We start from the raw sequence: 115,343 nt of genomic DNA on the forward strand, positions 1-115,343 counted from the left end.
ACCGACATGAACGTGCTCGACATCTGCCAGCTGGCGTAACCCATTTCGCTCCCCTCCCGCTCGCGGGAGGGGCGGGGGAGGGCTTGGCCGCTGGCGTCGTCCTCTCCAATCAATGTCCCCTCCCCTACCCCTTCCGCAAACGGAAGGGAATCTGGAGTAGATATGACCGAGCGTCCCGATCTTGCCGGAACGATGATCGACAGACGGATGCTGATCGGCAGTGCCGCTGCCTCCGCCACGCTGATCGCAGGCCGCGCATGGGGACAATCCGCCGCGCCGGTCCGCACAGCCGCGGGGACATTCCAGGGAACCGTCGAATCCGGCATCCGCGTGTTTCGCGGCATCCGCTACGGCCGGGCCGAGCGGTTCCGTGCGCCGCTTCCCGTCCCTGCCTCCGCCGAAGTGCAGGCGGCCGACAAGTTCGGGCCGGTCTCTCCGCAATCGGGGAGCCGGTACGGGCCGCAATCCGAGGACTGTCTGTTCCTCAACATCTGGACTGCGGACGCCCGCGCCGCCGCGCGCAAGCCGGTGATGCTCTACATCCATGGCGGCGCCTATTCGGGCGGCAGCGTCACCGATCCGCTCAATGACGGGCAGGCGCTGGCCGCGCGCGGCGATGTGGTGGTCGTTACCGTCAACCACCGGCTCAATGCGTTCGGCTATCTCTATCTCGCGCGGCTCGATCCGCGCTTTCCCGACAGCGGCAATTTGGGCCAGCTCGACCTGATCCTCGCGCTGCGCTGGGTGCGCGACAATATCGCCGCGTTCGGCGGCGATCCGGACAGAGTGATGGTGTTCGGTCAGTCGGGCGGCGGCGCCAAGATCGCGACGATGATGGGGATGCCCGCGGCCAAAGGACTGTTCCACCGCGCCGCGACGATGAGCGGCCAGCAGGTCACCGCCTCGGGACCGCTCAATGCCACTGCCCGTACCCGCGCCTATCTGGGCAAGCTCGGAGTCAGGGAAAGCGACCTCGGCGCGCTGCTGGCGATGCCGCAGGAGCAACTTGTCGAGGGGCTTTCGGCGACCGATCCGGTGCTCGGCGGCGGTGTCTATTTCGGGCCGGTGCTCGACATGAAGTGGCTGACCCGCCACCCCTTCTGGCCCGACGCCAATCCGCAATCGAACGCCATTCCGATGATCCTCGGCAACACGCATGACGAGACCCGCGCCTTCGTCGCGCCCGATTCGGCGAAGATGCGCGATCTGGGCTGGGACAATCTGGCCGAGCGGATCGCCCCCGAACTGCGCATCGACATTCTCCCCGAATGGGTCGTCGCCGAATATCGCATCAGATATCCGGACTGGACGCCCGAGCAGGTCTTCTACGATTCGACCACCGCGGGGCGGAGCTGGCGGGGGCAAGTGATCGAGGCCGAGGCACGGGCGAAAGCCGGCGCGCCCGGCTGGGTCTACCAGCTCGATTTCGCCTCGCGCACCGATCCGCGGCGCGGCGCCTTCCACACGATGGATATCCCGCTCGTGTTCGGCACGCTGGGCGCCGAAGGCTCGCAGACCGGCACCGGCGCCGACGCTCGCGCCGCATCCAGGGCGATGCAGGACAGCTTCGTCGCTTTCGCAAAGAGCGGCGACCCCGATCATGCCGGGCTGCCGCACTGGCCGCGCTACGCCCTCGACAAGCGCGCGACGATGGTCTTCGATGTGCGCAGCCGCATCGAGAACGACCCGCGCAAATGGCAGCGCGAGCTGTTCGCGCGCGTACCCTATATCCAGCCCGGCACCTGAAAGGACCAGACCGGGCGGCTTTTCAGGAGGTTGTCGAATGCAGTTCGATCGTCGTTCCGCGTTGCTCACCGGGCTCGCCGCGCCTTTTGCCGCCAGCGCCCAGACCGCGCCGCCAAAGAGCGACAAGCCGCTGCCGGCAGGGCTGACCGACCCTACCGAGACGATCGACCTGTGGCCGAAGGGGGTTCCGGGCAAGCCCGCGACCTTGCCGGTGGAGAAAGTGGTCGAGCGCAGCACCGACAGCGCGCTCACCGATCGTTCGGTGAGCGGAGTCGCCAACCCGCGGCTCGCAGTCTTCCGCCCGCGCGTCGCAAACGGTGCGTCGGTGCTGATCATGCCCGGCGGCGGCTATGTCCGGATCGTGCTCGACCATGAAGGCTATGCCTTGGGACGCTGGCTCGCGGCGCAGGGCTTCACCGCCTATGTGCTGTTCTATCGCCTGCCGGGAGACGGCTGGGCGGCGGGCCCCGATGTCGCGCTGTCCGACGCGCAGCGCGCGATGCGGCTGATCCGGGCGCAGGCGATCCGCAACGGCCTCGATGCCGAGCGGGTGGCGGCGATCGGCTTCTCGGCGGGCGGACATCTCTGCGCCGATCTCGCGACGCGGCATGCGGCGAAGACCTATGACCCGGTCGACGGCGCCGACAAGCTCAGCGCGCGGCCGTTCGTCGCTGCGCCGATCTATCCGGTGATCTCGATGACCGCGCCCGACGCGCATATGGGATCGCGCGAGCAATTGATCGGCAAGGATGCGAGCGCCGCGCTGGAAGCCGCGCATTCACCGCATCGCAACGTCACCAGGGCCACTCCGCCCTGCTTCCTCGTCCATTCGGAAGATGACGGCACGGTGCCGGTGGAGAACAGCCTGTTGCTGCGCGCCGCGCTCAAGGCGGCCGGAGTGCCGGTGGAAACCCACCTCTTCACCCATGGCGGGCACGGCTATGGCATGACCAAAGCGAGCGGCAAGCCCGCGGGAGTATGGCCCGAGCTGTTCCTGACCTGGGCCCGGAGCCAAGGGTTCAGCTAAAGCGACTTCCCCCCGCGAAGGCCGGGGCCAGCATCAATGAACAAGCGAGGGCATACTGCCATCGAAGTCGGCCTGTAGCTGGGCCCCGGCCCTCGCCGGGGTGGGAAGGTGAAGGCGGCGGCCATCCCCATGCGCGAGGATGGCCGCTCGATCCTACATCTTGAAGCGCGCGCCCACGAGGAAGGTGCGGCCGAAATGGTTGTACTCGTAGGTCCGGTTGGCGTCCTGATCGACCCAGCGGTCGCGATAGGCGTCGGTCAAGTTGGTGCCTTCCAGCGACAGCTCGATATTGTCGGTGATCTTGTAACGGATCGAGGCGTCGACATTGGTGATCGGGTTATAGCCTTCGAACACGTTGCCCGTCGCCGAACCCTGATCGTTGAAGCCGCCGCGATAGGCGACCGAGGCGCGGGCGCTGAACCTGCTGTCTTCGTAATAGAGCGTCGCGTTGAAGGCGCGCTTCGACAGCTGATACAAGGTCGTCTCGAACGGCTGGTTGACGTTGCCGCCGCCCGGCACCGTCGCCGGCACGCCCTGCGCGTAGATCGCGTTCGAGTCGATGAAGCTCGCATTGACGATGCCGCCGAAGTTGCTGAGGAACCCCGGCAGGAAGCGGAACGGCGCCTGCAGCGAGAGCTCGACGCCCTTCAGATCCGCGCCGCTGCCGTTGACCGTGGTCTGGATCGTCCAGATCGGCTGCGCCTGCAGCGCCGGATTGAGGAAGCCCGGCGAGGAGGAAGACAGCACCGAGGTGGGCAGCCCGGTCGACGTAAAGGTGTCGACGCGCGAGCTCGCCACCGGGAAGCTGTCGATCTCCTTCTTGAAGACCGCCACCGAGAACACCGATTGCGGCGCGAAATACCATTCGAGCGCGGCGTCATATGCCGTGGCGCGATAGGGCTGGAGATCCGGATTGCCGAAATTGACGCGGAAGTTGAACCCGTCCGCCGATCCGCCCGGCGTAAGATTGGCGAGCAACGGCCGGGTCATCACCTTGGCGACCGCGCCGCGCAGCACGAGATTCGGCGTGAGGTCGGCAGCGATGTTGGCGGAGGGCAGCCAGTCCTCATAATCGCGCTCGACGGTGACCTTGGTGCCGCTGTTGAGTCCGGTCGAGGACTGCTCGGTGCGGACATAACGCATGCCGGCATTGGCGCGGACGTTGATGCCGAGCACCGATCCGTTGACGTCGACCTGGAAATAGCCGCCCTTGACCTGCTCGGTCACGCTGCGATTGTTGCCCGCATCGAGCAGAAGCGGGCGATCGTAGAGCCCGGTAAAGTCCGCGGCGGCGTCGATATTGGGGATCAGCCAGCTGTTGGTATTGCCCGCGGGCTGGCCGGCATTGCCGAGCGTGAACAGTTCGGACAATTCGGGGGTGGCGCGGAAGCCATAGACTGCGGCCGGACCGAACACCGAGCTGGCCGAGCAAGTGATCTGGCGCAGAACCAGATCGAGCCCGCCATTGCCGCACACCGCGGTGTCGCGCTGATAGGCAGTCAGATCATAGTCGAAGCGGCGATAGACCCCGCCGAGCTTGAGCGTGAAGCCTTCCGTCGCGTCCCATTCGGTGCGGAGTTGCACGGTCCGGAACTTGTTTGTGGTGTTGGAGGGGCGATCGCGGATCTCCGCGAGCTGGAAATTGGCCGGATCGGTGACGCTGGTGCCGAAGGTCAGCTTGGGCGAGCGGCTGTTGGTATAATCATATTGATAGCCCTGCGCGTCACGATCGTCGAACACGAAGGTGGTCTCGACCGGGATGTCGGCATCCGACTTCGAGATGCCGCCGAGCAGGGTGAAGCGGAGATCGTCGCCCAGATCCTGATCCCAGCTGGCGCCGATCTGATAGAATTGCGTGTTCGATTCGCGCCAATAATGCTCGGTGCGCACCCAGGCATCGTTGAGGGTGGCCGAAATCATGTTGTTATTGTCGTCATAGACCGGGTTGACGACGTTGATCGAACGCTCGTTGGAGCGAAGCAGCACTTCGCCCCATTTCTCTTCGCGGATTTCCTTGAACCGCGAATAGAGGCCGTCGATCGAGATCTTGGTGGAGTCGCTGGGCGCCCATTGGATGCTGCCGGTCAGGCCGAGCCGTTCGCGATCGTGGCCGACTTCGCCGTAGCGCGGGATGCGCGGGTGGAAGGAGAGCGCGGCCTGATTGCACGCCGCACTCGGAACATAGGTTCCGCCGGAGTTGGCGGTGGTCCAGCAATTGGTGCCGTCGACGCTGTCGAACCGCGCCTGCGCCCAGCGCACCGTGTTGTTGCCGAGCTCGACGGTGTCGGTCTTCTGATAGGCGGCGGAGATCGAGGCGCCGAGCGTCCCGTCGGGCGATTTCCACGAGAGCAGGCCGGCGACGCGCGGCCCCCAATTCTTGGACAGGTCGTTATAGCTGCCCTGCGCCGAGGCGACGAAGGTCAGCCCATATTTGCCGCCGAGCGGATTGCCGGTGTTGAGATCGACCACCGCGCCGAGCGAGCCTTCGTCGAGCGAGGCTTCGGCGGTCTTGTGAACGACCAGCGAGGTGAACAGCTCGGAGGCGAAGACGTTGAAGTCGAAGGCACGCTCGCGATTGGCGCTGGCGCCGTCGGCCGAGGTGGTGATCGTCTCGAGCCCATTGACGCGGACGCGGGTGAACTGGGCGCCCAGCCCGCGCACCGTGATCGCGCGGCCTTCGCCGCCGTCGCGCTGGATCGAGATGCCGGGAATGCGCTGAAGCGATTCGGCGAGATTCTGGTCTGGGAATTTGGCGATGTCTTCGGCGACGATCGCGTCGACCGCCGACACCGAGGCGCGCTTCACGTTGAGCGCGGCCTCGAGCGACTGGCGGAAGCCGGTGACGACGATCTCGTCGCCTTGCTGCTCGTCGGCGGAGGCCTGTTCGTCGGCCGCGACGGGCGCGGGCTCGGCGGTCTGCGCCGCTGCATGCCCGGCGGCGAGCGCCAGTGCTACCGCTGCCGCGGATGCGCCGCTACGCCAGGTGAATCGAGAGATGCGCGCCTTCATGTCTGCCTCCTTGCCTAATTCCGGGCCGCTCTGATGGCGGTTCCGGGTCGGCGCGACGGCCAGTGCCGACGCGTCCATTGAATATCGCACGCTTGTTTCCGATCATTGGAAACCGGTGTCAACAACCATTGGCATATTGCATGGCCGAGCGCTCACTACGTGTTGTAGATCGGCAACAGCGTAGAAATGGGGCAATTTCATCCCATCATGCGGGAGAAATTCTCCTATCGGCCCCGGTTCAGCGGGTTACCGGTGTCAGGAAGCCCTGACGAGGTCGGCCAACCATGCTTCGAGATTGGTGTAGCCGTCACCGTCGCGGTCGCCATTGCCATCGGCACGTCCCGGATCGAGGCCGTGGCTGCGCTCCCACGCATCGGGCATGCCGTCCTTGTCGCGGTCGGGTGGCGCGGGCAAACTCGCGAGTTCGGGCCAGCCGCCGACTTCGCTCTGGCTGTCGATCTGGCGTCCGGTACGGTCCCGCACGCCTGCGATCACGCGTATGTCGACGGCGTCGCGAACCCTGGATGCGCCAGCACCGGCGAGCACGCGCTGATACGCGCGTCCGGCAGGATCGGATGCGACCGGCGCCACTTCGGCCGGCGCGGCAAGACGATAGCCCGCGGGCGAGACGCCGGTGACGAGGCTCCACGGATCGGCAGGGATCGTGCCGTTCATGCTGTTTCCGGCGAACCATGCCCTGGCGAGGATGTTGGATTCGTCGAACGCGATCGGCCGCGTCGATTGCGGGCCGGCGACATAGGCATTGTCGACGAAATTGTAACGCGCGAGCGTCGCCTTGTCGGCGTTGTAGCCCGCGCGGGAGCCGCCCCAATTGTAGAAGACGTTCGAGCGGAAATCGAGGAGGGGACCGATCGGATCGACTTCGGGTCCGTCGTAATTGCCCGGACGCGGCATGCGCGCCGAATGGTTCGCCCAGAGATTGTGGTGGAAGCTGATCCTCGCGCCCCGGCCGCCGCGGATCAGGCTGCCATAGCCATGGTCGCCCTTGGCATGGAGCGAACGGGTCAGCGATTCCGCGATGATCGACCATTGGACGGTGAGATCGTAGAAACCTTGGCCGGGATCGCCGTAGCGCGCCGCGGCCGACAGGGTCTCGTCGACCGACCAGCTCGCCGAGACGTGATCGAGGATGATCCGGCGGCCTTTGGTGATGGTCACTGCGTCGGATTCGGTCCTCGATTCGTCGCCGAGGCGCGAACGGACGTAGCGGATGATCACGTCGTCGGCGCTGACCTGCAGCATGTAATCGCGCAAGGTGATCCCGTCGCCGGGCGCCGACTGGCCGGCGATCGTCACGCGGCCCTCGCGGATCGCCAGCGGCCTGGCGAGCTTGATGGTGCCCGAGATGCGGAACAGGATCGTGCGCGGTCCTTTGGTCTCGATCGCGGCGCGCAGGCTGCCGGGGCCGCCATCTTCGAGCGTGGTGACGAACAGCACCTGCCCGCCGCGGCCGCCCAGAGCGAAACGCCCCGCCCCCTCGGCACCGGGGAAAGCGAGCTGCGGCGCAGCCAGCGCGGCAAGTACGAGCGCGAGCATCAGGCGGCTCCGGTCGAATCGAGCGCGGGGACGATCTTGCCGTTCACCCGGACGTTGCTGAGCGCCACGCGCCCGGTGTGACGGATCACGCTGGGCGCGGTGACGCCGTCGAAGCTGCAATCCTCGAGCGTGATGTCGCCCACCGGCGCGCCGGGCAGACCCTGGCTGTCGAGCACCCGGGTCGCCCTGTCGGCGCGAAGCCGAGTGATGTTGATGTGCCGCAGGATTGGGGTGAAGCGGCCCTTGGCCCCTTCCTCATAATTGAAGTCGCAGGCGATCGCGGCACGGCTGACCTGGCCGACATGGATGTCGCGATAGTGGAAATTCTCGAGAAGCCCGCCGCGCAGCGCGTTGTTCTTGAAGCGGATTGCGTACCAGAGATCGGGGCTGTCGAGCTGGCAGTTCTCGGCGAAGATCCAGCGCGCGCCGCCCGAAATCTGCGAGCCTACGGTGATCCCGCCATGCCCTTCCTTCATCCGGCAGTTGCGGATCAGGATGTCCTGCGAAGGCACGGCCAGCCGCCGGCCATCCTCGTTGCGGCCCGAATTGACCGCGATGCAATCGTCGCCGGTGTCGAAGGTGCAATCCTCGATCAGCATCCTGTCGACCGATTCGGGGTCGGTGCCGTCATTGTTCGGGCCGTGCCCCATGATGTCGAGCCCGCGCAGAATGACGTTGCGGCAGAGCACCGGATGGACGTTCCAGAAGGGCGACCGACGGATCCTCACGCCTTCGATCAGGACATTCTCGCACAAATAGGGCTGGATGAACGGCGGACGCAGATAGCTGCCCTCGCCGAATACGCGCTTCTCGACCGGCACGCGGTCCTCGGCCATCTGGAAAAGCCGGGCGCGGGCGGGACGCTGGTTCGCCATCCCCTCCCGCCAGCCATATTCGACGGTGCCGCCCCACGGCCCCTTCCACGACCACCAATGTTCAGCGCCGGCCTGCCCGTCGAGTGTGCCGGCGCCGGTGATCGCCACGTTCTTCGCCTTGTACGCATAGATCAAAGGCGAATAATTGATCAGCTCGACGCCCTCCCAGCGCGTGAAGACCAGCGGATAGTGCGCGGGATCGGTGCTGAACCGCAGAGTCGCCCCGGCGACCAGATGCAGCTCGACGTTCGATTTGAGATGCACCGCGCCGGTGAGGAAGTCGCCTGCCGGGACCAGCACCCTGCCCCCGCCCGCCGCGGCGCAAGCCTCGATCGCCCTGGCGATGGCTACGGTATTGAGCGTCGCGCCATCGCCCTTCGCGCCGAAGCGGGTGATGTCGAAAATCCGAGACGCGAAGACCGGTGCGCGGACCGTGCGCGCGATATCGGCGGCACGCTGCCACGGGTCGGCAGCGGCGCGCGCGGCGGCGGGCAACAGTGCGCCCGTGCCGGCAAGCGTGCCGTAGCGCAGCAAGTCGCGCCGCGAAGGTCGAATCAACATCCCCGTCCCTCCTCACCTCACCGGCTCTATGTCCGGTTGACACCGGTATCAGCGATACGTCGAAGAATGGCAATCTCTCCATCGTGCGGCGCTCGACGGGCGCGGCGCGAGCGGGTCCGGGAACTCGATCGGATGCATTTGGCGCAATCGCCGGATCGCGGTATGTCTCGGGGACAATGAAGCGCAGCTCGCAACCCACGATCAACGACGTCGCCCGCATTGCCGGCGTCTCCAAGAAGACCGTCAGCCGGGTGATCAATCAGTCGCCTCTGCTCAACGGCGACACCCGCAAGCGCGTCGAGGAAGTCATCGCGGATCTGGGCTATGTCCCCAATCCGCAAGCGCGCGCGTTGGCGCTGCGCCGCAACTTCCTGATCGGGTTGATCCACGACAATCCGAACGCGCAGATGGTGCTCAACGTCCAGCAGGGCATGCTCGAAGTGCTCCGCGACACCGAGTTCGAGCTGATCGTCCATCCGGTCAATCGCGGTTCGCCGACGATGCTCGAGGATATCGGCCAGTTCCTCGAACGACAGCGCCCGTTCGGCGTGATGATCCTTCCGCCGATCTCGGAGAATGATCAGCTCGCCGCGCTCTGCGCCGAACTGGGGGTGCGCTATGTCCGCATGGGATCGGCGCCGCTCGACGAGGCGCCGCATATGGTCGCCTCGAACGACCGCGAGGCGGTTCGCGGCGCGGTCGAGCATCTGATCGAATCGGGCCATCGCCGGATCGGCCTCGTGCTCGGCCCGCACGGCTTCCGCTCGGCGGTGGAACGGCAAAAGGGCTATGAGGAAGCGCTCGAGGCCGCAGGGCTGCCGCTCCAGCGCACCCTGATCGTCCAGGGCGATTACAAGTTCGAATCCGGCATGCGCGCGGCCGAGCAATTGCTCGACCTCGCCCCCCGCCCGACGGCGGTGTTCGCGTCGAACGACGAGATGGCGGCGGGGGTGCTCCATGTCGCGCGTCAGCGCGGGCTCAACGTGCCGCAGGACCTGTCGATCATCGGCTTCGACGATACGCCGATCGCCTCGCATCTCTGGCCGCCGCTCACCACGGTACGCTGGCCGATCGCGACGATGGCACGCGCCGCGGCGCTCAAGCTGGTCAGCGGCGAAGGCGGCGCGACCGGCGAGGATGGCGAGGCGTCGCTGTTCGTATCGACGCTGATCCGGCGGGCTTCGGTGGCGCCGGCGACGGGGTGATGGACCGCCGCGCGTCGGCTGCGCCTGACGCTCGAACAGACCGTCGAACGCCTGGTGGGCGGCACACCACATGGTTCTGCGATCTTCTGGTCCGCTCGCATATGCAGCGCCGCGCCGACTGGATCGAAAACACGGACCACCGGTGCCCCGCAGGCGGTGAGGCGAAATTGCCCGCTTACCTTCGCTTAACTATGCTGCATCGCAGCGAAGGAGTGGCGTAATGACCCCGAAGCGAGTGCGTAAGGCTGTGTTTCCCGTTGGCGGGCTAGGTACCCGTTTTCTTCCGGCAACCAAGGCGATCCCCAAGGAGATGCTGCCGGTAGTCGACCGACCCCTCATCCAATATGCCGTCGAGGAGGCGATCGAGGCCGGCATCGAGCAGATGATCTTCGTCACCGGCCGCGGCAAGGCCGCGATCGAGGACCATTTCGATATCGCGTTCGAGCTCGAGACGACGATGAGCGGGCGCGGCAAATCGCTCGACATCCTCGGCCGGACGCGGCTCAAGCCCGGTGCGGTCGCCTATGTCCGGCAGCAGGAGCCGATGGGCCTCGGCCACGCCGTGTGGTGCGCGCGCGACGTGGTCGGCGACGAGCCGTTCGCGGTCTTGCTCGCCGACGATTTCATGGTCGGGCGGCCGGGCTGCCTCAAGCAGATGATCGACGCGTACGAGCAGGTCGGCGGCAACGTGATCTGCGCCGAGACCGTGCCCGATGAGCACACGCATCGTTATGGCATCATCACTCCCGGCACGCGCGACGGATCGCTGACCGAAGTGAAGGGGCTGGTCGAGAAGCCCGCTCCCGGCACCGCGCCGTCCAATCTCTCGGTGATCGGCCGCTACATTCTCCAGCCCGAAGTGATGGGCGTGCTGGCAAGCCAGGAAAAGGGCGCCGGCGGCGAGATCCAGCTCACCGACGCGATGTCGTGGATGATCGGCGATCAGCCGTTCCACGGCCTTACTTTCGCCGGAACGCGTTACGATTGCGGCGACAAGGCCGGCTTCCTCCACGCCAATCTGGCGATGGCGCTGGAGCGCGACGACCTTGCCGACGAAGTCGAATTGTTCGCGAGCCAACTGCTCGCCGCCCGTCAGCCGCGTCGCGCGGCCTGAGCCCGACCGTACAGGAGTAAAATTATGCGTATCGTGATGATCGGATCGGGCTATGTCGGGCTCGTCTCCGGCGCCTGTTTCGCCGATTTCGGCCACCAGGTGGTCTGCGTCGACAAGGACGAGAGCAAGATCGCACGGCTCAACGCCGGGCAGATCCCGATCTACGAGCCGGGACTCGACGATCTCGTCGCGCGCAACGCCGTGGCGGGCCGCCTCGCCTTCACGACCGAGCTTTCGGGCGCGGTCGAACAGGCCGATGTGGTGTTCATCGCGGTCGGCACCCCGTCGCGCCGCGGCGACGGGCACGCCGATCTGTCCTATGTCTATGCGGCGGCCGCCGAGATGGCGCCGTGCCTCAAAGGCTTCACCGTGGTGGTGACCAAGTCGACCGTGCCGGTCGGCACCGGCGACGAAGTCGAGCGGATCATCGGCGAGACCAACCCCGAGGCGCAGTTCGCCGTCGCCTCGAACCCCGAATTCCTCCGCGAGGGCGCGGCGATCGAGGATTTCAAGCGCCCCGACCGCATCGTCATCGGCATCGAGGACGAGCGTGCGCGTCCGGTGATGGAGGAAGTCTATCGCCCGCTCTATCTCAATCAGGCGCCGATCCTGTTCACCGGCCGGCGGACCTCCGAGCTGATCAAATACGCCGCGAACGCATTCCTCGCGGTCAAGATCACCTTCATCAACGAGATGGCCGATCTGTGCGAGGCGGTGGGCGGCGACGTCCAGCAGGTCGCGCGCGGGATCGGCCTCGACAACCGCATCGGCAGCAAGTTCCTCCATGCCGGCCCCGGCTATGGCGGGTCGTGCTTCCCCAAGGACACGTTGGCGCTGGTCAAGACTGCCGAGGATTCGGGCACCCCCGTGCGGATCGTCGAGGCGACCGTGGCGGTCAACGACAGCCGCAAGCGGGCAATGGGCCGCAAGATCATCGCGGCCTGCGGTGGATCGGTGCGCGGCAAGAAGATCGCCGTGCTGGGCCTGACCTTCAAACCCAATACCGACGACATGCGCGACGCGCCGAGCCTCGCGATCATCCAGGCGCTCGAAGACGGCGGCGCGCAGGTTTCGGCGTTCGATCCCGAGGGCATGGCCGCCGCGCGGCCGCTGCTGCCCAATGTCGAATTCGCGACCTCGCCTTACGAAGCGGCAGACGGCGCGGCGGCGCTCGTGATCGTCACCGAGTGGAACGCGTTCCGCGCGCTCGATCTCGACGCATTGCGGGCCCGGATGGAAGACGGCGTGCTCGTCGACCTGCGCAACATCTATCGGCCTGACGCAGTCGAAGCCGCCGGTTTCACCTATACCGGCGTCGGCCGCGGGCTCGCCGTTGCGCCGGAAGCACTTGCGATTGCAGCCGAGTAAAGGGTTCCGCACTCGACGGCTTTTTATCTTCAATTCAACGCAAACAGGGCGTCCAACCGTGGTTGGGCGCCCTTTTCATTCTAAATACTCCTCAGGCGGCACAGTTGTCGGCCGTCGACACCGGGGGGGTGTTTACATGCGTATCACTGTATTGCGTCCGCTTGCGGGCGCCTTCTCTCTGTGCGCGCTCGCTGCATGCTCGAGCGACGATTCCACTTCTTCACAGCAACAGGCAGGAACGGTTGTCGTTTCTGCAACCAGCACCACGGCGGTAGCTGCGCTTCCGCAAGTCGAGGACGTGGCGGCGGCGACCAACAGCTTTGCAAGTTTCGATTTCGCCAACGGCACGCGGCTACCCGAAAAGGCGACGCTGTCGATCGGCGCGGCGGTGTTCAAGCCCGGCGCGTCGGTGGCCTATGTTCCCGTCACGCTCAACCGGGCGACCCCGAACACGGTGATCGCGCGGGTCATCACCGTCAACGGATCGGGCACCAACAAGGCGATCTCGGGATATAACTATAAGGCGACCGAGGACATCGTGATCTTCCGGCCGGGCGACCCGCTCCGCCAGAGCGTCTCGGTGCCGATCCTCGACGCCGCCAACGGCCAGCAATTCTCGTTGAAGCTGCGCGAGGAGCCCTGGGGTGCGAACCAGGGCACGGCCAGCGCCACGGTGACGGCCAACGCCGGTGCCACGCCTACCGCGCCCGCCACCAGCGGCTTTCGCAACGCGCGGACCTTCCGTACCTATGGCACGCTCCAATATGAGATGACCAGGAGCAATATGCGCTGGTCCGACGAGGGTTGGTCGGGGGCCTGGTCGACCAAGCTCTCGCACGGCCGCGCCCAGGTCGCCAATGGCGAGACGGGAATCTATCTCGACGGCGAGCTCCATCCGAACGTCGAGGCGCCGCTGCGCTACACCGACGAAGGGCTGGTGTTTCACACCCAAAAGCTCGACAGCCCGATCAGCTGGGCCGGCATCGCCTATAATTACGGCGCGGTCGTGCTGAGCGGGCACAATACGCCGTCCACGCAGATCGGTTATGGCCAATATGAGTGGGTGGCGAAGATGCCCGACCGGCGCGGCGCATGGCCGGCCTTCTGGCTGATCTCGACTTCGGGCTGGCCGCCGGAAATCGACGTATATGAGGGCTTCGGCTATCAGAGCTATTGGGATTTCGACCGGCACGTCTCGTCGACCATCCATGGCGGCAGCGGCGGGTGGCGGACGTTCCAGCGGGGCACCAACATCCAGACCGAACAGGCTTATGGCCTGTCCGGCTATTCGCAGGGCTATCACCGCTACGCCGTCGACATCGGCCCCGAATACATCACCTGGTTCGTCGACGGGCTCGAGACGTACCAGAGCGTAAATCCCTTCCGCGGCCATCGCTGGTATCCGATCATGAACGTCGCGGTGAAGACCGGCAGCGCCTATACCGACGGCTCGGGCGACATGATCGTCAAGAGCTTCCGCGCCTGGCAGAACTGAGCGTTGTGGGGGCGGCGTAGAGCGCGTCGCTCCCGCCCGCCAGCGCATAGAGGCGGGCGACCGCCTTGATCCATTGTCCGACGATATCGAGACGGCGATTGCGCCGCCACGCCAGCGCGGGCAGCGCGGCGGTGCGCAGCCCGAGCAAGGCCAGCGAGCGCCCGCCGAGGGCGACGCGGCCGAGCAGCCCGCTCTGCTTGCTGGCCACTCGCGTGTCGGTAACGCCGATCCGCCACATCCGCCGCAGCACCCACGCCTTGCGCGCGCGCTCGGCGCCGACCCATTCGGACACCCGCGCGCCCGGCGCCCAGCCGAAACCGCAGCCGATCGCCTTGAGGCGGGTGAGGAAATCCAGATCCTCGCCGCCGCTGCGATTGAACGCGGGATCGAACCATGGCGCGCCGAGCGCTTGCAATGCGGCGCGCGTCACCAGCAGATTGTTGCTGGCATAGAGCATCTCGGCGGCCCCCTCGGGGCGCTGCTCGGGACGGAAGACGAGCGTTTGCTCGGCCCAGTCGGGTGCGCCTCCGGGGAAAACCGGCAGCACCGGCCCGCCGACCACCGCCGCGCCGGTGCGCAGTTGCACCGTGAGCAAGGCCGCCAGCCATTGCGGCTCGGGCCATTCGTCGTCGTCGATCATCGCCAGCCGCTGCATCGTCGGAACAGCGAGCGCATGCGCGACGATCGCGTTGCGGACATGACACAGGCCGGGTTCGGCGACGCGGATGACTTCGATCGGGATCGGGAAACCTTCTGCCATCGCGGCCGCGACCGCCGCCCCCTCCCCGGCCGCGTCATTGTCCGCCACCAGCAGCATCGCGTCCCCGAGCCGGTCCAGCCGCGCGACCGCCTCGAGCAGGTGGCGCAACTGCTCCGGACGGCGAAACGTCGGCACCGCGATGACCGTCGCGGACATGGCTATTCGGCCGCCTGCCGGAAGGGCAAAGGCGGCCGCGGCACGAAGCGGCGCTCGAGCTTCTTGATCGCGCGATGCCCGGGGACCTCGATCAGCAGATAGCTCGCCCAGCAGATCAGCCACGTCGCGACCAGCAAGGCGGCGACGAACGCCCAGTCGAACCCGACCACGCCGTGGCGATGCGCGATCCCCATCACCCGGGCGAACACGTCGCGGACGAGCGGATGCCAGAGATAGATCGAATAGCTGATCAGCCCGAGATGGAACGACACCGGATTGGCGAGCACCGCGCGCGCGGTGTGGCCGTTATAATAGCAGGCGATCACCAGCGGCACGAACGTCAGCGCCACCAATACGTCGCCGCGCGGGATCAGCAGCGCCACGGCGATCAGCACACAGCTGCCGATAAAGCCATGCTCGCCGCCGAGCAGGCGCTCGATCCCGGGATGCTTCACCAGCCGATAGGCGATCACTCCGAGCGAGAAGCCGGCGAGGCAGCGCAGCACCGGCAGGATCGTGTCGCCGTCATTGACGTCGAGCGGCCCCTGCGCACCGTGGCCTAGCGTCGCGACGACCATCAGCAGGGCCACCGCACCGGCCGCCTGCAGCCAGGCGAGCCGCGAAAAGGCGATCAGCGCGACCAGCGGATATGCGAGATAGGCGACGAGTTCGGTGCTCACCGACCAGCTGTTGCCGGCGAGCGCCTGCGTCCCCCAGCCCCAGCTCTGGATCATCAGCAGATTGGTGACGATGTTCGCCGGAGTCAGCGCGACCGGCTGGTCGCCCGAGACATTGACGAGGATCCGGGCGAGGAACACCAGAGCCACGACGAAATGCAGCGGCCAGACGCGTGCCATCCGATTGAGCAGGAAATCGCCATAGCTCGCCACGCTCGGGCGCTTCACCACGCGCTCATAATAGCCGATCGATATGACGAAACCCGAGAGCACGAAGAACAGATCGACCGCGAGATAGGCGCGCGAGAACAAGGTCAGATGGAATGCCGCGAAGGCCGGCGAATGCGGGATATGATAGAGCAATACCGCGATCGCGGCGATGCCGCGCAATCCGGTGAGTGGCGCGATCCTCATGCCGGAACTCCCTGGCTCTCGATGCTTGCGCGGCGCGCCGGGGCCGCGTCGAACGCCGCCGCCATCGCCGCCCAGAGCCGCTTGCGGTGCAGGTCGGAATCAAGCGGCAGTCCGCGCGAAGGCTTGCCGTCGGGCCAGCGATATTCGGGATAGGTCGACAGCCACGAATAGCGGTCCGACAGGCCCCAGGTCAGCACCGAGCTGGTCACGGGATTGTCGAGCGCCACGTCGAGGAACGCCTTGCCGACCGCCGCGACCTGCGCGTCACGCGGCTCGACTGCCTGCGGTCCGCCGCGATCGGCGATGTCCATTTCGGTGATCGCGATGCCCAGCCCCATGCCGCGCACCTCGTCGAGGAAATTGGCGAAGACGCGCTCGTCGAACGGCTCGCGGAACGGCTTGAGATGCCCTTGGATGCCAAGCGCGTCGATGGGCACCCGGCGCGACAATGCGCGCTCGAGCAGTTTGAGGATCGCCGTGCGCCGGGCAGCGCAACGCCGTGAATCATGTTCGAGCCCGAAATCGGTGAGGAACAGCTTCGCGCGCGGATCGGCCGTGCGGGCGGTGTGGAAGGCGAGGTCGATATATTCCTCGCCAAACGCCTGCTCCCAGATGTTCTTCGCGCGCAATCCGTCGGCACGACCTTCCTTGGGCTCGACCGGCTCGTTGACTACGTCCCACTCGCCGATCCGCCCGGCATAGCGGCGCATCGCGGTCTCGACATAGCCGGTGAGCAGCCCCTCTTTCACGCGCGGCGCGGCCTTGGGCAAAGCCGCCTGCAGCCAGGCCGGGTTCATCGCGTACCAGACGAGGGTGTGCCCGCGCACCGCCAGGCCATGTTCCTGCGCGAAATTGACCAATTTGTCGTTGCCGCTGAAATCATATTTGCCGGGTCTGGGCTGGGTGACGTGCCGCTTGAGCTCATATTCCTGGACGATCGTGCCCGCTTCGCGCAGCACCGCGGCGGTGAAGGCCGGATCCCTGGCGAGCTGGCTCGACTTGATCGCGCAGCCGAAGCGCCGGCCGCTGCGCCGGGCGCGCGCATCGAGGCCGGGGCCGTCGAAATCGGGAAGCGGCGGGACGAACGGCACTGCGCTGCTGACCAAAGGCACGCTGCACAACGCCGCGGCACCGGCGATGAAGGCACGGCGCCTCATATCCGAACGCCACGCACCCGGCTGGTCAGGGCGATCCATCGATCCGCGGTCTTTCGATAAACATTATCAGGGATAATGATTTGCAATAGCACAATTGCGGCGACCCGCGGCCGGAAGGCGCCGTGGCGCAGCGCATCGAAATAATAACGCAGCGCGGTGCGCCGGCTGGTCGGCCAGACGCTCTTGGCGGCGTGCCAGCCCATATAGGCCGAATAGGCGCGGGCCGAGATGTGCGGGCGCAGATCCTTGAGCCAGGCGAGGTTGCCGATATTGGCACGGACCTGCGACAGCCGGTTCTCGGTCTTGCGATCGGCCCAGAGCACGGTCGCGCGTTGCGCCATCAGGAAGCGCGCGCCGGCGAGCGACAGCCGCACCGCGAAATCGGTATCGTCGCCGAAGCCGACATCCTCCCGGTATCGCACCACATTGGCGAGGCTGCGGCGCAGCGCGAGGCTGCTGGTCTGGATGAAGCCGCGCTCGCACATCAGATAGCGGTCGACGCTCTCGCCACTCAGCAATTCGCGATGCGGCTTGAGAAAATGACGGCCCGAGCCGCGATCGACCACCACCCGGCAATAGGCCACGACATCGTCGCCCTGAGCGAGCAACGGCAGCAGATCGGCGAGATGATCGTCGAGGAAGCGATCGTCTGAATCGAGGAAGGCGACATAGCGGCCGCGCGCGTAATCGATCCCGCGGTTGCGCGCCGCCGCGGCGCCGGCATTGGGCTGGACGATGACGTGGAGCCGCTCGTCGCCGATCGCGGCGACCGCGCTGGCGGTGCCGTCGGTCGAGCCGTCGTCGATCACGATCACTTCCACGTCGCGGACATTCTGGTCGAGCGCCGAGCGGACCGCCTCGACCACGGCGTCGCGTCGGTTGAATGTGGGAATCACGACCGTGAACAGCGGCCCCTCTGCCGGCGTCTCAAGGTCGAGAGGGCTATCCGGCGCCATTCACTTGCCTGCCTTGCCAGCCAGCGCTTCGGCCTTGCCGAAACGATGGACGAACTGGTTCACCAGCGAACGGTAGAAGGACTTGGGCAGATAGGAGCGGAGCAACTGGCGCGCGAGGATGCGCGCCGGCACCCGCCCGTAGAACAGCCCGCGGACCAGCTCGGGGATCGTCGCCAGCGGGCGGACCGGCGCCATGTGATAGGCGAGCACCGTCGCGCGATAGCCGTGCCGCGCGCGGCTGGTGAGCAGATGGCCGCAGCGGTCGAGCCAGTCGAGCGAAGTCTCGTAGCCGCGGACATAGGAGGTCCGGCCCACTTCGCTCGCGTCGAGCCAGATGGTGAGCGGCTGCTCGATCATCTCGAAGCGCGCTCCGGCGACCTGAAGCCGAACGGCGAAATCGAGATCCTGGCCCTTTTTCAGCGCGGGATCGAAGCGCACCCGCTTCGCCAGCGCGGTGGGCACGACCAAGGTCGAGGTCTGCATGAACTGGTTGGCGCAGAACAGATATTCGCCGACATCCTCGCCTGCGCGAATGCCGCGTTCGGGACGGACCCAATAGCGGTCGACGCCGCGATCGACCTTCATCTGCGAATAGAGGACCAGATCGTCCTCGTCGGGCAAAGCCGCCGCCATGATCGAGAGCTTGCCGGGCAGGAACTGATCGTCCGAATCGAGGAAGGCGATGTAGCGTCCGCGCGCTTCCGCGATGCCGAGGTTGCGCGCCGCGCCGCCGCCGGCATTGTCCTGGCGGACATAGCGGATGCGCGGATCGGCGATCGCCCGCACCACCGGCTCGGGATCGTCCTTCGAGCCGTCGTCGACGACGATGATCTCGAAATCGCCGAAATCCTGCTGGAGCACCGAGCGGATCGTCGTCGTGACGATATCGGCGCGATTGTAGAGCGGGATCACCACCGAGAAGGTGGGCTGGCCGGTGTCGTTCTTCATGCGCCGTGCACCTTGCGATATTCCTCGTAATGATTGCCGGTGAGCGCGGCGATCTTGCCCGCCGCGCGATAGAGCCTGCCCAGCCGCTCGATCCGTTTGCCGCGGTCGAAAGTGAGCGCGGCGCCGAGCGAGCCCAAGACGAAGCCGCCGACGATGCGCGGCGCTTCGGTGGTGGCGACCTTGAACGGGGTGCTGTGCGCCAGCGCAGTGATGGTGTCGGTCATTCCGATCCGGTAGCCGCGCATGAGCAGCCATTTGGAGGTGACCCGGCTGGCCGGGATCAGCTCGGTGACGCGGGCGTCCTCGGCCCAGGCGAAACGGCGGCCGGCGCGCTGCATCCGGGTGAACAATTGCTTGTCCGATCCCCCGGTGAGCGCCATCGCCTCATCGAACGGCGCCTCGCCGAGGGCGCGCAATGCCTCGGCGTCGATGAGGACGTTGGCGGTGCTGTCGATCAGCTCGACCACCCCCGAGGCGCTGCGTGACTTGCGCTGGAGCAACGGATGGCGCGCGGCCCAGGGGGCGACCTCGCCCTCCATCTCGCGCAATACCGCGCCGCCGACGACATCGGCCCGGGTGGCGGCCTGACAGGCGAGCATCGCGTGCAGCCAGTGCGGATCGGCGGCCTCGTCGTCGTCGAGCATCGCGACGAAGCGGATTCCGGGGAGGCGCAGCGCCGCCCGGACCAGCGCGTTGCGGACCTGGGGTATGCCCGGCTCGGGAACGGTGAGCAGTTCGAGCGGCCAGCGATAGCCCTCCGCCCTCAATGCCTCCGCGGCGGCCACGCCTTCGCGCTTCACCCCGTCATTGTCGGCGACGATGATCGTGACGTCGCGCTCGGTGACCAGTTCTGCGAGCGAGCGAAGCGTGCGGGTGATGCCCTGCGGGCGCTGGCGGGTGGCGATGCAAATGGCGATTTCGGTCAAGCGGCACCTCCGGGGGCCAAGGCTGGAGTGCGGCGGTGCCAACGCGGCCGATCGACCGCCTTGAACGAGGCGTGGGCGATGGCGAGCGACGACAGGAAGATCACCCAGACCTGGCGGTCCTTGTCGAAGAACGAGGTCTCGAGCAGGTTCTGGTAGAGCACGAAGCTCCAGATCGCGAAGGCGCTCGCCATCAACGTGGCATTCTGCTTCGTCGTACCGGTCAGGAACCAATAGGCCGGCAACACCACGAACGAGACGAGCAGCAGCACCAGCCCGACCGGGCCGGTGGTGACGAGTATCTCCAGATAGCCATTGTGCGAATGCGCGGTGAGCAGCTGGAACTGCTGGTTGAGATAATCGTGCGCGGGCGAAAGATCGCCGACCTGCCAGAAGCCGCCAAAACCCGAGCCGAGATACGGATGATCGGCGAGGTAATCGATCGCCACCTTCCAGATCGACACCCGCCCGGTGAACGCGGTCGGATCGGCGAACCAGCGCTCGATCATCGGCTGGAAGGCGATGTAGAGCGCGAGGAATAGCAGCATGCCGAGCCCGACGAGCAGCAGCAGCACCGCGCGCTTGGCGACCGATTGGCTGAGCACGCGATAGACCAAGCTGACCGCGAGGATGCCGAAGCACAAAGCGAGCGAGGTCTTGCTCTTGGTGCCGACGACGAAGACGAAGGCCATCACCGAGAACAGGGCATAATGCCATTTGCGAGTGGTGAAGAATGCGTGCGCGGTTACCACGAAGGTGAGCGCCATCACCGCGCCGGCGATGTTCTTGTGAAAAAAGAAGCCGCGCCACGCGCCGATCAGCGCCTTGTCGCTCTCGGTCGGCGGGTGGACCGCGTTGGGGGTGAGCGGCAGCGACACCCAGCAGATCAGCAGCGAGGTGACGAGGGCGGCCATCAGGGTGCGATAGATCCGCTCGGGACCGATCAAGGCGAGCGAGAGGAACGTGATGTAGATCACGATCACCTGCTGCATCGCCCGCTTGAACGAGACGAAGGGATCGACGCCCCACGCGCAGCTGATCAGGAACCAGCCGAGCATCGCCAGCAATGGCCAATAGGTGAAGCGATATTGCGGCTTGTAGCGGCGGACGAGCTCGAGCAGCGTCAGCAGCAGGGCGAAGCCGATGAAGAAGGCCTGCTTGAAGACGTCGGACCCGTCATTGTTCGCGGCCATCGCGACCAATTGCTCCTGGTTGCGCGACGAAAAGGGCTGCTGCCCGATGAAGATCATCATCAGGAAGACGTAATAGACGAACTGGGCGACCGGGATCAGCGCCTCGACGCGATCCGTCGCGGCGGCAGCACGCGACGCAATCGTGCCTCCGGTGCGCTGCGGGACACGCCCGCGATGCCAAGGGAGCGCGAGGCTCATTCCGCCATCTCACGCCGCGCGCGCTGGTCGAGCCGCCAGATGCCGAGCATCATCACCAGCTGGGCAAGCACCACGCCAGCGATCGTGTAGACCGAAGGCGCGAGCAAGGTGATCGCGACGACCGCACCGATTCCGACGAAGCAGCTCCGCACGCTGGTCGCAGCGAGCGGCTTGAACGCGCCGCGCGCCTGGGTGAGCACGCTCATCGGCGCCTGGAGGCACTGGACCAGCGACAAAGCGGCGCAGAGCGCGACCGCGATCATCACCGTCTCCACGGAAAGAGTCGGCTTGATGATGATGTGCGGGAGGAGCCAGAGGATCCCCGCGGCAGTCACTGCAGTCGCGACCCAGATCACCACGAGCGCCGCCATGAAGGCGCGTGCCGATCCGCGCGCGGCGCGATCGTTCCCCTGCCCCACCGCGCGCGCCATGCGCGGGCGCTCGAGCTGGGTCAGCGCCGTGATGCAGACATTGACCGGGCGGAAGAACAGCATGCCGACCGCGATCGGCGCGAACGCCGCGGGGCCGGCGAAGAGCGTGACGATATAGCTGTGTGCGTTCGAGGTCGCCTCGGTGGTGATCACGCCGATCAAGGTCCATGCCGATTGGCGCTTCCACAGCGGGCGATAGGCGGCGAAGGCGCGGCCGAGCCCGGTCGGGCGATGGCGCGCGACGAAGGCGGCGCCGAACGGGATCAACGCGAGCAGGCCCGCGCCTGCAAGCACCGCGCCGAACAGCTCGATCCGGGGACCGAAAGCGAGCGTGGCGCCGACGCCCGCGACGACAAGCACGGCATAGACCAGGTCGGAGATCGCGGCGCCCCCGGGCGTGTGGTGCGCATAGGCATTGGCCCGGCCGAACCAGCGGAGCAGCGAGAACACGCCCGCCGCGCCGAACGCCGCCGCCGCCCAGGGGCCCGCCATCATCCAGCCGATCGCCGCGCAGAGCAGCCCTTGCGACAATGCGAGCAGCAGGTTGACCGGGAAGAAGAAGTCGAAACCTTCGTCGACACCGTCTTCACGCTGGTTGACCGCGATCGCATAGGGCGTCGAGACCAAAGCGTTGGACAGGCCATAGCCGAACTGGATGATCACCAGCAGGAAAGCGAGCGTGCCGATCTCGCTCGCCTCGAGCCGGCGCACCGAGACCAATTGGACAAGCAAATGGCTGACCGACACCGCGGCCGAAGACATGCTCGCCAGACCGAACCGCGCCAGCGTGGCGCGGAGCGGCTTGCGTTCAGGAGCCATGGCAGGCGCCTCAGCCATTCCGGTGCTTCCAGATCAGGTAAAGCGCGTGCGGATTGGTGGTGAGATAGCGCCACGCCAGATGGCGCGGATTGGTCGCCATGCGGTGGAGCCATTCGAGGCCGGCGTCCTGCATCCATTGCGGCGCGCGCGGATAATCGCCGGTGATATAGTTGAACAGCCCGCCGCAGGTGACGATCCACCCCGCCTTGATCCGATCGCGGTTGCGCACGCAGAACGCCTGCTCGCGCGGCTTGCCGGTGCCTACCCAGAGGACGTCGGGCGCGGCGGCGTTGATCGCGTCGATCACCGCATCCTCTTCCTCCGCTTTCCAGAAGCCGTTGCGGCGCCCCGCCAGCTCCAGACCCGGCGTGTCCGCGCGGATCTTGTCGGCGCAATCCTTGTTCACCTGCTCGGTGCCGCCGAGCAGGTAATAGCGCACCTTGCCCGCCGCGGCGCCGGGAAGGCTGTCGATGAACATGTCGGTGGTGCTCGAACGATCGGCGATCGCCGGGCCGCCGAGCCAATGCGACGCCTTGACGATCACCTGACCGTCGGCATGGATCAGATCGGCCCGCGCCAGATCCCGCGCGAACGCCTTGTCGGTGGCGTTGAGCGACAGGCCGTGACCGTTGCAGTCGAACACCAAGAGAGGCGGCTCGCCCGCGGCAAGCCGCAGCGGCGCGTCGCGCAGCATCCGTTCGATCAGCGCGCGCAGCGACAAGGTCGACACCGGGACGCCGCCGACATGGGCAGTCTCCCGCTTTCCCTCGCTCGTGCCCCCGTCCAAAGGCAGCTGAATCGTGGTTCCGTGCATCCCCATGCTCCTCAGCTGACTACCGAGCCGGCGATCGGAATGTGATGCCGGTCGAGATCGTCGATCACCCGGCGGACTTCGGAGACCGGAGTCACGCCGCGGCGAGTGACCAGCACCACTGCGTCGAACTTCTCGAGGATGTTGCCGAAAGCGGTGCCGCCGCGCGGACGCTCGGCGAGATAGGCCAGCAGATTGGCCTCGGGCAGGTTCCAGCCCTTCGCCGCCTCGGCCAGCGAGCCCTTCTCGACCAACGTCGCGGCGCCGCCGGCAGCTTGCCCCGCAGGCATCAGCCACAGCCGCTCGATTGCGGTCTGGAGCACCGGCAGGCGCAACGCCATGCCGCCCAATTGCTCGGCGAGGCCGATGCGGTTGGGCAGCCGCAGCAACCGGTCGAGCGACGGCCGGTCGACATCGGCGTCGACGAGAATCGTCGGCCCATCCATCTGCGCCATCACCGCGCCGAGATTGGCGGCGAGGATCGAAGCCTCGTCACCACCCTGCAGCGACAGCAAGGCAAGCCGCAGCCTGCCGTCCGCTCCCCGCGCCTCGCGCGCGGCGGCGAGCAACTTGGCGCGAATCTTCCGCACCTTGGCGACATAGGGGTGATCGGCATCGAACGCCGCGGTGACCAGTGGATCGACGCGTTCGTCCCCGGCATCGAGCAGCCCGAGCCCGGTCGATACTTGCGGCTCGGCATCGCTCGCGGGATGGAAGTTCGCGTCGAGCAGCGGGTTTGCACCCGCAGTGGAACGGAGCCTCATGCGGCCTCCTGACGTGGCATGAACAGGCCGCCAACCGGCCGTGATTTGGGGGAAAGATCGGCGATCACCTCGACTTCGGTCGCCGATGCGAGGCCATTCACCGTCCGCACCCGCGGGCGCAGGATCTCGCCCAGCACCACGATCGCGACGCCGGCGAGCAGCCCCAGCGCGATCCCCGCGGCGAACCACAAGGGCAGGCTCGGCCGCGCCGGGAACAGCGGCACCGTCGCCTCGTCGAGCAGGCTCGCATTGGGCTGCGAGATCTGGCTCTTGAGCGCAGCTTCGTTGAAGCGCTGGCGGACGGTGTCATAGGTCTGGCGCGCCGCCTCGACGTCGCGCTGCATGACCATCAGCTGGTCCTGCACGCCCGACATCCGGATCATGCGATCCTCCTGCGCCGCCATCTCGCCGCGCAGCTCGGCCTCGCGGCGGCTGGCCGCGCTGCTGTTGGCGGTCATCGACGATGCCTGGCCGGCACGCGCCTCGCGAAGGCTGCCCTGAAGCTCGGCGAGCTGCGCTCGTGCGGCGATCATCTGCGGATGGTTCGGCCCCAGCGACTTGCCGAGTTCGGCCACCTTGCCCGCCTGCGTCGCGATCGCTTCCTGGATGTTCTGGACGACGAGGGCGGTCGCCACTTCGGGCACGGCCCCCGATCCCGATTTCGAATGCGCCGCAGCGGCATCGGCCTGCGCCTGGGTGAGATAGGCCGAGAGATTCTTGAGCTTCTCGGCTTCGAGATCCATGCGGTTCATGCCGATGATGTCGTGCGCACGCTGGAAATCGGAGAGTTTCTTCTGCGCGACTTCGTAGCGGCGGCGAACATCGGCGGTGCGTGCCTCGAACCATTGCGCCGAGCCCTGCGCCGCCGATGCGCGCAGGCTGACCTGCTCGCGCATGTAGATCTGCGCGGCGAGGTTGGCGACGCGTGCCGCAACTGCCGGATCGGGATCGAGGAACTGGATCTGCAGCACGTTGCTCTGCCGCCCGGTCGCGACGTTGAGCCCCGCGCGGACCCGCGCTGCCGCCTGTTGCAACCGTGCCTCGGGCGGGAGGTCGGCCGGCGTCGCATCGACGAAGCCTGCGCGTTGCGCGACGAGGTTGATCACCTTGGCGCTCTTGATCAGGTCGAGCTGGGTCGCGATGATCGAATCGGTCTCGACCCGTGCCTGTTGCTGCTGGCTGCTGTCGGTGGGGTCGGTCTGCGAGAGATCGAGGAGCAGCGACGAGCTCGCCAGATATTGGCGCGGCTGGATCAGCGCGAGGCCCGCGACGATCGCGAACAACAGGCCTGTGATCGCCGCGACCAGCAGCCACCGCGCCTTGAGCGCCTCGATCAGATCGGCTGGCTTGATCGTCATAGCCCAACTCCCTGAAGAAGCTCACGGGCATCGAGCGTGTCGCGCGCCTCCTGCACCGCCACGCGCGAACGCCCCGCAGCACCGTTGGCCATCAGCACGAGGAACTGCGGCGACAGCGAATCCACGAACTGGAGTTCGCCCGGCATGCCATCCTCGCTCAGTGCCGGCGCGATCAGTCCGATCGTGCGATCGACGGCGGCGGGTCCGCCCAATTCATCGCCGAACAAATCCGCGCCCGCGGCGGTCAACCGCTCGAAGGTGAGCACCGGGGCATGCGCGGCGAGCACGCCGGCCAGCGCGATCATCCCGCGCAGCGAGCCCGCCTGGCCCAGCGCGCGCTCGAACACCGTGCAGATTTCGGGAGTCAGATCGCTCCATTCGGCGAGCGCTTCGGCGAGGCCCTTTTGCGCATCGGCGAGCGTGACGCGATCGCGCCCGGCCGCTTCGGCGAGCAGCGCGGCGTGCATCCCGAACACGCGGGCATGATAGGGCGAGCCGATCGCAGCCGAGACGATCGTCTGGACCGCCTCTTCCTCGAAGGCGAGCCCGGCCTGCTGCGCGCAAAGCCGCAGCAAACCGGCAAGCTCGTCGCGTGCGATCGGCGCGACCGGTTGCGCGAACAGGTGCCGCCGCAACGACGGATGCGCCGCGAGCAGCCCGTCGACATTGCCGGCGATGCCGACCAGCACGATCTGGACCGCGGAATGCATGTCGGTGAGCAGCTTGAGCAAAGACGCGACCTCGTGCCGGGTGCGCTCGGTGGTGACCCGATCGAACTCGTCGACGATCAGCAAGGTCCGCTGGGTGACGCCCTGGACGAACAGATTGGCGAGTTGCTGAACGCCTATCGGACGATCTGCCGGGACCGCGTCGACAAGCCCGCGCTGGAGCGGCAGTTCGTCGAGGAACGGGCGGAACAGCCCGTCGACATCGGCACCTTCGCTCGCCGAGCCATAGAGCGCGACGCAGCCCGCTTCGTCGGCGAGATCGCCGAACACCCGCGCCAGCGAGGTCTTGCCCGACCCGCGCGCGCCATAGATCAGCGCGTGCTTGCGCTGCTTGACCACCGCGTCGATCAGCCGGGCGAGCTCTTTCTTGCGCCCGGCGAGGCCGTGGCGATCACTCACCGGCACTGCGGTGTTGAACGCCGCGAACACCGCGTTGCGGCGGAACGCGATCGCCGGCTGCCCGGCCGATGCGCGGCCGGACGAGATCGGCACCACCGCCTCTTCCTCGGCCGCCATATAATCGAGCCGCTCGGGAATCCGTCTGCCGCCGGCGTCTCCACCAAGCAGCCCCCGCAGCCAATGCTGCAATCGCTCGCTCCAGCTCATGCCGTATCTCCGATTATACGCTTCACTCAAAACAGCTTCTCGCGAATGACCAGCACGTCCTCGGGCTGGACCTGGTCGTCGAGATTTACGCCTTCGACCTCTTTGCCGCCGCGGCGCACCTTGATCCGCCTGGTCGAGCCCGCGAGGGTGGGGCCGCCGGCGAGCGCGAGCGCCTGGCGGAAGGTCTGACCGGGGACGAAGTTGAACGCGCCGGGGCCCTGCACCTGGCCGTAGACATAGATTTTCTCGGCGGGCGGGATGAACAATATGTCGCCTGGAGCAAGCGGCCGGCTCGCGCCCGAATTCATCTCGGCGAGCGAAATTCGCACCGGTCCACTGCCGTCGGCGGGTGTCAGGATCACCGCATTGGCGCCGGTCGCGGTCGCCCCGCCCGCCTTGGCCAGCATCGCCGCGACGCTGTACGGCCGGTCGAGCGGGTAATTGCCCGCCTGGGGCACGTTGCCGAGCACGGTGACGAAGCGGCTGACGAACTGCGACACCTCGACGTTGACCGAGGGCCGCTCGAGATAGCCGCCCTTTGCATAGCCTGCGGCGATCGTGTCGGCGAGTTCGGCGCTGGTCTTGCCGCGCACGTCGACCGCGCCGAGCATCGCCAGCCGGATCGTCCCGTCGGCCTTCACCCGGGTGGTCACCGAAAGATCGGGCTGACCATAGATGAAGACCTTGACCTCGTCGTCGGGGCCGAGGCGATAGCCCGCGGGAGCAGCGGCGGAGGCCGTCGCGGCAGCGGGCGCTGGCGCGACGGCCGCCGCGGGCGCACCGGCACCGCTGGTCTGCGCCATCACCGGCAGTGCGGGGATCGACACAGCGAGCGCCGCGGACAAAAGGCGGACGTGACTCAGGGAAATGTTCCTCATCGGTTAGAACCTCATGGTTGCGCCAAGCGCCACGCGGGTCGCTCGATAATTGGAGACGTCGCTATTGGTGGCGCGATCGAGACGGGAAAGCGACAGATCGAGCGCGAAGCGGTCGGTCAGTTTGCGCGTGGCGATCAAACCAAACTGGTTGGTACGATCGCGGGTATAGTTGAACGGCCGGATCGCGGCATCCTGGCGGAATTCGCGCCGGACCAATTCCCCGAACACACCGATCGTGGTGAGTTCGCTGAGCGCCATTTCGGCGGAGAGGCGATGCGCCGTGCGCAGCGCGAAGCCGGTCGCGATCAAACTGTCGTTGACGATCGTCCGCTCGGTCGAGCCGGTGATCTTTACCCGCGGAATCGCGAGAGTCGACACGCGTACTGTCCAGCCGGGCCCGTCATAATCGCCGATCGCCGCCGAATTGCTCGTCACGTGCATCCAGCGAAAATCAGCGTCGATCGACGTGATCGGCGAGACCGAGCGCGAGAAGGACAGGCCGTACGCGTCGCTGCGATTCTCCACCGCCAGCGCGGGGCGATCGCTGGTGACGCGCTCGTAATAGGCCGTCAGCTTGCCGAGGCTGGGCCGGGCATAGCCGAGGCCGGCGCGATAGAGATTGCTGGTCTGATCGGCATATTCGAAGCCGTCGCCGTTGCGGGTGGTGTCGCGCCGCCACGCGGCGACGGGATAAAGCCCGGCCGGCCGCTCGCAATCTGCCGAGACGCCCAAGGTCGAGAATTTCTGGAGGTTCTCGCTCGCGCTGTTGATGTCGCCATAATCGGCGCGCTGCTGGCGATAGCTGGCGAGCGGGCGCACCGCGCACTGCCCGGCGATCAGGAACTTGCCCGATCCCTCAAGCTCGAAGCGCGGCTTGCTTCGGCCGGTTTCAGAGAGGAAGCGATCATAACCGATCAACGCGCGCAGACTGACCGCGCGTACGCCGATGTCGCGATCGTAGCGCGCCTCGATCGCCGGGGTGACGATCACGTCGGCGACGGGATTCCCGGTTCGCGAATCGACGCGATAGACATTGTCGTCATAGACGGCAGTGAGCGACGGTTCGATCCGCAGCCCCTGTTCGGCTTGTTGCGTCGGTCTTGCGATTCGCCTTTCCTGGGCATGCGCCGGCGCACTGCACAGCACGCCGAGCAACACCGCGCCACCGACGAGGAACGGAGCTCGCCGCGACGTTGCAACACGTCGTCGCACAGCTCCGCCATCGTTCGCAGATGCGAGAAAATTTAGACTAGATACGCTTTCGCCAGAGCAAAGCACGCGCTCGTGACCTCATTGCAGTGCAGCAATTTGGTCATGCTAGAGCGTTCGGTCGCTGCTGCCCACCGGGGCAAATGCGGTTGGTCGCGCCAACGGCACGGTCCATTCGTTTCCGGGCGGTTAACCGTCCCGTCGAAGCTTCAGGCGCGCCGGATCAACCCAGCAGCCACAGGCCGATCGCGCCGAGCGCGACGACGAAGCTGGCGATTCCCGCCCAGCGCGAGCCGGCCTCGATCATGCGATCCGCAATCGGCTCGCGGAAGTCCGCGGGCATCAGCCACATCGGTTCCGCCTGTCCCTGTTTGGCAGAGCCCGCATCAGCGTCGCTCGCCGCCATCAGATTTTCCGCCACCGCCCGAGACCCTCATTGCCCGGGAAGGCTATGCCCGAAAATCGTTTACAGAAGCTTGGCCGCGATCGTTAACGCCGCGCCGCGGGCTCCTCTCCAAATTCAATAGGCGTTCTTGTGGACCAGCACCTGCGCGGTCCGCGCAAGGATGCCGATGTCGCGCCACAGGCTCCAGCCCTGCAAATATTCCAGATCGGCCTCGAGCCGATTGACGATGTCGCGGCGATGCTCGGTCGCGCCGCGAAAACCGCGGACCTGGGCGAGCCCGGTGATGCCGGGCTTGAGCGCGTGGCGGTGCCAATATTGGCGATCGACCCGCCAGAACAATTCGTCGCCGGCGAGCGAGCCGAGCGCGTGCGGGCGCGGCCCGACCAGGCTCATCTCGCCGAGCAGCACGTTGATCAACTGGGGAAGCTCGTCGATGCTGGTACGGCGGATCAGCCGGCCGACCCGGGTGATCCGGTCGTCGTCGCGGCTCGCCGAACGTTCGCCGGCCGAATCGCTGGTCTCGACTCGCATGCTGCGAAACTTGAGGATCGGGAAGATCCGGTTGCCACGCCCCATCCGCTCCTGGCGGAAGAAAATCGGGCCGGGCGTTTCTAGCCGGATCGCGATCGCCACGACGACCATTACCGGCAGCAGCGCGATCAGTACCGGCACGGTGAGCGCGATGTCGAGCGCGCGCTTCTTGGCGCGGTCGGCGAGGTTGAGCGGCCCGCGCGACACCACCACAGTGGTGACGCCGCTGAGCTGATGCACCGCGAGCGGGCCGAGCTCGCCGATCTCGGGGACGATGATCTCGCCCTGGATATTGGCGCCCTTCAGGACTTGCGCCCATTCGCTCTTCCGCTCGGGCACGCAGCTGATCACGACGCGGTCATAATGCCGCAGCAGCGTGCCGAGGCGATTGAGCATGTACGGATCGTCGAGATCCGAGCGCAGGGCGGCCACGCCGGCATCGACGATGTCGCTGCCGAGGCACGCATCCGGTACATTTCCTCCGTCGACGATCACCAATTCGGTGTGCAGGCGATTGCCGTAGGCGCGCCGGACGAGATGGCAGAGCAACAGTCGTTGGCTGATGATCAGGACCACCGACGAGACGATGCCCGCCGACAGCGCGAGGCGCGGAAGCCGCCCGGTGACCTTGAGCGAGAACACCACCAGCAAGAAGATGAGCAGAGTCGCGCCGATCGACAGCAATGCCTGACGGCAGCTCGTCTGGGCGCTGGTCAGGCATTTGGTGGCATAGGCCTGGTTCTGGAAGGCGATGCCGGCATGGACGAGGATCACCCCGAGCAACGAGGTCCAGACGTCGCCGGAAATGGCTCCGGGCTGCTCGACCCGCACCCCGATCCCGAACCCGACCAGCAACGCCAGCGCATCGGCGCCGATCAGGGTCAGGCAGAGCCAGACCTTGGCACTGCGCCGGGCCGCCGAAGCGAACGGAGTCCGGCTCGGATACCCGTGAATCGCCAGGTCAATTTTTGACATGCGACACCCCGATACTCCCTGAACGCAAACACACCCGTTACGGGCCAGCGATCCTTGCCCACACATCGACAAGTACCTTGCTGCAATGCAGCAGGACATATGTGTCGCGGGAAGGCAAGGCGAGCGCCAGCCCTGTCGCCCGCTTTTGGGATGACCCGTGCCTGGAGAGGGATTCGCCGAGACATAAGCGGACGCATGGCCACGCCCGGGTGTTTCAGATCGGGATCGGCAGGCCCTGCCCGGTTCTCACGGGAAATCCCGCCCGATCAGCTACTTGACCAGCAGCCAGACGATTCCGCCGAGCGCTAGGAAGAAAACGGCCGGGCCGGCGAGTCGCGAAACCAGCTCGACACCGCGTTCGGCGCGCTCGGCCGGGAACATCGGAAACCGCCGGGCGTCCTGCCCCGGATCGGCGGATTCGGCATGCCGGCGATCGGAAGGTTGCGCCGATATCTGCGCTCCCGGCGACGTCCATGGCCCGCCCGATCCTTCCGACATCACATCCTCTCCCGGTGGTCCGGACGTTCGTCCGGCCTCCCGCGCTTCGGACTGTACTGCATCGGCCCACGTCTTTCGAGCGTAATCCGCAGCGATACGAACAGAGATGTAAATTAGTGTATCGGGCCGGCGACGGCCTCGATCCTGGTACGGGTGGTCGGACTCGAACCGACAAGTTGTTGCCAACGGCGGATTTTGAGTCCGCTGCGTCTACCAATTCCGCCACACCCGCATACGAAGACCCGCGATTCAGCTGCGGCCATCGATGTTTCGCCGGTGCCTATAGGGCCGGGAAAAGCAGATTGCCAGATGCCGAAATGCAGTTGGCCGATCGCCCGGCGCGATTCCGTCGGCGCGATGCCGGCGCCGCTTGCGGCGTGCGGATCCGCGCGCCCAGAATCGCTACCGCCGCCGCCAGTCCGAATGCGCCTGCGATCAGGAAGGCCGGGGTGTAGGTCCCCGCGAAAGTCCGGATCGCACCCGCGCCGAACGCCGCGGTTGCCGCGCCGAGCTGGTGCCCCACCATGATCCAGCCGAACACGATCGGGGCATCGCGCTCCCCGAAACTCACATTGGCGAGCTTGACCGTGGGCGGCACGGTGGCGATCCAGTCGAGCCCGTAGAAGATCGCGAACAGGAGCAGGCTCGACGCACTGAAATCGAGGAACGGCAGCGTCAGCAGCGAAAGGCCGCGCAGCCCGTAATAGACGAACAACAGCTTGCGGGGGTCGTAGCGGTCGGTCAGCCAGCCGGACGCGGTGGTGCCGATCAGGTCGAACAGCCCCATCAGCGAGAGCAGGCCCGCCGCCTGCACCGGAGCAATGCCGTGATCGCCGCAAAAGGCGATCAGATGGGTGCCGACCAGTCCATTGGTGGTCAGCCCGCAGACGAAGAATGTACCGAACAGCAGCCAGAACATCGGCGAACGGCTGGCGCGGAACAGTGCCGTGAACGCAAGCGCGGGAGTCGCGGCCTGTTTGAGCGGCGGCGGTGGCGCCGCGGCTTCGGTCTCGCCGAAGCGGCGCACCCCGAGGTCCTGCGGCCGTTCGGGCACGAAGAAGAGCACGAGCGGGATGACACAGGCGCTCGCGATCGCCACGGCGAGCGCGACCGGACGCCATGCGCCGCCTTCGGCGAGCCATGCGAGCAACGGCAGAAAGACGAGTGCGCCGGTCGCGGTGCTCGCGGTCAGCATGCCCATCACCAGCCCTTGGCGCGTCGCGAACCAGCGATTGACCACCGCGGCGCCGAGAACCGAGGCGACCGCGCCGCTGCCCACCCCCGAGAACACCCCCCAGCTCAGCACATATTGCCAAGGATGGGACATCCACAGGCTGGCGAAGGTCGAGACCGACATCAGCACGAGCCCGGCGATCATCGTCCGCTTGATCCCGATGGTCAGCATCAGCGCTGCCGCAAAGGGGCCGACAAGGCCGTACAGGAGGATGCCGATCGCCGCCGCGGCCGAAATCGTCGCGCGGTCCCAGCCGAAATGCAGCTCGAGCGGCAGCATCATCACGCCGGGCGCCGAGCGCAGCCCCGCCGAGACGAGCAAGGCAATGAAGGTGATCGCAGCGACGATGCTGGCATAGCCCCGCGCGCGCAGCGGCATGCGGGCAAGGATCGCCGTCATCTCAGTGGCTCTCCTGCCGGGCAAGGCTGGTGATGGTGCGCAGCGCCGATTCGAGCGTCGCCCATTGCGCATCGCCCATTGCGCCCGTGATGCGGGTCTGGACCCGCCGCCAATCGTCTTCGGCATCGTGCATCGCCTCGCACCCGGCCGCGGTCAGCGAGGCGAGCCGCGACTTGCCCGGCCCCGGCGCGATCGAGATCCAATCCCTCGCTTCGAGCGGCGCCAGGGCACGATACAGCGAGGTCCGATCCATCTCGAGCTGCTCGGCCAGCCGGCTCAATGCGAGCGGCTCGCCGCGCCCGACATGACGCAGGATGGCGAATTGCGCGGTGCTCATCGCATGGCCGGCGAGCGCCTCGTCATAGACGCGAGAGACGGCGCGCGCCGCCTTGCGCAGCGCGGTGCAGACACAAGGCCCCTGGATCGAATCGTGATGCATATACATGATGTATATGCATCAACTTGGTTCGGTCAACCTGCGAAACGAAATCCGCCCGGCCTCTGCGAAATCACATTGATCAGACATTTCAAATCGTCATATACTGGAACGGTATAACAAAGAATGAGAACAGCAACCCGAGCGGTTGCGATGACGAGGGAGAAGGTTGGATGACTGGATCGAGGATTTCGCGCGTGGTTCTGGTCTGCGGCGCGTCTCCATTTGCGCTGCTGCTCGCAACGTATTCGGCACGCGCACAGAGCGCGCCATCCGATCCCGCCCCGACCCAAATCCCTGCGGCGGAACAGGAAAGCCAGGAGAACGAGATCGTCGTTACCGGCTTCCGCGCGAGCCTCGGCAGCGCGCTCAACGCCAAGCGTGCGGAAAGCTCGGCCATCGATGTGATCAAGGCGGAAGACATTGCCGACTTCCCCGACAACAACCTCGCCGAATCGCTCCAGCGCGTTCCGGGCGTGTCGATCAATCGCGTCGGCGGCGAAGGCCGGGCGATCACGGTGCGCGGCCTTTCGGGAAGCTTCACCCGGGTACGCATCAACGGGATGGAGGCGCAGGCGATCTCGGGCGCGACCACGTCCGACCGCGGCACCAACACCGGGCGCGGCTTCGATTTCAACGTCTTCGCTTCCGAACTGTTCAACAATCTGGTGGTCCGCAAAACCGCCGATGCCGAGACGATCGAGGGCTCGTTGGGCGCGACGGTGGATCTGAACGTCGCCCGGCCGTTCGATTACAAGGACTTCACCTTGGCGGTGGGGGCGCAGGCCGGGTACAATACGCTCGCCAAGAACGTGGATCCGAAATTCAGCGCGCTCGTGTCGAATACCTGGGAGACCGGGATCGGCCGGATCGGCGTGCTCGCCTCCGCAGCCTATAGCCGTCGCAATTATTATGAGGATCAGTTCGGCTCCGGCGGCTGGAATCCCGCAACCCAGGACGGCGGCTTCTGCTCGCCGGTCGGCGTTACGCCGGTATCGCCCGCGCTCAACCCGGCGCAGGGCACGACGGCGACCGACTGCGCGAGCGGCGTGCCACGTCCCGGCGCGGGCGACACCAATTATGCGCTGGTCAATCGCTCCACCGTCTTCCTTCCGCGGCTGCCGCGTTATGGGCGCTTCCATCACGATCAGAAGCGCCTCGGGGTGACCGGATCGGTGCAATGGGAGCCGGCGCCGGGCGTCGAGATCGGCGGCGACCTGCTCTATTCGGATTACAAGGTATTCCGCGAGGAAAATTGGCTCGAGGGCTTTTCGTTCGCCCGCGCGATCGCCTCACCCAATTTCGGCAAGCCGCAGACCGCGATCCGCGAAGCGATTCTCCGCGAGGCGGGGATCAGCAACACCCAGGGCGTGAATTTCGGTCAGACCGTCTACGACATCGATTATGGCGTGTTCGACGGCGTCGATGTCCGTTCGGACACCCAATATGACCGCTTCCGCAGCCGCTTCACCCAATATTCGCTCTACGGAAAGTTCGACGTCACCGACCGGCTGCGCCTGAACCTGCTCGCGGGCAAGGCAAGCACGAATTACGACCAGACCGAGCAGACCACGTTCCTGTTCGGCCGCAACAATACCCGCCAGACCGTGGATTTCCGCGAGGATCGCAACCAGCCCACGATCGGCTTCGGCTTCGACGTCACCGATCCGAACCAATATACGCTGGCACCCGGCAGCGCCGAGATCCGCGCTGCCCCTTCGTTCATCGACAACGTCAACAAGATGGTCGAGGGCAATTTCGCGTGGAAGGCGACCGAAGGGTTCACGCTGAAGGGCGGCGTGCATTTCGACCGGTTCGATTTCAGCATCCTGCCCTATCAGCGCGCCAATAATTTCCTCGTGCCGACGCTGAGCGCCGCCGAACTCGCGAGCATGACGCATCTGGTCAAAGGCTTCGGCGAAGGGATGCGCGAAGGCGTGTTCCCCAGCTCGTGGGTCGCGATCAATTATCAGGATTTCGCCAGGCAATATGGTCTGGACGATTATAGCGGCACCTTCGCGCTCATCCAGAATCTGGGCGGCACGCGCAAGGTACGCGAGGACGTGGTCTCCGCCTTCGGTCAGGTGGATTTCGACCTGTCGGAGGCAGGCGCGCCGATCCGCGGCAATGTCGGCATGCGCTATGCCCGCACTTCGCTCGACTCGACCGGCTATTCCACCTCGCTCGCCCAGTTCCTGACGGTGCACAATGCCTATGAGGATTGGCTGCCCTCGCTCAATCTGGTCGCAGACCTGACACCGAAGCTGCTGGTGCGCGGCGCGGTGGCGAAAGTGATCACCCGGCCCGAGCTCGGTTTCCTCAGCCCCGGCGCCAATGTCGTGATCAGCGGCACGCCGAGCGTGAACAGCGGCAATCCGCTGCTCGAGCCGATCCGCGCCACCACCTATGACGCGGCGATCGAATGGTATTTCGCGCCCAACTCGCTGCTGTCGGCGGCTTATTTCCGGAAGGACATCCAGTCCTACATCCAGAACCAGGCGCTGCAGATGACCTTCGCCCAGACCGGGCTGCCGCTGAGCCTTCTCGCCAATAGCGGCCTCGACCCCAACGTCTCGATCTTCACGGTGAACCAGGCGCGGAACACCCCGGGCGGGCCGCTCGAGGGCTTCGAGATCAACTACCAGCATTCGCTCAGCTTCCTGCCCGGCTTCCTCAGGAACATGGGCGTGCTGGCCAATTACACGCATGTGAAATCGACGATCACCTATTTCCTCGCGGCGAACGCGAGCAACACCACCGATCGCGACCTGCTCGGCCTCTCGCGCGATGCGTTCAACGGGACGCTCTACTACGAGGACAGCAAGCTGAGCGCGCGCATATCGGGGTCGTATCGCGGGCCGTACATCATCGCGCTGCCGGCGAACAATCCGCTCCAGGATCTGGAAGGCGTCGACAAATCGCTGATCTTCGACCTGTCGGTATCGTACCAGCTCACCGATCAGATCAAGTTGAGCTTCGAGGGGCTCAACCTGTTCGACCGGCCCTATCGCCAATATATCGATTCCGACCGTGACAGCACCTTCGTCTATAGTCACACCGGCGCACAATTCTATCTCGGCGCGCAATTCCGGTTCTAGCGCGATCCGCGGCCGGCAGCGCGGTGGCCCAACGCCATCGCGCTACCGGCCGGAGCGATCTTGTGAAAGGGGTCAGCGGCGCAGCCGCTCCAGCAACGCCCGGAACGCGGCGATCGCGCGCTGCGAGGTCGCCTGCGGATCATCGGCGTTGGCGATCCACTGGGCGGCATTGGCGGACGCGCCGGATATCAGCCGCGCGGCCGCCTCGGCGTCGACCGGCGCGATGACGCCGTCAGCCTGCAATTGCACGAGGCTGGCGCGGATCGCAGCGACGCAGCCCGCGGCGCTCGACCAGCGCGACGGATCGCCGAGCACTGCGGGTCCGTCGCGCAGGATGATACGCTGGATCTCGGGATCGAGCGCCATTTCGAGATAGGCGACATTTTCGTCGATGAATGCCTGCCACGGCGTTTCCGCGCGCCACGCCACTTCGGCCAGCCGCTCCGCCATCTCGGCATCGATCTGATGCATCACCGCTTCGAACAGGCCCGATTTGCCGCCGAAGTGATGATAAAGCGCACCGCGCGTCAGACCCGCCTCGGCGGTGAAATCATCCATCGAAGCGTCGGCATAGCCCTTGTCAGCAAAGGCCCGCCGTCCCGCGGCGATCAGACGGCCGCGGGTTTCCTCGATCATTTCGGCGCGAGTCTTTCGCCCCATGGCTTTCGCTCCCGCTCCCCAGGGATATGCATTGACATACGTTGCGTATGTCTTCACATGATTCACATACGACACGTATGTACGTGATATCGGCGTCGCCGCCAACAGGGATGCGAAAATGGGCAATCCGTACGAGGCTATTTTCCGGGTGCGGGGAACCAGGGGGTTTGCCGCGGCCGCCTTCGTAGCCCGGCTGCCGGTCGCGATGGCGCCGATCGGCATCGTCACGATGCTGTCCGAATCGCGCGGCGGATATTGGCTGGCGGGTGCGGTCGCCGCGACCTTCACGCTCGCCAACGCGCTCGCCGCACCGCACATCTCCCGGCTCGTCGATCGGTTCGGGCAGTTTCGCCTCCTCGTTCCGACGACCACGGTGTCGGTTCTCGGCTTTGCACTGCTGCTGAGCGCGACGCATCGCGGATGGCCGGCCTGGGCGCTGTTCGGGGCGGCCTTGCTCGCCGCGGCGATGCCCAGCATCTCGGCGATGGTCCGCGCGCGCTGGACCGCATTGTTCGGGGATCGCGACGAGCTCAATACGGCGTTCGCGTTCGAATCCGCGGCGGACGAATTGGTCTATATCGCCGGAGCCTCGCTGTCGGTCGGGCTCAGCGTGGCCTTGTTCCCCGAAGCGGGCGTGCTCGCCTCGACCATCATCCTCGCGGTGGGAACCATCGCTTTCGTCGCGCAGCGCGGCACCGAGCCGCCGCTGCGGACAGAGGAAGGCGAAGCGCAACGTTCGGCGATCCTGCTACGTCCGGTCCAGCTGATCACCCTCGCCATGGTGTTCGTCGGCGCCATCTTCGCGACCGCGGAGGTGACCACCGTCGCCCTGACCCGCGAGCTCGGCCGCCCCGGCGCGGCGAGCCTGATCATCGGCGTCTATGCGGTCGGCTCCTTCATCGTCGGGGTGATCCTCGGCGGATTGCACCTCAAGGCGCCGCTGCATCGACAGTTGCTCGCCGCGGTCGGCGCGCTGCTGGTGACGACAATTCCCTTACTCCTCGCCGATTCGGTGCCGCTGCTCGCGGCCACGGTCCTGCTCAGCGGCATGGCGGTCTCGCCGACCTTCATCACTGCCTTTGGCCTCGTCGCACGCCGGGTAGCGCCCGCGGCGCTGACCGAGGGGATGACCTGGGTCGGAACGGGGATCGGCATCGGCATGGCGCTGGGGGCGTTCGTATCCGGCGGCGTGGTCGACAATTTCGGCGCGCGCAGCGGATTCTGGGTGTCGGTCGCCGCCGCGACCATCGCGCTCTCGATCGTCGTGCTGGGCCAGCGGAGGCTGGCCGGCCCGCGCTGATCGCTTCGGCGACCATCCTCTCCATTGACCGGCCGCACGCGCGCGCGTCATCATGCGATTGCGTCGGCCCGGCCGCGCAGAGGGAGGCGTTCCGCGATGCCGCTTCAGATGACTACCGGCGCGATGATGGCGTGCAGCTTCGGCGCCGCGCCGAGCACGCTCAACGTACTTCCGGCCAATCGGGTAATGGCGGGGAATGTGCCCGCAGCGACGATCATGGACCATGCTCCGATGGTCAACATCCCGCCGTTCGGCATGTGCAGCAGCCCGGCCAACCCGACGGTCATCGCCGCCACCGCCGCGGCTCTGGGAGTGCTGACACCGATGCCCTGCGTGCCCGCGACGCCGGCGCCCTGGGCCCCGGGCGTGCCGACGACGATGATCGGCAACATGCCCGCGCTCAACGACACCTGTAAATTGATGTGCGTGTGGGGCGGCGTGATCCAGTTCACCGCACCGGGACAAACCACAGTACAGGTCTGATTTCCCGCCGAATCTTTTCCGACGGATCATTGTCGATTCCATTTCGGCCATGGATGTTATGCGTTGGCGCGCCCCTATTTTGCAGTTAAGCTGTCTCAAAAGGGGATTGTCGGGCTTTGCGGGGGCACATGAGTAAAGTGCAGCGATCGGCATGCACCGCCGTGGCGGGCAAGCGAGCGATCGTGGGCACCACGCTGTTCTTGGCGCTCGCGACTCTCTCCGGTTGCAAGACTCCGTCGTTCCTTTGCTTCAAATCATCGGGGCTGGGCCAGATCGTCCTGCTCAATTCGGACCCGAGCAACAATGGCGGCCGACCGATCGCGGTCGACCTGGTTTTCGTCACCGACAAGAAGGTGCTGCAGGCGATCGCGAAGTTGAAGGCAAGCGAGTATTTCGCGCTACGTGAACAGTTTCGTCGTGATTTCACCAAGGGTTACGAGATTCAGTCGTGGGAGCTCACGCCGGGGCAATTCGACGGGCCCAAATCCACCTCCGCGCCGTGCAACCTCGTGGGGACCCTGGTCTTCGCCGACTATTCCAGCGAGGGCGACCACCGCATTTCGATCGGCAAGGTTAGATCGGGAACGGTCGTGCTGGGCGCCGAAGACCTCAAATGGGTTCCCGAGAAGAGATAGAGTGATGCCAATCGACCCGCGCGTAATTCCGGACATGCTCCACTGGTACGAGGGCATGTTGCTGATGCCCGAACACTTCCAGTCGGCCAATCGGCGGCAGGAAGCGCTGGGCGGGTATCTGGCGCAGGCTTGTGCGCCCTATCCCTGGGGCGTGCGGACGATCGAGACCGAGCTTCGCGACGGCATTCTGATCGTGCGGAAACTTGAGGCGGTGCTCCCCGACGGGCTCGTCGTGCGGCATTTCGAGGAGGATCCCGAGACGCTCCCGCTCGAGATCGACCTAAAGCGTCAAAAGCCCAATCTCGAGCCCCAGAAGAAGCTCGCGGTCCATCTTGTGGTGCCGGCCTGGAGCGATCAGATGGTGGCGCAGGAAGGACCCGACGCGGGCACGCTGGCGCGCTATCGATCGGTCCGCGGCGCCCGGCTCGAACGCGACGACGATCCGGGGCTGAACGAACCTGCGCTCGAGGCGATGCGCGAACGGCCTTGGCTGCGCCCAATCCTGCGGCTCTACGTCACCGACGGACCGCTGATCCGGCCGCCGGGCAAATATGTCAGCATGCCGATCGCACGCGTCTATCTGAACGCGGAATCGACGATCGTCGCCGATCGGTACGAGCCACCGCGGCTCACCATCGCCGGCGCCCGCGAATTGATGGCCTGCGCGCGCGACGTCGCCGCCGAGCTTCGCGGCAAGGCGCGATTGCTCAACGACCGGCTGCAGCGCGACGGCGGGCTCCCCGATCGTCAGGCGAGCGAGGCCGCGCCGACGATCGAGATGCAGCTCCGGCTCATCGCCCGCCGTTTTCAGGCACTGCAGCACAATGTCGAGAACCTTCAGGCACTGGTGCGCACGGTTCCCCGTCTGGAGGCGCTGACCAAGGACGCGCAGACCCATCCGCTCCCGCTCTATTACGCGCTGTGCGACGTGGTCGGCGACATGGCGCTGCTGGGGGGCGAACTCAACCTGCCCGAGATTCCGGCCTACACGCATGCCGACCCGCTGGCCGCGTTCGACTTTCTCGAGCGTCACATCTTCTGCATGGCGGCGTCGCTCAACCAGAAATTCCGCGTCCTCGCATTCGAGCGCGTGACCCCCGGCCGCTTCGAGCTGGCATTCAAGGCGCAGGACCTGCCCGATCGCTTCGTCCTCGGGGCCGTGCGCGGCAAGGGTACCCCGGCGAGCCCGGTCAAGGAATGGATGACCAAGTCGATGATCGCGACCGACGAGCAGCGGCTCGATCTCAAGCTCCGCCGGGTCGGCGGCGCCCCGCGCCAGCCGATCGACCGTGATGAAACGCTCGATCTGGTCGCGCCGGCGATGACCAGCCTGTTCCGGGTCGAGGCCGAGCCCGATACGATCGATCCCGCCGGCGGCACGCTCGTCGTCGAGCACAATAACGGCGAAGCGCCGATCGCATTGCTGCTCTATCTGCCGCGCGACGTAGGCGAACCGGCCGCCGTTCCGGCGCCATGAAAGCCATTCTGCTCGCGCCGCAGGAGCAGATCGCGGCCGAACAGTTTCGATCCTTCTACGCGCGGCTCGTCGAGCTGCGCGACGCGGTTCTGTCGCCCGCTCCGCCAGCGATGCCAGAAGGCGCTTCCGAGCCGATACTGTTCCATCGCCCGACGATCGAGGATGTCCGCGCCGCGCTCCGCCAGGCGATCCTCGCCGCCGGCTATCGGCCCGAGGATGACCTCGGCGCCGCGGTGGACCCCGGCTATGTGATGGCCGCGGTCGCCGACGAAGTGCTGTTGATCCAGTGCCTCGACTGGCCCGAACACGAAGCCTGGACCGATCTGCCGCTCGAGGCGATCCTCTATGGCACCTCGCTCGCCGGCGATCGGATCTTCGAAGCGGCGCAGGAACTGATCGCCCGCCGGCGGGACGATCCGCGAACCGCCACGGTGATCCTGCTCGCCTTCATGACGGGCTTCCGTGGCCGGTATCATGGACGCGACGATCGCGGAATCATCGCGGCGATGGAGCAAGGGCTCTACCAGCTCGTCTGTCGCCGTCCCTATGTGGCGGGCGACCCGGCGCCCTATGCCGCGCCCAATCTCAACGCGACCACGCTGATCGGGCAGAGCATGCGACCGCTTCCGGTGCTCTGGCCATGGCTGGTGGCGCTGACGGCGGTGCTGCTAGCCTATCTGCCGCTCAGCCACCTCATCTGGTGGTCCGACGTGCGCAAGATCGACAAGGTCGCCGACTCGATCGTCGAGCTTCACGAGAATAACGAGCGACGCTCGAGGGAAACGATCCAGTGAACGGGACGTTGCTCGCCGGAATCATTGGCGGGCTGACGCTATTGCTCTTCGTCGGGCTGTTCATCGCCGTGAAATGGGGCGGACTGGTCAAGATCGAGGCGCCCGCCGCACCAGCGGCCGATGCACCGGCGCTGCGGCCGAGCGAGCTTGCTCCGCCCGCCAAGCTGCGCACTACCATTCGCATTGCGCTGCGCGAGCTGCGCGTTCTGGTGGCGGGCGGGCGCGGCCCGACCGAAGTGCCGTGGACCCTGGTCGTCGGAGTCGGGCATGCCGATTACGAAGCCCTGTTGCCGGCGCCGCTGCAATTCCAGCACGAGATGAGCTGGCTCGACGACCAGCGGCTGGCGAAGGTCGGAACGGTCAGCTTCCGCGATGGCGGCGTAGTGATCGGCTTCGAGGACGGCGCAGTCGAGCCGCCTCAGGCCGAGCGGCGGCTGATCGACCTGTTGCGCGAAGTCGAGGTCGTCCGGCCGCACCGGCCGATCGACTCGCTGATCGTCGTGATCCCTTGCCCCTTCCTGATGGACGCCGCGACCGCGCCGGATCTCGCAGCGACCCGGGGACGCCAGCTCTACGACATCATCCTGACCGTGCAGCAGCGCACGGGATGGCGCGTGCCCGTCTATCTGGTCTTGTCCGACGCGGACCGAATCCAGGGTTTTGCGCCGATCGCGCAGGCGGTGCTGGCGCATTCCGCCAATCCGATGATCGGCTGGCCGGCACCCAAGGCGCTGGACAGCCTGTTCGAGCCGAGCTGGATCGACGAAGCTTTCGAAGCGATGCGATCGACCTTGTCGACCGAGCAGATCCATCTGCTGATGAGTCTCGACGGCGATCGGATCGCGGAGGACGTCCTGCTTTTTCCGGATCGCCTCGCGCGGATCAAGCCGGCGCTCGCCGTTCTGCTGGGCCAGATGCTGGAGACCAGCGCCTATCACGAAGGCTTCATGCTCCGCGGCATCTTCCTGACCGGGGAGACCAGCGAGCGCCCGCAGCTGCTCGACTTGGGGCCGCCGGACGCGATGGCGGAGGAAGAGGCGCCCGCCGTGGAGCCCGAAATCGCGGAGATTGCACCAGCCGTCGATCCGCAGCCGCTCGCCGACACCCTGTTCCGGCGCAAGATCTTTCCCGAAGCCGGCCTCGCGCAACCGGCTTATGGCGAAATGACCCGGCGTCACCGAATGGTGCGCAGGGCCAAGATCGCGCTGGCCGCGTCGGTATTGCTCTCGCTGGCCGGATTCGCAGCGGTGCAGCATCAGACCAGCCGGCACCTGCCGCCGGTCAAGGCGCTGCTTGACGACATATTGCGGATCGGAATCGCGACCGATCGCAACGAAGCCGCGACCCGGGTCCGCGGCAGCGGAAAGTGCATGGAGCGGGTCGGCGTGACCGTCGCGACGCCCGAAGCGCGGGCGCGGTTCAGGGCGCGACGCGACCTTTCGATCAGCCTGCTCGAAAGCATGTCGAGACTGGACGTCAATCGCGTCGAGACGTTGTTCGCCCCGACCTCCTTCCTCTCGCACACCAATGCCGAGATCCAGGCGGCGATCGAGTCGAGCTTCCACGACGTGGTGTTCGACGCGATCTCCGAAAGCATGGCGACTCCGGCCGGGATCGATGCGCTGGTGACCCAGAACGCATCGCAGCCCGACGCCGCGATCTCGTGGAAGGCCGTGACCGACAATGTCGTCCTCTACGACCGGAATTACCGCATTGCCCGTTCGATGGAGACGATGACCGCCGAGGATGCCGCGGCAGTGAAGAGCTTCTCGGATCTGGTGAGTTATGCGCTGTTCGAGCAGCTGCCTCCGCGGTTCACGCGCAATTACGAACTCTATTCGGCGGGCATCACCGATCATCCGGTACCGTGTCTGAGCAGCGAGATGGTGCGTCAGACGCTGCAGGACGTGCTGGCCCGGCGTTACCGGCTGGCGACCGAATTAATGTATCTCCGCAATCCGCTGATGATCACGACCAATTCGATCGCGGCGCGGTTCACGGCGATCGACGGAATCGATTCGTCTGACGAATCGCTGATGGCGCTCGTCAAGGAACTCGATGCGATCTCCGCCGAGCTCGCGGCAGCGGGAAAATATAGCTGGGTCTACGCCGCCAGCGTGGAAGAGATGCCGGTCTTGCCGATCGATCGGCTCTACGGCCTGCAAGTGGTGGATCGCGCCTTCGCGCGCCGCTTGCCCGAGGAAAATCGCCAGATCGCTTTCGATGCGGCGGTGCGGCTGCGCTCGGCGCAGCTGTTCGATGCCGCGCTGCTGAGCCCCGACCTCGCATCGAGCGCGCCTGCCGCGCCGGGTACGCCTGGTGCGCCTGGTGCGCCTGCGGTGCCTGTTGCTGCGGTCGCGGCGATCGAAACGCCGGCCCTCTCCAAGGCCGCGGTGGATTCGCGCGAGTTCCTGCGCAAATTGTTCGCCCAGCCTTATATGGACGCGGGACCACCGACCGCCGCCACGGCCACGGCCACGGGGTCGCGGGTTAGCTGGGATCTCGCGCGGCTGCAGGTCGCGCAAAAGGCAGTCGAGAGCTATGCCGAGTTCGTCGCCTCGGGCAGCGGCGACGCTCCGATCGAACTCCGCAACATAGCGCTCGCCAGCGCCGAGCAGCATTTTGCAGGCCATCTCGAACAATTGGTCAACCAGGCCGCCCAGCCCGGCACGGCCGCGGCCGGCAACGAAACCGCCAATTTCGTCCAGGCACTGCCGGTGCTGATCAAGATCCGCGACGCGCTTCGCGGCGCCGGCGCCGAACAATCGGCCGCCGGGCTCGACACGCGGGTCGCCGATCAGGCGGGCCGGCTGCTCGCCGATGCCGATCGTGCGCTGACTGCCGATGGCGGCCCCTATGCGATCGATCCTGCCGGGCTGGCCGCATGGGACGGCACCGGCTCGCTGGCCGCGGCCTTGTTCGGGGTCGAGACCGTCGACGATCTCAAGGCGACCTTGCCCCAGCGCCGCGCGCGCGTCGCCGACATCGCACGGTCGCGCGCCGCGCCGCTGATCGGCTATCTGCGCGAGCCCGGGACCGCCGCCGGCGCCGCGACGCTGGCGCGCGCCAATCGCTGGCAGGCGATCCTCCTGACGCTCGACGCCTATGACGGCAACAGCCCGAGCAACTCGCTCGCACGGCTCGAGCAATACATTACCGTCGACATCGACAAGCTCCAGCGCCGCGACTGTGCCCGCGCGCGCAGCTTCTCGACCCGCTCGACCGACTATTTCGCCGCGCAGCAGGCAGCGATCAGCGCGCGGGTGATCGGCCATTGCCGGCTCGCGGCGGCGGGCAGCACCGAGGCGCAGTTCGACCAGCTTCGCGAGGCGTTCAACGCCAGCCTCGCCGGCCGCTTCCCCTTCGCCTCCGACGTCGAGGCGCCGGCCGCCGATCCTGGCGACGTCCAGGCGTTCTTCGGCCAGTTCGGCGCCGTGCTCCAGCCGCTCAAGGACGATATTGACATCACGCCGGGCTTCGGCGGTTCGGGACGCATGGCATCGGCGACGCTCGCGCAGCTTGTGCGCGTGCAATCCGCGCTCGCGCCGATGCTCGACGCGGCGGGGCCGGCGCCGCTCACCTATCGCGTCGGAGTCAATTTCTTCTCGGATCCCGATCTCGCGCGCGGCCAGGAGCAGGTCATCGAAGGCAGCCTCGGCACGCCGGTCAGCCGCGCGCTGACCCGCGGCGCGGCCAGGGAATTCGTCTGGAACAACGGCCAGCCGGTGCTCGCGCGCTTCCGCTGGGCGATCAACGCGCCCTCGATCCCGCGCACCGGCGGCAAATGCGTTCCCCAGCCCGACGGAAGCGTGGCGAGCTTCCGCGTCGACGGGGATTGGGCGCTGTTCCGCCTGCTCCGCCGTCATGCCCCCGGTGACGGCATCCGCGCCTCGGTCACGCAGGGCGCCCCGGTCGCTTTCGACGTGGATCTGTGCGCCAATCAGGAACGCGCCTCCGGGGGCGACCTGGTCGAGGACGCCCGGATCCTCGCGCGCCTCTCGTTGTGGGCGACGGTGCGCGGAGGCGACAAGCCCGATCGGCAGGTGCCCGTCTTGCTTCCCGACTTCCCTTATACGATCGACCCGCTCGTGCGCGTCGGGGCGCGCCGATGACCGAGGCGGTCGAAGACCATGATCTCGCGATCGACGCCGGCCACCCACTGGCCGAAACCGTCGCACGCCTGACCGCCCCCATCAGCGATTCGGCCCCCGGCGGCGCCGATCTGCGACACGAAGGGACCTATGACGCAATCGACGAAGCGCGGCGCAACGAGAATGCCCGGCTGCCCCAGGGGGTCTGGCAACGCGAGGTCAAGCAGGCCGACTGGGCACAGGTCGAGCGGCTCTGCGTCGAGGCGCTTGCCACGCGCACCAAGGATCTGCGCATCGCCTGTTGGCTGGCCGAGTCGTGGGTCCGCCGCTTCGGCTTTGCCGGACTTGCCCCCGGGCTGGCGCTCGCCGAGGGGCTGTGCCGATTGTTCTGGGACGATCTCCAGCCGAGCATCGGCGGCGATCCGGCGACGCACATCGCCGCGATCGACTGGCTGAACCAGCGGCTACCGGTCGCGCTACGCCAGGTGCCGATCGTGATCAGCGCCGTGGCGCCCGATGCGCAATACACCTGGTCCGACTATCTCGACGCGCAACGGCTGGAGCTCATCCGCGGCAAGGACAGTGCCGCCGCGCAGCGCGCCGAGGCCGGCGGCAGCGTGACGCTGAAGATGATCGAGACCTGTCAGGACCGCACCGGCAGCGACCATCTGAACGCGCTCGCCACGGACGCCGAAGCCGGGCTCGCGGCGCTGACGCGGCTGGATGCTACGCTCGATGCCTGTTGCGGCAAGGACGCTCCGGGACTCAGCAACATCCGCTATCTGGTGGACGACATCGCCCGCTTCGCCGGAGCGACGGTCGCGGCGCGCCACGCGTTGCGGCTCGAACCCGCGCCGGCGGTGGACACTTCCGTCAATCCCGGCGCGATGCAGCTCGACCATCTGCCGACGAGCGCGGCGATGTCACGCGACCTCGCCTATCGCCAGCTGGCGGTGATCGCCCGATTCCTGCGCGAGAACGAGCCGCACAGCCCGGTGCCTTATGTCCTCGAAAATGTGGCCTCGTGGGGCCGGATGTCGCTGGTCGAGCTCGACGAAGCGCTCCGCGATCAGGGTAGCAGCGTTTCGCTGCTGATAGAAGCTCTCGGCATGACCTCTTCAGACTCGTGAGTAATTTGCAAAAGTCACGGAAAACACGTTCAAACCCGGTTGTAAATCATGCCTCGTCATGTTGTAGTCGTGTCAGAGCGGGACAGGAATACAGGTGAGTCTCTGCCTTTCTGGCGGACTCCTGCGTATTGCATTGAATGGGGGAGTCGATGGCAGATAGTACCCAGCACAAGATCGGTCGCAACCGGTCGCCTCGCGTGCAGATCACCTATGATGTTGAAATCGGTAACGCGATAGAAAAGCAGGAAATTCCCTTTGTTGCCGGGATTATGGCGGACTTGTCCGGTTTCGGCGACTCTGTTCCGGCTGATCGTCTGGCGCTCAAGGATGTCGGTCGGTCTTTCGTGGAGATCGACCGCGACAATTTCGGCGATGTCCTCGCCAAGGTAGCGCCCAAGCTCACCGGAATCGACGGCGCGCTCGATGCCGAGGGCCAGGATGCCGACGGGCTGACCTTCCGATCGATGGACGATTTCAATCCCGCCGCGCTCGTGCAGCGCGTGAAGAGCCTCAAGCAGCTGCAGGACCAGCGCTCGGCGCTGCGCGACTTGCTGACCAAGCTCGACAGCAACGACGCGCTCTATCGCGCGGTCAAGGAGCGCGTTCAGGGCAAGACGATGAAGGCACTGGGAGACGCCGCGGCCACGCAGCTCGCGCAGCTCCAGGCGCCGGCCGGGGAGCCGGCCGACAAGGAAAAGAAGAAATAGCATCGCGCCGCCGGAGCCGGCGGCAGAGCATCGTTGGTTGGGCTGCGACTTGCCCGCTCCGGCGGGGAACGCTCGCGGCCTGAAAGTTCTGGAAGGGGGCGATCATGCCTGAGTCAAAGACCGACACCGACACCGATCTCAACAGCTTCTTCGAAGTCGCCCGCCTGCCCAAAATCGCCGAGGGCAGCGCCGGCGCGCTGTCCAAGGCCGAGACCGATCAGCAGGTTCGCGGGCTCAACATGGTCAAGGTGTTCAGCGACACCGTCGAGACCGTGAACGGCGAGGCGGACAGCGACGACGTCAACGTCCAGAAGATCATCCAGGACAAGATCGACGAACTCGACCGCGAGATCGCCGGCGGACTCAACGATCTGCTTCACAACCCCGCGCTGCAGAAGCTCGAGGCGACGTGGCGCGGGCTTCAGTACCTCGTATTCAACACCGAGACCTCGACGCGGCTCAAGCTGCGCGTGCTCGATGTGACCGAGAAGGAGCTTCGCGACGACCTCGAAAAGGCAGTCGAGTTCGATCAAAGCGCCTTGTTCAAGAAGGTCTATGAAGAGGAATACGGCACCTTGGGCGGCAAGCCCTATGGCTGCCTCGTCGGCGATTTCAGCTTCAATCGTTCGGCGCCCTCGATTTCGTTCGTGAAGAAGCTGGCGGCGGTGGCGTCGGCGGCGCATGCCCCGCTGATCGCCGCGGCGCATCCCAGCCTGTTCGACCTGCAGAGCTTCGAGGATCTGCCCAAGCCGCGCGATCTCGCCAAGATCTTCGAATCGAGCGACATGGCCGAATGGTCGGCGTTCCGCGAGAGCGAGGACAGCCGCTATGTCACGCTCACGCTGCCGCGGGTGCTGATGCGGCTACCTTATGACCCGGTCAACAACCCGGTCGAGGGGCTCAACTTCAAAGAGGAGGTGGGCACGCGCAAGACGCCCGACGGCACCGTCTTCGATCCCACCGCCGCACCCAATCCCGACATGCCGGTCGAGGAAGCGCGGCTCAGCCTCGAGCCGAGCGCGGACAAATATCTGTGGGGCAACCCCGCCTATGTGCTCGCACAGAGGGTGACCAATGCCTTTGCGATGTTCAGCTGGACCGCGGCGATCCGCGGCGTCGAGGGCGGCGGCAAGGTCGAGAATCTGCCGCTGCATCGCTTCAAGTCGGTCCATGGCGACAAGGCGATGATCATCCCGACGGAAGTGGCGATCACCGATCGCCGCGAGAAGGAATTGAGCGACCAGGGCTTCATCTCTTTGGTCTATTGCAAGGACACCAATTACGCGGCGTTCTTCGGCTCGCAGACCGTCAACAAGCCCAAGAAATACAATCTCGCCTCGGCCAATTCGAACGCCGAGCTCTCGGCGCGGCTGCCCTATATCCTCAATACCTCGCGCTTCGCACATTACATCAAGGTGATGATGCGCAACCGCATCGGCAGCTTCATGACCAAGGAGAATGTCCAGGCATATCTGACCACCTGGATCAGCGACTATGTGCTCGACAAGGACGATGCGGGGCAGGACCTCAAGGCCAAATATCCTCTGCGCGAGGCGCGGATCGACGTGGTCGACGTGCCGGGCCAGCCGGGAGCGTACAGCGCCACGGTTTTCCTGCGGCCGCATTTCCAGCTCGAGGGGCTCTCCGCGTCGCTGCGTCTGGTCGCCGAATTGCCCGCGCCCGTAGCCGCCTGACGGCACGGCGCGCGCGGTGCAGCAATCATCTTTGAAGGGGGTGTCCGATGGCCGTTAATGTTTTCCTCAAGTTCGACGAGCCCGCCATCGAGGGCGAATCCACGGATTCGAAGCACGCCAAGGAAATCCAGGTGCTGTCGTGGAGCCACAGCTTCAACCAGCCGACCAAGGCGACGCGCAGCTCGGCCGGCGGAGGCACCGTCGAGCAGGCGAACCATTCGGATTTCACCTTCTCCAAATATCTCGACACCGCGACCGACGACCTGCTCAAATATTGCTGGAACGGCAAGCAGATCGGCAAGGCGACGCTGACCTGCTATCGTTCGGACGGTGACGATGCCGCGATCCTGTACCTTCAGGTCGACATGGAAGACATCATCATCAGCAATATCAGCATCGGCGGCGGGCCGGGCGATCTGCCGACCGAGAACATCTCGCTGGCCTATGGCAAGGTCACCTATACCTACAAGTCGCAGAAGCCGGACACCGGCGAAGCGGGCGGGGTCCAGCCGGTGTCGCACGATCTGATCAAACAGCTCGTCAGCTGATCGGAATATGGCCGCCCATCCGGAGGGCCATGTCCCCGCATTGCTGTTCGATCGCCTGTTGTCGAAGGACGAGGGGAGCGAAGGCGCGTCCGCGCCGCCGCGTCATGTGTTCGACAAGCAGGCCTTGCTCGGCTCGATCGAGGAACAGCTCGGCTGGCTGCTCAACACTCGCGTACCGGTCGACTACGAGACGCTCGACGCGCGGACCCAGCGCGGGGTGCGAACCACGATCGATTACGGCCTGCCCGATCTGACGGTCTATCCGATCGGGGATCCCGAGGCGATGGCGCGCCTCACCCGCCACCTCGCCCAAACGATCGCAGCGTTCGAGCCGCGGCTGCGCGCACCGCGCGTCCGCATCGTGCCGAGCGGCGACCGCGGCGACACGCTGATCGCCGAGGTTTCGGGCGAAGTCCGCATCGGACTGATGGCCGAGGCCGCCGCGTTCGTCTTCGAGATCGGCGTCGAAGGATCGGGCAATGGCAGCTGAGGCCGAATTCCTCACTTACTATCTTGCCGAGATCAACCATCTGCGGCTCGCCGGGACGCGCTTCTCGCAGGAATATCCGCACCTCGCGACCGGGCTCGATTTCCAGGGCAAGGAAACCGACGACCCCCAGGTCGCGCGGCTGATCGAATCCTTCGCTTTCCTCGCCGCCAAGCTCCAGCAGCAATTCAACGCGCAATTCCCCGAAGTCCCCACTGCGTTGCTCGACGCGCTCTATCCGCAGCTGGTGACACCGATCCCGTCGATGGCGATCGCGCAATTCAAGGTCGCCGAGAAGCAGCAGCGCGCGATGGAAGGCGTGGTCGTGCCGCGGATGACCGCGGTCTACGCCACAACTTCTTCCGGCGCCGAATGCCGGTTCTGGACGGGCACGCCGCTGCGGCTGTGGCCGGTCGAGGTCGGCAGGGTCCAGCTCCAGCCGGGGATCGAGCTCGAGATCCTCGACGATCGGCCGGGCGTCCAGTCATGCTTGCGAGTGCGGCTGCGCTGCATCGGCGAGAACCGGAGCTTCGCCGATTTCGCGCCCTCGTCCCTGCGTTTCTACATTGATGGCGAGCGCAATTCGCGCTTCCGGCTGTTCGAACTGCTCACCAACAATCTGGTCGAGATCGCAGTCGCGCGGGGCGATGGCGAAACCGCCGAATTCGCGACCGGGCTGACGCTCCGCCATGTCGGGCTCGACCTCGCCGACGCGATGCTGCCCTATCCCGAGGCGTCGCATCACGGCTATCGGCTGATCCAGGAATATTTCGCCTTCCCCGACAAGTTCATGTTCGTCGAGCTGGCCGGCCTGACGCCCGAATTGCTCGGCAATGGCAGCGAGATAGACTTGCTGTTCCTCCTTGGCGAGGAACCCAGCGAGCGGCTGATGATCGACAACAATACGCTGCGGCTCGGCTGCGTTCCGATCATCAACCTGTTCCAGCGCACCAGCGAGCCGATCCGGCTCGACCATATGAGCGTCGAGTATCTGCTCGAGCCCGACGTCCGCGCCGCCGCCTCGGCCGAAGTGCACAGCGTGCTGAGCGTCAATCGCTCGGCCGCGGGAAACAGCCAGACCGACGTCATCCCGCCCTATTTCAGCACCAATTCCGCCGACGCCGACGCGGGACGGTTGCGCTGGCTCGCACGGCGGCATCCGGTCACCAACCCGGCGATCAGCGGGACCGAAGTCCAGCTCTCGTTCGTCGACCCTGCGATGAACCCGATGGTGCCGGCCGAGGACGTGCTGTTCGCGCAATTGCTGTGTACCAATCGCGGCATGCCACGGCAGATTTCGACCACGACCAGGCTGCAGATCGAGATGGATCTGCCGATCGAGCGCATCCACTGCCTCGCCCGGCCCACCCCGCCGATCGACCCGCCGGTGATCGGCGAGAATTTGTGGCGGCTGGTATCGCACCTCACGCTCAACAAGCTGACTCTCCAGAACGGCCGCCAGAGTCTCGATCCGCTAAGGCAGATCCTGTACCTCTACAGCGGCAGCGAGGAGAATTCGCGCAAACGCAGGCAGATAGACGGCATCGTCGGTATTTCGACGCGCCCGGTGGTGCGGCGTACCGGGGACAAATATTGGCGGGGCTTCGTCCGCGGGACCGAAATCACGCTCCAGATCAACGACAAGGATTTCGTCGGCGCAAGCGCCTTGCTGCTCGGCGCGATCCTCGACCGCTTCTTCGCGCTCTATGCCGGCGTGAACAGCTTCACCGAACTCGTGATCCGCCGCGACGGTCAGGAAGAGGAATGGAAACGATGGCCCGCGCGCGCCGGGGAAAAACCCCTCCTCTGATCCAGTTGCTGCAGCGCGAGCCCTATCGGTTCGACAGCAGCCAGGTCGTCCGGATACTCGAAGCGCGGAAGCAGGCGCTGCGGACCGCCGAGATCCGCTTCCGCAGCAGCCTGAGCCTGACTTTCCCGGTCAGCGACGTGGAATCGGTCGTGGTGCCGGCAGAACTCCGGCAATCGCCGGTGGTGACGGTGAGCTTTCTCGGACTGGGTGGCGCGATGGGGCCCCTGCCCACGCCCTATACCGAGCATCTCAACAACGCCGTGCGGCGCCGTGAGCCCGCGGGGCGCGACTTCCTCGACCTGTTCAACCACCGGCTGGTCACCGCCGCGACCGATCTGGCGAAGCTGTTTCGTCCCACGCTTCAGGCTCCGATACCGCACGAGTCCGCGCATGCGCGCTATCTCTACGCATTGCTCGGCCTGCGCACCCCAGGGATCGTCGAGGCCATTCCCGGGCTAGCCCCGACGCTGCTGCCGCTGACGGCATTGCTCAACGCGCGTCCGCTCAGCGCGCATGCGATCGAGCGCATGCTCCGCGCCTATTTCGGCGTATCCGCGCGGGTGATACCTTTTCGCGGCGGCTGGTTCGACGTGCCGCCGGATCAGCGCAGTGCGATTGGCGTTACCGGCCGCAACCGCGCGCTCGGCAGCAATGCGATGCTCGGCGGACGGCAATGGGACCAGTCGGCCGGCATCACCGTCGAGATCGGTCCACTGCCGATCGCCGAAGCCGAGCGCTTCCTCCCCGCAGGTGCCCCGCACGCGCGGCTGACCGAATTGCTCGATTTCGTCCTCGGCGGCGAAGTCGAAGTGGCGGTGCGGCTGCTGGTGGATACGCGCACCGTGCGCAGCTCGCATCTTGCGCGTGCCGGAACGATGCGGCTCGGCTGGACGTCGTGGCTGCATCGCACCGGATCGCCGGGCCGGATCAACCGACCGACGCTGGGCCGCTCTGCGCGGCTGGGCGGACGTGCCGACGCCGAATCCGCACGGCGCCTTGCCGGCAACAGTCTTCCCGCGCTGCGCGTGATCGCATTGCGCCCCGCGCTCAACGTCTTCAGGCCCGCGCCGCTGCCGTGATCGCGCTCAAGGCCTTGATGGGAAAGCTCAGCCGCACGTGCCGCGCAGCGCTCGAGCGCGCCGCCGAACGGAGCCTCCAGCAAGGCCATTTCGCCGTCGAGATCGAACATGTGCTGCTCGAGCTGGTCGACGATCCAGGCTCCGATCTCGCCATCGCGCTCGACCGCTACGAAGCCGATCCTGCCGCGCTGACCGGGCAGCTCCAGCAGGCACTGATGCGGTTCAGCGTGGGCAACCGCGAAAATCCCGGCGTATCGGCGCAACTGGCGACCGCGATCGAGGCCGCGTGGCTGATCGCTTCGATCGATCAGGATCTTGCGGTGATCAGCTCGGCCTGCCTGCTCCAGGCAGTCGTCGAGGACAGCCGCATCCGCGAGGCAGTGGTCGGCGGCGTGCCCGAGCTGGCGAGGCTCCCGCGCCAGCGGCTCGCCGACGACCTGACCGAGATTGTCGCGGCGGGGCATGAAGCGGGGCGCCGCGACCTCATCCCTGCCGCTGCGGCGTCGGGCGAAACCCGCGGGGCGGCGCTGGCCAGCTTCACCATCGATCTCACCGCCCAAGCGCGTGCCGGCAAGCTCGATCCGGTGATCGGCCGCGAACCCGAGATCGATCAGGTGATCGAGATCCTGATGCGCCGCCGCCAGAACAATCCGATCCTCACGGGCGACGCCGGGGTGGGCAAGACCGCGATCATCGAAGGCCTGGCGCAGCGCATCGCCGAGGGCCAGGTGCCCGAAGCGCTCGCCGGAGTCGCCTTGCTCGCGCTCGATCTTGGGCTGCTGCAGGCCGGGGCGAGCATGAAGGGCGAGTTCGAGCAACGATTGCGCGACGTGATCGAAGAAGTGGGCGGAGCGCCCGCGGCAACGATCCTGTTCATCGACGAGGCGCACATGCTGGTCGGCGCCGGCGGGGCGCCGGGTCAGGCCGACGCCGCCAATCTGCTCAAGCCCGCACTGGCTCGCGGCGGGCTGCGCACGATCGCGGCGACGACCTGGGGCGAATATAAGCGCTATTTCGAGAAGGACGCGGCGCTGGCGCGGCGCTTTCAGCCGGTCAAGGTCAGTCCGCCGAGCGTCGACACCAGCGTGATCATTCTCCGCCATCTCAGCGCGAAGCTGGAGGCGTTCCACCGGGTGCGGATCACCGAAGAGGCGCTCGCCGAAGCGGCGCGCATGTCGGAACGCTACGTCACCGACCGGCAATTGCCCGACAAGGCGATCAACGTGCTCGACACCGCCTGCGCACGCGTCGCGATCGCGCAATCCTGCCCGCCGCACCGGCTCGATTCGGCCGAACTGGTCTGCGCCAATCTCGACGCCGAGATCGCCCGGCTCGACGACGCTCCGGCGGGCGATCCCGAGCAGGACGAACGCCTCGCCCAATTGCTGCGCGACCGCGCGGATGCGCAAGACACGCGCGATGCGATCGCCAGCCGTTGGGAACAGGAACGCTATACGTTCGACCGGATCCGCGCGCTCGAGCGCCAGCTGGAGGAACATCCCGGCGATCCTGCGCGGGGCGAATTGCACGGGCTGAATCTCGAGCTGGCGGAAATCCAGCAAGACGATCCGCTGGTCCCGATCGCCGTCGACCGCCGCGCGATCGCCGACGTCGTGTCGGGATGGACCGGGGTGCCGATCGACGCGATCCTCGGCAATGCCAGCGCCACCGCGCGCGATCTCGGCGACCGACTCGCCGGCCGGATCATCGGCCAGAGCGCGGCGATCGACACGATCGTGCGCCGGGTGCAGACCTTCCAGGCCGGACTCGGCGATCCCACCAAGCCCACCGGCGTGTTCCTGCTCTGCGGCCCTAGCGGCGTCGGCAAGACCGAAACCGCGATGGCGCTGGCCGAGATGCTGTTCGGCGGTCCGCGCGCGCTGATCACGGTCAACATGTCCGAATATCAGGCCGCACATTCGGTGTCGGGGCTCAAGGGTGCCCCGCCGGGCTATGTCGGCTACGGCAAGGGCGGCATTCTGACCGAAGCGGTGCGTCGCCAGCCTTATTCGGTGATGCTGCTCGACGAAGTGGAGAAAGCGCACCCCGACGTGCTCGAGATCTTCTATCAGGTATTCGACCGCGGCATGCTGGAGGACAGCGAAGGCGTCACGGTCGATTTCACCCATACCTTGATCCTGCTCACCTCGAATGTCGGGACCGATGTCCTCGCCCAAGCGCGCGCCGAGCGGGCCGAGGCGCGCGCGATCACCACGGCGCTGCAGCCCGAACTGCTCCGGCATTTCGCGCCCGCCTTCCTCGCCCGACTGGTGGTGGTGCCCTATCTGCCGCTCGGCACGGCGGAGATCGTCGCAGTGGCGAAGCTCAAGCTCGACCGGATCAGCGCGCGTTTCACCGCCTCGCGGCGGGGCGAGCTCACCTATGACCATGCCGTCGTTCTGGCGATCGCAGCCGAGGCCGACCAGGCCGAGGGCGGCGCGCGTAGCGTCGATGCGATCATCACCCATCAGATCCTGCCCGATCTCTCGGCGGCCCTGCTCAACCGCCTCGCCGAAGGCGCCCCCGTCCAGTCCGCCCACATCTCGGTCGACGGCCGCGGGCGGCTGCGGGTCGACATCGACCGATGACCGATCTCTCCTGGTCGCTCGAAGTCGCCACGCCGCTCGGCGCCGGCGTGCTGTCGCTGCAGTCGTTCGAAGGCGTGGAGACGATCTCGCGCCCGTTCCTGTTCAACCTGATCGCATCGACCAGCGCGGCGTGGCTCGATCCGCAGGCGATCGCCGGCAAGCCGATCGACGTCACCCTGAAAGGCGGCGACGGCATCGCGCGCACCTTCAACGGGGTGGTGTCGCGCTTCAGCCAGGGCAGCTCGCGCTGCACGATCGAGATGCGGCCATGGCTATGGCTGCTGACGCTGTCGCGCAACCACCGCATCTTCCAGAACCTCACCGTCGCCGAGATCCTGACCAAGGTGTTCGCCGATTACGATCTGCAGACCGTACGCAACGATCTCGTGCTCAGCTACACGCCGATCGAATATTGCGTTCAATATGACGAATCCGACTTCGATTTCGTCAGCCGGCTGATGGAAACAGCGGGTATCGCTTATTATTTCGAGCAGAAGCCGGGCAAGCACACCCTGGTGCTGGTCGATGATCCGGCCAAATTCCCCGCCTGCCCCAATGCCGCATCGGTGCCGTGGCTCGCGCTGGGCGGCGCCAGCGAATGGCTGTCGGACCTGCGGATCGAGAGCGTCGAGCTCGAGCAAATTGCAGTGCCCGGCGGCTTCAAGACCACCGACTATAACTTCACCACTCCCGCAACCGCGCTGCTGGCGAGCGCCGGCGAAGGCAAAGTCTACGAATATCCCGCCGGCGCGGCGCTCAAGGCCGATTCCGAGGCGGTCGCCAAGCGGCGCGGCGAGGAGCTCGCGGCTTTGGCCAGCCAGCTCCATGGCAGCTCGCCGCTCCGCCATCTCGCCAGCGGCACCAATTTCACGCTGACCGGCCATCCCGCCGACGCGTTCAACAAGAAATACGCATTGCTCAGCGTCCATCACGACGCCCAGCGCCGCGGCTATGCCAATCGCTTCACCGCCTTCCCCGCCGACATCCCGTTCCGCCCGGCGCGCATCACTCCGCGCCCGCGCATCGCCGGCTCGCAGACCGCGATCGTCGTCGGCCCCTCGGGCAAGGAGATCTGGACCGACGAATATGGTCGGATCAAGGTCCAGTTCCACTGGGACCAGCTCGGCAAGAAGGATGCCGACAGCTCGTGCTGGGTGCGCGTTTCGCAGAGTTGGGCGGGCAAGAGCTGGGGCGCGTTCGCGCTGCCCCGGATCGGACAGGAAGTGGTGATCAGCTTCCTCGAAGGCGATCCCGATCGGCCCCTCGTCACCGGCTGTGTCTACAATGGCGACAATCCGGTGCCCTATGCGCTCCCCGACAATCAGAGCCGCACCACGCTAAAGAGCCAGTCGACGCCGAGCGCCGAAGGTTTCAACGAGCTGCGTTTCGAGGACAAAGCCGGCGACGAGGAGGTATTCCTCCAGGCGCAGAAGGATCTGACGGTAAAGGTGCTCAACAACAGCACCGAAACGGTCAAGCAGGATCGCAGCGTCACCGTCGAGGAAGGCAATGACGCCTTCACCGTCAGCAAGGGCAACTGGACCACCTCGATCGCCACCGGCAACGCCACCCACGGCGTGAAGGGCAATTCCACCGTCACGATCGAAGGCAATGCCGACGAGACGGTGAAGGGCGATGCGTCGCAGACCGTCTCGGGCAATCTGACCATCGAAGTCACCGGCAACGTCACGATCAAGGCGAGCGGCAGCGTCGCGATCGAATCGGGTACGGGGATGACGGTGAAAGGCGGCACCAGCGTCGCGATCGAGGCGGGCACCGCGCTGACCCTCAAGGGGCTGACGGTGGAAGTGACCGCGAGCGCGAGCGGAAAGTTCGATGGCGGCGGGATGCTCGAACTGAAGGGCGGGCTGGTGAAATTGAATTAGCGACGCGTCTCGGGGCGATGCTCTGCGAAAACCGACGCCATGGTGTCAGAGATACTCGTCGGTGCCGGAGTCACTGTCGCTATCGTAGTCGGTCGTCAGCTTGCCAGTCCGCTTGCTCTTGGTGACATGGCTGAAGATTTCCTCGTCCTCCATCGTCTCCTTGATATGGTCCTTGTCATATCCGCCCAATGCCGCTTTCGAGGGCCAGAACGGCCCTACCGACAGATCGGTCAAATCGAGATCGATTGCACAGACGGTGCAAGCCCGCTTGACGCCGCCCAAATACTTCTTGTTGAGTTTGATACCGAGATGTTCCTGGATGCGGCGTTCTGCGTGCAGGTCAACATCATAAAGGGTATTGGGAACGATAATCCGATTGTTCCGGATGGCGTCCCAAACGTCCTCCTGTCCATCATTCAGAGTCTTCGACAGTAGTTTCTTGCCGTGATGCTTGATTCGCTTACGGAAATCCTTGTCCATATTCTTAGGATAGCTGGCCTCGAACGCCGTCTTGAGTAGCGTTCGCATGCCCCCTGCCAAATCTTGCCGCATCTTGTTGTTGACGGAATTTTTATTGGATGAAACGTAAATATAGTTGTGGCGATAATAGCATTGAATTTCGACACAATTAGGATAATATTTATATAATAAAGACGCCACCCAGCGAAGCATTTGCTTGGCACGCTGATGCCCATAGTCACGCGCCTCGGAAATATTTTCGCCAGAACTGAACATTTTCTCCATCTTGGTGGCGCTTTTCTTCTTGATACTCTTCTCCCAATCGGATGGGAGACCGAAGATCTTTTGCGACTGCCCGCCACCGTAATTTTCGAGATCCATTTCCATCCGCTGGATCGACGCGCGCGTCGAGGTGGCGGCGCGATCGCTCGCCGCATGAACAAGTGGCGGACGGCCAGGCCGTGGCGAAACACCGCGTGAAGCACCATCGATCTTGCGTTGCACGAGCCCCGTCGCGCTCGGCTGCATTGCCGCGCGCATGCCGAGCCGGTCAGCCTCGGCCTCCAGCGCATGATCCTGCACCACGGCAACGCCATTCCCGGATGCGCGGACGCGGCCCTGGCGCTGCTGAATGACATGGGCGAGCTCGTGGCCGATCAATTGCTGCCCCTTCACCGATTCCGGCTGAAACTGGCCGGGCGCGAAATAAAGGTCGTTGCCGGTGGTGAACGCTATCGCGCCGATTCGAGAAGCCTGCGGACCGACATGGACGCGCACCGAAGAAAAGTCCGCGCCGAACGCCGCTTCCATTTTTGCCAGCAACCTCTGGGGCAAAGGCTGGCCGCCGCTGCGAACCAGGCCTATCGCGACCGGGTCGATCTCGGTGCCTTCATTGCCGCCGAAGCGTTGCGCAACTTGCCCGGGCTGGCGCATTTGCAGCGGCCGGCCGGGCGCCGGCCTTTGCTGCACCGTCGCACTTGCATGCACGAAGGCTGGTCGCGGCGGACCGGGACGCGGCATGCCGGCCACTGCCGGCTGCGCGACCGCCGGTCGTACGGCGCAAGCGACGGGCATCCTGCCGCCGAGAAAAAAGCCCTGGATCACCTGACCTGCCACGGCCGACCCTCCTGCACAGCTACCCGATCATTCGCGACGAGCATGATATCCCACGCGTCATGGTTCGCAACCAATAGCTCGAGCGAAGGTATAGGTACCATCGTCGGTTGCTTTGCCGGCGCCGAAGATTGATATGTCGAATCCCAACAAATCGTTACAGATCCGCAAACATCTACGCAGATATTCGCCGCGCCAACCGGCCCGATGATGGTTGCGATATTATCTATGGTCGAGACGGCGGCCCCTTGGCACATTTCGCGGTGTCGGCGAAACAGGAATGGCGGCGAAGAGCGGGTGATGAAGCTGAACTGACACGAGCCCCGCCCGATCATTTGCCCATGTATTTTCGAAAGGCCGGCTCGAAGATGTCGTGCATCACCGCGAATTTGTTGGTGCTGTTGCCCGACGCCACCAGATGAAACAGCTCATGCTGGCCAGGTCCGTCGCGCGATTCCTTGGCGCTTCGCTCGGCCAGCACCAGATTCCAGATCTCTACAGCAAATTTCTGGAACAGGCTCTTGTACAGCATGTGATGCACTTCGAACGGCCGGCCGGTGACCTGGCGCATGAGATCATTCAGCGTCTCGTCGTCCTCGGTGCCTTCATCCTTCATCGAGGCCGTCATCTTCGAACGGATCGCACTGTAAAGCGCGCTCCCCGTCTTGCTGCCGCCATAGGAATTGAGATTGCCCTGCCAGATTTTCCCAAGATCCGTATTCGCGAAGCTCAAGGGACCGATGGCCTGCAGCATCTTGAGCAAATCGTCATATACGTCCTGCGGGGGGTTCTTCCCGCCTTTCCCGATCCGCGCAGCGAGATCCATATAGGTTTTGGTGACTCCTTGCTGCGGCTTTCCGAAATTGCGCATCGCACGATCGAGATCGACGGAGCCGGTGGTGTTGCTCGACTGCCAGTTGTTGACGACATTACCCTCGAACGAGAAGGGGTTGACCGTGACCTGACTGTTCTGGACCGAATAGATTGGCACGGTCTGCGTCGGTACGCTGACCACGACAGGCTTGGGCTGCTGTGGCGGCGGCGACCAAGTGTGCACCACAGAAGGCGTGGCGCCCCCCTGCCCGAATCCCACAGGCGACGGAGAGCTGAAATTGAGGTTCGGGTAGTAAAACGGCGTGACAAAGGGAGCAGTGGGCGCCGGAACATAGGAGTGCAGCACGGGGGACTGCGCAGTATATAGGAACGGCGAGTTGAAGTTGTTGCTACTATGGGCCCGCTGCACCGCCCGTCCGCGTGCCGGAGCAGCGGAACGACCGAAGGCAGCGGGCGGAGGGCCGAGCTTCCGTTGGGCCGCCTCGGGCCGCGCGCCGGGGCGCATCTGCGCCGAACGCGGCACGAACGGCGTGGCGGGCTTCGCCTGGAGCGCAGAACGATAGGCTGCGGCGCGCATACCAAGTCGATCGGCTTCGGCCTCGAGCGCGAAATCCTGCACCACCGACACACCATTGCCTGAAGTGGCCACCCGGCCGTTGCGTTGCTGGATGACATGGGCGAGCTCGTGTCCGAGCAATTGTTGTCCCTGCACCGATTCGGGGACATAGCGTCCCGGCGCGAAATAGATGTCGTTGCCGGTCGTGAAGGCGATGGCGCCGATGCGCGACGCCTGTGGCCCAACGTGGACGCGGACCTGCGAGAAGTCCGCTTCGAACGCCGCTTCCATCTTGGCGAGCACCGCCTGAGGCAGCGGCGATCCGCCACCCCGGGCCAGGCCGAGCCGGGCCGGATCGACATCGAAGCTCTCGCGGCCGCCGTGCAACTGCGCCGGCCGCGCGGGCTGGTGCGCGGGCGCAGGGCGACCGGGCGCGATCCGCGCCTGCACCGCCCCCGGCCGGGTGGCCGCCGCATTCGACGGCGGGCCCGGCGCGCGCTGGATCGAGCCGGCAGGCCGGAGCACCCCCGGCGCCGCCCGCATCTGGCCCCCGACGAAAAGGCCCTGAATCACCCGGCCGCGCATGCCTGATCTCCGATGCGGGAACGCGATTCTATAGCATGCAATATGTTGAAGGCGACAAGATCTTTCGGACCTCAAGCACCGCGAAGATCTCGTCATTTCCCGAAAGCGAAGAATATGCTCCCCGGGGATGGCGCTGTTTGCGGCTGCCCCTCCTTCCCCGTCCTGTTCGGGAGCTAAATTTGCGAGCAAAAGTCTCCGACGCGCGGTCGACTATTTGGACTTCACGACGACCGGGTGCTGCGCCACGAGTCCGGGCGCGCCGGGATGCGACGCGGCCTGCGGCTGAACGCGGAGCGGTCGACCCGCCATCTTCGGTTGCGCTGCGCCTGCCAGCACCTGTCCGGCCTGCGCCTCGAACCGCGGCCGGCCGCGCGCATCGCTGCCCGCGCGCGCGAAGCCGAGTCCGCCATACCAGCGGTTGAGCTTGCCGCTGCCATTATCGTCGGCAGTGAGCGTCACCGAGGATTTGCCGAAGCGCTGCCCCGCGCGCGCCGCCGAGGCGAGCAGCATCTTGCCGATCCCCTGGCTGCGGTGCCCGGGATCGACTCCGAGATCGGTCACCAGCGCGCTGCGCCCCGTACCGACGTGCACGCGCAACGAGCCGACGCTGCGCCCCGCGACTTCGGCATTGACCCGATAGCTGCCGTCGCGGTCGCGGACAGGTTCCGACACGCGCACCTGGCCCCCGTGCAGTCCCTTGGCCTGGAGCGTCCGGTGCGCCGCGGCGCGAGCGCCGAGCCGATCGGCCTCGGCTTCCAGCGCACGATCCTGCACGATCGACACGCCGGGCGAGGAAGCACGCACGCGCCCCTGCCGCTGCTGGACGACATGGGCAAGTTCGTGCCCGAGCAATTGCTGCCCGATCACGGATTCCGGCTGATAGCGCCCCGGCGCGAAATAGATGTCGTTTCCGGTGGTAAAGGCGATCGCGCCGATACGCGCCGCCTGCGGGCCGACATGCACGCGCACTTGCGAGAAATCGGCGCCGAACGCCCCCTCCATCTTGGCGAGCAGCGCCCCGGGCAGCGCGACGCCGCCGCTGCGCGCGAGCCCGAGCCGCGTCGGATCGATCTCGAAGCTGCCATCGCTCGCGTGCCCTGCGACGGCGCTCGCCGGCGCGTATGCGAGCGCGGGTCGCGTCGGCGCCGCCTTTGTCTGGACAAGCGGTGCGGGCCTGTTCGCGCACGGTGCAACGCGGCCGAGATCGCGGACCGGACCGCGGCCGACAAAATATCCCTGGATCACCCGCACGGCCATGGCCCATCCCTCGCAGAATCGAATTCGGCGATATCGGTGCAACATACCATGTCTCTACCGAAACGCACAAAGGACGCGTTAATTTCGTACCGTTCGAAACGATGCCAGTGCAGCGGGCGCCGGTGAAACTCCGCCTGCCTGCGCTTCCGCTGATCACGGACTGCTGGCGCGGCCATCGCCCGGTCGCAGATCGCTCCGGCTATTTTCGCGTCACCTCCGTGAAATATTCCTTTGCCTGCCCACTCAGATAATGGATCAATTGCGACTTGATCCCTTGATACAGCTCCTTCTTGCCAGCGGGATTATAGTAGACGCCGAAATAGACTGGTGTCGTTATCCCGTTGCCGCCGCAGATGACCGCTGCCCAATTGGCGCAGCAGTTCGTCGTACCCTTGCACAATTCGCGGTCGGACAAGATCCTCGAAACCCGGGCCCCCTTGACGGCCCACAGATTGGCTGCGGTGGCCTGCGTCCAGTCATAGGGGGCACCGGGAAGTTGCTGGACTGCGTCCCGGAAAGCTTGCCGCTCGCCATGCACGCCCGGCAAAGCCGAGGCGGAGACCCCCTTGCCGATGTACGTGACGCCCGCCGCGGTCAGTTCGACGACGGCATAGTTCCGCGCGATGAAGGCGTCGAAAATCTCCTGATTGCCGTACGTCCCTTCGCTCTCGGTCAAATTCCGGATCTGCGTCTCGAGCCAGTCTTGCGCGTCCTCCCCTCGCCATGCCCGCAGATCTTCGAGATTGTCGCCGCTGGCCCACTCTTCCTTTGTCTCGTTGTACGGCGGAACTGCCTGCGCCACCGCCATTGCGCGCTGAACCGTCCGCGGTCCGACCGGATTACCGGCCGCCGGATGCGATCCCACGACGCGCTTCCGCACATCGGCGATATTCCGCGCCGTCAGATCCTCTTTCAATTGAATCGCACCGCCGGAACGGGGAAGCACGACCGGCGCCGATGGTCGCACGATGCCCGGGCGCTGATGCGGAAGTGGTAGCGCCGGGCCGGCAGGCCGCGGAACCGGCGCCGATTTCGGCTGGACCGGGCCGGCGAGCCATCGCGCGTTCACGATCGGCGGGATGGCCGTGGGCGGAGCGCCGGCGCCCTTGGGCTGTGCGGCGCGTTGCAGCCAACGTGCGTTGACGACGGGCGGAGGGCCGACGTCCCTCTTCTTCATGGCCTCACTCCATCCAGCGCTGCCTGAATCAGGTGATCGCAGGAAATGTCTCGCGGAGGTCAGGAAGCGTGCCCTCGCCGCACGGACCGGTCAATGAATATTGGACGAATTCGCCGATCGCCCGGGGCCAACCAGTCGGCTTCGATCAACGCAACACGCCGTCGCCTGCTGGCTCGCCGAACACCGGGTGTCCGTCGCGGCCGAAGCTGACGCGCCGGATTCGCGGCGCGCGTTTCGGGGTGCACTTCATCTCGGGGCCAGGATTGGCGTGATAGACGATCCAGTGCTCGCCCCCCGGCGTGGTGAAGAAGCCGTTATGCCCGGGCGCATAGACGCCGTGCGCTGGCGATTTGGCGATCACCGGGCGCGGCGCCTTGGTCCACGCCGTCGGATCGAGCGGGTTTGCGCCTGCGGGGGCGCTCAGCAGCCCGATCGCATAATCGTCCGACCAGCACGCGCTGCCCGAATAGCTGAGGAACAGCGCGCCGCTGGGCCCGGGCAGGAATTCGGGGCCCTCGAGGATCTGGCGGCCGCCCTGGCGTTCCCATGTCTGATCGGGCCGCGCGATGATGCTCTCCGGGCCCTTCAGCGTCCACGGATTGGCCATCTCGACGATGGCGAGATTGCTGTCGGGGCCAACATAAGGCGAATAGACGAAATAACGTTTGCCGGCGTGGACGAAGGTGGTGCCGTCTATCCCGGTGTGCCGGGTCTTGAGTTGGCCGCGATCGACCCAATCGCCGGTCAGCGGATCCTCACCCGCATTTTCGAGCACGAAGATGCCGCGATGGGCGTCGTCGTCATGCCCCGCGGCCGCGGCGGTGTAATAGAGATACCATTTCCCCTCGATGCGATGCAGCTCGGGCGCCCAGATCGATTGGGCGTTGGGGCCCGTCGGCGGGGCGCGCCACACCGTCACTTCCTCGGCTTCGGCCAGCCTGCCCAGATCGCGCGTCCTGCGGATCGCGATCCGGTTGCCGAGCGTGTTGAGGTAATAATAATCCTGCCCCTCGCGGGTGATCCACGGATCAGGGCCCGAGGGCAGCAGCGGATTGGTGAAGCGCTGCCCGTCGGCCGAACCGCCGAGCAGGATCGCCAGCGGCGCCAGCGCCAGCGCAGGCCGGAACATTGCGGTCCGCTTCACTTCATCTCTCCCGGGAACGCCGCGACGATCGCGTCATATTGCTTGCGGCTGATGGCGATCATCGAGCCGTGGCGGGTGCCGGCCGGCATCTCGTAACGGTTCCATTCGGGGACGCCGCTATTGCCCGATACCTGATACCACGGCCCTTCGAGCCGCCGCGCGCGCGATAGGCCATAGCCCGTTCCGGCATATTGCTCGTAATAAAGCAGCCAGTCGTTGCTCACCGGTGCCCGAACCAGAGTCGGCGCCTCGCGGAAATTGGGACTGAGCGGCGGTCCCGGCTGCGGATAGGGGCCGAGCAGCTTCGCCGCGCAGCTGATCCGGATCGTCTTGCCGGTGATCCAGTCATACGAAGGGTAGCGCTCGTCCTTGATCACCGCGCAATAGCCGCCCGCGGGATTGGGCTGCACGATCGTGTCGATCGTCGCCATGTCCCATGCGAACAGACGCTTCGGCTTTGCCGGCAGTTTCGCGAGATCCTTGCCCGTCACGTAGAGCGTGCGCTGGCTTGCCCAATAGCGTTCGGGATCCTCTTTCGCCCCCGGCACATTGGGCGTGTGCCAGGTGAGCAGGAAGGATGTCGACGCCGGGTCGAACAGGAGCTTCGGTGCGCCGATCCGCTGCAGCGCGCCGGCATGGCCGGGAATATCGGCGAGATCGGGCTGGTAGGTCGCATAGGGAGCCCAGCGGATCAGATCGTCCGAGACCCAGAAACGGATCAGCGGATCCTCGTCGCTCTGGTTGCCGACCAGATAGTAACGGCCGTCCCCGCCATGCGCGATCGAGGCATGGCCGTGATAGTCGCTCGACACCGGATCGCCGCGATTGACTCGCCGCCAGTGGAGGCCATCGAGACTGACCGAATAATAGAGCACGCCGTAGCGCTCCTTGGTCATGTGCGCGAACAGATAGGCGCGTTCGGGATCGACGGCGGGAATCTCGGGCGCGCCGGGAGGGACGTTTTGGGCGAAGCTGGGCGTGACGGCGAGCATGATCGCAACGGCGAACAGCCCATGTGCGAACCCCCGACGCAACCGCCCCCGCGTTCCCCGATCCGACGTCTCGGGCATAGCCCTCTCCTTCTTAGCTTATTTATCATACATAAAAGAGAGGTTGGGCGTTGGGCAAGCCGTCAGGTTATAAATCTCAGTTCGTCGGCGAACGCCGTCGATAGCTCAGCGCCTCGGCCACATGGATGCGCCCCACTCCTTCCATCCCGGCCAAATCGGCAATCGTCCGCGCGACGCGCAGCACACGGGTATAGCCGCGGGCCGAGAGCCGCATCGCCTCGGCCGCCTGGGCGAGCAACTTGCGGCCGGCCTCATCGGGCGTGGCGAATTCGGTGAGTATCTCGCCGTCGGCCTCGGCGTTGGTCCGCGCCGCCACGTCGCAGTAGCGCGTCGCCTGGACCGCGCGCGCCGCGGCCACGCGCGCGCCGACTTCGGCCGAGCCCTCGGCCGGCGGCGGCAGTACGAGGTCCGCGGCGCTCACCGGCTGCACCTCGACGTGCAGGTCGATGCGGTCGAGCAGCGGGCCCGACACCTTGGCCTGATAGTCCGCGGCGCATCGCGGTGCGCGCGAACAGGCGAGCGCAGGATCGCCGAGATGCCCGCAGCGGCACGGATTCATCGCCGCGATCAGTTGGACGCGCGCCGGGAAAGTCACATGCGCATTGGCGCGTGCCACGCTCACCACCCCCGCCTCGAGCGGCTGGCGCAGCGAATCGAGCACCGCGCGCTGGAACTCGGGCAGTTCGTCGAGGAACAATACGCCGAGATGCGCGAGGCTCACTTCGCCCGGCTTGACCCTGAGCCCGCCGCCGGTAAGCGCCGCCATCGACGCCGAATGGTGCGGGCTGCGGAACGGCCGCGTCCGCGTGAGCCGGCCGCCCGACAGCATTCCCGATACCGAGGCGACCATCGAGACCTCGAGCGCCTCCGGCATTATGTAGCAAATGCACCAAGGCGATGACACAGGTTTGCCCTAAGCAGGCGAACGTATCGCAGACGGTGACGAAGCGCATAACGCCGCTCCAAATAGGAGCTAGAGCGTGTCTCTAATTTTTGCGGCGCTGATGGGGTTAGGTGTCGGCGGGCACATCATGCCGATAATCGGAAGCGGTGAAGTTGGCGAATTTAACTCCCATCTCGCCGAGACCGCTATGGTCCGGATCGCCGATCGCCTCGAAATCAAGTTCCCGAGTTTTCCCGAAAACGTCCGTCCAACGAAGCGTGCCAGCGAGGCGAATCGAATGATCGCCCTGCTCACGAACATCCCGGACAATGTTGGACAGGGAGTCCCAAGCCGCCTTCGCGGTGGCGGGATCCCTCCCGGCAGGAACCATGCCGCCGCTTATCGTGCCTGCGTGGGAAATCCAGGTTGTCGGCTTGAGCGGCAAAAGGGGGTGATCACCGGGTACGAAACTCAGGCGCTCAACGTACGCCTCTCCTCGAATGTTAAAGGCGGGAGAAGCCCCGGTATTGATGATATCCATTTCGGCAAACGTAGTGTGGATCGGCATGGTAAAGTAGAGCGAGCCACCAGTGATACTGAGGTACGCGGCGGCCTGCGCCTCGCCGACCCGGCGAGTTTCTTCGACGGCCGACTGCGCAGCCTCGGCGCCAACCCGAGTCGCGTCCAGCGTGCCCTTGATCCAATACAAGCCGAGAGCCGTCGCAACGAGGGCGCCCAAAGACCATACGGAGCTAAGCATGCCGGCCCACGCGGCCTGCTGCTGGGCGGCAAGATCGCGTTGATCGTGCTGGGCTTGGGCGGCGGTTTCGGCCTTCTCAACGACACATTCAAAAACAGCGCCCGCATCAGTCCCGATACAGGCGCGCTCCGCGCTCTCTTTAGCGCTCTGCTGATAGCGATAGGCGGTGTCGGCGCGGTCTTTTTGCTCGCCACGTAGTGAGCCAAGAAAGAAGACCAGCGCACATGCCCCGACGATGGCTAGCCCGCAAAATCCCGCGATGGCTACAGACGTAAGTCGCTGGTCCCTATCGCTTCCAGACATTGCAGTAAGAACACCGCTGTGAATTTGCCCCGGCTGATCTTGTTCCTGATATTCGGCTCGGAGTCCATCACGCCAATGTCAGCGAGCTTTCCAACTAGCTGCGCGTAGGTGACGCCCTTGCGGGCAAGCTCTGCCTTCAGGAGCCGCTTTACGCGATCCTCCCATTCCTTTTCGCGGGTCATTCTTCGACTTCCTTTTTCCTGCTGCTGGTGGCAACGAACAGCAGCGCCAAGGCGCAAAGGAACTGCACAGTTGCCAGCCATGCGTCGTCTGCGGGGCCTACCCCGTACTCGCCTATCGCGTTCGCGTAAGAGGCCAGCAGCAGGAACGCAGCGCCAGCCACCAAGATCGCCCTTTGAAGCAAGTTCATATCCGCTCGCCTATGATCCATAAACGTCATCATATGCGATACGATTGCCGTTGACAACGATGCATGATGCCATCATATGTAGTGCATAAGCACTGGATACGATGACATGCAGCACTTTCTCCTCTCCGCAACCGCCCGCACGTTGAGCCTCAAGCAGGTTTTCCGCATGTCGGACCAGGAAGCCTATGAGACGTTCTGCCAGCTTCGTTGGCCGGAGAACGATGGCGAGGCGGTTTGCCCGAAGTGCGGTTGCGTCGAGACGTACAACATCACGTCGCGCCGCCGCTTCAAGTGCGTTGCCTGTCATCACCAGTTCAGCGTTACGAGCGGCACCATTTTCGCTTCGCGCAAGCTGTCTTTCACGGATCTTCTCGCCGCGATCGTCATCTTCGTGAATGGCGCCAAGGGCGTGTCGGCGCTGCAAGTCAGCCGCGATCTGGACGTGCAATACAAGACCGCCTTCGTCCTCTCCCACAAGCTGCGCGAGGCAATGAGCCTTGAGCAGCAGAACCGCACGCTGAACGGCGTTGTCGAGATCGATGGCGGGTACTTCGGCGGCTACGTGAAGCAGGAGAACGTCAAGGCAGAGCGCAAGGACCGTCGCCTTGTCCAGAACCGCACCGGCAAGCGCCAGTGCGTTGTCATCATGCGCGAGCGCGGCGGGAAGTCACTTCCGTTTGTTGTCCGCGTTGAGGGCGATGCGGTTCCCTTCGTGCGCGATCACGTCGCCACGCTCGCCACGATCCACGCCGACGAAGGCACCGGCTGGGACGCACTCCACGCCGGCTGGGATACGAAGCGCGTCAATCACAGCGTCCAGTTCATGGACAAGGGCGTCTGCACCAATCAGGCCGAAAGCTACTTCTCGCGCCTTCGCCGCATGGAAGTCGGTACACATCACCACATCGCCGGCCCGTACCTGAACGCCTATGCGCAGGAGGCTTCGTGGCGCGAGGATAACCGCCGCGTGTCGAACGGCTCGCAGGCTATGCTGGTTGGAGAGAGTGCGATGGCGTCGCCGGTGTCCCGCAAGTGGGCCGGGTACTGGCAGCGGGGCAACTGACAAAGCTGTGCACGAAACAGAAGTTTTCCAGACGTTCCGTGAACATTGCCCTTGCGCCGGTGTGGCGACTCGCCCTAAAATTGAAAAACCCGCCATGGTTCTGGGGAGAACGGCGGGCTTTTCGTGAACCACCCAGCACAGGGACTGGACGGCTATGTTTGCGTATCGCCTCATCCATAAAATTGACGGGTTCGTCAAGGTCCTTTGTGCATCACATAAAGGAACCTTTATACGTGAGTACCGAAGAACCTAAGCAGCTTGTGATCCGTGGCAAGGCGGTCGCAGAAGATGAAAACGGCCTGATCTGCCTAGACGATCTTTGGGCATTAGCGGCCGCTAAGCCCGCTCAGAAACCGGCCAAATGGAGGGCCGGAGCCGCAGCTAAGGCGCTTCTGGGGGCCCTCGCCAAAAAGATCCGAATTTCGGATATTTTACCCGGCGGGAAGGGTGGCGCCCTAATCCGGGCGAAACCGGGACGCGGCAACAAGGGTACGTTCGCTCACCCGATTCTAGCGGCTGCCTATGCTGGCTATCTCAACCCAGACCTTGAGGTTGAAGTCCGCGAGGTATGGCTCCGTTACCGCGCTGGCGATGCAACGCTGGCCGACGAGATACTTCAGCGTGCCAGCGCAGAGGCGAACCACTGGGCAGGCGTGCGAGCGCTATCGCGAGCACGGCGCCGTAACTACACGGACACGCTCAAAGCGCACGGAGTGCAGGCCAAGGGCTATATGGATTGCACCGAAGCGGTGTACCTCCACCTGTTGGGCGGCAAATCATATCAGATACGCGCGAATATGAAGCTGCCCCCGAAGACAAACCTTCGGGACCACCTCGATACCGATAAGCTCGCATACGTGATGGCTGCTGAGGCGTTGTCAGCGGAAAGGATCGAGGAGGAAGACCGGCGTGGCAACACAGACTGCGCAGAGGCTTCTGCGCGTAGCGCTGCAGCGATCAGGAAGGCGATTGAGGCCGACAGGAAGGATCGCCAGAAGCGTCTAGTGGCGTAACTGCCTGCTGTATGCTACCTCAGGTTTGAGAGCAAGTTTGCGGAAAGGCTCGGTCACAGCGACCGGGCCTTTTTGCTATTCGGGTTACGCGCCCCAGTAGAGTGCCGCAACGAAGACCCAGAAGAGCGCCGAAGCCAGCACGGCCAGAAAAATGCCCGCGCCGGGTGGTAGCCTGCTTTCGCTTTCGGCTTCCATCAGCTCGGCGGGGGGAATGTGAATCTGTCTCATGACAGGAACATGGCTTAGGGCCCATTCCTCGTCAGTTCGTGAAGTGCCCGATCCGGTGCTTTACCTAGTAACCTCCCACTGCAGCCAAAGCCCGGTTTCCTCCAGCGACCGCACAAGGCCCTTCTCGCGCTTGTCGCGCAGGACGTGGGCGACGCGCCGGGTCATGATGTTCAGTATTCCGCTATCGTTAGCTAAGCCGCGCTGGGCGACGACCATGGAAGCGATTTCCCGCGTCGATAGCGGCCCCTTCGCGACCCGGAGGATAGACAGCACCGCGCGGCTCATCTCGCCCCGCTTGCTCCAACTGGCGGGCGGGGTGAACACCTTCGGTAGCACCGCCTCCGCCACGAAGTCAGGGGCGAACAGGCGGAGCGTGGCGTCCAGATGCGCCAGCTCTTGGTCAGCACTTACCAACCTTGCCTGTAGCCGCGCGATCTCGCCCGTTATCTCTGCGCGCTTCCGTTTGAGCGCTTCCACTGCGTAGTCCGTCATATGGTGAGGATAGCATCTTAAACGATTACAGCTATCTACACGTTGGTGCATTTGCTACATAATGCCGAGCGCCTCGGCGGCATCGAGCGGCGGCAGGATTCCCGGCAGGCACGACGCCAGCAGCGATTTTCCCGCGCCGGGCGGACCGATCATCAGCAGATTGTGCCCGCCCGCCGCGGCAATCTCGAGCGCGCGCTTCGCCGTCTCCTGGCCCTTCACTTGCGCGAGATCGGGGCCGTAGCCGGGCGTGTCCATCTCGCCCGCCGGCGCCGCAGGCAGCAACTGATTGCCCTTGAAGTGATTGAGCAGCCCGATCAAATCGGGCGCGGCGACCACCTCGATCGATCCGGCCCATGCCGCCTCGGGGCCCTGTGCCACCGGGCAGACCAACCCCTTGCCCACCTCGGACGCATGCAGCGCAGCGAGCAGCACCCCCGGCGATGGCGCGATCCGTCCATCGAGTCCGAGCTCGCCGACGACGACATAGCCCGACAGCGTCTCGGCATCCGCCACGCCCATCGCCGCGAGCAACGCCAGCGCGATCGGCAAGTCGAAATGCGATCCCTCCTTGGGCAAGTCGGCGGGCGAGAGATTGAGGATGATCCGCTTGGGCGGCAGCGCCAGCCCGATCGCGGCGATCGCGGCGCGCACGCGTTCCCGGCTCTCGGCCACCGCCTTGTCGGGCAGTCCGACCACGACGAAGCTCGGCAGCCCGGCGACGAGGTTGCACTGTACCTCCACGCCGCGCGCTTCCAGCCCCAGATACGCCACCGTTGATACGCTCGCGATCATGCGGCTCTCCCCCGGACAGGGGAGACAATAACCGCTTTTCCCCGTTGTGGAACGGATCGCCACCAAAATGGAGCGAGGGTGTGCCTGTCTTGCATGAGCAACACACAACCCCCACATCGCCGGTCATGTCCCGCGCACGCAAGAGTCCCGCCGTCCGCATCGCCTTGCTGATGACCGGCTTCCTGCTGATCGTCGCTACGCCGCTGGTGGGAATCATTCCCGGCCCGGGAGGCATCTTCGTGTTCGCCGCGGGACTCGTGCTCGTGCTCCAGAATTCGAAATGGGCGCGCAGACGCTTCGCCCGACTCAAACGGCGCTGGCCGCGCTTCGGCCATTACAGCGACATGGCGCTGCGCCGCCGCAGCTTCCGTCGGCGCCAGCAACGTGCCAGGGATGCGGCGATCGCGAAGGCAGAGGCCGAGATGCTCGGTTTTCCGGCAGACCCGCGTTGACTTGGGCGACTCACCTCGATATGGGCACCCGACACGCGGCCGCCCCTGTGGCGGCCCTTTTACGTTCCAGATTACCGAGGATGAGCGATGAAGCGGACCTTTCAGCCGAGCAACCTGGTGCGTGCGCGCCGGCACGGCTTCCGCAGCCGGATGGCGACCGTCGGTGGCCGCAACGTGATCCGCGCCCGCCGCGCGCGCGGCCGCAAGAAGCTGTCGGCCTAACCGCCGTACCGCTCGCGCGGCTCACCGAGCGCAAGCATTATCTCGCCGCCAATGCGGGGAAGCGGGCACCCATGCCCGGCTTCGTCCTGCTCGTGCGTGCGCGTGACGATGCCGATCCGGTCATGCGGATCGGCATTACCGTATCCAAGAAGGTCGGCAACGCAGTCGTGCGCAATCGCATGAAGCGCCGCTTTCGTGCGCTTGCCCGCGAAGTGCTTCCGCAAGCCGGCATTCCCGGCGCCGACCACGTGCTGATCGGCCGCAATGGCGGGATCGAGCGCGATTATGCCGAACTGAAGGCCGAACTGGCCAAGGCATGTGCGAAGCTCAGCCGATGAGTATTCCTAGACTCGTCACCCCCGCGAAAGCGGGGGCCCATCTCCTGCAAGCGTCTCAGGCACCACGGCCGTTGCCCGCGCGGATGATGTCGGAGATGGGTCCCCGCTTTCGCGAGGATGACGAAATAGAGGATGGGCTCACATGCTAGCCCGCCTGCTCATCCTGATCGCGCGCTTCTGGCAGCTCGTGCCGTCGCGCATCCTGCCGCCCAGCTGCCGCTATGCGCCCAGCTGTTCGGCCTATGCAATCGAAGCGCTTCATCGCTATGGAGCGCTCAAGGGCAGTTGGCTCGCCTTGCGGCGCATCCTGCGCTGCCATCCATGGGGCGGGCACGGCTACGATCCCGTGCCATGACGGATCTTCCGGGGAATCATCGGTGAAAAAAGACGACCAAAAGAATTTCGTGATCTTCGCAGTGCTGGCCGCACTGATCCTGTTCGGCTGGCCGCAGATCGCGCATTGGTTCTTCCCGCAGCAGCAGCCCGCCCCGGTCAAGATCGAAGGCGGCAAGACCATTCCGGTCGCCCGGCCCGGCGCCGATCCGGCGGCCGATTCGCCGAGGGCGCTGCGCGACCGCCAGATCGTCCTCGCCGAGACCCCGCGCGTGGCGATCGAGACGCCCAAATTGCGCGGCACGATCAACCTCAAGGGCGCGCGGATCGACGATCTCGTGCTCGTCCAATATGCCGAGACGGTCGCCAGGAATTCGCCGCCGATCCGCTTGCTCTCGCCGAGCGGCGCGAAGAGCAATTATTTCGCCGAGTTCGGCTGGCAGGGCTCGGGCGTGCAGGCGCCGGACGCGAACACGATCTGGCAGGCCAGCGGCACGAAGCTGACCCCGACGACTCCCGTCACGCTGAGCGCGCAGAGCGCCACCGGCCAGGTGTTCCGCATCGAGCTGTCGGTCGACGCGAACTATATGTTCAGCATCCGCCAGACCGTCGCCAATCTCGGCACCGCGCCGGTCTCGGTCACGCCTTACGCTCTCGTCTCGCGCGCCGAGAAGTCGACCGATGTCGATCAATGGGCCGCACATGTCGGCCCGATCGCGATCGTCAACGGCGCCGCGAAATATATCGATTACAAGGCAGTCGACGAAGCCGAGCAGGGCTTTGCGACCACCGGCGGCTGGGCGGGTTATACCGACCATTACTGGCTGACCGCGGTGATCCCCGATCAACGCCTGTCCACGCAGCTTCAGCAGCGCCCGACCCCGACCAAGGGCTATCAGGCGGACTATCGACTGACGACCCCGCTCGACGTGGCTCCCGGCAAGAAGGTCACCTATTCGAGCCACTTCTTCGCCGGCGCGAAGGAAGTGAAACTGCTCGAGGAGTATCAGGACAAGCTCGGCATCGTGCAGTTCGATCGCGCGATCGACTGGGGCTGGTTCGGCGTGATCGAGCTGCCGATCTTCTATTATCTCGACTGGCTGTTCCGCCTCGTCGGCAATTTCGGCGTCGCGATCATCCTGCTGACGATCACGATCCGCGGCCTGCTGTTCCCGATCGCCCAGCGCCAGTTCGCCTCGATGGCGAAGATGCGTGCGGTCCAGCCCAAGATGAAGGCGCTGCAGGAGCGCCACAAGGACGACAAGCAGCGCCAGCAGCAGGAGATCATGAAGCTCTACAAGGAGGAGAAGGTCAATCCGCTCGCGGGCTGCCTGCCGATCCTGCTGCAGATCCCGATCATGTTCGCGCTCTACAAGGTGCTGCTGCTGACCATCGAGATGCGGCACCAGCCGTTCGTCGCGTGGATCCGCGACCTTTCGGCACCCGATCCTTTGCTGGTGCTCAACCTGTTCGGGCTGCTGAACTTCACGCCGCCTTCGTTCCTCGCGATCGGCGTGATCCCGATCCTGCTCGGCATCTCCATGTACTTCCAGTTCAAGCTCAACCCGGCGCCGATGGACGATATGCAGAAGCAGATCTTCAGCATCATGCCGTGGATGCTGATGTTCCTGATGGCGCCGTTCGCGGTGGGCCTGCAGGTTTACTGGATCACGTCGAACGTGCTGACCATGGCGCAGCAATGGCTGCTCTACCGCCAGCACCCGGCGCTCAAGGAGCCGGTCAAGAAGGACGCGAAGGAAGTGAAGGCCAAGTGACCGACGCCGCCTTCACCGAGGACCAGATCGAAGCCGCGCGGAAGATCTTCGCCGGCCCGATCGCCTTCCTCAAATCGGCGCCCAGGCTCGAGCATCTGCCCAACCCGGTGGTGCCCGAGGTGGCGTTCGCCGGCCGCTCGAACGTCGGCAAATCGTCGCTGCTCAACGCGCTGGCCAATCGTAATGGCCTCGCGCGCACCTCGAACACGCCCGGCCGCACGCAGGAGCTGAACTTCTTCGATATCGGCGAGCCGCTCAAATTCCGCCTCGTCGACATGCCCGGCTATGGCTTCGCCAAGGCGCCCAAGGACATGCAGCGCCAATGGCGCTATCTGGTGAACGACTTTCTGCGCGGCCGCGACGTGCTCAAGCGCGCGCTCGTGCTGATCGACTCGCGGCACGGCATCAAGGACGTCGACAACGAAATACTCGACATGCTCGACACCGCGGCGGTCAGCTATCGCATCGTCCTGACCAAGACCGACAAGATCAAGGCGACCGAGCTCGCCGAGGTCCGCGCGCGCACCGAGGCCGAAGCGCGCAAGCGCCCCGCCGCGCATCCCGACATCATCGCCACGTCGAGCGAAAAGGGCATGGGCCTGCCCGAGCTGCGCGCCGCGGTGCTGGAGGCCGTGGGTTGATCGCGGCGAGGCCGCGGCTCGCCGGTCTCGACATCTTTCGCGGACTCGCCGTCGCCGGCATGATCCTCGTCAACACGCCCGGCAGCTGGGCGCATCTCTGGTGGCCGCTCGATCACGCCGAATGGCATGGCTGGACGCCGACCGACCTCGTCTTCCCCGCCTTTCTGTTCGCAGTCGGCGTCGCGCTCGCGCTCTCCTTCCCGCGCCGGATCGATGCGGCCGGCTGGGGCAAGATCGCGCGACGCAGCTTGCTGCTGATCGCGATCGGCTGGGGTCTCCAATTGCTAGCCCGGCCCGAACTCGCGACGTTCCGTATCCCCGGCGTGCTCCAGCGCATCGCGCTTTGCTATGCGCTCGTTGCGACCCTCGCGATCCTGACTGCGGCGAAGACGCCGGACGGCCGGCACAGCCTCCGCCCGCCGGCGCTCCTCGCCGCAGCGACGTTCGTGTTGCTGCTCTATTGGGCGCTGCTCGCGCTGGTCCCGGTTCCCGGTTTTGGGGCGGGCCGGCTCAGCCCCGAGGGCAATCTGGCCGGCTATGTCGACCGCCTCGTCTTCACCACCGCCCACATCTGGCGCGGCGGCACCGACGCGGCCGGTAATGTGGTCTATGACCCCGAGGGCCTGCTTTCGACGATTCCCGCGCTCGCCAATGTCCTGTTCGGCATGCTCGCTGCGATTGCCTGGCAGCGCGCGCCCGACCGCGCGACGCTGCGGATCGCGCTGGCGGGTGCGGCGCTGATCGCGCTCGGGCTGCTGCTCCACCCGCTCTTCCCGATCAACAAGAAGCTATGGACCAGCAGCTTCGCGCTGTTCACCTCGGGCAGCGCCGCGGTTCTGCTCGCGCTCTGCATGACCGCGACGCCGAATGGCCGGGTGCCGCACCTGCTCAGGCCCCTCAACATGCTGGGGATGAACGCGATCCTCGGTTACATCCTGTCGGTATTGATCGGCATCGCCAGCTTCCGCCTGTTCATCCATGGAGAAAGCCTGCAGGCTTGGGGCTTCGCGCGGCTCGGTGCCGTGATTCCAGATCCCTACGTAGCGTCCTTCGTCTTCGCACTCATCGCTTTGGCGATCGTCCTCGTCGCGCTCGTCCCGTTCCACCGCCGCGGAATCCATCTCAAGCTATGACCACCGATCAATTGCTCTTCTCTTACGGCACGCTCCAGCTCGAAAGCGTCCAGCGTTCGCAATTCGGGCGTCTGCTCGAAGGCGAGGACGACGTCCTCGCCGGGTACGCGGTGGTCGACATCCAGATCCGCGACCCCGCGGTGCTCGACGCGAGCGGGATCGAGATCCATCGCGGACTCGTCGCTGATCCCGAGGCGCCGCCGATCGCGGGCAAGGTCTTTCGCCTCACCGCGGCCGAACTCGCCGCCGCGGACATTTACGAGAGCGAGAATTATCGCCGCGAAGCAGCGATACTCGCCTCGGGAATCCGCGCCTGGGTCTATGTGAAGGCCTGAGCCGGCTCCGCCGGCTATGGTCAACTACCTATGTGGGCACGGAAAAACACGTAGCCGGGCGCGTCCGGACTAAAATGGAAGGGTGAACCACGCGCCGCGCCTCTTCGTCGTCCGACTCGCCCATGCCCTTTACGGCCGCTGGGCAAAGCTGCCCGAAGATCTCGTTCGGACCCAGATCATCGCGGTGTCGCAGGGCTTTCCCCTAACCTTCGCAATGTCGCTGGTCGTCAGCATCGCTACGATGGCGATGTCCGCCGACACCGAATATCTGTTCGTTCGCGTCGCTGCGCTCGTCTTCCATCTCGGCACCCTTTGCGGGCTCCTCGCGCGCTATGTCGGGCTGCGCAGGCAGGGCTGGCGAGTCGAAAGGTCGCGGCACGCCGTCAACATGGCGGTGGCACAAGCGGGCTTCGCCGCGTTCAGCTGGATGGTGTTTCTCGGTACCTGCGGGTTGGGCGCCAGCGATCACGATCTGGTCGTGATCGTCGCAGTGATCGTCGGCGTGACCGCGATCGGCGCATTGCGCTATGCCGCGCTCCCGCCTGCGAGCCTCGCATTCCTGCTCACCGCCAATCTCGTCAGCCTGTTCTTCGCGATGCTGTGGGGCATGCCGGTCGGCATATTGGTGTTCTTCGCGGCCTTTGTGCTGCTGCTCGGCCGCGTCGTGCTCGAACAGGCCAGACTCGTCTCCGGCCAGTTCGAATCGGGCCAGGCCCGTGCCCGGGCGGAGCATGAACGCGATCTGCTGCGCGCCGAAGCCCAGCGCGAGGAATGGCAGCGCCACGCCGCCGCCGCCGAGACGCGCACCCGGCTCGAGGCGGAGAGCCGCCGCGCCCGCGACGCCGAAGTGCGCCGGATCGCCGGCCAGTTCGAACATGGCTTCGTGCGCAGCATTACCGATCTCGCTGCCGCAGCCGATCAGACGCGCCAGTCTGCGGCATTGTTGGTGCACAGCGCGCGCGCTTCGCAGGATCAGGTCCGCGGCGTCGTCAGCCATCTCGGCGAGGCCGATAACGGTGCCGCCGCCTTGCTCGACGAATCCGACAATCTCGGCCGTTCGCGCGCCGCGGTGGAAGCGAGCATCGCCGCACAGGAGCAGACCACCGCGCACCTGCACGCGCTGTCGCTCGCCGCCGACGATCGCTTCGCCACTCTCGTCGGCTATACCGGCAGCGCCGGCACCATCGCCGATCTGATCGCCGAAGTCGCGGCGCGCACCAATCTGCTCGCGCTCAATGCCTCGATCGAAGCGGCCCGCGCCGGCGAGGCCGGTCGCGGCTTCGCCGTGGTCGCGCAGGAAGTGAAGGCGCTCGCCTCGCAGACCGCGGCTGCCACCAACGACATTCGCCGCCAGCTCGAGCAGATCGACGCGGCGGTCGGCGCGACTGCCAGCATCGTCGGCGACATGCGCGCAAGCTTCGCCCGCATCGGCGAAGTCGCCGGGGCGGTCGAGCAGGCAATGGCGCACCAGGGCGACGTCATCCGCTCAATCCAATTATATGCCGGCTCGTCCGCCAAGCTCGCCTCCAGCCTCCACGGCAGCGCCTCGATCGCCGAGCAGGCCGCCGACGCCGCCGCCGAAGTCACCGAAGATCTCGGCGCCGTGACCGCCGACCTCGTCGACAAGACCCAATTGCTGATGCGCGAAATGCGCGGCTTCATCGCCACCCTCGCCGCCTGACCCGGCGCAAGCGGCCATCGATCGGATGGGCCCGATCAGGCGGGATTATGCTTTGCGAGGAAGGCCTCCAGTGCCTTGAGGAACTGGAGCCGGTCCTCGCTGCGGCTGAAATGATGGTCCGCCTCGGGCTGCTCGATCCAGATGACGTCCTTCCCCGCCGCCTGCAGCTTCTGCGCCATCAGCCGCGAATGGACCGGCGGCACGACCCGATCCTTCTTGCCATGGACGAGCAGGACCGGGATCGAGAATTCCTCGGCACGATATAGCGGCGAGACGGTCTTCAGATCGGGGGCCTGCATCTTCAGCCAGTCCTTGCGTGCGCCCGCGCCGAGGAAGTTACGATCGTGGCTGATCATCCGGTTGAGATCGGACACCCCGGCATAAGCGGCGGCGCAGCGATAAAGCTTGCCGTCGCGCTGGGCCGCGCGCATCGCCGCATAGCCGCCATAGGACGCGCCGACCATGCAGACGCGCTTAGCATCGGCGATGCCGAGCCTGGCCAATTCGGTGACGACATCGTTGAGATCGTCCTGCATCGCGAGGCCCCATTGCCCCTGCCCCTTTTCGGTGAAGGGCGTGCCATAGCCCGACGAGCCGCGATAATTGGGCTGGACCACCGCATAGCCGCGCTCGGCGAGGAACTGCGTCCACCAGTCCCATTCCTCGGTATCACGCGCGAAGGGGCCGCCATGCGGCATCACGATCAGCGGCAAATTGGCCTTCTTGCCGAAAGGCAAGGTCAGCACTGCCGCGATTTCGAGCCCGTCGCGCGCCTTGTACCGGATCGTCCGCACCGGATTCATCCGCTTCAGCCCGATCGTGCGGTTGTTCATCTCGAGCAGCTGCATCGAATCGTCCGCGGCGCGGTACAGGAAAAAGGCACCCGGCGCGTTGGCACCGCCGACATGTACGATCGCCGCCGAACGATCGCGGCTGAGCGACACGATGCGCGGCTCGCCCCCCTTGATCTTCGCCGCGACGGCCTTGTGCATCGCGTCGATCGCCGGGTCGGTCCAGCGGATCTCCGGCTTGTCCTCGTTCACCGAGACGCCGATATAGTTGAAGCCGGTCGCGTCGCTGACCAGCCCGCCAATGTCATAGCCCTTGCTCGCGAACAGCTGCTTGCCGCGCGCCAGGGTCTCGAGATCGAGCTCGTAGAGCGCGGAATAGCCCTTCTCGTCGTCGGCGATCATCACTGCCTTGCCCGGCTCCTTCAGGAACATGGCGGGTACCGTCAACGTGTCTTTATGAGTGCGGGCGCGGTCGATCGTCCTGAAGCTGCCTTTCGCTCCCGGTCGGTAGACGATGCGCCGGTTACGTCCGTCGAGGGACATGCCGAAACCCATCCGCACCGCGCCGCTGCCGTCGGCATACCAGTTGAAGATGCCCTCATTGCCCCGCACCACCGTCTTGTGTCGGCCGGTCGATACGTCGATCTCGTCGACCTGCGGCCAGAAGCCGGGCATATTGGTGTAGAGCGAGGTCTGCGACGCCATCAGGATCCGCGGCGTGCCGTCGCTCGCGGTCCAGATCACGTCATCGGCATCTTGCGCGGCGTCGCGGCTTGCCAATTTCGTCAATTTCGCAGTGACGGCATTCACTCCGAACGCCCGGCTCACATAAATCTCTTCGCCTTCATAGGGCACCAGTTGCCCGACGCCGATCACCAGCCATTCGTCGTTGACCCATGTCCACCAGTTGAGGTCGACCTCGCCGAGGCCGACCACCCGCGGCTTGCCGCCGTCGAGCGGAAAGATCGCGAAATATTGCGTGCCGTTGACGGCCACCTTCGCCGCGATCGACTTGCCGTCGGGAGACAGATCGGGGCGCTCGAACGGAGGAATTTCGGCGAATATGGCAGTGTCGAGCGGCGCTGCCGCCTTGGGGCCGTTCGGCGCCGCGGCCTTCTCGGCAGACTGTGCCATTGCTGCCGCCGTCGACACGACGAGCCCGCCCGCCACCAGCAGGCGCAAACCCCAACGCGACATCAATTCCCCCAACAAACATAGCCCGATGCCGATGCTGTCGCGATTCGCGCCGGATCGCAAGTCGCATGAGGTTGCCCGTCCGCACTGCGCTGGCTATCCCCGCCGCCATGCTCAAGCTCATCATCGGCAACAAGGCCTATAGCTCCTGGTCGCTTCGCGGCTGGCTCGCGTGCAAACAGTCCGGACTCCCCTTCGAGGAAGTCGTGGTGCCGCTCTACGACGCGGACTGGGACAAGCGTCGCGAGGGTGCCGAGTTCGCGCCGTCCTCGGGCAAGGTGCCGATCCTGTGGGACGATGACGCCGTGGTGTGGGACAGCCTCGCGATCGTCGAATATCTCAACGACAAGACCGGGGGCACGCTATTCTGGCCCGAGAGCCCGGCTGCGCGGGCGATGGCACGCTCGATGGCCGCCGAGATGCATTCGGGTTTCGCCAGTCTTCGCCGCAAGCACACGATGAACATCCGCCAGGTCTATCCACCCGCGACCCCGGATGCGGATGTCCGGCAGGAGCTCGGCCGGATCATGGAGTTATGGGCGCAGGCGCGCGCGCGCTTCGCCGGCGACGGCGACGGCGAGTTCCTGTTCGGCGACTTCGGCGCGGTCGACATCATGTTCGCGCCTGTGGTCACCCGGATCGTCACGTATTCGCTGCCGGTCCCGCGTTTCGCGCAGACCTATATGCTCGCCGTGCTCCAACATCCGTTCATGCAGGACTGGATCGCGGGGGCGCAGGAAGAGGATTGGGTGATCGAGCAGTTCGAGATGCCGGCCGACGGCTGAGGTGATCAGACCGGGGTACGCGAATATTCGTCTGCCTTGACGCGGATCGTGTCGACTTGCTCGCGCGCGATGTTGCCGATGCCGATCAGGTGCGCACCCGAGAACGCCACCATATCGGCGAGGCTGAGAAGGGCCAGGGACAAGGGAAGCATCCAGCGCATGCCGCCATGATAACGCGCGTCCATGAAGCTGAGCTGAATCGCGCGTTATGGAAAACTACAGGGGTTCCGCCCTGCTTGCGTCGGAATCCCTCCCCTGCCACCAGATGCATGTCGATATCGGGATAATGGCAATCGGTCTCGGCCGGCCGACCGACCGCAATAAACACGCAATCCGTGTCGCTGCGGTTCTGCAGGACATGGCCGTTGCCGTCGTTCTTGGGGAAGGCCGCGACGTCGCCCGGCCGCATCCATGTCTCGCCCGAATCGTCGACCAGCACCGCCTCGCCGCGCAGCATCACGACGAACTCGTCCTCGCCCTCGTGCCAATGGCGCTGCGACGACCATGCGCCTGGCTTCAGCGTGACATGGCTGAACCCGAAATCGCTGATCCCGCTTGCCGGCGCCAGCCGCCGATACCAGCGCCCCTGCACCGCCTCCGAATAGGGCGCGGGATAACCGGTCGCATTGGTCTGCGGGATTGTATCGAGATCGAGCTTGGGCATCTGAACCACTCCCGTCATTCCGGCGAAAGCCGGAATCTCTTTGCAACTGCCACGCGCTCGGGGAAAGAGGCATGCGATCCCGGCCTTCGCCGGGATGACGGAGCGGGAATGGACGTAGTCGAACTCACCAAGGCGCTGATTGCCGCCGAAAGCGTAACCCCGGCACGCGGCGGCGTGTTCGACGTGCTCGAGGCGGCGTTGATCCCGCTCGGCTTCGCGGTCGAGCGTTTCGTCGAGGGCACGGCGCCAGACGGCCCGGTCGAGAATCTGCTCGCCACCCGCGGCACGGCGGGCACGCATTTCGCCTTTGCCGGCCATCTCGACGTAGTGCCCCCCGGCGAAGGCTGGGCGAGCGGCGCCTTCGCCCCCGAGATTCGCGGCGACCTGCTCTACGGTCGCGGCGCAGTGGACATGAAAGGCGCGATCGCGGCATTCGTCGCGGCGGCGGCGCGCGTCCCGGCAGAAGGCAGGACCAGCCTGATCATCACCGGCGACGAGGAAGGCCCCGCCACCTTCGGCACGCCGCGGCTGATCGAGCGCATGGCCGAACGCGACATCCGCCCCGATCTCTGCCTCGTCGGCGAACCCACGTCGGCGAACCGGCTCGGCGACACGATCAAGATTGGCCGGCGCGGCTCGACGGTGATCTGGATCGACGTGCCCGGCAGGCAAGGACACGTCGCCTATCCGCACCTCGCCGACAATCCGATCCCGAAGCTGATCGCCGCGCTCGCCGAGATCGACGAGATCGTACTCGATGCGGGCAATGCCTGGTTCCAGGCATCGAACATCGAAGTCACCGACATCTTCACCGGCAATCCCGCGACCAACGTCATTCCCGGCAACGCCCGCGCGCGGCTGTCGGTCCGCTTCAATGACGAACAAAAGGGTCCAGAATTGATCGCGCGGATCGAGGCGACCGTCCGCCGCCACGCGCCCGGCGCGGAGGTGAAGGGGACCGTCTATGGCGAGGCCTTCCTGACCCAGCCCGGCGCGCTTTCCAGCCTCGTTGCCGGCGCGATCGAAGCGAGGCTCGGCATCGTCCCCGAACTCTCGACCAGCGGGGGCACTTCGGACGCGCGCTATCTGGTCAAATTGTGCCCGGTGGTCGAGTTCGGCCTGATCAACGCGACGATGCACAAGCTCGACGAAGCTGTGGCGCTGGCCGATCTCGCGGCACTTGCGGACGTGTACGAGGAAGTATTGCGGCGGGTGGCGGCCGCCTAGCTCGCGATCCGCCGCGGCTCGACGTCGCGGACCCAGGCGAGGAATTCCTCCTCGGCCATCGGCGTCGCCACGGCATAGCCCTGCAATACGTCGCAACCGATCACCCGCAACACCGCAGCCTGCGCGTCGCTCTCGATTCCCTCGGCCACTGCTTCGCAGCCGAGCCCATGGACCAGCCCGATCACGGCCTGGGCGATCGTCCGTGCCTCGGGCTGGTCGACGACGTGCTCGATCACGCTGCGATCGAGCTTGACCCGGTCGACCGGCAATTGCCGCAACCGCGCGAGGTTCGAATAGCCGGTGCCGAAATCGTCGATCGCGACGCTGGCGCCATCGGCCCGAAGCGCGGCGATCGCCTCGAGCACTTCGCTCGAGCAATGCATCGCCAGGGTCTCGGTGATCTCGAGCTCGAGCAGGCTCGCGGGTGCCCGTGCTGCATGCATCGCAGCGCGCAGGCGGCGGAAGAACTCGGCATGATCGATCTGGCGCTGGCTTATATTGACCGCGAGTCGCTGCTGGATGCCCAATTTGCCCCAGCGCGAGATCGTCTCGGCGACGCTGGCGACCACCCAGTCGCCGATCTCGACGATCAGTCCGGTCTCCTCGGCGCGCTGGATGAACGCACCCGGCAGCTTGAGCCCGTCGGGATGCCGCCAGCGCAGCAGCGCCTCGGCGCCGACGATCCGTCCGTCGGCGGCGCTGACCTGTGGCTGGAAGACCAGCGCGAACTGGTCCTTGTCGACCGCGGCGCGAAGGTCGCTTTCCAGCTGCGCCCGCTCGGCGATCTGCGCGGCGAGAAACTCGCTGAAATGCTCGGTCCGCCCCCGCCCGAGCGCCTTGGCGTGATACATTGCGGCATCGGCGGCGCGCATCAGGTCGTGCAGGGTATTGCCGTGATCGGGGCGCATCGCCACGCCGATCGAGGCGCCGATCGAGATCTCCTGTTCGGCGAGCGCGAACGGTTCGGACAATGCGAACAGCACGCCGCGGCCGATCCGGTCGGCGTCGCGCAAATTGCGGATCTCCGGGAAGAACATCGTGAACTCGTCGCCCGCGAGCCGGCCGATCAGCGGCGCGCGAATGCTCCCCTCGGCGGCGAAACGGTCGGCCACGGCGCGCAGCCGATTGGCAACCATGCCGAGCAGGACGTCGCCGGTGGCATGGCCGAGCGTGTCGTTGACCATCTTGAAGCGGTCGAGATCGATGAAATAGAGCACCGCGTTCGCGCCCGGCGGCAACTCGGCGAGCATCCGCTCGGCGGTGCGGCGGAAATTGGTGCGATTGGCCAGCGCCGTCACCGGATCGAACATCGCGAGCCGCTGGACGCTTTCGAGATTGTCGTGGAGCTGGCGGAACAGTCCGTCCATCGCCTGTGCCAGCGGCGGCACGCAGCGGCGGACTTCGTCGGGAATCTCGCTCTGGAGGTCGCCGTTGGCGGCGCTGGCGAGCCGCTCGATCGCCGAATCGATCGCGCCGGCGGTGGAGGCGATGCTGCGCTCGGCCGAGGCCCAGCACATCACCCCGCAGACGATCGCGGCGATCAAGGCGCGGCCGGCCGATTCGACGGTGATGGTGCCTTCGGACGCGGCGGCAACGGCGAGGATGAACGCCACGGCCCCGGCGCACATCGCAAACGCGATGGCTCGGCTCTTTAGCGAAAACCCTTCCACTCCGCCGCTCTAACCCCGCTCCATGTCCCCGGGGCTTAATGTTGCAGACAGAAGTTAAGAATTTCGTGGCGGCGCGGTGCGCGGACGGCGCAGCACGATATAGAGCGCGCCGCTGCCGCCATGGCGCGGATGCGCGGTGCGTACCGCCGCGATTCGATCGGCATGGCGCGAGGATGCCAGCCAGTCCCCGACTGCCGCGCGAATCGCGCCGCGCGCATGCGGCCGCTCGGATTCGGGCCGCGGCGGCTTGCCGGTGATCAGCAGCAGCACCCGGTCGCCCTGACGGATCGCCTGGTCGAGCCCGCGATCGAGCCGGTCATACGCCGCAGCGAGGCTGTGGCCGTGCAGGTCGATCGCAGATTCGGGCCCGACCAGCCCGCGCGACAGCCGGCGATCCCACGAACCGTCGAGAGTATTGGAGCTCCCCTCCCTGCTCGCAGGGAGGGGCTGGGGATGGGTGCGAGGCGCCTTGGCGCCGAGCGAGGCGCGGGCGGCAGGCGGAGGGCTCGCGACTTTGCCGCTCGCGCCTACCCCCCCAGGGAGGGGGGTGGACGGCATTGTCCTGGCCTTGGTCGGCTTGAGCGGCGTCACCGTCGCGATCACGCGTTGCCACAGCGCCGCCTCCTCGGGCGCCAGAGTCCGTTTCACGGCGTCGGCGCCGCCGCGGTCCGCCGCGCGAGCACGCCCTTGGGCAGTAACAGCCACGCCGCTCCGCGCGCCGACATGCCGCCGGCGATCGCGCGCGCATCGTCGCCCGCGCCCCAGAAGGTATCGAAGCGGTTGGCCCCCTTGATCGCCCCGCCGGTATCCTGCGCCACCCACAAACCGGTCGCGTCGGTGCGGTCCATCGACAGGAAGGCCGGCGCCCCCAGCGGCACGAACTTCGGGTCGACCGCAGCGCTCGTCCAGCCGGTCACCGGCAGCCCCATCGCGCCGAGCGGCCCCGCCCCGGTCAGTTCTTTGAAGAACACGAAGCTCTTGTTCTCGCGCATGATCGCGCGGCCTTCCTCGGGATGCGCCCGCAAATAGCCCATGATCCCCTGCATCGAGGCCTGGCCCGGACCGAGCAGCCCGCGATCGCGCATCAATTTGCCGATGCCGGTATAATCGCGGCCATTCTGCCCGGCATAGCCGATCCGCATCACCCCGCCGTCGGGCAGCCGCAGCCGTCCCGACCCCTGGACCTGGAGGAAGAAGATCTCGACCGGATCATTGGCATAGGCGATCACCGGCGCGCGACCGTCGAGCCTGCCTTCCTCGATCGCGGTCCGGTCGTAATAAGGCACGAAATTCTTGCCCTCGACCCGCCCGCGGATCTTCTTGCCCTTGAGGTCGTCGGAGAACAGCCCGAGATCGACGTCGATCAGGTCGCCCGGCACGCCATAGATCGGCACTTCGCACCCTGCCCGCCGCGTACGGCAACCATGGATCTCGGGCTCGTAATAGCCGGTGGCGAATGCCTTGCCGTCGCCGATCTGTACGGTCTCGAAATAGCGGACGAAGAATGCGCGCGCATCCCGCGCCGGCCAGTTGGCGGCACCGCGGCACGATTCGGCCCAGTCGGCGCCCTGAGTCAGCCCGCTGGTGTCGGTCCGCCGCTGGAGCGCCGAACAGCTCAACCGATAAGCCGTCAGCGCCCGCTCGGCGCCTTCCTGCGTGATCGGCAACCGGTCCAGTGCAGGTCCCGCAACGAGACCGGCTGCTGCCGCATTGGTCGCGCTGGCGGGCGCCGCGACTGCCGACATCGCAGCAAGCGGCGTCGCCGCGGTCGGCTGCCGCGCCGGCAGATGCACCGGGGTTTCAGGAAGCTCACGCGGTCGCGAAGCCTCGCGCGGGGATGTCGGCGCAGGCGCCCTCCCCACACCCGCCTCGGGCGGCACGATTCCGCCCGAACAGGCGCTCAACAGAGCCGCGGACGCGACTGTCCCCCACAGACGCATATTTGGCCCCTTATGCTTCGTCGGTCTCGACCAGCTTCCAGTTGGGATCGTCGCTGCGCAGGTTCCGCGCGAAGGTCCAGATATCGTGCGTCTCGACCGCGTCGCTGAGCGAACCCGCGACGACATTGCCGTCCTGGTCGCGCGTCACCGCGGCGATATCGGCGTCGAAGCGCACCGTGATCCGCGCGATCTTGCCGTCCACGGAGGCGTCGGAGATCACCGTGCGTTCGATCGCTACCAGCCGGTTGTCGAGCACATGGCCCGCGGCCTTGCGCTCGGCGATCGCCTCGGCAAAGCCACCGCGCACTTCGTCCTCGACCAGCCAGCCAAGCGTTTCCTCATCGCCTTTCCAGAAGGCCTCGAGGATCATCCGGTACGCCGATTTGGCGCCTTCGACGAACTGGGCAACGTCGAAGCTCGAATCGGCGGAGACGACCGCGCGCAGCCCGTTCTCGGCGCCCGCCTCGATCGGGCGGCCGGCGCTTTCGCGCACTTCGGGGGTTACGTCGATGGTCCGCGGCATCGACTGCGGCGCGATGCGCTCCTCGGCGGGCTTGGGCAGCGCTTGCTCATGGCCCGTGCGCTTGCCCAGCACCGAATAGAGCCTGAGTGCCAGGAAACCGGCGATCATCGCGAACAGGATAACGTAAAACACTGAGCCTCCGAGCCTCGTTGCCGAGATACATAGGCCTTAGCGCCGCGGGATACAAACGCCCGCGAAATCGCCGCCCGATTGATGTCTCCGTGCGCCCCTGCTAGGCGCGCTGGCTGAACAAACGCGTCACGTACGCGAAACTTTCCGACAGACAGAGGAATCTTCGATGGCAGAGAACGACACCATCGCCGAATTCGGCGAACCCGCGGCCAATGGCGCCGATACCGCGCCGGTCGCCGGGGTGCTGTCGCAATATGTAAAGGACCTGTCGTTCGAGAATCCGAACGCGCCGCAGGTCTATCAGTCGCAGACCGCACCCGCCATCGACGTCCAGTTCAACATCGGTTCGGGCCAGGTCGGCGAGGACGTCTACGAAGTCGTGCTCAAGATCGACGTCAAGGCGCAGGCCGAGGACCAGACCGCGTTCGTGGTCGACTTGTCCTATGCCGGCCTGTTCGCGATCCGCAACGTGCCGCAGGAGCAGATGGAGCCCTTCCTGCTCGGCGAAGCGCCGCGCATTCTGTTCCCCTTCGCGCGCCGCGTGATCGCCGATTGCGTGCGCGACGGCGGCTTCCCGCCGCTGATGCTCGAGCCGATCGACTTCACCGGCATCTACCTGCAGCAGCGCGCCCAGGCCGGCGACGTCGCGCAGGGCGAGATCGCAGGCAACGCCTGACGTTATTTCCGGGGGATCGGGCATAGTGACAAATAATCGTCACCCCCGCGAAAGCGGGGGCCCATCTCCTGGACCGTCGGCACGCGCCACAGCCGTTGCCGCTCCTGACTTCTGCACGAGATGGGTTCCCGCTTTCGCGGGGATAACGGGATTCGCATGAAGCTCGCCCGCAGCCTCGGCTCGATCGGCGGACTCACGCTCGCCAGCCGCATCCTCGCGCTGGTCCGCGATTCGCTCCAGGCGACCTTTGTCGGCGCGAGCTTCGCGTCGGACGCGTTCCTCGTCGCATTCCGACTGCCCAACATGTTCCGCGCCTTCTTCGCCGAAGGGGCGTTCGCCTCTGCCTTCATCCCGATGTTCAATCGCAAGGTCGGCGAGAACAAGGGCGAGCTCGCCCCCGCTTTGGCCTTTGCCGAGCGTGCGCTGGCAGTATTGTTCGTCTTCCTCGCAGTGATGACCGCAGCGATGCTGGCCGCGGCATGGCCACTCACCTGGGGTCTCGCCGGCGGCTTTTCGAAGCAGCATCCGACGCCCGATCAATTCGCCTTCGCGGTCGAATTGTCGCGGATCACGATCCCCTATCTGATGCTGATCAGCCTCGCCTCGTTGCTCGGCGGGATCCTCAATTCGCTCGACAAGTTCTGGGTCAACGCCGCCGCGCCGATCCTGCTCAACGTCGCGATGGTCACAGCCCTGCTGTTCTTCCACGGCGATCCCTATGAGACCGCGCGCGCGCAGGCGATCGCAATTCCCGTCGGCGGGCTGCTCCAGCTCGGCTGGCTATGGCTCGCCTGCCGCCGCGCCGGCGTCTCGCTCAAGCTGCGCCGCCCGCGGCTCGATCCGGAGATCCGCCGGCTGATGAAGCTGATCGTCCCCGCCGCGCTGGGCGCAGGTGCGGTGCAGATCAACCTCGTCATCTCGACGGCGCTCGCCGGCGCGCTGCTCGCCGAAGGGTCGATCTCGTACATATATTACGCCGATCGGCTGAACCAGCTGCCGCTCGGAATGATCGGCATCGGTCTGGGAACGATCCTGCTGCCGACCGTGTCGCGCCTGCTCGGCGAGAAGCGCGACGCCGAGGCGATGGAGACGCAGAATCGCGGGATCGAGCTGGCGCTGTTTCTCACCTTGCCCGCGACGGTCGCCTTCATCGTCGCCGCCGAGCCGATCGTCCGCGGCCTGTTCCAGCACGGCGAGTTCAGCGCCGAGGATACGGTCCGCTGCGCCTGGGCGCTCTCGGCCTTCTCGATCGGGTTGCCTGCCTATGTGCTGATCAAGGTGCTCACGCCCGGTTTCTATGCGCGCGAGGACACCCGCACCCCGGTCCGGTTCGCGACGATCTCGGTCGGCGTGAACCTGATCCTCAATCTCGTGCTGATCCCGTGGATCGGGCATATCGGCCCGCCGCTCGCCACCGCGATCGCCGCGACCGTCAATCTCGTCCTGCTCTATCGCGCGCTCGGCAAGCGCGGTCATTTCGCCGCCGATGCCCAGCTCAAGCGCCGCCTGCCCCGCCTCGCGCTCGCCGCGATCCTGATGGGCGCGGCGCTCTACGCCGGCGAGCGGCTGCTCGATCCCTATCTGACCGGCAATCTGTGGATGCGTTTCGCCGCGCTGAGCGTGCTGGTCGGCGCGGGCGGCGCGCTCTATGTCGTCGCCTGTTTCGTCACCCGCGCCTATCGGGTGAGCGACATCAAGGCCCTGATCCGCCGCAAAGCATCCGCGGCACCCAAGGAGTGAACATGCGCGTCGTTTCCGGCATCCAGACCACCGGCAATCTCCACCTCGGCAATTATCTCGGGGCGATCCGGCAGTGGGTGGCGATGCAGGACGCCCTCGAAGAGAATGGGGGCGAATGCCTGTTCTTCCTTGCCGATCTCCACGCGCTGACCGGCAATGTCAGCCCGCAGGAGCTCGCCAATTCGACGATCGAGATGGCCGCGACGCTGATGGCTGCCGGGATCGACGATCGCGCGATCCTGTTCAACCAGGCCCGCGTCCCCGCGCATGCCGAGCTCTGCTGGATCCTCCAGGGCACCGCGCGGATGGGCTGGCTCAACCGCATGACCCAGTGGAAGGACAAAGCCGGCAAGAATCGCGAAGGCGCCAGCGTCGGATTGTTCACCTATCCGGTGCTTCAGGCCGCCGACGTGCTGGTCTACAAGGCGACGCACGTGCCGGTGGGCGAGGATCAGAAACAGCATCTCGAACTCGCCCGCGACATCGCGACCAAGTTCAACACCGATTTCGGGGTGGAGCTGTTCCCGCTCCCCGAGCCCTTGATCTCGACGGCCGCGCCGCGGATCATGTCCTTGCGCGACGGCAGCGCCAAGATGTCCAAGTCCGATCCGTCGGACATGAGCCGGATCAACCTGATCGACGACGACGACACGATCGCCGCCAAGATCCGCAAGTCGAAGTCCGACGCCGATCTGCTGCCCGACAGCTTCGACGCGCTGGCCGAACGCCCCGAGGCGAAGAACCTCGTGACGATCTACGCCGCGCTCGCCGAACGCACGCCGCAATCGGTGGTCGAGGAATTCGCCGGCCAAGGCTTCGGCGCGTTCAAGCCGGCGCTCGCCGATCTGGCGGTGGCGGTGCTCGCGCCGGTGCGCGACCGGTTGAAGCAATTGCTCGACGATCGCGCAGCGGTAGGGGCGCAGCTGGCCAAGGGCGCCGAACGCGCCAACGCGCTCGCCGCGCCGACGCTCAAGGCCGCGCAGGCGGCGGTGGGGTTGCAGGTCTAGCGCCTTTATCGTCATCCCGGCGAAGGCCGGGATCTCGGGCGAGGACGCGATATGGCCTGAGATCCCGGCGTGCGCCAGGGATGACGTAAAGGGAGGAGAAGCGCGTGTTCGCTACGAAGATGCTCATCGGATTGAGTGCACTGGCGTTGCTGGGACAAACCGTCCCCGACCCGCATCGCCCCGCGCCGAGCCTCGACACCGTCGCCCCGACGCTCCCGCCGCTCCATCGCCCGGCGATCCTGATCTTCAGCAAGACCAACAGCTATCGCCACGATTCCATCCCCGCCGCCACCGCCGCGATCGCGAAGCTGGTCCGCGCCCGCGGCTGGAGCGCCTGGGCCACCGAGAATGCCGCGATCTTCAATCCCGCCCAGCTCGCCAAATTCGACGCCGTGGTCTTCGCCAGCGCCAGCGGCGATCTGTTCACCCCCGACCAGCGCGCCGCCTTCCAGGAGTATCTCGCCGCAGGCCATGGGTTCGTCGGCCTTCATGCCGCCGGCGACGGCAGCCATCCCGATTGGTATCAGGCATTGGTCGGCTATGGCGGCTATACCGGCCACCCCGGCGGCGGCGATCAGTTCCAGCAGTCCGAGCTGATCCTGGTCGATCGCACCCATCCGGCCACCCGGCATCTGCCGGTGCGCTGGCGCTGGACCGAGGAATATTACGCTTGGGCCTCCCCGCTGCGCGCCGACGCCCATGTCCTCGCCCGGCTCGACGAGACCGGCATGCGGCTCGAACCCAAACACAGGATGGGCGAGAAGCACGCGCTGATCTGGTGGCGCTGCGAGGGCAAGGCGCGGATCTTCTACTCCGCGCTCGGCCACAAATCCGAAGTGTGGTCCGATGCGGCGCACCGCAAAATGATCGACGGCGCGATCGGCTGGGCCGCCCGCAAAACCGGCAAAGGCTGCGACTGAGCCTCGCAGCCAAGGAAACGCACGCGCACTTGCCGCGTTACCCCTTTGCCCAGGACGCGCGCTGAGGCGCTCCTGCGTGAGGGCGCGGTGATGCGTAAACAACTGACTCTGCTGATGATCCCGCTGCTGGCCCTGTCCGCGTGCGGGGGTGGCGGAGGCAGCGACGGCGGCGGAACGGTCGTTCCTCCACCGATCGACACGCCGGGTCCGACGCCGACGCCCACCCCGGTCCCGGTTCCCTTCCCGACCCCCACGCCGGTGCCCGGCGACTTCCTCACTGCCGCCGCCGCGCTGTACACGACTCCCGTCGACATCGCCGCCTGTCAGCCAGGACTGCTCAAGCCGGCAGTGACCAGCCAGGTGCTGCAGACCCTCAACGCGGTCCGTGCGCTCCATCGCCTGCCGGCCGTCGCATATTCCCCCGCCGACGAGTCCGGGGCACAGCAATCGGCGCTGATGCAGGCGGCCAATGCCCAGCTCAGCCATACCCCGCCGACCAGCTGGCGCTGCTACACCGCCGCGGGCGCAGCCGCGTCCGGGTCGAGCAATCTCTATGGCGGCACCGGCCCCGGCCTCGGCTTCTTCACCGACGAGCAGATCATCGCCGGCTGGCTCACCGAAGTGCAGAACATCGTCGCCGAAAATGTCGGGCATCGCCGCTGGCTGCTCGATCCGTTTCTCGGCTCGATCGCCTATGGGCGGGTCGCCGGGCGCTACCAGACCAGCAGCCGCGCCGACGCAGCGGCGATGAAGGTGTTCGACACCGCCGGCCCCGCGGGCCCGACCGGGCCGCTTCCCGATTATGTCGCCTATCCGTTCGAGGATTATCCGGCGCGGCTGTTCGACACCCGCGCACTGCTCTCGTTCGGGGTGATCTCGAACAAGACCAACAAATGGGGCAACACCAATGTCGATTTCTCGAACGCCGCGATCACCGTCCGCCAGCGCGGCGGCGCGACGCTGACCGTCTCGCGGATCGCCTACGACACGCAAGGCTATGGCTTGCCCAACAACATCCAGTTCGCAGTGAGCGGGCTACAGGCCAACACCTATTACGACGTCACGATCGACCGGGTGAACGTCGCCGGCACCCAGCGCAGCTACAGTTATTTCTTCCGGATCGTGCCGTGAGTCGATGAAAATCCTCCCTCGCGAAGCGGGGGAGGTGGCGCCGAGGGCGACGGAGGGGGCGCCTCCACAAAGACATCGCGCGCGGACAGGCCCCCTCCACCACTTCGTGGTCCCCGCGCGAGGGAGGATCTAAGACAATCGGGGTGGAGGCGTGACCATAGCGTTTGCCCCGCTCTCATCTCCTCCACCCCGCCCCCACCCAGCGGGTGGGAAGCCGCCCCTCAAAGGGGCGGAACTTGTGCGCTCAGCCCTCGAGCGAGCGCATCAACGCGCGCACCGCGCCGTCGATCTCGACATCCTTGCCGCGCAATTCCTCGATCCGTCGCACCGCGTGGATCACGGTCGAATGATCGCGATTGCCGAACTTGCGGCCGATCTCGGGAAGCGAGCGCGTGGTGAGTCGCTTGGCGAGATACATCGCGATCTGACGCGGGCGCGCGATCGCAACGGCGCGCCGTTCCGAAATCAGGTCGATCTGCTTGACCTCGAAATGGCTCGATACCGCGCGCTGGATCTCGTCGATCGTGATACGCCGCTGGGCGTTGCGCAGCACCTCGCCGAGCGTCGTCACTGCGAAATCGATCGTGATCGTCTCGTTCGACAGATTGGCATAGGCGACCAGCCGGTTGAGCGCGCCTTCGAGCTCGCGGACGTTCGAGGTGATTCGCGCCGCGAGCAGATCGACGACCTCTTCCGGCATGTCGACCGCAGGCATATCCTCGAGCTTGCGGGCGACGATCGCACGGCGCAGCTCGAGCTCGGCGGGCTTGATGTCGGCGACGAGGCCCGAACCGAGCCGTCCGGCCAGCCGCGGCTCGAAGCCTTCGAGCGCCTGCGGCGCGCGATCGGCGGCGATCACGAGGCGCTTCCCCGACGACATGAACTCGTTGACGGTGTGGAAGAACTCTTCCTGCGTCGCGTCCTTGCCGCCGATGAACTGAAGGTCGTCGATCATCAGCAGATCGACCGAGCGCAGCCGCGTCTTGAACGCGTGCGTGTCCTTGTTGCGCAGCGCCTGCACGAACTCGAACATAAAGCGTTCGGCAGTGACGTAGATCGCCGTCGCATCCGGGTTGGCGTCGAGAAAGGCGTGACCCAGCGCGTGCATCAGATGGGTCTTGCCCTGGCCGGTGCCGGCGTGGAGGTAGAGCGGGCTGAATTGCGGCATGCCCGGCTGCGCGACGGCCTTCGCCGCGTTGAACGCGACGCGATTGGCCGAATCGACGACGAACCGCTCGAAGGTGAAGCGCGGATCGAATGCCGGACGCTCGCCCTGCGGCAGCGGCACGGGGGCGGCTTCGAGCTCGGCCTTGAGCACGCGCGCGGGTTCGTCGGCCATCGTCTCGATGGTGACGCTCAGCACCTCGGGCAGCACCGCGCGGAATTCGAGCAGCAGGCGCTCGGAATAGTGATTCTTGACCCATTGGGTCATGAACGACGACGGCAGGCCCAGCCGCACGGCCTGGCTGTTCGATCCCTCGATCAGCACCACCGGTTTCAGCCACTGGTCGAACAGGCGCTGACCAGCAGAGCGCCGCAGGTTGCCGCGCACATGGCTCCACGCCTTGCTGACTGCCTCCATGTCACCCCGCTCCAGTGTCTGCACCTGAGTCACAACGACGCACCCCTCCTTCGCGGAAAGCAGACCTTTCCGCGCGTAAACTCATTACGACCAAAGGCTCCCCGCAGCCGGAAATGCCCCCAGGCTGGCGCGTTGAGCTTTCACTAAACCCGGCAACGAAACGCGCCGGGACATCTGTTTTAGGAACCGAAAACTGAGTCGAGCAAGGCCCGGCATGCAAAGAAAGTGAAATAGTTTTGTTGACTCGGAAGAACCCGCGGTTTTCCGTCCTGTCACAATTTTCCACCTGAAATTTCAGTGGTTTACGCTAACCTTCATAAAATTGAAGCATGCGAATCGTTGGATTTCCGCCACTTACCCCAAGCTAGTCGCACATGGGGGCCAAGTCCTTTGCTGCACACGCGAAAAACCCCGCCGGAGCGGGTCCGGCGGGGTTATCGTTACGGAAATGTGACGTTTATGCCAGCGCTTGCACGCGCTTGTTGAGGCGCGAGAACTTGCGGCCTGCAGTATTCTTGTGGAGCACGCCCTTGGCGACGCCGCGCGCGATCTCGGGCTGCGCGGCGGCGAGCGCGGCGCTGGCAGCGGCCTTGTCGCCCGATTCGAGCGCCGACTCGACCTTCTTGATGAAGGTGCGGATACGGCTGACGCGCGTACCGTTGATCTCCGCACGGCGGTCGTTCCGCCGGATACGCTTCTTCGCTTGCGGCGTATTCGCCATGCCGTCTCGTTCCTGCTCAATTGGAAGGGCGAGGGAAGGCCCACGCCGGGAAAGGCGAGCCCCTTAACGTCTGTGGCGATTCGGGTCAACCTTCGCGTTCTCGTCATCCCCGGGAAAGCCGGGATCTCGCTACTGGCTATTTCTGGCACCGCGGGCACCAGAAGGTCGAGCGCCCCGAATCGACGCGCCGCTCGACCAGCCCGCCGCATGCGCACGGCTCGCCTTCGCGCCCATATACCCGCCATTCCTTGGCGAAATAGCCGAGCTCGCCATCGGGGCGCGCATAATCGCGCAACGTCGAGCCGCCCGCCCGGATCGCCGCGGTCAGCACCTCGCGCACGGCGTCGACCAGTTTCGTCAGCTGCTTCCGGGATATCGTCCCCGCCGCCCGCGTCGGCGCGATCCGGGCGAGGTACAGCGCCTCGCACACATAGATATTGCCGAGCCCCGCGACCACGCGCTGGTCGAGCAGCAACGCCTTTACCGGCGCGATTCGGTCCTCGAACGCCTGTGCCAGATGCGCCGCATCGAATTCGGCCCCGAGCGGCTCGGGGCCCAGCGCGGCAAAGGCCGGCCATTCCGCCAATCCCCCGGTCGGGACCAGATCGACCGAGCCGAATCGCCGCGCGTCGTTGAGCGCGAGCCGGTGCTTCGCGGTCTCGATCACGAAATGATCGTGCTTGCCCAATTCCTCGGGATCGATCCGCCACCGCCCCGACATGCCGAGATGGAAGACCAATGTGTCGCCGCGATCGGTGTCGATCAGCCCATATTTCGCGCGCCGCCCCAGTCCGGTCACCGTCGCCCCGGTCAGCCGCTGCCCGAGACCCTCGGGGAACGGGCGGCGGAGATCGGCGCGACGGAGCGTCACCCGTTCGATCCGCGCGCCTTTCAGCACCGGTTCGAGGCCACGGACGGTCGTCTCGACTTCGGGAAGTTCTGGCATTGCCCCCGCCTACCCTCTCCGTCAGCCCGGCGAAAGCGGGGATCGCGGGCAGCGGGCGCACGGCAAGTGACACGAGGTCCCGGCTTTCGCCGGGATGACGGGGGTTTGCTAGCCGCACCCTCCCCGCTACAGGCACGCCATGCCCGACACCGTCTCCTTCGGCTACGAAGACATCGCCCCCGAGGACAAGACCGCCCGCGTCGGCGAGGTCTTCTCCAGCGTCGCCTCGAAATATGATCTGATGAACGACGCGATGTCGGGCGGCCTCCACCGGCTGTGGAAAGATTTGTTCGTCCGCCGGGTGAAGCCGCGCGACGGCGAGCATATCCTCGACATGGCCGGCGGCACCGGCGACATCGCCTTCCGCATGGCGCCGTCGGGCGCGGCGATCACCGTCGCCGACATCAATTCGGAGATGCTCGCCGTCGGGGTCGAGCGCGCCGCCCAGCGCGGGATCGACGGGCTGGTGTGGAGCGAAGCCAATGCGGAAGAACTGCAATGGCCCGACCGCTTCTTCGACGCCTATACGATCGCCTTCGGCATCCGCAACGTCACCGACATCCCAAAGGCGCTCCGCGAGGCGCATCGGGTGCTCAAGCGCGGCGGCCGGTTCTACGTGCTCGAATTCTCGACCACCCAATGGCCGGGATTCGCGCAGGTCTATGACGCCTATTCGCACCATCTCGTGCCGCAGCTCGGCAAATTGCTCGCCGGCGATGCGGATTCGTATCGCTATCTGATCGAATCGATTCGCCGCTTTCCGCCGATGCCCGAATTCGAGGCGATGATCCGCGACGCCGGCTTCACCCAGACCAAGGTCGAGCCGCTGCTCGGTGGGCTGGTCGCGATCCACAGCGGCTGGAAGATTTGAATCCTGTGACGCGTTTCGATCATTTCCGTCATCCCGGCGAACGCCGGGACCTCGGGCGAGGGCGCGATACGGCACGAGATCCCGGCGTCCGCCGGGATGACGGCGTCCCCGCGTGACCGCCCCTGCCGTCCATCTCTGGCGCCTGCTCAAATGGGGTCGCATCCTCGCGCGTCACGGCGCGTTGCGCGGGATCGAGCGCGACCCCAATACCCCGAAGCCGGTCCGCCGCGTCGCCCGTCTCGCCCGCTTCGGCGCGCGCGTGCCCGAAGTACCGCGCTATGCCGACGCCTTTCAGGCGATCGGTCCCGCCGCGATCAAGCTCGGCCAGACGCTGGCGACGCGCCCCGATCTCGTCGGCGAGGCAGCGGCGAGTGACCTGCTTCGCCTGCAGGACGCGCTGCCGCCGCTTCCTTTCGCCGTGATCCGCGAGCGCATCGAAGCGTCCTACGGCCGCCCGCTCGAAACTGTCTTCGCCTCGATCGAGAAGATCCCGGTCGGCGCCGCGTCGATCGCGCAGGTCCATCGGGCGGTCACCACCGACGGCCGCCACGTCGCGGTCAAGGTGCTCCGGCCCGGCATCGAGACCGAGTTCGCCAAGGCGATCGGCACTTATGAATGGGCGGCCGCGCAGGTCGAGGGCATGGGCGGCGAAGCCGCGCGGCTCCGTCCCCGCCTGATCATCGAGACCTTCAAGCGCTGGACCGCGCGCGAACTCGATTTGCGCCGCGAAGCAGCCTCGGCTTCCGAACTCGCCGAAGGCATGACCGCCGAGCCCGATTTCTACGTGCCCGCGATCGACTGGCAGCGCACTACCGGCAAGGTGCTCACCCTCGAATGGCTCGACGGAATCAAGCTGTCGGACCGGACCGCGCTGATCGCCGCCGGTCACGACACCAGTGCGCTCGCCGGCAAATTGATCCGCGCCTTTCTCCGCCAGGCGATCGCCGAGGGCTTCTTCCACGCCGACATGCACCAGGGGAATCTGTTCGCGCTCCCCGACGGTCGCATCGCCGCGATCGATTTCGGCATCATGGGCCGGATCGATCGCCGCGCGCGTGTCTGGCTGGCCGAGATCCTCTACGGACTGATCACCGGCAACTATAAGCGCGTCGCCGAGATCCATTTCGAGGCGGGCTATGTCCCCGCGCACCACAATGTCGCCGAATTCGCCACGGCGCTGCGCGCGGTCGGCGAGCCGATGCGTGGCCTGCCGGTCAAGGACATGAGCGTCGGCGCGATGCTCGACGGGCTGTTCAACATCACCCGCGACTTCGACATGCAGACCCAACCGCATCTGCTTCTGCTCCAGAAGACGATGGTGATGGTCGAGGGCGTCGCGCGCGGGCTCGATCCCGAGATCAATCTTTGGGAGACCTCAGGGCCGTTCGTCGGCGAATGGATCCGCACCGAACTCGGCCCCGAAGCCGCGGTCGCCGACCGGATCATCACCGATCTGCGCACTCTGGCGCGATTGCCCGAGCTGATCCGCAACATCGAATTGCGCTATCCCGCCCCCGGCGGCGCGCCGCCCGCCCCGCCGCTTCGCGAGATCGAGGTCGTCCGCGTCGGCGGCGGCTGGCGCTACGTCGCAGTGGCGATCGCGGCGGCGGCGGCGAGCGCTGCGGCGATGTGGGCGATTTTCTAGAGCTTGATCATTTGTTCCCCGGCGAAGGCCGGGGCAGTATCGGCGAAGTCGAGAGGTGATACCACCTTGAGAGCGCTTGCAACCAGCCCCTGCCTCCGCCGGGGAACAGATAGACTCTCGGGGATTCTACTCTGACGCTCCGCTAAGGCCGCCGCCGTCCCGGCAGCCGCACCACCTTGTCGTCGGGTTCGACCAGAGCTGCGAGCGCGGCGGCGATCTCGGCCTGCCCGAACGGTTTGGGGAGCCGCGGCAGATGGTGGGTGTTCTCGGTGGTGCCGGTATAGCCGGTGATCAACAGGATCGGCACGTCCGAGAGCGTGTCGCGGACGCGTTTGGCGAGCTCGGCACCGTCCATCCGCGGCATTTTGTAGTCGGTGATCACCACGTCGGGACGCAGGCCGGCCTCGAGCCGCGCAAGCGCTTCGGCGCCGCCGCTCGCATGGGTCACCTCATGGCCGAGATCGCGGATCATTTCCGCAGTGCCGATCCGGACGAGATCCTCATCGTCTACGAGCAGCACCGAAAGCGCTCGCCCGTTGGCGAGCAACGGCGGCTGCCGCCGCTCGGCCGGGCCGCGCGCGACCTTCGCATCGGCCACCTTGAGATACAGATCGGCGCGGGTCCCCTGCCCCGGCTCGCTCGACAGCGCAAAACCTCCGCCCAGCTGCGCCGCGAGGCCGTGGACCATCGACAGCCCGAGCCCGGTGCCGCGCCCGGTCTCCTTGGTCGAATAAAAGGGCTCTACCGCACGCGCCAGCGTCTCCGCGTCCATCCCGCAGCCGGTGTCGATCACCGAAAGCCGCACGTACAGCCCCGGAGTCAGCCGCGGCTGCGATCCCGGCCCGAACGCCACTTCGTCGGCGACGATGGTGAGCGTGCCATTCCCGTCCATCGCATCGCGCGCGTTGACGCAGAGATTTAGGATCGCGAGTTCGAGCTGGTTGGGGTCGGCGGTGGCGGCGGGCAGGTCGGCCTCGTGGCGGATCCGCAGCTCGATCTCGGGGCCGACCGAGCTTGCGATCAGATCGCGCATGCCGTCGATGAGCCCACCGACATCGAGCGCCTTGGTCTCCAGCGTCTGCCGCCGCGCGAAGCCGAGCAGCCGCTGGACGAGCGTTCGCGCGCGATCGGCCGATTGCAGCGCATTGTCGATCAGCCGCGCCGAACGCGCATCCTGGTCGCCATATTTGCGCCGCAGCATGTCGAGCGCGCCCATGATCGGCGTCAGCAGATTGTTGAAGTCGTGCGCGACACCGCCGGTCAGCTGGCCGAGGGTCTCGAGCTTCTGCGCCTCGTGCAATTGCGCCACTGCCACCCGATGCTCGGCGGTTCGCTCTTCCACGCGCTGCTCGAGCCCGGTGGCGAGCTGGTGCAGTTCCTCGAGCCGCGCCCGTGCCTCATATTGCCGGCGGCGCCCGCGCACCGCCGATCGGGCGAAGCTGACCAACGTCGTCGGATGGAACGGCCGTTCGAGGAAGGTGACATTGCCCAGCACCTGCAGATAGCGCGTCGCTTCCGGATTCCGCTCGAGCCCGCCGCCACGCTGGGTGAGCAGCACGAACGGAAAGTCCGACCATTCGGGCTGGTCCTGGATCCAGGCGGCGAGCGGGTTGAGATCGGCGCCCGCCAGCGCCTCCTCGGTAACCAATGCGAATCCGGCGCCCTCGGCGAGCAAGGCGACCAGCTCGGGCACCGAATGCGCGATCGCGCCGGGCAGCCCGGCCTCGCCGAGCATCGCCTGCGCGACCGTGGCATCGCGACCCTGCGGTGCAAGGATCAGCCCGCGTTCGGAATGCTGCGGAGTCAATCGCCGTCCGTTTCGAGCAATTGGCCGGTCTCGCCCAACAGCGTCGGCACTCCGCGCAGTACGCCCTGGAAGCCCATCAGCGGCTCGCCCAGCGTGATCCCGTTTTTGTCGATGCGATATTCGCGGATCGTGTCCTCGTGCGCGCTGGTGCGCTTCTTGATCACCGAGATCGCCCGCCGCACGCGCCCCAGCGCTTCGAAATAACGCAGCAGGATCACCGTGTCGGCCAGATAGGTGACATCGACCGGCGCCTTCATGTCGCCGACCAGCCCGTGCTGCGCGACGGTGAGGAAAGTCGATGCGCCTTGCCGGTTCAGATATTGCAGCAGCTCGTGCATGTGCAGCACGAGCGCATTCTCTTCGGGCATCGCCGCCTGATAGCCATTGAGGCTGTCGATTACCACGGTCCTCGCGCCGTTCTGCTCGACGCAGCGCCGCACTTTCTCCGAAAGCTCGCCCGGCGTGAGTTGGGCCGCGTCGACCTGCTCGATCAGCAGCCGCTTGCTGTCGACCATCGCTTGCAGGTCGAACCCGACGCCCATGGCGCGCTCGAACAAAAGTCCGAGTTCCTCGTCGAACACGAACATCGCAGCCTGCTCGCCGCGCGCGATCGCCCCGGCGATGAAAGTCAGCGTCAGCAGCGACTTGCCGGTGCCGGCGGGCCCGAGAATCAGCGTGCTCGAACCGCGCTCGACGCCGCCGCCGAGCAGCGCGTTGAGCCCCATGGACTCGCTCTGCAGCACCTCGCGTTTGAAATCGGTCTTGTGCTCGGCCGAGACCAGCCGCGGGAAGACGCGGACGCCCCCGGTATCGATCACGAAGTCGTGATAGCCGCCGCGATAGCGCTGGCCGCGATATTTCACGACCCGCATCCGCCGCCGCTCCGAGCCATATTCCGGCGACAATTCCTCGAGCCGGATCACGCCGTGCGCGACGCTGTGCATCGTCCGGTCGTTGGCTTCGCTCGAAAGATCGTCGAGCATCAGCACGGTCACCCCGCTGCGCGCGAAATAATGCTTGAGCGCGAGGATCTGTCGCCGATAGCGCAGCGAAGATTGCGCGAGCAGCCGGATCTCGGACAGGCTGTCGAGCACTACGCGCTGCGGATTGGTCTGCTCGAACGCCTGAAATATGCGTCGCGTGGTCTCGCCCAACTCGAGATCGGAGGAATAGAGCAGGCTCTGCTGCTGCTCCTCGTCGAGCAGGCTCTCGGGCGGCACCAACTCGAAGAGGTCGATCCCGTCGAGGTTCCAGCCGTGCGATTCAGCGCCCGCACGCAGCTCGTCCTCGGTCTCGGACAGAGTGATGTAGAGCGACCGCTCGCCGGCCTCGGCGCCGGCGCGCAGGAATTGCGTTGCGATCGTGGTCTTGCCCGTCCCCGGGCTCCCTTCGAGCAGGAAGAGCCGTCCCCGTGTCAATCCGCCGGATGTGATGTCATCCAGCCCCACCACCCCCAGATTTGCCTTCTCTACCAAGCCTGCATCCTCGCAAATCGATTCGCGAAGGTAACGCAGATCGTCGCATACCGATCCCGCTGCACCGTCGCGAACTCAGTACGGCACGCTTAACGTCGTCCGTACCCCGGCATGCGCGGGGTCGAAATCGATCTTCGCCTGCAGGCTGCTCGCCATCGCCCGCACCAGTCTGGTGCCGAGCCCGGTCCCCTGGATCTTGCCGTCCTGCGGCATACCGATCCCGTCATCCTCGACCGACAGATGGAAATGCGCGTCCGACACATGCGCGAGATTGATCCGAACCTCGCCGCCGCTCGCCGGGCCATAGGCATATTTGCACGCATTGGTGACGAGCTCGTTGACGATCACCCCCAGCGAAACCGCGCGGTCAGTCTTGAGCTTGATCGGCTCGGCGGTCAGCCGCAGCGTCCGCGGCGAGGCCGGCGTCGACCAGGTCTGCTCAAGCTCGGCGACCAAAGCGCGCAGATAATCGTCCATCGACACGAACTCGACATCGCCCGAGGTATAGAGCCGGCGATGAACCTGCGCGATCGCCTGGATGCGCTGCTGGGTCTCGAGCAATGCGCCCTTGGCCACCGTATCGGAGAGCATCGATGCCTGCATATGGACGAACGCCGAAACCAGTTGCAGGCTGTTCGACACGCGATGATTGACTTCGCCGAGCAACGCCTCGAGCCGGGCGTTGCTCGCGCGCAGCTCTTCCTCGACCGCTTCCTTGGCGCTGCGCAGCCGCACCTTCTCCAGCGCCTGCTGAAAGCTGCTGGCGAGCAGGTCGAAGAAATCGTCGCCCACCGATTTGACGACGTAATCGGCCGCGCCCGCCTTCAATGCCGCGACCGCGATCCGCGTCTCCTCCGATCCGGTGACATAGACCACCGGCGGGCAATCGGGCAGTGCATGGAGCAGGTTGAGCGTGGTCAGCCCGTCCTGCCCCGGCATATAGTGATCGACGGCGATCAGGTCATAGCCGCCGCCGCGGACCATCTCGACGCCCTCGGTGCCGCTCGCCGCGAGGCTCACCGCGAAGCCGCGACGCGTCAGCGCGCGCTGGGCCAGCCGTCGCAGCCCCTCGTCATCGTCGATATAGAGAATGCGCGCCGCGGCGTTGCTCAATCGGCGTCCCCGATCTCGGGTACCTGGATCACCGACAGGAACAGCCCGAGCTGACGGATCGCGTCGGCGAAATTCTCGTAATTCACCGGCTTGGTGATGTAGACGTTGCAGCCGAGATCGTAGCAGCGCTGGATCTCGACCTTGTCGTCGGTCGTGGTCAGCACCACCACCGGCGTGCGCTTGAGCGGGCTGCCTTCGGCCTTGATCCGGCCGAGAATGTCGGTGCCGCTCATGTCGGGCAGGTTGAGATCGAGCAGGATCAGCGCCGGCCCGTTCTTCGCCGGCCCCTCGGGCGCATCGTACAGATAGTCGAGCGCCGAAGTGCCGTCGGTGAAGTGGCGGATCCGGTTCGAAATGCCCGCGCGGCGGATATTCTTCTCGATCAGCCGGGCATGGCCTTCGTCATCCTCGATCATCACGATGTTAACGGGTTGATGATTGGTCACTTTCACTCTCCCCCGGGCTTCAGGACCCGCGGCAGCGAAAGCCTGAAGGTGGCGCCGCGGTCAAGCTCCGATCGCACTTCGATGAGTCCGCCGAGCCGATAGGCGAGCGCGCGGACGTGCGCGAGACCGATCCCCTCGCCCGGCTGGTCCTGCATGCCCGAGCGGCGGAACAGGTCGAAGATGCGTTCGTGATCGCGCGGATCGATTCCGCGGCCATTGTCGATCACTTCGACGAAAACCCGGTCGTGCTCGACATGGCCGCGCACCTTGATGATCCCCGGCCGGCCGGGCTGCAGATATTTGAGCGCATTTTCGATCAGGTTGGACAGGATCTGCTCGATCGCCAGCCGGTCGCTCGCAATGGCGGGCAGAGCCTCGGCGCGGATCTCGGCGCCGGCGTCGGTCGCCCGATGCTGCAGGCTGTCGATGATCGACTGGACCAGCCCGTTGAGGTCGACCTGCTCCACAGCCAGCGTGCGCCGCCCCTCGCGCGACAGCCGCAGGATCGCATTGATCAGCCGGTCCATCTTCTGGGTGGAGGTGCGGATGAAGCCGATCGCCTCGGGCAGATCCTCGCGCACCGCCAGCCGCACCGGCTCCTCGACCAGCTCGGGCGATTCCGCCTCGATCGCATCGAGGTGCCCCGCCACGGTCTTGCGCGCCGCGTCGAGCTCGGCGGTAAAACCCATCACGTTGACCAGAGGCGAGCGCAGATCGTGCGAGACGATATAGGCGAAGCGCTGAATCTCCTGATTGGCGCGCTGCAGCTCGGCGGTGCGCGCGTCGACCATCGCCTCGAGTCCCTGGTTGAGCCGGCGCAATTCGACCCGCGAGGCGGCGAGGTCGCGGGTATAGCGCAGCATCACCGTCAGCGTGATTCCCGCGACCAGCACCACCAGCGCGCCGGTCAGCGCGAGGATCGCGTAGAAGACGGCCAGCGAATTGGCCTGCTCGACCTGGCGGACCGCGAGCAACTTGCGCTCCTCGGCGATCATCGTGCGCGAAAGATCGCGCACCCGGCGCGTCACGATCACCGCGGGATCGTCCTCGAAAGCGCCTTGCGCCTCGCTCCGCCGCGCGTTCACGGTCGCAATCGAGCGCCGCTGCAATTCACGCTGCCGGACGAGGAGTCCGCGCAGTTCGTTCGCGCGCCGCATCTGGAGCGGATTGTCGGCGGTCAGCCGGACGATGTCGCCGAGCGCCGCACCCGCCTCGCCCGAGGCGATCTCCATCCGCTTGCGGAAATCCGGGCCGCCACCCAGCAGCACCCCGCGTCGCGCGGTCTCGACGCGCTCGTTGGCGCTGGCGAAGTCGCTGAGCCGCGCCTGCACGCCCAAAGTATGCTCCACCCACTCGCTCAGATCCTGATTGCGCGTCTGCAGCCACGCGGTAGCGATCCCCGCAGCGATCAGCGCAAGGAAGCCGATTGCGACCAATGCGAGCACCCGACGGGTGAAGCGGGACTGGGTTTGCTCGGACTGTTCAGGCATTTACCGCCCTCTATGCGGTCCGGGCCGGGGTTCCAAGCGTCTTGCGCGGGTCCCGCACGCAAGCCCCTCGACACCGCATCCAGAGCGCGTGTAGTCCCCGCGCACATGGCCCGCACCGCGACTTTCTGGCTCGCCGCCCCCAGCCGCTTCGCTGCATTCGGCAGGAAGCGGGCGAGGATCGCGATCGGCGCGCTCGTGTTGCTGCTGCTCGCCTGCCTGACCGCGCTCACCGTGCCCGATCCCGCCGCCGTCGCGACCGGCCCGGCCACCAGCCAGTCCGAACAGACCGATTTGATGGTCTATGAGAAGATCGTCGCCGGGGTGAAGGGCGGCGGCGACTATTATACCGTCGCGACCGACACGCTGCGCGCCGGCGGTTACCCGCTGCGCCCCTTCCTCACCGTGCGGATGCCGTCGCTCGCGGTGGTGCAGGCGGCGCTGCCCGCCTGGGGACCGGCGGTGCTGCTCTATCTGCTCGCGGCCTATGTCGGGATGGTCTGGGGCCTGCGTCTGGGCGACGCATTGCCCCGCGCGCTGCCCCGCGTCGCGGCTCTGCTGCTGCTGATCGGCTCTATGCTCGCCTTCCTCCAGGCCGATCTCGCCGCCTTTCACGAGATCTGGGCAGGATTGCTGATCGCGCTCTCGCTCGGCGTACGCCGCCCCGGTCGCTCGCTCGAGGCGGTGGCGTTCGGGCTGGTCGCGATGCTGATCCGCGAGACCGCCGCGCTCTACGCGCTGGTCATGCTGGCAATGGCGTGGCTCGAGGGCGAACGCCGCGAGGCGCTCGGCTGGCTCGCCGCGCTGCTGCTCTTCGCCGCCGCGCTCGCCGCGCATGCCTATGCCGTCATGGGCGTCACCGGCCCGCACGATCCGGCCTCGCCAGGCTGGAGCGGACTGCTCGGCTTCGGCTTCTTCGTCAAATCGCTCAGCCTCGCCACGGCGCTTCAGTTGCTGCCGATGGCGGCGGCTGCCTCGCTCGTCGGGCTGTGCCTGTTCGGCTGGGCGGCGTGGAACGATCCGCTGGGGCTGCGGATGCTGGTCACTCTTGCCGCTTATGCGACGCTGATCGGCATTTTCGCGCGCAGCGACACCTTTTACTGGGCGCTGCTGGTGGCGCCGGTCTTCCTTGCCGGCCTCGTCTTCGTGCCCGACGGACTCCGCGACCTGTTCCGCCCGAGCCTCGACAGGCGTCGCATCACCGTGACAAGAGTAACGCGATGAAGCGCATCTTGCTGATCGTCGGCGGCGGCATCGCGGCGTACAAGGCCTGCGAGCTGGTCCGGCTGTGCCGCAAGGCCGGGATCGCCGTGAAGGTCGTGCTCACCGACGGCGGCAGCCATTTCATCACGCCGATGACGCTCGCCGCATTGTCTGAGAACCAGGTCTATACCACCCTCTGGGACCTCAAGGACGAGGCCGAGATGGGGCATATTCAATTGAGCCGCGAGGCCGATCTGGTGGTGGTCGCGCCCGCCACCGCCGATCTGCTGGCGAAGATGGCCGGTGGCCATGCCGACGATCTCGCCACCACCTTGCTGCTCGCCACCGACAAGCCCGTCCTCGCCGCACCGGCGATGAACGTCCGGATGTGGCAGCACGCCGCCACCCGCCGCAACGTCGCGCGGCTCCGTTTGGACGGCGTGACCATCCTCGAGCCCGACGAGGGCCCGATGGCCTGTGGCGAATACGGTCCCGGCCGACTCCCCGAGCCCGAAGCGATCCTGCACGCCATCCTCACCTTCCCGTTCGTTTCGACCTCGCTCGACACGAACGGAGGGGCGGGTGGATCCAACGCCAGGCTGGCCGGCCACCACATCCTCGTCACCGCGGGCCCGACCCACGAGCCGATCGATCCAGTCCGCTACATTGCAAATCGCTCCTCCGGCCGCCAGGGCTATGCGATCGCCGACGCGCTCGCCGCGCTCGGCGCGCGCGTCACCCTCGTCAGCGGCCCGGTCGCGCTTGCCACCCCCGCCGGCGTCACGCGCATCGACATCGAGACCGCGCAGGAAATGGCCAACGCCGTTGCCGCAGCGCTCCCCGCCGATGCCGCCGTGATGGTTGCCGCGGTTGGCGACTGGCGCGCCGAAGCCGCGGCGCAGAAGCTCAAAAAGGGCGAGGCCCCGCCGTCGCTCCAGCTTTCCGAGAATCCCGACATTCTCGCTTTGCTCGCCCGAAGCCCGCACCGCCCGAAACTGGTGGTCGGCTTCGCCGCCGAGACCGAGCGGGTGATCGAGCACGCCACGGCCAAGCGCACTCGCAAGGGCGCCGACTGGATCGTAGCAAACGACGTCTCGGGCGACGTGATGGGCGGCGACGCCAACACCGTTCATCTCGTCACTGCCGGCGGCGTCGAGGATTGGGAACGCCTGCCCAAGGCGGAGGTCGCTCGACGGCTCGCCGCCCGGATTGCAGACGCGCTCGAGGCCGGGCGTACCGGAGAATAAACCAGAGATCGCGCCTGGCGAAGTGGCGCTTGCCATACCAACGGCAAAACGCTCTGTAGCGGCCAGCCGCCGCCGCGCTATGCGGCGCAGACAGCTCGGACTCCGGGGACTGACCGAATGAACGACTCGCTTCGCGTGGAAATGAAGATACTCGACCCCCGGATCCACGAATGGGGGCATCCGGACTATCAGACCGCGATGTCGGCCGGCATCGACATGTATGCCTGCATCGAAGACGATATGGTCATCGAGCCGCAGGCGCCGGCAGTCCTCATCCCGTCCGGGATCGCGTTGCTGATGGGCCACGAGAACATGGTCGCATTGCTCCTTGCCCGTTCCGGCTTCGGGCATAAAAAGGGTCTGGTGCTGGGGCAGGCAGTCGGCACAATCGACGCCGATTACACCGCGCAGATCTTCATCAGCGCCTGGCTGCGCAACCCGCCCGGCTCCGCGCCGCTCACCATCTCGCCGGGCGATCGGATCGCGCAATTGGTCTTCCTCCCGATCCTGCGGCCAAGTTTCGCAGTCGTGGAGGAGTTCAGCCGTCGAACCGACCGGGGAGACGGTGGCTTCGGATCGACCGGCGCGAGTTCCGCCAACCGGATCTGATCCGGCACGTTCATCCGATCCTGTGCGAAGGCATGCACGCAGATGCGCGAGGGCACCGACGCGCGCGCGAAGAAATATTAAAAGTCCTTTTCAAGCATATGAAGAGATGAACTTCCGTGTCGAAGACAATTCTTCGCGCCGATCACGATATTTGCTGAACGCCCTTTGCGGCCGGAGCCTTCGGTAAGGGTGTGTCCTGCCGAGCGGCAATTCCTCTTTCCCGCTCCTTAAATAAGGCATACAAAATCCGCTGGGCACGAACAGGGGACGATTCATGTTTAAAGCATCAAAGTTGGCGCCGATGATAGGCGCAGCTCTGCCAATCCTGGTTCTTTACGCCGCTCCGGCGAGCGCGCAGGCGACGCGGACCTGGGTTTCCGGAGTCGGCGACGACGTCAATCCTTGCAGCCGCACCGCGCCGTGCAAGACTTTCGCGGGCGCCATCTCCAAGACCGCGGCCGGCGGCGAGATCGACTGCCTCGATCCCGGCGGCTTCGGCACGCTGACGATCACCAAATCGATCACGGTCGACTGCACCGGGACCTTCGGCAGCGTGCTGAACTCGGGTGGAATCAACGGCTTCGTCATCAACGATTCGGCCACCGGCACGCCGAACACGATCGACGTCATCCTCCGCGGCCTCAGCATCGACGGCGCGGGCACCACTCCCGGACTGAACGGAATCCGCTTCATCTCGGGCCGCTCGCTGTTCCTCCAGGACGTGTTCATTCAGAACCAGAACAGCGGAAGCGGAATCTCCTTCCAGCCCGGCGGCACGGCAGAATTGCACGCCAACAATGTCTCGATCACCGATGGCAACAACGGCATCCTCATCCAGCCGACCGGCGCGTCGGGCGTGGCCAAGGTCGTCCTGCAGAACGTCCGGGCGGAAAACAATGCCGGTATGGGGATCAGCGTCAACACCACCGGCAACACCGCCGTCGGCGGCGTCACGGTGACCGTGGATGGCGGCAGCTATTCCGGAAATGGAACCGGAATCAGCTTCGTGGCGCCGGGCGGGACGACCAGCGCGGCGATGATGCTCCTCAATGCCGCGGTTTCGAACAACAGCGTCGTCGGGTTGACGAGCAGCGGGCCGGGCGCCAGCGTCCGGGTCGGCAATACGACGGTCACCGGCAACACGCAGGGCGTCAGCGTTCTCGCGGGTTCGACGATCGCCTCCTACGGAAACAATCGCAATATCGGCAATCCGACGGTGGGCGCCGCGAACAATGGCGCATTCTCGTTCACCACGCCTACCCAGTAACCGGCGCTCCGCCGCCTGAAGCCGACCGTTGAGGGAGTGCGCCGCACGCATGGTGCGGTTCACTCCTTCGCTCCGGCCGCGCGGCTGCGCGGCTGCGCGATCCTGAACTTCCGGAACTGCAATCGGCAATGCGTGAATCCGGTACGGACCGGGCGGCGGCGGACGCACGGGTTCAAAACCGTGGCGGGTGCCGCTAGAGCGAGGGCTGTCGTTCAGAGGAAGATCGGTGCCGCCTTTGCCGAATTCGCCGGAGCCATCCCGTTGGTCGCAGCCGCCTCGTCTCGCCGGCGGCTGCATCCGATGAGCCTCAGCGACGCCCAGCTCGATCGCTACGCCCGACACATCGTACTGCGCGAAGTGGGCGGGGCGGGACAGGCCCGGCTCTTGCGGAGCCATGTATTGCTGATCGGCGCGGGCGGCATCGGGTCACCGGCGATCCAGTATCTCGCCGCCGCGGGCGTAGGCCGAATCAGCGTGATCGACGACGACACGGTCGCGCTCTCCAATCTCCAGCGCCAGACGCTCTACGGCACCGACCAGATCGGCCAGCTCAAAGTCGCCGCCGCGGCCGCCGCCGTCGCCCGGCTCAACCGCGACGTGCGCTTCGACGCGATCGGCGAGCGGATCACCACCGCCAACGCCGCACGCCTGTTGCACGCGCTCGCACCCGACGCCGTCCTCGACGGCTCGGACAATTTCGCCACGCGCCTCGCGGTTGCCGACGCCGCGCTCGCCGCGCGCATTCCGTTGATAGCCGCGGCGGTCGCCGAATTCGAAGGCCAGCTCGGCACCTTTCGCGGCTGGGAGCCGGACAAGCCCTGCTATCGCTGCTTCGTCGGCGGCGATCCCGAGCGGCCCGAAGCGACCTGCGCCGAGCAAGGCGTGCTCGGGGCGCTCACCGGAGTCATGGGCAGCCTCGCCGCGCTCGAGGCGATCCGCGTCTGTGCGCCCTTCGGCGAGGACAGCGCCGGCAAGCTGCTGCTGGTCGACGCGCTGTCGCTGCGCTTCCGCACGCTCGCGCTGTCCAAGGATCCGGGCTGCGCGGCCTGTTCCGGAGTTCAGACCAGGTCCAGCTCCAGCGGGACCATGCCCCAGCCGTCGAACGCATAGGCCTTTGGTTCGGCGACGGACGCCAGCACCGGCGCCCCCGTCTCCAGCACGATCATCGGCGCCTCGCGGTCGCCTTCTTCCCTCTCCGGCTCTTGCACGGCCGTAACTCCCTGAGTCGATGCCGCTGGTTACCGCATGTTTCACCATGGCGCGAGTCCGCACCGCCGCGCGCATCCTTGACACGCCGTCGCTGAGCCGCTGGTAACCTTTGCCCATTAGCCCGCACCTTCGACGGCAGATCAGGCAGGAGCGATATGACGAGCAGAGGCAAGCGGGTTCTGGTGACGGGCTCGGCGGGATTCATCGGTTTCCACACCTGCAGCAAGCTGCTCCAGCAGGGCGCCACGGTGCTCGGCGTCGACAATTTCTCGGCCTATTACGACGTCGCGCTCAAGGAAGCGCGCACCGACATTCTCGGCAACCACGCCGAATTCTCGCTCGCCCGCGTGTCGATCGAGGATCAGGACGCATTCGGCGCGGCATGGACCGACTTCAAGCCCGACACGGTGATCCACCTCGCCGCCCAGGCGGGCGTGCGTTACTCGATCGACGAGCCGCGCAGCTATATCGGCGCCAACATCGTAGGCACCCACAATGTGCTCGAGCTCGCCCGCCATTTGCCGGTGAGGCACCTGCTCGCCGCCTCGACCAGCTCGGTCTACGGCGCCAATACCGAGATGCCGTTCGGGGAGACCCAGCGCACCCAGACCCCGCTCAGCCTCTATGCCGCCACCAAGGGCGCGACCGAGCTGATGGGCCATAGCTACAGCCATCTCTTCGGCACGCCGATGACCTTCTTCCGCTTCTTCACGGTCTATGGCCCGTGGGGCCGTCCCGACATGGCGCTGTTCAAGTTCACCAAGGCGATCCTCGAAGGACGCCCGATCGACGTCTACAACAACGGCAACATGGTGCGCGACTTCACCTATATCGACGACCTCGCCGAATCGATCGTGAAGCTCACCGACGCGATCCCCGGCCGCGAGCCGGTCGAGGGCGACAGCCTGTCCCCGGTCGCGCCGTTCCGCACGGTGAATATCGGCAACGGCCAGCCGACTCCGCTGATGGACTATATCGCCGCGGCCGAGACTGCGCTGGGCAAGGAAGCGATCAAAAACTTCATGCCGATGCAGCAGGGCGACGTTCCCGCCACCGAAGCCTCGTCCGCATTGCTCGAACGCCTCACCGGCTACAAGCCGGCGACCCCGCCCGCCATCGGCGTCGCGCGCTTCGTCGACTGGTATCGGGAGCATTATCAAGTCTGAAACCCCCTGTGGGCGATAGCGGTGCCAGACATCGCTCGCTGACATGGGGATTGCATGAGTATCGAATGGCCCGCGCACGGACTGAAGCTCCAGGCGCGTATCGAAAGCGGCACGGCCAAGATCGGCGTGATCGGCATGGGCTATGTCGGCCTGCCGCTCGCCATCGCCTTTTGCGAGGCCGAGTGCCCGGTGCTCGCCATCGACCTTGATGACGAGAAGGTCGAGGCGCTCAACGCCGGCCGCTCGTACATCAAGCATATCGGCGGCGACCGCGTCGCTCCGCAGGTCGCGGCCGGCCGCCTCGACGCCACCGCCGATCTCGCGCGGCTGGGCGAGGCCGATGTGTTGCTGATCTGCGTCCCCACCCCGCTGTCGCGCCATCTCGAGCCCGACCTCAAATATGTCGAGGCGACTACTACGGCGATCGCCAAGACCCTGCGCAAGGGCCAGCTCGTCATCCTCGAATCGACCACGTATCCCGGCACCACCCGCGAAGTGATGCAGCCGATCCTCGAGGCCGGCGGGCTGACCGCGGGCAAGGACTTCTTCCTCGCTTACTCGCCCGAGCGCGAGGATCCCGGCAATCCGAACTATTCGACCACCCAGATCCCCAAGGTCGTCGGCGCCGACGATCAGGTCTCGGCCGATCTCGCGCTCGCGCTCTACGCGCACGTCGTCCCCAGGACGATCGCGGTCTCCTCCGCTGCCACTGCCGAGGCGGTGAAGATCACCGAAAACGTGTTCCGCGCCGTCAACATCGCATTGGTCAACGAATTGAAGCTGATCTTCACGGCGATGGACATCGACGTGTGGGAAGTGATCGACGCCGCCAAGTCCAAGCCGTTCGGCTTCATGCCCTTCTATCCGGGACCCGGCCTCGGCGGGCACTGCATCCCGATCGATCCCTTCTATCTCACCTGGAAGGCCCGCGAGTTCAATCAGCACACCAAGTTCATCGAGCTGGCCGGCCAGATCAACGCCGACATGCCGCAGCACGTGATCCGGGTGATGGCCGACACGCTCGACGCACGTTCCGGCCGCGGCCTGCGTGGCGCGCGAATTCTCGTGCTCGGAGTCGCCTACAAGAAGAATGTCGACGATATCCGCGAGAGCCCGTCGCTCCGCCTGATGGAGATGATCGAGGCGCGCGGCGCCACCGCCGACTTCCATGATCCGCATGTCGACCAGATCAACGGCACGCGCGAGCACCCGACGCTCAACTATCGTCACGGCGTGGCATGGGATCCGGCGGCGATCGCGGACTATGACGCGGTGCTGATCGCCACCGATCACGACGCGGTCGACTATGCCGCGCTGGTCGAGGCGGCGGCGCTGGTGATCGACACGCGCAATGCCTGCGGCAAGGCGGGGATCGTCAGCGACAAGATAGTCCGGGCCTGACGCCAGGCCCGGAATTGCGCGCGGTCGCCACTACCGCTTTGTCGAGTCGAGCGCGCGAAGGGGGCGCGGAAAGGCGATGCGGGAGCATCTTTAAGGACCGGTTTTGTCCGGCAATCCGCCAATCGGGTCGGCATTCAGGCAGCAGACCCGTACGCGAGAACCTGTTTGTTCGCGAATACGCGACCGGCGCACCGGTAGATTTATGCAGTATCGCCCCTATGAGCTTGAGTAAGCAGTAAATTGAACCCGCCGCTAGACCATGCGGCACATCGCAAATCTGTCACAAACAGCCATATTCCCCCGATGCCACCCCCTATTGAGCTGGATTGAACGCCCTTGGCGGGCGTCGCAATTTCAGCTGTAGCGCGGCTATTGGCAACAAGATGGGTTGCGTCTAATATACGCTTTCTAAATAACTTATAATTGGGGGTAGGTTATGGGGAAATCTAGGCTAATTCCGTGTGTTGCAGGTCTGCTGGTCGCCGGATCGCTTGCTTATGCCGCTCCGGCTTCGGCCCAGGCGACGCGAACCTGGGTTTCCGGGGTCGGCGACGACGTAAACCCCTGCAGCCGCACCGCACCTTGCAAGACCTTCGCAGGCGCCATTTCCAAGACCGCGGCGGGCGGCGAGATCAACTGCCTCGACCAGGGCGCTTACGGCACGGTCACCATCACCAAGTCGATATCGCTTTATTGCGAAGGCGTTACCGCCGGCGTGCTGCACAGCGCGACCAACGGCATCGTCATCAATGCCGGGCCGAACGACCACATCGCGCTGCGCGGCCTCGACATCAACGGCGGAACGCCGAGTGCGGCCGGTCTCAACAGCATCCGGTTCCTCGCCGGCGGATCGCTCCTCGTCGAGAACGTGCTCATTCGGAACGCCATCGGCGCAGCGCCCAACGGCTGGGGCATCAACTTTGCGCCGAGCACCGTCGCACGGCTCACCTTGAAGAACGTCACGATCCACAATGTCGGCACGGCAGTGAGCGGCGGCGGCGTTCTGATCTCCCCGACGGGGACGGGCAGCGCGAGGGCGTCGATTTCCAATCTGAGCGTGGTCAACGCGTTCAACGGTGTCATCGTGGACACGCCGGGCAATACCGGCGCGGGCATTTTGATGACGATCGACGACAGCAACATCACCGGCGGCGTGAACGGCGTCACCGTCAACAATCCGCCGGCGACGACCGGGGCCATCGTGTTTATCAACGATAGCGTGGTGAGCAACAATACCGGCTTCGGCATCCAGGCGAAGGGCTCGGCGGCCGCCCGCATCCGGGTCGCCGACACGACGATTGCGTTGAACGGCACCGGAGTGAGCGCCATCGATGGGGCGACGATCGCGAGCTACGGCACCAATCGCCGCCTCAACAACACTTCGGACGGCGCGTTCAGCTCGGTCCTGCCGCAAAACTGACGAGCCTGGCGGGAAGCGCCGCCCGCCCCGCGGCAGGCGCTTCCCGCCACGCATCACGCAGGACTCCGGCTCGCTCGGGCGGCCGGGGCGGGCGTTCCCGAAAAGCGTCGGCGATCGGCCGACAACAGCCCCCGGCTTTGACGCGGTCAGGCCGGTGTCTCGACCAGCGCGACGATCTCAAAATCGAAACGCTCCCAGCCGCGCTGCCTCGCAGCCTCGGCGGCGGCGGTCTTCTTGCCCGTCGCCTCGCGCAACGACTTGACGTGCCCCCAGAACACCTCGGTCCGCCCGCCGCCCAGATGGGCGACGATGCGCCAGTAATACGTGAACGGCGCCGCGGTCGGCCCGATCGTCTTGACGTAACCGTCGGCCAAGGTGGCCGTGAGATAGCGCTTCTTCCTCGGCATGCCGGCACGATAGCCGATCGCTG

98 protein-coding genes, 1 tRNA gene and 4 pseudogenes are annotated in these 115,343 nt (G+C 65.9%); 50 read left to right on the forward strand and 53 right to left on the reverse strand.

Going from position 1 to position 115,343, the window contains the following annotated elements:
- The first annotated feature begins 162 nt into the window (after window positions 1–162).
- Window positions 163–1,746, forward strand: a complete 1,584-nt coding sequence (locus tag Q9Q95_RS16665) for a carboxylesterase/lipase family protein (RefSeq protein WP_306098277.1) — start codon at window positions 163–165, stop codon at window positions 1,744–1,746.
- Window positions 1,747–1,783: 37 nt separating this feature from the next.
- Window positions 1,784–2,773 carry an alpha/beta hydrolase gene (locus tag Q9Q95_RS16670; protein WP_306098278.1) on the forward strand — a complete coding sequence of 330 codons (990 nt, stop codon included), beginning with the start codon at window positions 1,784–1,786 and terminating at the stop codon, window positions 2,771–2,773.
- Between the two features lie 153 nt (window positions 2,774–2,926).
- Here Q9Q95_RS16670 and Q9Q95_RS16675 read toward each other — a convergent pair whose 3' ends face one another.
- The 3 genes from Q9Q95_RS16675 to Q9Q95_RS16685 all read right to left on the reverse strand — a co-directional run bounded on the left by Q9Q95_RS16675 (window position 2,927) and on the right by Q9Q95_RS16685 (window position 8,775).
- Window positions 2,927–5,782, reverse strand: a complete 2,856-nt coding sequence (locus Q9Q95_RS16675) for a TonB-dependent receptor (RefSeq protein WP_306098279.1) — start codon at window positions 5,780–5,782, stop codon at window positions 2,927–2,929.
- 255 nt (window positions 5,783–6,037) lie between these two features.
- Window positions 6,038–7,339 (reverse strand): polysaccharide lyase family 1 protein, encoded by a 1,302-nt coding sequence (locus tag Q9Q95_RS16680; protein ID WP_306098280.1) that lies wholly within the window; start codon window positions 7,337–7,339, stop codon window positions 6,038–6,040.
- The gene (locus Q9Q95_RS16685; RefSeq protein WP_306098281.1) at window positions 7,339–8,775 is read right to left on the reverse strand and encodes a glycoside hydrolase family 28 protein; all 1,437 of its coding nucleotides are present in this window, start codon (window positions 8,773–8,775) and stop codon (window positions 7,339–7,341) included. The genes Q9Q95_RS16680 and Q9Q95_RS16685 overlap by 1 nt, the downstream gene beginning before the upstream one ends.
- A gap of 176 nt (window positions 8,776–8,951) precedes the next feature.
- On the opposite strand from Q9Q95_RS16685, the gene Q9Q95_RS16690 reads away from it, so the two are divergent.
- The 4 genes from Q9Q95_RS16690 to Q9Q95_RS16705 all read left to right on the forward strand — a co-directional run bounded on the left by Q9Q95_RS16690 (window position 8,952) and on the right by Q9Q95_RS16705 (window position 13,957).
- Window positions 8,952–9,980, forward strand: coding sequence for a LacI family DNA-binding transcriptional regulator (locus Q9Q95_RS16690; RefSeq protein WP_306098282.1), 1,029 nt, complete (start codon window positions 8,952–8,954; stop codon window positions 9,978–9,980).
- A gap of 220 nt (window positions 9,981–10,200) precedes the next feature.
- Complete coding sequence (gene galU, locus Q9Q95_RS16695) at window positions 10,201–11,094, forward strand: UTP--glucose-1-phosphate uridylyltransferase GalU (protein WP_306098283.1); 894 nt, start codon at window positions 10,201–10,203, stop codon at window positions 11,092–11,094.
- Between the two features lie 24 nt (window positions 11,095–11,118).
- Window positions 11,119–12,462, forward strand: a complete 1,344-nt coding sequence (locus Q9Q95_RS16700) for a UDP-glucose/GDP-mannose dehydrogenase family protein (RefSeq protein WP_306098284.1) — start codon at window positions 11,119–11,121, stop codon at window positions 12,460–12,462.
- 136 nt (window positions 12,463–12,598) lie between these two features.
- Window positions 12,599–13,957 (forward strand): family 16 glycosylhydrolase, encoded by a 1,359-nt coding sequence (locus tag Q9Q95_RS16705; RefSeq protein WP_306098285.1) that lies wholly within the window; start codon window positions 12,599–12,601, stop codon window positions 13,955–13,957.
- On the opposite strand, the gene Q9Q95_RS16710 is transcribed toward Q9Q95_RS16705, so the two are convergent.
- The 20 genes from Q9Q95_RS16710 to Q9Q95_RS16805 all read right to left on the reverse strand — a co-directional run bounded on the left by Q9Q95_RS16710 (window position 13,929) and on the right by Q9Q95_RS16805 (window position 33,431).
- Window positions 13,929–14,873: a glycosyltransferase family 2 protein gene (locus tag Q9Q95_RS16710; protein ID WP_306098286.1), complete on the reverse strand. Its 945-nt coding sequence runs from the start codon at window positions 14,871–14,873 to the stop codon at window positions 13,929–13,931. The genes Q9Q95_RS16705 and Q9Q95_RS16710 overlap by 29 nt on opposite strands.
- A 2-nt stretch (window positions 14,874–14,875) precedes the next feature.
- Entirely contained in the window at window positions 14,876–15,964 is a 1,089-nt protein-coding gene (locus Q9Q95_RS16715; protein WP_306098287.1) for an acyltransferase, read from the reverse strand.
- Window positions 15,961–17,121, reverse strand: coding sequence for an endo-1,4-beta-xylanase (locus Q9Q95_RS16720; RefSeq protein WP_306098288.1), 1,161 nt, complete (start codon window positions 17,119–17,121; stop codon window positions 15,961–15,963). The genes Q9Q95_RS16715 and Q9Q95_RS16720 overlap by 4 nt, the downstream gene beginning before the upstream one ends.
- Window positions 17,118–18,077, reverse strand: coding sequence for a glycosyltransferase family 2 protein (locus Q9Q95_RS16725; RefSeq protein ID WP_306098289.1), 960 nt, complete (start codon window positions 18,075–18,077; stop codon window positions 17,118–17,120). Before Q9Q95_RS16725 ends, Q9Q95_RS16720 begins: the two co-directional genes overlap by 4 nt.
- A complete protein-coding gene (locus Q9Q95_RS16730) occupies window positions 18,078–19,025 on the reverse strand; it encodes a glycosyltransferase family 2 protein (protein ID WP_306098290.1) in 948 nt (315 codons plus the stop codon).
- Window positions 19,022–19,951 carry a glycosyltransferase family 2 protein gene (locus tag Q9Q95_RS16735; protein WP_306098291.1) on the reverse strand — a complete coding sequence of 310 codons (930 nt, stop codon included), beginning with the start codon at window positions 19,949–19,951 and terminating at the stop codon, window positions 19,022–19,024. Before Q9Q95_RS16735 ends, Q9Q95_RS16730 begins: the two co-directional genes overlap by 4 nt.
- Window positions 19,948–21,339 carry an O-antigen ligase gene (locus tag Q9Q95_RS16740; RefSeq protein WP_306098292.1) on the reverse strand — a complete coding sequence of 464 codons (1,392 nt, stop codon included), beginning with the start codon at window positions 21,337–21,339 and terminating at the stop codon, window positions 19,948–19,950. The genes Q9Q95_RS16735 and Q9Q95_RS16740 overlap by 4 nt, the downstream gene beginning before the upstream one ends.
- Window positions 21,336–22,589 carry a polysaccharide biosynthesis protein gene (locus Q9Q95_RS16745; RefSeq protein WP_306098293.1) on the reverse strand — a complete coding sequence of 418 codons (1,254 nt, stop codon included), beginning with the start codon at window positions 22,587–22,589 and terminating at the stop codon, window positions 21,336–21,338. The genes Q9Q95_RS16740 and Q9Q95_RS16745 overlap by 4 nt, the downstream gene beginning before the upstream one ends.
- A gap of 10 nt (window positions 22,590–22,599) precedes the next feature.
- Window positions 22,600–23,403: a WecB/TagA/CpsF family glycosyltransferase gene (locus Q9Q95_RS16750; RefSeq protein WP_306098294.1), complete on the reverse strand. Its 804-nt coding sequence runs from the start codon at window positions 23,401–23,403 to the stop codon at window positions 22,600–22,602.
- Window positions 23,404–23,414: 11 nt separating this feature from the next.
- Entirely contained in the window at window positions 23,415–24,164 is a 750-nt protein-coding gene (locus Q9Q95_RS16755; protein ID WP_306098295.1) for a capsular biosynthesis protein, read from the reverse strand.
- Window positions 24,161–25,522: a GNVR domain-containing protein gene (locus tag Q9Q95_RS16760; RefSeq protein ID WP_306098296.1), complete on the reverse strand. Its 1,362-nt coding sequence runs from the start codon at window positions 25,520–25,522 to the stop codon at window positions 24,161–24,163. The genes Q9Q95_RS16755 and Q9Q95_RS16760 overlap by 4 nt, the downstream gene beginning before the upstream one ends.
- Window positions 25,519–26,856, reverse strand: coding sequence for an ATP-binding protein (locus Q9Q95_RS16765; protein ID WP_306098297.1), 1,338 nt, complete (start codon window positions 26,854–26,856; stop codon window positions 25,519–25,521). The genes Q9Q95_RS16760 and Q9Q95_RS16765 overlap by 4 nt, the downstream gene beginning before the upstream one ends.
- Before the next feature lie 26 nt (window positions 26,857–26,882).
- Window positions 26,883–27,734: a polysaccharide biosynthesis/export family protein gene (locus Q9Q95_RS16770; protein ID WP_306098298.1), complete on the reverse strand. Its 852-nt coding sequence runs from the start codon at window positions 27,732–27,734 to the stop codon at window positions 26,883–26,885.
- Between the two features lie 3 nt (window positions 27,735–27,737).
- Window positions 27,738–28,946 (reverse strand): hypothetical protein, encoded by a 1,209-nt coding sequence (locus Q9Q95_RS16775; protein ID WP_306098299.1) that lies wholly within the window; start codon window positions 28,944–28,946, stop codon window positions 27,738–27,740.
- 220 nt (window positions 28,947–29,166) lie between these two features.
- Window positions 29,167–29,349 (reverse strand): hypothetical protein, encoded by a 183-nt coding sequence (locus Q9Q95_RS16780; protein ID WP_306098300.1) that lies wholly within the window; start codon window positions 29,347–29,349, stop codon window positions 29,167–29,169.
- A 114-nt stretch (window positions 29,350–29,463) separates the two neighbouring features.
- On the reverse strand, window positions 29,464–30,855 hold the full coding sequence (locus Q9Q95_RS16785; RefSeq protein WP_306098301.1) for an exopolysaccharide biosynthesis polyprenyl glycosylphosphotransferase: 1,392 nt from the start codon (window positions 30,853–30,855) through the stop codon (window positions 29,464–29,466).
- A gap of 270 nt (window positions 30,856–31,125) precedes the next feature.
- Window positions 31,126–31,353, reverse strand: a complete 228-nt coding sequence (locus Q9Q95_RS16790) for a hypothetical protein (protein ID WP_306098302.1) — start codon at window positions 31,351–31,353, stop codon at window positions 31,126–31,128.
- Between the two features lie 145 nt (window positions 31,354–31,498).
- Window positions 31,499–31,585: transfer RNA gene (locus tag Q9Q95_RS16795), tRNA-Leu, on the reverse strand.
- Window positions 31,586–31,633: 48 nt separating this feature from the next.
- On the reverse strand, window positions 31,634–32,986 hold the full coding sequence (locus Q9Q95_RS16800) for an MFS transporter (RefSeq protein ID WP_306098303.1): 1,353 nt from the start codon (window positions 32,984–32,986) through the stop codon (window positions 31,634–31,636).
- Window position 32,987: 1 nt separating this feature from the next.
- The gene (locus tag Q9Q95_RS16805) at window positions 32,988–33,431 is read right to left on the reverse strand and encodes a MarR family winged helix-turn-helix transcriptional regulator (RefSeq protein WP_306098304.1); all 444 of its coding nucleotides are present in this window, start codon (window positions 33,429–33,431) and stop codon (window positions 32,988–32,990) included.
- A gap of 164 nt (window positions 33,432–33,595) precedes the next feature.
- Here Q9Q95_RS16805 and Q9Q95_RS16810 point away from each other — a divergent pair, with 164 nt between their 5' ends.
- On the forward strand, window positions 33,596–36,520 hold the full coding sequence (locus Q9Q95_RS16810; protein WP_306098305.1) for a TonB-dependent receptor: 2,925 nt from the start codon (window positions 33,596–33,598) through the stop codon (window positions 36,518–36,520).
- Window positions 36,521–36,592: 72 nt separating this feature from the next.
- Here Q9Q95_RS16810 and Q9Q95_RS16815 read toward each other — a convergent pair whose 3' ends face one another.
- Window positions 36,593–37,180, reverse strand: a complete 588-nt coding sequence (locus Q9Q95_RS16815; protein WP_306098306.1) for a TetR/AcrR family transcriptional regulator — start codon at window positions 37,178–37,180, stop codon at window positions 36,593–36,595.
- Window positions 37,181–37,298: 118 nt separating this feature from the next.
- Between Q9Q95_RS16815 and Q9Q95_RS16820 the strand changes: the two genes are divergently transcribed.
- The 15 genes from Q9Q95_RS16820 (at window position 37,299) to Q9Q95_RS16890 (ending at window position 57,889) form a co-directional block, all read left to right on the forward strand.
- The gene (locus Q9Q95_RS16820) at window positions 37,299–38,480 is read left to right on the forward strand and encodes an MFS transporter (protein ID WP_306098307.1); all 1,182 of its coding nucleotides are present in this window, start codon (window positions 37,299–37,301) and stop codon (window positions 38,478–38,480) included.
- Window positions 38,481–38,576: 96 nt separating this feature from the next.
- A complete protein-coding gene (locus tag Q9Q95_RS16825; protein ID WP_306098308.1) occupies window positions 38,577–38,963 on the forward strand; it encodes a DUF4280 domain-containing protein in 387 nt (128 codons plus the stop codon).
- Window positions 38,964–39,145: 182 nt separating this feature from the next.
- The gene (locus tag Q9Q95_RS16830) at window positions 39,146–39,598 is read left to right on the forward strand and encodes a hypothetical protein (RefSeq protein ID WP_306098309.1); all 453 of its coding nucleotides are present in this window, start codon (window positions 39,146–39,148) and stop codon (window positions 39,596–39,598) included.
- A 4-nt stretch (window positions 39,599–39,602) separates the two neighbouring features.
- Window positions 39,603–41,075, forward strand: a complete 1,473-nt coding sequence (gene tssK / locus Q9Q95_RS16835) for a type VI secretion system baseplate subunit TssK (RefSeq protein ID WP_306098310.1) — start codon at window positions 39,603–39,605, stop codon at window positions 41,073–41,075.
- Window positions 41,072–41,869, forward strand: coding sequence for a DotU family type IV/VI secretion system protein (locus tag Q9Q95_RS16840; protein WP_306098311.1), 798 nt, complete (start codon window positions 41,072–41,074; stop codon window positions 41,867–41,869). Before tssK ends, Q9Q95_RS16840 begins: the two co-directional genes overlap by 4 nt.
- Complete coding sequence (locus Q9Q95_RS16845; RefSeq protein ID WP_306098312.1) at window positions 41,866–45,981, forward strand: type VI secretion system protein; 4,116 nt, start codon at window positions 41,866–41,868, stop codon at window positions 45,979–45,981. The genes Q9Q95_RS16840 and Q9Q95_RS16845 overlap by 4 nt, the downstream gene beginning before the upstream one ends.
- Window positions 45,978–47,090 carry a type VI secretion system protein TssA gene (gene tssA, locus Q9Q95_RS16850; protein WP_306098313.1) on the forward strand — a complete coding sequence of 371 codons (1,113 nt, stop codon included), beginning with the start codon at window positions 45,978–45,980 and terminating at the stop codon, window positions 47,088–47,090. The genes Q9Q95_RS16845 and tssA overlap by 4 nt, the downstream gene beginning before the upstream one ends.
- 137 nt (window positions 47,091–47,227) lie before the next feature.
- Window positions 47,228–47,797 (forward strand): type VI secretion system contractile sheath small subunit, encoded by a 570-nt coding sequence (tssB, locus tag Q9Q95_RS16855; protein ID WP_306098314.1) that lies wholly within the window; start codon window positions 47,228–47,230, stop codon window positions 47,795–47,797.
- Between the two features lie 104 nt (window positions 47,798–47,901).
- Window positions 47,902–49,491: a type VI secretion system contractile sheath large subunit gene (gene tssC, locus Q9Q95_RS16860; protein ID WP_306098315.1), complete on the forward strand. Its 1,590-nt coding sequence runs from the start codon at window positions 47,902–47,904 to the stop codon at window positions 49,489–49,491.
- 47 nt (window positions 49,492–49,538) lie between these two features.
- Window positions 49,539–50,039 carry a type VI secretion system tube protein Hcp gene (locus Q9Q95_RS16865; RefSeq protein ID WP_306098316.1) on the forward strand — a complete coding sequence of 167 codons (501 nt, stop codon included), beginning with the start codon at window positions 49,539–49,541 and terminating at the stop codon, window positions 50,037–50,039.
- 7 nt (window positions 50,040–50,046) lie between these two features.
- Window positions 50,047–50,529 carry a type VI secretion system baseplate subunit TssE gene (gene tssE, locus Q9Q95_RS16870; protein ID WP_306098317.1) on the forward strand — a complete coding sequence of 161 codons (483 nt, stop codon included), beginning with the start codon at window positions 50,047–50,049 and terminating at the stop codon, window positions 50,527–50,529.
- Complete coding sequence (gene tssF, locus Q9Q95_RS16875) at window positions 50,519–52,336, forward strand: type VI secretion system baseplate subunit TssF (RefSeq protein WP_306098318.1); 1,818 nt, start codon at window positions 50,519–50,521, stop codon at window positions 52,334–52,336. The genes tssE and tssF overlap by 11 nt, the downstream gene beginning before the upstream one ends.
- A complete protein-coding gene (gene tssG / locus Q9Q95_RS16880; RefSeq protein ID WP_306098319.1) occupies window positions 52,291–53,415 on the forward strand; it encodes a type VI secretion system baseplate subunit TssG in 1,125 nt (374 codons plus the stop codon). The genes tssF and tssG overlap by 46 nt, the downstream gene beginning before the upstream one ends.
- Window positions 53,412–56,003 (forward strand): type VI secretion system ATPase TssH, encoded by a 2,592-nt coding sequence (gene tssH / locus Q9Q95_RS16885; protein ID WP_306098320.1) that lies wholly within the window; start codon window positions 53,412–53,414, stop codon window positions 56,001–56,003. Before tssG ends, tssH begins: the two co-directional genes overlap by 4 nt.
- Complete coding sequence (locus Q9Q95_RS16890; protein ID WP_306098321.1) at window positions 56,000–57,889, forward strand: type VI secretion system Vgr family protein; 1,890 nt, start codon at window positions 56,000–56,002, stop codon at window positions 57,887–57,889. Before tssH ends, Q9Q95_RS16890 begins: the two co-directional genes overlap by 4 nt.
- Before the next feature lie 45 nt (window positions 57,890–57,934).
- Here Q9Q95_RS16890 and Q9Q95_RS16895 read toward each other — a convergent pair whose 3' ends face one another.
- The 10 genes and pseudogenes from Q9Q95_RS16895 to Q9Q95_RS16940 all read right to left on the reverse strand — a co-directional run bounded on the left by Q9Q95_RS16895 (window position 57,935) and on the right by Q9Q95_RS16940 (window position 68,400).
- Window positions 57,935–59,464, reverse strand: coding sequence for a DUF4157 domain-containing protein (locus Q9Q95_RS16895; protein ID WP_306098322.1), 1,530 nt, complete (start codon window positions 59,462–59,464; stop codon window positions 57,935–57,937).
- 328 nt (window positions 59,465–59,792) lie between these two features.
- On the reverse strand, window positions 59,793–61,301 hold the full coding sequence (locus Q9Q95_RS16900) for a DUF4157 domain-containing protein (RefSeq protein ID WP_306098323.1): 1,509 nt from the start codon (window positions 61,299–61,301) through the stop codon (window positions 59,793–59,795).
- Between the two features lie 345 nt (window positions 61,302–61,646).
- Entirely contained in the window at window positions 61,647–62,693 is a 1,047-nt protein-coding gene (locus Q9Q95_RS16905; RefSeq protein WP_306098324.1) for a GNAT family N-acetyltransferase, read from the reverse strand.
- A 199-nt stretch (window positions 62,694–62,892) separates the two neighbouring features.
- On the reverse strand, window positions 62,893–63,870 hold the full coding sequence (locus tag Q9Q95_RS16910) for a hypothetical protein (RefSeq protein WP_306098325.1): 978 nt from the start codon (window positions 63,868–63,870) through the stop codon (window positions 62,893–62,895).
- 145 nt (window positions 63,871–64,015) lie between these two features.
- Window positions 64,016–64,999 (reverse strand): family 43 glycosylhydrolase, encoded by a 984-nt coding sequence (locus Q9Q95_RS16915; protein WP_371876801.1) that lies wholly within the window; start codon window positions 64,997–64,999, stop codon window positions 64,016–64,018.
- 11 nt (window positions 65,000–65,010) lie between these two features.
- Window positions 65,011–66,084: a glycosyl hydrolase family 43 gene (locus tag Q9Q95_RS16920; protein ID WP_306098327.1), complete on the reverse strand. Its 1,074-nt coding sequence runs from the start codon at window positions 66,082–66,084 to the stop codon at window positions 65,011–65,013.
- Between the two features lie 76 nt (window positions 66,085–66,160).
- A pseudogene (locus Q9Q95_RS16925) lies at window positions 66,161–66,952 on the reverse strand (ATP-binding protein); the annotation flags it as partial.
- Window positions 66,953–67,094: 142 nt separating this feature from the next.
- Window positions 67,095–68,030: a hypothetical protein gene (locus tag Q9Q95_RS16930; protein WP_306098328.1), complete on the reverse strand. Its 936-nt coding sequence runs from the start codon at window positions 68,028–68,030 to the stop codon at window positions 67,095–67,097.
- The gene (locus tag Q9Q95_RS16935; protein ID WP_306098329.1) at window positions 67,991–68,212 is read right to left on the reverse strand and encodes a DUF6471 domain-containing protein; all 222 of its coding nucleotides are present in this window, start codon (window positions 68,210–68,212) and stop codon (window positions 67,991–67,993) included. Before Q9Q95_RS16935 ends, Q9Q95_RS16930 begins: the two co-directional genes overlap by 40 nt.
- Window positions 68,209–68,400: a hypothetical protein gene (locus tag Q9Q95_RS16940; RefSeq protein ID WP_306098330.1), complete on the reverse strand. Its 192-nt coding sequence runs from the start codon at window positions 68,398–68,400 to the stop codon at window positions 68,209–68,211. The genes Q9Q95_RS16935 and Q9Q95_RS16940 overlap by 4 nt, the downstream gene beginning before the upstream one ends.
- Window positions 68,401–68,506: 106 nt before the next feature.
- Between Q9Q95_RS16940 and Q9Q95_RS16945 the strand changes: the two genes are divergently transcribed.
- Both Q9Q95_RS16945 and Q9Q95_RS16950 read left to right on the forward strand, forming a co-directional pair.
- Entirely contained in the window at window positions 68,507–69,463 is a 957-nt protein-coding gene (locus Q9Q95_RS16945) for an IS1595 family transposase (protein WP_306098331.1), read from the forward strand.
- Between the two features lie 233 nt (window positions 69,464–69,696).
- Entirely contained in the window at window positions 69,697–70,476 is a 780-nt protein-coding gene (locus Q9Q95_RS16950) for a KilA-N domain-containing protein (RefSeq protein WP_306098332.1), read from the forward strand.
- An 84-nt stretch (window positions 70,477–70,560) separates the two neighbouring features.
- Here the strand turns inward: Q9Q95_RS16950 and Q9Q95_RS16955 are convergent, their stop codons facing one another.
- The 3 genes and pseudogenes from Q9Q95_RS16955 to Q9Q95_RS16965 all read right to left on the reverse strand — a co-directional run.
- A complete protein-coding gene (locus Q9Q95_RS16955) occupies window positions 70,561–70,704 on the reverse strand; it encodes a hypothetical protein (protein ID WP_306098333.1) in 144 nt (47 codons plus the stop codon).
- A 60-nt stretch (window positions 70,705–70,764) separates the two neighbouring features.
- Window positions 70,765–71,181 carry a hypothetical protein gene (locus tag Q9Q95_RS16960; RefSeq protein ID WP_306098334.1) on the reverse strand — a complete coding sequence of 139 codons (417 nt, stop codon included), beginning with the start codon at window positions 71,179–71,181 and terminating at the stop codon, window positions 70,765–70,767.
- An 81-nt stretch (window positions 71,182–71,262) separates the two neighbouring features.
- Window positions 71,263–71,988 (reverse strand): annotated as a pseudogene (locus Q9Q95_RS16965) (magnesium chelatase domain-containing protein); the annotation flags it as partial.
- A gap of 125 nt (window positions 71,989–72,113) precedes the next feature.
- Here Q9Q95_RS16965 and Q9Q95_RS16970 point away from each other — a divergent pair.
- The 9 genes and pseudogenes from Q9Q95_RS16970 to Q9Q95_RS17010 all read left to right on the forward strand — a co-directional run bounded on the left by Q9Q95_RS16970 (window position 72,114) and on the right by Q9Q95_RS17010 (window position 78,898).
- Window positions 72,114–72,440 (forward strand): hypothetical protein, encoded by a 327-nt coding sequence (locus Q9Q95_RS16970; protein ID WP_306098335.1) that lies wholly within the window; start codon window positions 72,114–72,116, stop codon window positions 72,438–72,440.
- Window positions 72,441–72,527: 87 nt separating this feature from the next.
- Window positions 72,528–72,662: a 50S ribosomal protein L34 gene (rpmH, locus tag Q9Q95_RS16975; protein WP_029724273.1), complete on the forward strand. Its 135-nt coding sequence runs from the start codon at window positions 72,528–72,530 to the stop codon at window positions 72,660–72,662.
- A gap of 26 nt (window positions 72,663–72,688) precedes the next feature.
- A pseudogene (rnpA, locus tag Q9Q95_RS16980) lies at window positions 72,689–73,000 on the forward strand (ribonuclease P protein component); the annotation flags it as partial.
- Between the two features lie 142 nt (window positions 73,001–73,142).
- On the forward strand, window positions 73,143–73,355 hold the full coding sequence (yidD, locus tag Q9Q95_RS16985; RefSeq protein WP_306098336.1) for a membrane protein insertion efficiency factor YidD: 213 nt from the start codon (window positions 73,143–73,145) through the stop codon (window positions 73,353–73,355).
- A gap of 22 nt (window positions 73,356–73,377) precedes the next feature.
- Window positions 73,378–75,108, forward strand: coding sequence for a membrane protein insertase YidC (gene yidC / locus Q9Q95_RS16990; RefSeq protein ID WP_306098337.1), 1,731 nt, complete (start codon window positions 73,378–73,380; stop codon window positions 75,106–75,108).
- On the forward strand, window positions 75,105–75,749 hold the full coding sequence (gene yihA, locus Q9Q95_RS16995) for a ribosome biogenesis GTP-binding protein YihA/YsxC (protein ID WP_306098338.1): 645 nt from the start codon (window positions 75,105–75,107) through the stop codon (window positions 75,747–75,749). Before yidC ends, yihA begins: the two co-directional genes overlap by 4 nt.
- On the forward strand, window positions 75,746–76,882 hold the full coding sequence (locus tag Q9Q95_RS17000) for an acyltransferase family protein (protein WP_306098339.1): 1,137 nt from the start codon (window positions 75,746–75,748) through the stop codon (window positions 76,880–76,882). The genes yihA and Q9Q95_RS17000 overlap by 4 nt, the downstream gene beginning before the upstream one ends.
- Window positions 76,879–77,217, forward strand: a complete 339-nt coding sequence (locus Q9Q95_RS17005; RefSeq protein ID WP_306098340.1) for a gamma-glutamylcyclotransferase family protein — start codon at window positions 76,879–76,881, stop codon at window positions 77,215–77,217. The genes Q9Q95_RS17000 and Q9Q95_RS17005 overlap by 4 nt, the downstream gene beginning before the upstream one ends.
- Before the next feature lie 82 nt (window positions 77,218–77,299).
- A complete protein-coding gene (locus tag Q9Q95_RS17010) occupies window positions 77,300–78,898 on the forward strand; it encodes a methyl-accepting chemotaxis protein (RefSeq protein WP_306098341.1) in 1,599 nt (532 codons plus the stop codon).
- A 35-nt stretch (window positions 78,899–78,933) separates the two neighbouring features.
- Here the strand turns inward: Q9Q95_RS17010 and Q9Q95_RS17015 are convergent, their stop codons facing one another.
- Window positions 78,934–80,886 carry a S9 family peptidase gene (locus Q9Q95_RS17015; RefSeq protein ID WP_306098342.1) on the reverse strand — a complete coding sequence of 651 codons (1,953 nt, stop codon included), beginning with the start codon at window positions 80,884–80,886 and terminating at the stop codon, window positions 78,934–78,936.
- A 107-nt stretch (window positions 80,887–80,993) separates the two neighbouring features.
- On the opposite strand from Q9Q95_RS17015, the gene Q9Q95_RS17020 reads away from it, so the two are divergent.
- The gene (locus tag Q9Q95_RS17020) at window positions 80,994–81,668 is read left to right on the forward strand and encodes a glutathione S-transferase family protein (RefSeq protein WP_306098420.1); all 675 of its coding nucleotides are present in this window, start codon (window positions 80,994–80,996) and stop codon (window positions 81,666–81,668) included.
- Between the two features lie 5 nt (window positions 81,669–81,673).
- On the opposite strand, the gene Q9Q95_RS17025 is transcribed toward Q9Q95_RS17020, so the two are convergent.
- Both Q9Q95_RS17025 and Q9Q95_RS17030 read right to left on the reverse strand, forming a co-directional pair.
- The gene (locus tag Q9Q95_RS17025; RefSeq protein WP_306098343.1) at window positions 81,674–81,811 is read right to left on the reverse strand and encodes a hypothetical protein; all 138 of its coding nucleotides are present in this window, start codon (window positions 81,809–81,811) and stop codon (window positions 81,674–81,676) included.
- An 86-nt stretch (window positions 81,812–81,897) separates the two neighbouring features.
- Window positions 81,898–82,332, reverse strand: a pseudogene (locus Q9Q95_RS17030) (cupin domain-containing protein); the annotation flags it as partial.
- A gap of 108 nt (window positions 82,333–82,440) precedes the next feature.
- On the opposite strand from Q9Q95_RS17030, the gene dapE reads away from it, so the two are divergent.
- A complete protein-coding gene (gene dapE / locus Q9Q95_RS17035; RefSeq protein WP_306098344.1) occupies window positions 82,441–83,559 on the forward strand; it encodes a succinyl-diaminopimelate desuccinylase in 1,119 nt (372 codons plus the stop codon).
- On the opposite strand, the gene Q9Q95_RS17040 is transcribed toward dapE, so the two are convergent.
- From Q9Q95_RS17040 to Q9Q95_RS17055, 4 genes are read right to left on the reverse strand one after another with little or no spacing between them, the layout of a single operon-like run.
- A complete protein-coding gene (locus tag Q9Q95_RS17040) occupies window positions 83,556–85,229 on the reverse strand; it encodes a bifunctional diguanylate cyclase/phosphodiesterase (RefSeq protein ID WP_306098345.1) in 1,674 nt (557 codons plus the stop codon). The two genes, dapE and Q9Q95_RS17040, sit on opposite strands and share 4 nt — an antisense overlap.
- A 54-nt stretch (window positions 85,230–85,283) precedes the next feature.
- On the reverse strand, window positions 85,284–85,877 hold the full coding sequence (locus Q9Q95_RS17045) for a Smr/MutS family protein (RefSeq protein WP_306098346.1): 594 nt from the start codon (window positions 85,875–85,877) through the stop codon (window positions 85,284–85,286).
- Window positions 85,874–87,169, reverse strand: a complete 1,296-nt coding sequence (locus Q9Q95_RS17050) for a murein transglycosylase A (protein WP_306098347.1) — start codon at window positions 87,167–87,169, stop codon at window positions 85,874–85,876. Before Q9Q95_RS17050 ends, Q9Q95_RS17045 begins: the two co-directional genes overlap by 4 nt.
- Window positions 87,170–87,179: 10 nt before the next feature.
- Window positions 87,180–87,824 (reverse strand): Tim44/TimA family putative adaptor protein, encoded by a 645-nt coding sequence (locus Q9Q95_RS17055; protein WP_306098348.1) that lies wholly within the window; start codon window positions 87,822–87,824, stop codon window positions 87,180–87,182.
- Window positions 87,825–87,990: 166 nt separating this feature from the next.
- Between Q9Q95_RS17055 and secB the strand changes: the two genes are divergently transcribed.
- The 5 genes from secB to Q9Q95_RS17080 all read left to right on the forward strand — a co-directional run bounded on the left by secB (window position 87,991) and on the right by Q9Q95_RS17080 (window position 93,298).
- Window positions 87,991–88,500, forward strand: a complete 510-nt coding sequence (gene secB / locus Q9Q95_RS17060; RefSeq protein WP_306098349.1) for a protein-export chaperone SecB — start codon at window positions 87,991–87,993, stop codon at window positions 88,498–88,500.
- A 156-nt stretch (window positions 88,501–88,656) separates the two neighbouring features.
- Window positions 88,657–90,240: a murein biosynthesis integral membrane protein MurJ gene (murJ, locus tag Q9Q95_RS17065; protein WP_306098350.1), complete on the forward strand. Its 1,584-nt coding sequence runs from the start codon at window positions 88,657–88,659 to the stop codon at window positions 90,238–90,240.
- 2 nt (window positions 90,241–90,242) lie between these two features.
- A complete protein-coding gene (gene trpS / locus Q9Q95_RS17070) occupies window positions 90,243–91,247 on the forward strand; it encodes a tryptophan--tRNA ligase (protein WP_306098351.1) in 1,005 nt (334 codons plus the stop codon).
- Between the two features lie 104 nt (window positions 91,248–91,351).
- A complete protein-coding gene (locus Q9Q95_RS17075) occupies window positions 91,352–92,167 on the forward strand; it encodes a ThuA domain-containing protein (protein ID WP_306098352.1) in 816 nt (271 codons plus the stop codon).
- 90 nt (window positions 92,168–92,257) lie between these two features.
- Window positions 92,258–93,298, forward strand: coding sequence for a CAP domain-containing protein (locus tag Q9Q95_RS17080; RefSeq protein ID WP_306098353.1), 1,041 nt, complete (start codon window positions 92,258–92,260; stop codon window positions 93,296–93,298).
- 244 nt (window positions 93,299–93,542) lie between these two features.
- Here the strand turns inward: Q9Q95_RS17080 and dnaA are convergent, their stop codons facing one another.
- The 3 genes from dnaA to mutM form a co-directional block, all read right to left on the reverse strand.
- Window positions 93,543–94,880: a chromosomal replication initiator protein DnaA gene (gene dnaA, locus Q9Q95_RS17085; protein WP_306098421.1), complete on the reverse strand. Its 1,338-nt coding sequence runs from the start codon at window positions 94,878–94,880 to the stop codon at window positions 93,543–93,545.
- 457 nt (window positions 94,881–95,337) lie between these two features.
- Window positions 95,338–95,601 carry a 30S ribosomal protein S20 gene (gene rpsT / locus Q9Q95_RS17090; protein ID WP_306098354.1) on the reverse strand — a complete coding sequence of 88 codons (264 nt, stop codon included), beginning with the start codon at window positions 95,599–95,601 and terminating at the stop codon, window positions 95,338–95,340.
- 136 nt (window positions 95,602–95,737) lie between these two features.
- Complete coding sequence (mutM, locus tag Q9Q95_RS17095) at window positions 95,738–96,547, reverse strand: bifunctional DNA-formamidopyrimidine glycosylase/DNA-(apurinic or apyrimidinic site) lyase (RefSeq protein WP_306098355.1); 810 nt, start codon at window positions 96,545–96,547, stop codon at window positions 95,738–95,740.
- Between the two features lie 139 nt (window positions 96,548–96,686).
- Here mutM and Q9Q95_RS17100 point away from each other — a divergent pair, with 139 nt between their 5' ends.
- Entirely contained in the window at window positions 96,687–97,418 is a 732-nt protein-coding gene (locus tag Q9Q95_RS17100) for a class I SAM-dependent methyltransferase (RefSeq protein ID WP_306098356.1), read from the forward strand.
- 112 nt (window positions 97,419–97,530) lie between these two features.
- Window positions 97,531–99,063 (forward strand): 2-polyprenylphenol 6-hydroxylase, encoded by a 1,533-nt coding sequence (ubiB, locus tag Q9Q95_RS17105; RefSeq protein WP_306098357.1) that lies wholly within the window; start codon window positions 97,531–97,533, stop codon window positions 99,061–99,063.
- Window positions 99,064–99,205: 142 nt separating this feature from the next.
- On the opposite strand, the gene Q9Q95_RS17110 is transcribed toward ubiB, so the two are convergent.
- The 5 genes from Q9Q95_RS17110 to Q9Q95_RS17130 form a co-directional block, all read right to left on the reverse strand.
- The gene (locus Q9Q95_RS17110) at window positions 99,206–100,870 is read right to left on the reverse strand and encodes an ATP-binding protein (protein WP_306098358.1); all 1,665 of its coding nucleotides are present in this window, start codon (window positions 100,868–100,870) and stop codon (window positions 99,206–99,208) included.
- The gene (locus Q9Q95_RS17115) at window positions 100,867–102,321 is read right to left on the reverse strand and encodes an ATPase domain-containing protein (RefSeq protein WP_306098422.1); all 1,455 of its coding nucleotides are present in this window, start codon (window positions 102,319–102,321) and stop codon (window positions 100,867–100,869) included. Before Q9Q95_RS17115 ends, Q9Q95_RS17110 begins: the two co-directional genes overlap by 4 nt.
- 99 nt (window positions 102,322–102,420) lie before the next feature.
- Window positions 102,421–103,458 (reverse strand): sensor histidine kinase, encoded by a 1,038-nt coding sequence (locus Q9Q95_RS17120; RefSeq protein ID WP_306098359.1) that lies wholly within the window; start codon window positions 103,456–103,458, stop codon window positions 102,421–102,423.
- Window positions 103,455–103,904: a response regulator gene (locus tag Q9Q95_RS17125; RefSeq protein WP_306098360.1), complete on the reverse strand. Its 450-nt coding sequence runs from the start codon at window positions 103,902–103,904 to the stop codon at window positions 103,455–103,457. The genes Q9Q95_RS17120 and Q9Q95_RS17125 overlap by 4 nt, the downstream gene beginning before the upstream one ends.
- A gap of 2 nt (window positions 103,905–103,906) precedes the next feature.
- Window positions 103,907–105,394: an ATP-binding protein gene (locus Q9Q95_RS17130; protein ID WP_306098361.1), complete on the reverse strand. Its 1,488-nt coding sequence runs from the start codon at window positions 105,392–105,394 to the stop codon at window positions 103,907–103,909.
- Between the two features lie 105 nt (window positions 105,395–105,499).
- Here Q9Q95_RS17130 and Q9Q95_RS17135 point away from each other — a divergent pair, with 105 nt between their 5' ends.
- The 8 genes from Q9Q95_RS17135 (at window position 105,500) to Q9Q95_RS17170 (ending at window position 114,913) form a co-directional block, all read left to right on the forward strand.
- Window positions 105,500–106,615: a hypothetical protein gene (locus tag Q9Q95_RS17135; protein WP_306098362.1), complete on the forward strand. Its 1,116-nt coding sequence runs from the start codon at window positions 105,500–105,502 to the stop codon at window positions 106,613–106,615.
- Window positions 106,612–107,841: a bifunctional phosphopantothenoylcysteine decarboxylase/phosphopantothenate--cysteine ligase CoaBC gene (gene coaBC / locus Q9Q95_RS17140; RefSeq protein ID WP_306098363.1), complete on the forward strand. Its 1,230-nt coding sequence runs from the start codon at window positions 106,612–106,614 to the stop codon at window positions 107,839–107,841. Before Q9Q95_RS17135 ends, coaBC begins: the two co-directional genes overlap by 4 nt.
- 117 nt (window positions 107,842–107,958) lie before the next feature.
- On the forward strand, window positions 107,959–108,450 hold the full coding sequence (dut, locus tag Q9Q95_RS17145) for a dUTP diphosphatase (protein WP_306098364.1): 492 nt from the start codon (window positions 107,959–107,961) through the stop codon (window positions 108,448–108,450).
- Between the two features lie 301 nt (window positions 108,451–108,751).
- On the forward strand, window positions 108,752–109,717 hold the full coding sequence (locus Q9Q95_RS17150; RefSeq protein ID WP_306098365.1) for a hypothetical protein: 966 nt from the start codon (window positions 108,752–108,754) through the stop codon (window positions 109,715–109,717).
- Window positions 109,718–110,017: 300 nt separating this feature from the next.
- A complete protein-coding gene (locus Q9Q95_RS17155) occupies window positions 110,018–110,827 on the forward strand; it encodes a molybdopterin-synthase adenylyltransferase MoeB (protein WP_306098366.1) in 810 nt (269 codons plus the stop codon).
- 254 nt (window positions 110,828–111,081) lie between these two features.
- Complete coding sequence (locus Q9Q95_RS17160) at window positions 111,082–112,092, forward strand: NAD-dependent epimerase/dehydratase family protein (RefSeq protein WP_306098367.1); 1,011 nt, start codon at window positions 111,082–111,084, stop codon at window positions 112,090–112,092.
- Window positions 112,093–112,146: 54 nt separating this feature from the next.
- Window positions 112,147–113,493 (forward strand): nucleotide sugar dehydrogenase, encoded by a 1,347-nt coding sequence (locus Q9Q95_RS17165; RefSeq protein WP_306098368.1) that lies wholly within the window; start codon window positions 112,147–112,149, stop codon window positions 113,491–113,493.
- A gap of 436 nt (window positions 113,494–113,929) precedes the next feature.
- Entirely contained in the window at window positions 113,930–114,913 is a 984-nt protein-coding gene (locus Q9Q95_RS17170; protein WP_306098369.1) for a hypothetical protein, read from the forward strand.
- 146 nt (window positions 114,914–115,059) lie between these two features.
- On the opposite strand, the gene Q9Q95_RS17175 is transcribed toward Q9Q95_RS17170, so the two are convergent.
- On the reverse strand, window positions 115,060–115,320 hold the full coding sequence (locus tag Q9Q95_RS17175; RefSeq protein WP_306098423.1) for a hypothetical protein: 261 nt from the start codon (window positions 115,318–115,320) through the stop codon (window positions 115,060–115,062).
- Window positions 115,321–115,343: the final 23 nt, after the last annotated feature.

This window comes from Sphingomonas sp. DG1-23 (assembly GCF_030730875.1).
In the GTDB taxonomy this organism is placed as follows: domain Bacteria; phylum Pseudomonadota; class Alphaproteobacteria; order Sphingomonadales; family Sphingomonadaceae; genus Sphingomonas.

Excerpts from the sequence above, each read along its gene's own strand:
- tssA (WP_306098313.1), top strand. The coding sequence starts at position 45,978 with ATGACCGAGGCGGTCGAAGACCATGATCTCGCGATCGACGCCGGCCAC.
- Q9Q95_RS16665 (WP_306098277.1), top strand. The coding sequence starts at position 163 with ATGACCGAGCGTCCCGATCTTGCCGGAACGATGATCGACAGACGGATG.
- Q9Q95_RS16715 (WP_306098287.1), bottom strand. The coding sequence starts at position 15,964 with ATGAGGATCGCGCCACTCACCGGATTGCGCGGCATCGCCGCGATCGCG.
- Q9Q95_RS16905 (WP_306098324.1), bottom strand. The coding sequence starts at position 62,693 with ATGGCCGTGCGGGTGATCCAGGGATATTTTGTCGGCCGCGGTCCGGTC.
- Q9Q95_RS16910 (WP_306098325.1), bottom strand. The coding sequence starts at position 63,870 with ATGAAGAAGAGGGACGTCGGCCCTCCGCCCGTCGTCAACGCACGTTGG.
- Q9Q95_RS16755 (WP_306098295.1), bottom strand. The coding sequence starts at position 24,164 with ATGAGGCTCCGTTCCACTGCGGGTGCAAACCCGCTGCTCGACGCGAAC.
- Q9Q95_RS17015 (WP_306098342.1), bottom strand. The coding sequence starts at position 80,886 with ATGTCGCGTTGGGGTTTGCGCCTGCTGGTGGCGGGCGGGCTCGTCGTG.
- Q9Q95_RS16725 (WP_306098289.1), bottom strand. The coding sequence starts at position 18,077 with ATGGCGCCGGATAGCCCTCTCGACCTTGAGACGCCGGCAGAGGGGCCG.
- Q9Q95_RS17135 (WP_306098362.1), top strand. The coding sequence starts at position 105,500 with ATGGCCCGCACCGCGACTTTCTGGCTCGCCGCCCCCAGCCGCTTCGCT.
- Q9Q95_RS16970 (WP_306098335.1), top strand. The coding sequence starts at position 72,114 with ATGTCCCGCGCACGCAAGAGTCCCGCCGTCCGCATCGCCTTGCTGATG.
- Q9Q95_RS16685 (WP_306098281.1), bottom strand. The coding sequence starts at position 8,775 with ATGTTGATTCGACCTTCGCGGCGCGACTTGCTGCGCTACGGCACGCTT.
- dapE (WP_306098344.1), top strand. The coding sequence starts at position 82,441 with ATGGACGTAGTCGAACTCACCAAGGCGCTGATTGCCGCCGAAAGCGTA.
- dut (WP_306098364.1), top strand. The coding sequence starts at position 107,959 with ATGAACGACTCGCTTCGCGTGGAAATGAAGATACTCGACCCCCGGATC.
- Q9Q95_RS16815 (WP_306098306.1), bottom strand. The coding sequence starts at position 37,180 with ATGGGGCGAAAGACTCGCGCCGAAATGATCGAGGAAACCCGCGGCCGT.
- Q9Q95_RS16740 (WP_306098292.1), bottom strand. The coding sequence starts at position 21,339 with ATGAGCCTCGCGCTCCCTTGGCATCGCGGGCGTGTCCCGCAGCGCACC.
- Q9Q95_RS17005 (WP_306098340.1), top strand. The coding sequence starts at position 76,879 with ATGACCACCGATCAATTGCTCTTCTCTTACGGCACGCTCCAGCTCGAA.
- tssF (WP_306098318.1), top strand. The coding sequence starts at position 50,519 with ATGGCAGCTGAGGCCGAATTCCTCACTTACTATCTTGCCGAGATCAAC.
- Q9Q95_RS16935 (WP_306098329.1), bottom strand. The coding sequence starts at position 68,212 with ATGACCCGCGAAAAGGAATGGGAGGATCGCGTAAAGCGGCTCCTGAAG.
- Q9Q95_RS17080 (WP_306098353.1), top strand. The coding sequence starts at position 92,258 with ATGCGTAAACAACTGACTCTGCTGATGATCCCGCTGCTGGCCCTGTCC.
- coaBC (WP_306098363.1), top strand. The coding sequence starts at position 106,612 with ATGAAGCGCATCTTGCTGATCGTCGGCGGCGGCATCGCGGCGTACAAG.
- Q9Q95_RS16760 (WP_306098296.1), bottom strand. The coding sequence starts at position 25,522 with ATGACGATCAAGCCAGCCGATCTGATCGAGGCGCTCAAGGCGCGGTGG.
- Q9Q95_RS16890 (WP_306098321.1), top strand. The coding sequence starts at position 56,000 with ATGACCGATCTCTCCTGGTCGCTCGAAGTCGCCACGCCGCTCGGCGCC.
- Q9Q95_RS16810 (WP_306098305.1), top strand. The coding sequence starts at position 33,596 with ATGACTGGATCGAGGATTTCGCGCGTGGTTCTGGTCTGCGGCGCGTCT.
- tssC (WP_306098315.1), top strand. The coding sequence starts at position 47,902 with ATGCCTGAGTCAAAGACCGACACCGACACCGATCTCAACAGCTTCTTC.
- murJ (WP_306098350.1), top strand. The coding sequence starts at position 88,657 with ATGAAGCTCGCCCGCAGCCTCGGCTCGATCGGCGGACTCACGCTCGCC.
- Q9Q95_RS16730 (WP_306098290.1), bottom strand. The coding sequence starts at position 19,025 with ATGAAGAACGACACCGGCCAGCCCACCTTCTCGGTGGTGATCCCGCTC.
- yidD (WP_306098336.1), top strand. The coding sequence starts at position 73,143 with ATGCTAGCCCGCCTGCTCATCCTGATCGCGCGCTTCTGGCAGCTCGTG.
- Q9Q95_RS16840 (WP_306098311.1), top strand. The coding sequence starts at position 41,072 with ATGAAAGCCATTCTGCTCGCGCCGCAGGAGCAGATCGCGGCCGAACAG.
- Q9Q95_RS16825 (WP_306098308.1), top strand. The coding sequence starts at position 38,577 with ATGCCGCTTCAGATGACTACCGGCGCGATGATGGCGTGCAGCTTCGGC.
- tssG (WP_306098319.1), top strand. The coding sequence starts at position 52,291 with ATGGAAACGATGGCCCGCGCGCGCCGGGGAAAAACCCCTCCTCTGATC.
- Q9Q95_RS16945 (WP_306098331.1), top strand. The coding sequence starts at position 68,507 with ATGCAGCACTTTCTCCTCTCCGCAACCGCCCGCACGTTGAGCCTCAAG.
- Q9Q95_RS16720 (WP_306098288.1), bottom strand. The coding sequence starts at position 17,121 with ATGAGGCGCCGTGCCTTCATCGCCGGTGCCGCGGCGTTGTGCAGCGTG.
- Q9Q95_RS17050 (WP_306098347.1), bottom strand. The coding sequence starts at position 87,169 with ATGCGTCTGTGGGGGACAGTCGCGTCCGCGGCTCTGTTGAGCGCCTGT.
- Q9Q95_RS17020 (WP_306098420.1), top strand. The coding sequence starts at position 80,994 with ATGCTCAAGCTCATCATCGGCAACAAGGCCTATAGCTCCTGGTCGCTT.
- Q9Q95_RS16805 (WP_306098304.1), bottom strand. The coding sequence starts at position 33,431 with ATGTATATGCATCACGATTCGATCCAGGGGCCTTGTGTCTGCACCGCG.
- secB (WP_306098349.1), top strand. The coding sequence starts at position 87,991 with ATGGCAGAGAACGACACCATCGCCGAATTCGGCGAACCCGCGGCCAAT.
- Q9Q95_RS16700 (WP_306098284.1), top strand. The coding sequence starts at position 11,119 with ATGCGTATCGTGATGATCGGATCGGGCTATGTCGGGCTCGTCTCCGGC.
- Q9Q95_RS17170 (WP_306098369.1), top strand. The coding sequence starts at position 113,930 with ATGGGGAAATCTAGGCTAATTCCGTGTGTTGCAGGTCTGCTGGTCGCC.
- Q9Q95_RS17130 (WP_306098361.1), bottom strand. The coding sequence starts at position 105,394 with ATGCCTGAACAGTCCGAGCAAACCCAGTCCCGCTTCACCCGTCGGGTG.
- Q9Q95_RS17160 (WP_306098367.1), top strand. The coding sequence starts at position 111,082 with ATGACGAGCAGAGGCAAGCGGGTTCTGGTGACGGGCTCGGCGGGATTC.
- Q9Q95_RS16785 (WP_306098301.1), bottom strand. The coding sequence starts at position 30,855 with ATGTCAAAAATTGACCTGGCGATTCACGGGTATCCGAGCCGGACTCCG.
- Q9Q95_RS16920 (WP_306098327.1), bottom strand. The coding sequence starts at position 66,084 with ATGCCCGAGACGTCGGATCGGGGAACGCGGGGGCGGTTGCGTCGGGGG.
- Q9Q95_RS17150 (WP_306098365.1), top strand. The coding sequence starts at position 108,752 with ATGATAGGCGCAGCTCTGCCAATCCTGGTTCTTTACGCCGCTCCGGCG.
- rpmH (WP_029724273.1), top strand. The coding sequence starts at position 72,528 with ATGAAGCGGACCTTTCAGCCGAGCAACCTGGTGCGTGCGCGCCGGCAC.
- tssE (WP_306098317.1), top strand. The coding sequence starts at position 50,047 with ATGGCCGCCCATCCGGAGGGCCATGTCCCCGCATTGCTGTTCGATCGC.
- Q9Q95_RS16705 (WP_306098285.1), top strand. The coding sequence starts at position 12,599 with ATGCGTATCACTGTATTGCGTCCGCTTGCGGGCGCCTTCTCTCTGTGC.
- tssB (WP_306098314.1), top strand. The coding sequence starts at position 47,228 with ATGGGGGAGTCGATGGCAGATAGTACCCAGCACAAGATCGGTCGCAAC.
- Q9Q95_RS16690 (WP_306098282.1), top strand. The coding sequence starts at position 8,952 with ATGAAGCGCAGCTCGCAACCCACGATCAACGACGTCGCCCGCATTGCC.
- Q9Q95_RS16680 (WP_306098280.1), bottom strand. The coding sequence starts at position 7,339 with ATGCTCGCGCTCGTACTTGCCGCGCTGGCTGCGCCGCAGCTCGCTTTC.
- Q9Q95_RS16780 (WP_306098300.1), bottom strand. The coding sequence starts at position 29,349 with ATGGCGGCGAGCGACGCTGATGCGGGCTCTGCCAAACAGGGACAGGCG.
- Q9Q95_RS16770 (WP_306098298.1), bottom strand. The coding sequence starts at position 27,734 with ATGAGGAACATTTCCCTGAGTCACGTCCGCCTTTTGTCCGCGGCGCTC.
- Q9Q95_RS16670 (WP_306098278.1), top strand. The coding sequence starts at position 1,784 with ATGCAGTTCGATCGTCGTTCCGCGTTGCTCACCGGGCTCGCCGCGCCT.
- Q9Q95_RS17100 (WP_306098356.1), top strand. The coding sequence starts at position 96,687 with ATGCCCGACACCGTCTCCTTCGGCTACGAAGACATCGCCCCCGAGGAC.
- Q9Q95_RS17165 (WP_306098368.1), top strand. The coding sequence starts at position 112,147 with ATGAGTATCGAATGGCCCGCGCACGGACTGAAGCTCCAGGCGCGTATC.
- Q9Q95_RS16865 (WP_306098316.1), top strand. The coding sequence starts at position 49,539 with ATGGCCGTTAATGTTTTCCTCAAGTTCGACGAGCCCGCCATCGAGGGC.
- Q9Q95_RS16745 (WP_306098293.1), bottom strand. The coding sequence starts at position 22,589 with ATGGCTCCTGAACGCAAGCCGCTCCGCGCCACGCTGGCGCGGTTCGGT.
- Q9Q95_RS16765 (WP_306098297.1), bottom strand. The coding sequence starts at position 26,856 with ATGAGCTGGAGCGAGCGATTGCAGCATTGGCTGCGGGGGCTGCTTGGT.
- Q9Q95_RS16915 (WP_371876801.1), bottom strand. The coding sequence starts at position 64,999 with ATGTTCCGGCCTGCGCTGGCGCTGGCGCCGCTGGCGATCCTGCTCGGC.
- Q9Q95_RS16940 (WP_306098330.1), bottom strand. The coding sequence starts at position 68,400 with ATGAACTTGCTTCAAAGGGCGATCTTGGTGGCTGGCGCTGCGTTCCTG.
- Q9Q95_RS17155 (WP_306098366.1), top strand. The coding sequence starts at position 110,018 with ATGAGCCTCAGCGACGCCCAGCTCGATCGCTACGCCCGACACATCGTA.
- Q9Q95_RS16800 (WP_306098303.1), bottom strand. The coding sequence starts at position 32,986 with ATGACGGCGATCCTTGCCCGCATGCCGCTGCGCGCGCGGGGCTATGCC.
- trpS (WP_306098351.1), top strand. The coding sequence starts at position 90,243 with ATGCGCGTCGTTTCCGGCATCCAGACCACCGGCAATCTCCACCTCGGC.
- Q9Q95_RS16820 (WP_306098307.1), top strand. The coding sequence starts at position 37,299 with ATGGGCAATCCGTACGAGGCTATTTTCCGGGTGCGGGGAACCAGGGGG.
- Q9Q95_RS16955 (WP_306098333.1), bottom strand. The coding sequence starts at position 70,704 with ATGAGACAGATTCACATTCCCCCCGCCGAGCTGATGGAAGCCGAAAGC.
- Q9Q95_RS16710 (WP_306098286.1), bottom strand. The coding sequence starts at position 14,873 with ATGTCCGCGACGGTCATCGCGGTGCCGACGTTTCGCCGTCCGGAGCAG.
- Q9Q95_RS16930 (WP_306098328.1), bottom strand. The coding sequence starts at position 68,030 with ATGTCTGGAAGCGATAGGGACCAGCGACTTACGTCTGTAGCCATCGCG.
- Q9Q95_RS16675 (WP_306098279.1), bottom strand. The coding sequence starts at position 5,782 with ATGAAGGCGCGCATCTCTCGATTCACCTGGCGTAGCGGCGCATCCGCG.
- Q9Q95_RS16750 (WP_306098294.1), bottom strand. The coding sequence starts at position 23,403 with ATGCACGGAACCACGATTCAGCTGCCTTTGGACGGGGGCACGAGCGAG.
- mutM (WP_306098355.1), bottom strand. The coding sequence starts at position 96,547 with ATGCCAGAACTTCCCGAAGTCGAGACGACCGTCCGTGGCCTCGAACCG.
- dnaA (WP_306098421.1), bottom strand. The coding sequence starts at position 94,880 with ATGGAGGCAGTCAGCAAGGCGTGGAGCCATGTGCGCGGCAACCTGCGG.
- Q9Q95_RS16790 (WP_306098302.1), bottom strand. The coding sequence starts at position 31,353 with ATGTCGGAAGGATCGGGCGGGCCATGGACGTCGCCGGGAGCGCAGATA.
- tssK (WP_306098310.1), top strand. The coding sequence starts at position 39,603 with ATGCCAATCGACCCGCGCGTAATTCCGGACATGCTCCACTGGTACGAG.
- rpsT (WP_306098354.1), bottom strand. The coding sequence starts at position 95,601 with ATGGCGAATACGCCGCAAGCGAAGAAGCGTATCCGGCGGAACGACCGC.
- Q9Q95_RS17175 (WP_306098423.1), bottom strand. The coding sequence starts at position 115,320 with ATGCCGAGGAAGAAGCGCTATCTCACGGCCACCTTGGCCGACGGTTAC.
- galU (WP_306098283.1), top strand. The coding sequence starts at position 10,201 with ATGACCCCGAAGCGAGTGCGTAAGGCTGTGTTTCCCGTTGGCGGGCTA.